The 113716-nt window shown below is 70.9% G+C and carries 104 protein-coding genes and 4 pseudogenes (1 of these 108 cut by a window edge); 58 read left to right on the forward strand and 50 right to left on the reverse strand.

Annotation, left to right across the window (positions count from 1 at the left end; genetic code table 11):
* Positions 1 to 696: 696 nt before the first annotated feature.
* Positions 697 to 1038 carry a hypothetical protein gene (locus ACWEFB_RS27335; protein WP_452289886.1) on the forward strand — a complete coding sequence of 114 codons (342 nt, stop codon included), beginning with the start codon at positions 697 to 699 and terminating at the stop codon, positions 1036 to 1038.
* Positions 1039 to 1327: 289 nt separating this feature from the next.
* On the opposite strand, the gene ACWEFB_RS27340 is transcribed toward ACWEFB_RS27335, so the two are convergent.
* Positions 1328 to 1783 (reverse strand): NUDIX hydrolase, encoded by a 456-nt coding sequence (locus ACWEFB_RS27340; RefSeq protein ID WP_452289888.1) that lies wholly within the window; start codon positions 1781 to 1783, stop codon positions 1328 to 1330.
* Positions 1784 to 1836: 53 nt separating this feature from the next.
* Between ACWEFB_RS27340 and ACWEFB_RS27345 the strand changes: the two genes are divergently transcribed.
* The 3 genes and pseudogenes from ACWEFB_RS27345 to ACWEFB_RS27355 all read left to right on the forward strand — a co-directional run.
* Entirely contained in the window at positions 1837 to 2604 is a 768-nt protein-coding gene (locus ACWEFB_RS27345) for a GntR family transcriptional regulator (protein WP_452289890.1), read from the forward strand.
* Between the two features lie 194 nt (positions 2605 to 2798).
* Positions 2799 to 3086: a hypothetical protein gene (locus tag ACWEFB_RS27350; protein WP_452289892.1), complete on the forward strand. Its 288-nt coding sequence runs from the start codon at positions 2799 to 2801 to the stop codon at positions 3084 to 3086.
* 156 nt (positions 3087 to 3242) lie between these two features.
* Positions 3243 to 3492 (forward strand): annotated as a pseudogene (locus ACWEFB_RS27355) (SMI1/KNR4 family protein); the annotation flags it as partial.
* Positions 3493 to 3626: 134 nt separating this feature from the next.
* Here the strand turns inward: ACWEFB_RS27355 and ACWEFB_RS27360 are convergent.
* The 6 genes from ACWEFB_RS27360 to ACWEFB_RS27385 form a co-directional block, all read right to left on the reverse strand.
* Positions 3627 to 3878 carry a hypothetical protein gene (locus tag ACWEFB_RS27360; protein WP_452289894.1) on the reverse strand — a complete coding sequence of 84 codons (252 nt, stop codon included), beginning with the start codon at positions 3876 to 3878 and terminating at the stop codon, positions 3627 to 3629.
* A gap of 47 nt (positions 3879 to 3925) precedes the next feature.
* Complete coding sequence (locus ACWEFB_RS27365) at positions 3926 to 4096, reverse strand: hypothetical protein (protein WP_452289896.1); 171 nt, start codon at positions 4094 to 4096, stop codon at positions 3926 to 3928.
* A gap of 122 nt (positions 4097 to 4218) precedes the next feature.
* The gene (locus tag ACWEFB_RS27370; RefSeq protein ID WP_452289898.1) at positions 4219 to 4512 is read right to left on the reverse strand and encodes a hypothetical protein; all 294 of its coding nucleotides are present in this window, start codon (positions 4510 to 4512) and stop codon (positions 4219 to 4221) included.
* Between the two features lie 53 nt (positions 4513 to 4565).
* Complete coding sequence (locus tag ACWEFB_RS27375) at positions 4566 to 5054, reverse strand: hypothetical protein (RefSeq protein ID WP_452289900.1); 489 nt, start codon at positions 5052 to 5054, stop codon at positions 4566 to 4568.
* On the reverse strand, positions 5051 to 5491 hold the full coding sequence (locus tag ACWEFB_RS27380) for a hypothetical protein (protein WP_452289902.1): 441 nt from the start codon (positions 5489 to 5491) through the stop codon (positions 5051 to 5053). Before ACWEFB_RS27380 ends, ACWEFB_RS27375 begins: the two co-directional genes overlap by 4 nt.
* Before the next feature lie 131 nt (positions 5492 to 5622).
* Positions 5623 to 8409, reverse strand: a complete 2787-nt coding sequence (locus ACWEFB_RS27385; RefSeq protein WP_452289904.1) for an AfsR/SARP family transcriptional regulator — start codon at positions 8407 to 8409, stop codon at positions 5623 to 5625.
* A 155-nt stretch (positions 8410 to 8564) separates the two neighbouring features.
* On the opposite strand from ACWEFB_RS27385, the gene ACWEFB_RS27390 reads away from it, so the two are divergent.
* Positions 8565 to 9161 carry a peptidase inhibitor family I36 protein gene (locus ACWEFB_RS27390; RefSeq protein ID WP_452289906.1) on the forward strand — a complete coding sequence of 199 codons (597 nt, stop codon included), beginning with the start codon at positions 8565 to 8567 and terminating at the stop codon, positions 9159 to 9161.
* A 29-nt stretch (positions 9162 to 9190) separates the two neighbouring features.
* Positions 9191 to 9688: a peptidoglycan-binding domain-containing protein gene (locus ACWEFB_RS27395; RefSeq protein WP_452289908.1), complete on the forward strand. Its 498-nt coding sequence runs from the start codon at positions 9191 to 9193 to the stop codon at positions 9686 to 9688.
* A 71-nt stretch (positions 9689 to 9759) separates the two neighbouring features.
* Here ACWEFB_RS27395 and ACWEFB_RS27400 read toward each other — a convergent pair whose 3' ends face one another.
* Complete coding sequence (locus ACWEFB_RS27400; protein ID WP_452289910.1) at positions 9760 to 9900, reverse strand: hypothetical protein; 141 nt, start codon at positions 9898 to 9900, stop codon at positions 9760 to 9762.
* Positions 9901 to 9972: 72 nt separating this feature from the next.
* On the opposite strand from ACWEFB_RS27400, the gene ACWEFB_RS27405 reads away from it, so the two are divergent.
* The 4 genes from ACWEFB_RS27405 (at position 9973) to ACWEFB_RS27420 (ending at position 12672) form a co-directional block, all read left to right on the forward strand.
* Positions 9973 to 10707 (forward strand): TetR/AcrR family transcriptional regulator, encoded by a 735-nt coding sequence (locus tag ACWEFB_RS27405; RefSeq protein ID WP_452289912.1) that lies wholly within the window; start codon positions 9973 to 9975, stop codon positions 10705 to 10707.
* Between the two features lie 98 nt (positions 10708 to 10805).
* Positions 10806 to 11516: a hypothetical protein gene (locus tag ACWEFB_RS27410; protein WP_452289914.1), complete on the forward strand. Its 711-nt coding sequence runs from the start codon at positions 10806 to 10808 to the stop codon at positions 11514 to 11516.
* Positions 11513 to 11962 carry a phage holin family protein gene (locus tag ACWEFB_RS27415; RefSeq protein ID WP_452289916.1) on the forward strand — a complete coding sequence of 150 codons (450 nt, stop codon included), beginning with the start codon at positions 11513 to 11515 and terminating at the stop codon, positions 11960 to 11962. Before ACWEFB_RS27410 ends, ACWEFB_RS27415 begins: the two co-directional genes overlap by 4 nt.
* Positions 11959 to 12672 carry a DUF3618 domain-containing protein gene (locus ACWEFB_RS27420; protein ID WP_452289919.1) on the forward strand — a complete coding sequence of 238 codons (714 nt, stop codon included), beginning with the start codon at positions 11959 to 11961 and terminating at the stop codon, positions 12670 to 12672. The genes ACWEFB_RS27415 and ACWEFB_RS27420 overlap by 4 nt, the downstream gene beginning before the upstream one ends.
* A gap of 24 nt (positions 12673 to 12696) precedes the next feature.
* On the opposite strand, the gene ACWEFB_RS27425 is transcribed toward ACWEFB_RS27420, so the two are convergent.
* Both ACWEFB_RS27425 and ACWEFB_RS27430 read right to left on the reverse strand, forming a co-directional pair.
* Entirely contained in the window at positions 12697 to 13356 is a 660-nt protein-coding gene (locus tag ACWEFB_RS27425) for a DUF6766 family protein (protein ID WP_452289921.1), read from the reverse strand.
* 128 nt (positions 13357 to 13484) lie between these two features.
* Complete coding sequence (locus ACWEFB_RS27430; RefSeq protein ID WP_452289923.1) at positions 13485 to 13946, reverse strand: DUF6789 family protein; 462 nt, start codon at positions 13944 to 13946, stop codon at positions 13485 to 13487.
* A gap of 183 nt (positions 13947 to 14129) precedes the next feature.
* Between ACWEFB_RS27430 and ACWEFB_RS27435 the strand changes: the two genes are divergently transcribed.
* The gene (locus ACWEFB_RS27435) at positions 14130 to 14459 is read left to right on the forward strand and encodes a CDGSH iron-sulfur domain-containing protein (RefSeq protein ID WP_452289925.1); all 330 of its coding nucleotides are present in this window, start codon (positions 14130 to 14132) and stop codon (positions 14457 to 14459) included.
* Here the strand turns inward: ACWEFB_RS27435 and ACWEFB_RS27440 are convergent.
* The 4 genes from ACWEFB_RS27440 to ACWEFB_RS27455 form a co-directional block, all read right to left on the reverse strand.
* Positions 14430 to 15461, reverse strand: coding sequence for a glycosyltransferase (locus ACWEFB_RS27440; protein WP_452289927.1), 1032 nt, complete (start codon positions 15459 to 15461; stop codon positions 14430 to 14432). The two genes, ACWEFB_RS27435 and ACWEFB_RS27440, sit on opposite strands and share 30 nt — an antisense overlap.
* Positions 15458 to 16483 (reverse strand): iron-containing redox enzyme family protein, encoded by a 1026-nt coding sequence (locus ACWEFB_RS27445; protein ID WP_452289929.1) that lies wholly within the window; start codon positions 16481 to 16483, stop codon positions 15458 to 15460. The genes ACWEFB_RS27440 and ACWEFB_RS27445 overlap by 4 nt, the downstream gene beginning before the upstream one ends.
* A 112-nt stretch (positions 16484 to 16595) precedes the next feature.
* Entirely contained in the window at positions 16596 to 16814 is a 219-nt protein-coding gene (locus tag ACWEFB_RS27450) for a hypothetical protein (RefSeq protein ID WP_452289931.1), read from the reverse strand.
* Positions 16815 to 16881: 67 nt separating this feature from the next.
* Entirely contained in the window at positions 16882 to 17040 is a 159-nt protein-coding gene (locus ACWEFB_RS27455) for a hypothetical protein (protein ID WP_452289933.1), read from the reverse strand.
* A 268-nt stretch (positions 17041 to 17308) separates the two neighbouring features.
* On the opposite strand from ACWEFB_RS27455, the gene ACWEFB_RS27460 reads away from it, so the two are divergent.
* The 4 genes from ACWEFB_RS27460 to npdG all read left to right on the forward strand — a co-directional run bounded on the left by ACWEFB_RS27460 (position 17309) and on the right by npdG (position 20682).
* The gene (locus tag ACWEFB_RS27460) at positions 17309 to 17512 is read left to right on the forward strand and encodes a hypothetical protein (RefSeq protein ID WP_326556593.1); all 204 of its coding nucleotides are present in this window, start codon (positions 17309 to 17311) and stop codon (positions 17510 to 17512) included.
* Positions 17513 to 17599: 87 nt separating this feature from the next.
* On the forward strand, positions 17600 to 18397 hold the full coding sequence (locus ACWEFB_RS27465; protein ID WP_452289935.1) for a histone: 798 nt from the start codon (positions 17600 to 17602) through the stop codon (positions 18395 to 18397).
* Between the two features lie 56 nt (positions 18398 to 18453).
* A complete protein-coding gene (locus ACWEFB_RS27470) occupies positions 18454 to 19941 on the forward strand; it encodes an RNB domain-containing ribonuclease (protein WP_452289937.1) in 1488 nt (495 codons plus the stop codon).
* A gap of 42 nt (positions 19942 to 19983) precedes the next feature.
* Complete coding sequence (gene npdG, locus ACWEFB_RS27475; RefSeq protein WP_326556596.1) at positions 19984 to 20682, forward strand: NADPH-dependent F420 reductase; 699 nt, start codon at positions 19984 to 19986, stop codon at positions 20680 to 20682.
* Positions 20683 to 20728: 46 nt separating this feature from the next.
* Here npdG and panB read toward each other — a convergent pair whose 3' ends face one another.
* On the reverse strand, positions 20729 to 21607 hold the full coding sequence (gene panB, locus ACWEFB_RS27480) for a 3-methyl-2-oxobutanoate hydroxymethyltransferase (protein WP_326556597.1): 879 nt from the start codon (positions 21605 to 21607) through the stop codon (positions 20729 to 20731).
* A gap of 116 nt (positions 21608 to 21723) precedes the next feature.
* Positions 21724 to 23598: an NAD+ synthase gene (locus tag ACWEFB_RS27485; RefSeq protein ID WP_452289940.1), complete on the reverse strand. Its 1875-nt coding sequence runs from the start codon at positions 23596 to 23598 to the stop codon at positions 21724 to 21726.
* 273 nt (positions 23599 to 23871) lie between these two features.
* Between ACWEFB_RS27485 and glnA (ACWEFB_RS27490) the strand changes: the two genes are divergently transcribed.
* On the forward strand, positions 23872 to 25224 hold the full coding sequence (glnA, locus tag ACWEFB_RS27490) for a type I glutamate--ammonia ligase (RefSeq protein WP_326556599.1): 1353 nt from the start codon (positions 23872 to 23874) through the stop codon (positions 25222 to 25224).
* Between the two features lie 58 nt (positions 25225 to 25282).
* Positions 25283 to 25771 carry a hypothetical protein gene (locus ACWEFB_RS27495; RefSeq protein WP_452289942.1) on the forward strand — a complete coding sequence of 163 codons (489 nt, stop codon included), beginning with the start codon at positions 25283 to 25285 and terminating at the stop codon, positions 25769 to 25771.
* 103 nt (positions 25772 to 25874) lie between these two features.
* On the opposite strand, the gene ACWEFB_RS27500 is transcribed toward ACWEFB_RS27495, so the two are convergent.
* Together ACWEFB_RS27500 and ACWEFB_RS27505 are read right to left on the reverse strand one after the other, a co-directional pair.
* Positions 25875 to 26399, reverse strand: a complete 525-nt coding sequence (locus ACWEFB_RS27500; protein ID WP_452289944.1) for a hypothetical protein — start codon at positions 26397 to 26399, stop codon at positions 25875 to 25877.
* A gap of 165 nt (positions 26400 to 26564) precedes the next feature.
* Entirely contained in the window at positions 26565 to 27527 is a 963-nt protein-coding gene (locus ACWEFB_RS27505; protein ID WP_452289946.1) for a S66 peptidase family protein, read from the reverse strand.
* A gap of 51 nt (positions 27528 to 27578) precedes the next feature.
* Here ACWEFB_RS27505 and ACWEFB_RS27510 point away from each other — a divergent pair, with 51 nt between their 5' ends.
* From ACWEFB_RS27510 to ACWEFB_RS27520, 3 genes are read left to right on the forward strand one after another with little or no spacing between them, the layout of a single operon-like run.
* Complete coding sequence (locus tag ACWEFB_RS27510; RefSeq protein ID WP_326556603.1) at positions 27579 to 28358, forward strand: type 1 glutamine amidotransferase; 780 nt, start codon at positions 27579 to 27581, stop codon at positions 28356 to 28358.
* Complete coding sequence (locus ACWEFB_RS27515; protein ID WP_452289948.1) at positions 28355 to 31426, forward strand: bifunctional [glutamine synthetase] adenylyltransferase/[glutamine synthetase]-adenylyl-L-tyrosine phosphorylase; 3072 nt, start codon at positions 28355 to 28357, stop codon at positions 31424 to 31426. The genes ACWEFB_RS27510 and ACWEFB_RS27515 overlap by 4 nt, the downstream gene beginning before the upstream one ends.
* Positions 31419 to 33128, forward strand: coding sequence for a hypothetical protein (locus ACWEFB_RS27520; RefSeq protein ID WP_452289950.1), 1710 nt, complete (start codon positions 31419 to 31421; stop codon positions 33126 to 33128). The genes ACWEFB_RS27515 and ACWEFB_RS27520 overlap by 8 nt, the downstream gene beginning before the upstream one ends.
* A gap of 69 nt (positions 33129 to 33197) precedes the next feature.
* Here ACWEFB_RS27520 and ACWEFB_RS27525 read toward each other — a convergent pair whose 3' ends face one another.
* From ACWEFB_RS27525 to ACWEFB_RS27535, 3 genes are all read right to left on the reverse strand, one after another.
* Entirely contained in the window at positions 33198 to 33389 is a 192-nt protein-coding gene (locus tag ACWEFB_RS27525) for a DUF397 domain-containing protein (RefSeq protein WP_452289952.1), read from the reverse strand.
* 162 nt (positions 33390 to 33551) lie between these two features.
* Positions 33552 to 33740 (reverse strand): DUF397 domain-containing protein, encoded by a 189-nt coding sequence (locus tag ACWEFB_RS27530; protein WP_452289954.1) that lies wholly within the window; start codon positions 33738 to 33740, stop codon positions 33552 to 33554.
* Positions 33733 to 34587: a helix-turn-helix domain-containing protein gene (locus ACWEFB_RS27535; RefSeq protein ID WP_452289956.1), complete on the reverse strand. Its 855-nt coding sequence runs from the start codon at positions 34585 to 34587 to the stop codon at positions 33733 to 33735. Before ACWEFB_RS27535 ends, ACWEFB_RS27530 begins: the two co-directional genes overlap by 8 nt.
* A gap of 183 nt (positions 34588 to 34770) precedes the next feature.
* Between ACWEFB_RS27535 and ACWEFB_RS27540 the strand changes: the two genes are divergently transcribed.
* From ACWEFB_RS27540 to ACWEFB_RS27555, 4 genes are read left to right on the forward strand one after another with little or no spacing between them, the layout of a single operon-like run.
* The gene (locus tag ACWEFB_RS27540) at positions 34771 to 35046 is read left to right on the forward strand and encodes a hypothetical protein (RefSeq protein ID WP_452289958.1); all 276 of its coding nucleotides are present in this window, start codon (positions 34771 to 34773) and stop codon (positions 35044 to 35046) included.
* Entirely contained in the window at positions 35046 to 35342 is a 297-nt protein-coding gene (locus ACWEFB_RS27545; RefSeq protein WP_452289960.1) for a hypothetical protein, read from the forward strand. The genes ACWEFB_RS27540 and ACWEFB_RS27545 overlap by 1 nt, the downstream gene beginning before the upstream one ends.
* On the forward strand, positions 35339 to 35608 hold the full coding sequence (locus ACWEFB_RS27550; protein ID WP_452289962.1) for a hypothetical protein: 270 nt from the start codon (positions 35339 to 35341) through the stop codon (positions 35606 to 35608). The genes ACWEFB_RS27545 and ACWEFB_RS27550 overlap by 4 nt, the downstream gene beginning before the upstream one ends.
* Positions 35609 to 35641: 33 nt before the next feature.
* Positions 35642 to 36109, forward strand: a complete 468-nt coding sequence (locus ACWEFB_RS27555; RefSeq protein WP_452289964.1) for a hypothetical protein — start codon at positions 35642 to 35644, stop codon at positions 36107 to 36109.
* Positions 36110 to 36518: 409 nt separating this feature from the next.
* Here the strand turns inward: ACWEFB_RS27555 and ACWEFB_RS27560 are convergent, their stop codons facing one another.
* A complete protein-coding gene (locus ACWEFB_RS27560; protein ID WP_452289966.1) occupies positions 36519 to 37334 on the reverse strand; it encodes an enoyl-CoA hydratase/isomerase family protein in 816 nt (271 codons plus the stop codon).
* A 113-nt stretch (positions 37335 to 37447) separates the two neighbouring features.
* Here ACWEFB_RS27560 and mptB point away from each other — a divergent pair, with 113 nt between their 5' ends.
* The gene (gene mptB, locus ACWEFB_RS27565; RefSeq protein ID WP_452289968.1) at positions 37448 to 38890 is read left to right on the forward strand and encodes a polyprenol phosphomannose-dependent alpha 1,6 mannosyltransferase MptB; all 1443 of its coding nucleotides are present in this window, start codon (positions 37448 to 37450) and stop codon (positions 38888 to 38890) included.
* A gap of 14 nt (positions 38891 to 38904) precedes the next feature.
* Here the strand turns inward: mptB and map are convergent, their stop codons facing one another.
* Positions 38905 to 39681, reverse strand: coding sequence for a type I methionyl aminopeptidase (map, locus tag ACWEFB_RS27570; RefSeq protein ID WP_452289970.1), 777 nt, complete (start codon positions 39679 to 39681; stop codon positions 38905 to 38907).
* A 66-nt stretch (positions 39682 to 39747) separates the two neighbouring features.
* On the opposite strand from map, the gene ACWEFB_RS27575 reads away from it, so the two are divergent.
* From ACWEFB_RS27575 to ACWEFB_RS27595, 5 genes are all read left to right on the forward strand, one after another.
* Positions 39748 to 40050, forward strand: coding sequence for a helix-turn-helix domain-containing protein (locus ACWEFB_RS27575; RefSeq protein WP_452289972.1), 303 nt, complete (start codon positions 39748 to 39750; stop codon positions 40048 to 40050).
* 88 nt (positions 40051 to 40138) lie between these two features.
* Positions 40139 to 40729, forward strand: a complete 591-nt coding sequence (locus ACWEFB_RS27580) for a SigE family RNA polymerase sigma factor (protein WP_452289974.1) — start codon at positions 40139 to 40141, stop codon at positions 40727 to 40729.
* Positions 40665 to 41792, forward strand: a complete 1128-nt coding sequence (locus tag ACWEFB_RS27585; protein WP_452289976.1) for a hypothetical protein — start codon at positions 40665 to 40667, stop codon at positions 41790 to 41792. The genes ACWEFB_RS27580 and ACWEFB_RS27585 overlap by 65 nt, the downstream gene beginning before the upstream one ends.
* A 164-nt stretch (positions 41793 to 41956) precedes the next feature.
* The gene (locus tag ACWEFB_RS27590; protein ID WP_452289978.1) at positions 41957 to 51115 is read left to right on the forward strand and encodes a polymorphic toxin-type HINT domain-containing protein; all 9159 of its coding nucleotides are present in this window, start codon (positions 41957 to 41959) and stop codon (positions 51113 to 51115) included.
* Positions 51116 to 51125: 10 nt separating this feature from the next.
* Complete coding sequence (locus ACWEFB_RS27595; RefSeq protein ID WP_452289980.1) at positions 51126 to 53528, forward strand: hypothetical protein; 2403 nt, start codon at positions 51126 to 51128, stop codon at positions 53526 to 53528.
* 171 nt (positions 53529 to 53699) lie between these two features.
* On the opposite strand, the gene glnA (ACWEFB_RS27600) is transcribed toward ACWEFB_RS27595, so the two are convergent.
* Positions 53700 to 55124 (reverse strand): type I glutamate--ammonia ligase, encoded by a 1425-nt coding sequence (gene glnA / locus ACWEFB_RS27600; RefSeq protein ID WP_326556623.1) that lies wholly within the window; start codon positions 55122 to 55124, stop codon positions 53700 to 53702.
* Positions 55125 to 55423: 299 nt separating this feature from the next.
* Between glnA (ACWEFB_RS27600) and ACWEFB_RS27605 the strand changes: the two genes are divergently transcribed.
* From ACWEFB_RS27605 to ACWEFB_RS27615, 3 genes are all read left to right on the forward strand, one after another.
* Entirely contained in the window at positions 55424 to 55825 is a 402-nt protein-coding gene (locus tag ACWEFB_RS27605) for an RDD family protein (RefSeq protein WP_452290059.1), read from the forward strand.
* 68 nt (positions 55826 to 55893) lie between these two features.
* On the forward strand, positions 55894 to 56499 hold the full coding sequence (locus ACWEFB_RS27610; protein ID WP_326556624.1) for a cysteine hydrolase family protein: 606 nt from the start codon (positions 55894 to 55896) through the stop codon (positions 56497 to 56499).
* A 7-nt stretch (positions 56500 to 56506) separates the two neighbouring features.
* Entirely contained in the window at positions 56507 to 57412 is a 906-nt protein-coding gene (locus tag ACWEFB_RS27615) for a GlxA family transcriptional regulator (RefSeq protein WP_326556625.1), read from the forward strand.
* 24 nt (positions 57413 to 57436) lie between these two features.
* Here ACWEFB_RS27615 and ACWEFB_RS27620 read toward each other — a convergent pair whose 3' ends face one another.
* The 3 genes from ACWEFB_RS27620 to lipA all read right to left on the reverse strand — a co-directional run bounded on the left by ACWEFB_RS27620 (position 57437) and on the right by lipA (position 60994).
* Positions 57437 to 58126 carry a DUF4191 domain-containing protein gene (locus tag ACWEFB_RS27620; protein WP_326556626.1) on the reverse strand — a complete coding sequence of 230 codons (690 nt, stop codon included), beginning with the start codon at positions 58124 to 58126 and terminating at the stop codon, positions 57437 to 57439.
* A gap of 83 nt (positions 58127 to 58209) precedes the next feature.
* Positions 58210 to 59727, reverse strand: coding sequence for an NAD(P)/FAD-dependent oxidoreductase (locus ACWEFB_RS27625; RefSeq protein WP_452289983.1), 1518 nt, complete (start codon positions 59725 to 59727; stop codon positions 58210 to 58212).
* A gap of 235 nt (positions 59728 to 59962) precedes the next feature.
* A complete protein-coding gene (lipA, locus tag ACWEFB_RS27630) occupies positions 59963 to 60994 on the reverse strand; it encodes a lipoyl synthase (RefSeq protein ID WP_326556628.1) in 1032 nt (343 codons plus the stop codon).
* Between the two features lie 435 nt (positions 60995 to 61429).
* On the opposite strand from lipA, the gene aspS reads away from it, so the two are divergent.
* The gene (gene aspS, locus ACWEFB_RS27635) at positions 61430 to 62755 is read left to right on the forward strand and encodes an aspartate--tRNA(Asn) ligase (RefSeq protein ID WP_452289986.1); all 1326 of its coding nucleotides are present in this window, start codon (positions 61430 to 61432) and stop codon (positions 62753 to 62755) included.
* A gap of 69 nt (positions 62756 to 62824) precedes the next feature.
* Here the strand turns inward: aspS and lipB are convergent, their stop codons facing one another.
* Positions 62825 to 63463 (reverse strand): lipoyl(octanoyl) transferase LipB, encoded by a 639-nt coding sequence (lipB, locus tag ACWEFB_RS27640; RefSeq protein WP_452289988.1) that lies wholly within the window; start codon positions 63461 to 63463, stop codon positions 62825 to 62827.
* 216 nt (positions 63464 to 63679) lie between these two features.
* On the opposite strand from lipB, the gene ACWEFB_RS27645 reads away from it, so the two are divergent.
* Positions 63680 to 64615: a hypothetical protein gene (locus ACWEFB_RS27645; RefSeq protein ID WP_452289990.1), complete on the forward strand. Its 936-nt coding sequence runs from the start codon at positions 63680 to 63682 to the stop codon at positions 64613 to 64615.
* A 79-nt stretch (positions 64616 to 64694) separates the two neighbouring features.
* Here the strand turns inward: ACWEFB_RS27645 and ACWEFB_RS27650 are convergent, their stop codons facing one another.
* On the reverse strand, positions 64695 to 66548 hold the full coding sequence (locus ACWEFB_RS27650; protein ID WP_452289992.1) for a DUF2079 domain-containing protein: 1854 nt from the start codon (positions 66546 to 66548) through the stop codon (positions 64695 to 64697).
* Between the two features lie 119 nt (positions 66549 to 66667).
* Between ACWEFB_RS27650 and ACWEFB_RS27655 the strand changes: the two genes are divergently transcribed.
* From ACWEFB_RS27655 to ACWEFB_RS27665, 3 genes are all read left to right on the forward strand, one after another.
* The gene (locus ACWEFB_RS27655; RefSeq protein WP_452289994.1) at positions 66668 to 67642 is read left to right on the forward strand and encodes an ATP-binding protein; all 975 of its coding nucleotides are present in this window, start codon (positions 66668 to 66670) and stop codon (positions 67640 to 67642) included.
* Positions 67643 to 67691: 49 nt separating this feature from the next.
* Positions 67692 to 68084 carry an SCO5389 family protein gene (locus ACWEFB_RS27660; protein ID WP_452289996.1) on the forward strand — a complete coding sequence of 131 codons (393 nt, stop codon included), beginning with the start codon at positions 67692 to 67694 and terminating at the stop codon, positions 68082 to 68084.
* 184 nt (positions 68085 to 68268) lie between these two features.
* Positions 68269 to 69726 carry an extracellular catalytic domain type 1 short-chain-length polyhydroxyalkanoate depolymerase gene (locus ACWEFB_RS27665; protein WP_452289998.1) on the forward strand — a complete coding sequence of 486 codons (1458 nt, stop codon included), beginning with the start codon at positions 68269 to 68271 and terminating at the stop codon, positions 69724 to 69726.
* A 61-nt stretch (positions 69727 to 69787) separates the two neighbouring features.
* Here the strand turns inward: ACWEFB_RS27665 and ACWEFB_RS27670 are convergent, their stop codons facing one another.
* The 3 genes from ACWEFB_RS27670 to lpdA all read right to left on the reverse strand — a co-directional run bounded on the left by ACWEFB_RS27670 (position 69788) and on the right by lpdA (position 74100).
* The gene (locus tag ACWEFB_RS27670; protein ID WP_452290000.1) at positions 69788 to 70687 is read right to left on the reverse strand and encodes a TIGR01777 family oxidoreductase; all 900 of its coding nucleotides are present in this window, start codon (positions 70685 to 70687) and stop codon (positions 69788 to 69790) included.
* A gap of 136 nt (positions 70688 to 70823) precedes the next feature.
* Positions 70824 to 72638 carry a 2-oxoglutarate dehydrogenase, E2 component, dihydrolipoamide succinyltransferase gene (sucB, locus tag ACWEFB_RS27675; protein WP_452290002.1) on the reverse strand — a complete coding sequence of 605 codons (1815 nt, stop codon included), beginning with the start codon at positions 72636 to 72638 and terminating at the stop codon, positions 70824 to 70826.
* 73 nt (positions 72639 to 72711) lie between these two features.
* Positions 72712 to 74100 (reverse strand): dihydrolipoyl dehydrogenase, encoded by a 1389-nt coding sequence (gene lpdA, locus ACWEFB_RS27680; protein WP_452290004.1) that lies wholly within the window; start codon positions 74098 to 74100, stop codon positions 72712 to 72714.
* 226 nt (positions 74101 to 74326) lie between these two features.
* Between lpdA and ACWEFB_RS27685 the strand changes: the two genes are divergently transcribed.
* Positions 74327 to 74653 (forward strand): hypothetical protein, encoded by a 327-nt coding sequence (locus tag ACWEFB_RS27685; protein WP_326556638.1) that lies wholly within the window; start codon positions 74327 to 74329, stop codon positions 74651 to 74653.
* A 63-nt stretch (positions 74654 to 74716) separates the two neighbouring features.
* Here ACWEFB_RS27685 and ACWEFB_RS27690 read toward each other — a convergent pair whose 3' ends face one another.
* Entirely contained in the window at positions 74717 to 76306 is a 1590-nt protein-coding gene (locus tag ACWEFB_RS27690) for a leucyl aminopeptidase (RefSeq protein WP_452290007.1), read from the reverse strand.
* 185 nt (positions 76307 to 76491) lie between these two features.
* Between ACWEFB_RS27690 and gcvT the strand changes: the two genes are divergently transcribed.
* A complete protein-coding gene (gene gcvT, locus ACWEFB_RS27695) occupies positions 76492 to 77664 on the forward strand; it encodes a glycine cleavage system aminomethyltransferase GcvT (protein WP_452290009.1) in 1173 nt (390 codons plus the stop codon).
* A gap of 59 nt (positions 77665 to 77723) precedes the next feature.
* On the opposite strand, the gene ACWEFB_RS27700 is transcribed toward gcvT, so the two are convergent.
* The 3 genes and pseudogenes from ACWEFB_RS27700 to ACWEFB_RS27710 all read right to left on the reverse strand — a co-directional run.
* Entirely contained in the window at positions 77724 to 79007 is a 1284-nt protein-coding gene (locus ACWEFB_RS27700) for a DUF2314 domain-containing protein (RefSeq protein ID WP_452290011.1), read from the reverse strand.
* A gap of 67 nt (positions 79008 to 79074) precedes the next feature.
* The gene (locus tag ACWEFB_RS27705) at positions 79075 to 79848 is read right to left on the reverse strand and encodes an adenosylcobinamide-GDP ribazoletransferase (RefSeq protein WP_452290013.1); all 774 of its coding nucleotides are present in this window, start codon (positions 79846 to 79848) and stop codon (positions 79075 to 79077) included.
* Positions 79849 to 79951: 103 nt separating this feature from the next.
* Positions 79952 to 81979 (reverse strand): annotated as a pseudogene (locus ACWEFB_RS27710) (bifunctional adenosylcobinamide kinase/adenosylcobinamide-phosphate guanylyltransferase); the annotation flags it as partial.
* A gap of 324 nt (positions 81980 to 82303) precedes the next feature.
* On the opposite strand from ACWEFB_RS27710, the gene ACWEFB_RS27715 reads away from it, so the two are divergent.
* Together ACWEFB_RS27715 and ACWEFB_RS27720 are read left to right on the forward strand one after the other, a co-directional pair.
* On the forward strand, positions 82304 to 82504 hold the full coding sequence (locus tag ACWEFB_RS27715) for a hypothetical protein (protein ID WP_326556643.1): 201 nt from the start codon (positions 82304 to 82306) through the stop codon (positions 82502 to 82504).
* 5 nt (positions 82505 to 82509) lie between these two features.
* A complete protein-coding gene (locus tag ACWEFB_RS27720; RefSeq protein ID WP_326556644.1) occupies positions 82510 to 83313 on the forward strand; it encodes a site-2 protease family protein in 804 nt (267 codons plus the stop codon).
* Between the two features lie 78 nt (positions 83314 to 83391).
* On the opposite strand, the gene ACWEFB_RS27725 is transcribed toward ACWEFB_RS27720, so the two are convergent.
* Complete coding sequence (locus tag ACWEFB_RS27725) at positions 83392 to 84387, reverse strand: aldo/keto reductase family protein (RefSeq protein WP_326556645.1); 996 nt, start codon at positions 84385 to 84387, stop codon at positions 83392 to 83394.
* A 61-nt stretch (positions 84388 to 84448) separates the two neighbouring features.
* Positions 84449 to 89527: a hypothetical protein gene (locus ACWEFB_RS27730; RefSeq protein WP_452290016.1), complete on the reverse strand. Its 5079-nt coding sequence runs from the start codon at positions 89525 to 89527 to the stop codon at positions 84449 to 84451.
* 212 nt (positions 89528 to 89739) lie between these two features.
* Here ACWEFB_RS27730 and ACWEFB_RS27735 point away from each other — a divergent pair, with 212 nt between their 5' ends.
* The 3 genes from ACWEFB_RS27735 to ACWEFB_RS27745 are packed head-to-tail and all read left to right on the forward strand — an operon-like array spanning position 89740 to position 92388.
* Positions 89740 to 90546 carry an ABC transporter permease gene (locus tag ACWEFB_RS27735; protein WP_452290018.1) on the forward strand — a complete coding sequence of 269 codons (807 nt, stop codon included), beginning with the start codon at positions 89740 to 89742 and terminating at the stop codon, positions 90544 to 90546.
* Entirely contained in the window at positions 90539 to 91360 is an 822-nt protein-coding gene (locus ACWEFB_RS27740) for an ABC transporter permease (protein ID WP_452290020.1), read from the forward strand. Before ACWEFB_RS27735 ends, ACWEFB_RS27740 begins: the two co-directional genes overlap by 8 nt.
* Complete coding sequence (locus ACWEFB_RS27745; protein ID WP_452290022.1) at positions 91360 to 92388, forward strand: ABC transporter ATP-binding protein; 1029 nt, start codon at positions 91360 to 91362, stop codon at positions 92386 to 92388. The genes ACWEFB_RS27740 and ACWEFB_RS27745 overlap by 1 nt, the downstream gene beginning before the upstream one ends.
* Positions 92389 to 92394: 6 nt before the next feature.
* Here ACWEFB_RS27745 and ACWEFB_RS27750 read toward each other — a convergent pair whose 3' ends face one another.
* Positions 92395 to 92958: a helix-turn-helix domain-containing protein gene (locus ACWEFB_RS27750; protein ID WP_452290062.1), complete on the reverse strand. Its 564-nt coding sequence runs from the start codon at positions 92956 to 92958 to the stop codon at positions 92395 to 92397.
* Positions 92959 to 93023: 65 nt separating this feature from the next.
* Here ACWEFB_RS27750 and ACWEFB_RS27755 point away from each other — a divergent pair, with 65 nt between their 5' ends.
* Positions 93024 to 93710, forward strand: coding sequence for an AzlC family ABC transporter permease (locus ACWEFB_RS27755; protein ID WP_452290024.1), 687 nt, complete (start codon positions 93024 to 93026; stop codon positions 93708 to 93710).
* Entirely contained in the window at positions 93704 to 94012 is a 309-nt protein-coding gene (locus ACWEFB_RS27760) for an AzlD domain-containing protein (RefSeq protein WP_452290026.1), read from the forward strand. The genes ACWEFB_RS27755 and ACWEFB_RS27760 overlap by 7 nt, the downstream gene beginning before the upstream one ends.
* Positions 94013 to 94040: 28 nt before the next feature.
* On the opposite strand, the gene ACWEFB_RS27765 is transcribed toward ACWEFB_RS27760, so the two are convergent.
* From ACWEFB_RS27765 to nadA, 3 genes are all read right to left on the reverse strand, one after another.
* A complete protein-coding gene (locus ACWEFB_RS27765) occupies positions 94041 to 94655 on the reverse strand; it encodes a DUF3043 domain-containing protein (RefSeq protein ID WP_452290028.1) in 615 nt (204 codons plus the stop codon).
* Between the two features lie 78 nt (positions 94656 to 94733).
* Positions 94734 to 96089: a UDP-N-acetylglucosamine 1-carboxyvinyltransferase gene (gene murA, locus ACWEFB_RS27770; protein ID WP_452290030.1), complete on the reverse strand. Its 1356-nt coding sequence runs from the start codon at positions 96087 to 96089 to the stop codon at positions 94734 to 94736.
* Between the two features lie 233 nt (positions 96090 to 96322).
* The gene (gene nadA / locus ACWEFB_RS27775) at positions 96323 to 97492 is read right to left on the reverse strand and encodes a quinolinate synthase NadA (protein ID WP_452290032.1); all 1170 of its coding nucleotides are present in this window, start codon (positions 97490 to 97492) and stop codon (positions 96323 to 96325) included.
* A 67-nt stretch (positions 97493 to 97559) separates the two neighbouring features.
* Between nadA and ACWEFB_RS27780 the strand changes: the two genes are divergently transcribed.
* Positions 97560 to 98714 carry a glycerate kinase family protein gene (locus ACWEFB_RS27780; RefSeq protein WP_452290034.1) on the forward strand — a complete coding sequence of 385 codons (1155 nt, stop codon included), beginning with the start codon at positions 97560 to 97562 and terminating at the stop codon, positions 98712 to 98714.
* 83 nt (positions 98715 to 98797) lie between these two features.
* Here the strand turns inward: ACWEFB_RS27780 and ACWEFB_RS27785 are convergent, their stop codons facing one another.
* Positions 98798 to 100258, reverse strand: coding sequence for an MFS transporter (locus tag ACWEFB_RS27785; protein WP_452290036.1), 1461 nt, complete (start codon positions 100256 to 100258; stop codon positions 98798 to 98800).
* A 175-nt stretch (positions 100259 to 100433) separates the two neighbouring features.
* Between ACWEFB_RS27785 and ACWEFB_RS27790 the strand changes: the two genes are divergently transcribed.
* The 4 genes from ACWEFB_RS27790 to ACWEFB_RS27805 all read left to right on the forward strand — a co-directional run bounded on the left by ACWEFB_RS27790 (position 100434) and on the right by ACWEFB_RS27805 (position 103094).
* Positions 100434 to 100829 (forward strand): MarR family transcriptional regulator, encoded by a 396-nt coding sequence (locus ACWEFB_RS27790; protein ID WP_326556657.1) that lies wholly within the window; start codon positions 100434 to 100436, stop codon positions 100827 to 100829.
* Between the two features lie 111 nt (positions 100830 to 100940).
* Positions 100941 to 101318 (forward strand): iron-sulfur cluster insertion protein ErpA, encoded by a 378-nt coding sequence (gene erpA / locus ACWEFB_RS27795; protein ID WP_363602933.1) that lies wholly within the window; start codon positions 100941 to 100943, stop codon positions 101316 to 101318.
* Between the two features lie 278 nt (positions 101319 to 101596).
* A complete protein-coding gene (locus ACWEFB_RS27800) occupies positions 101597 to 102574 on the forward strand; it encodes a carbohydrate kinase family protein (protein WP_452290038.1) in 978 nt (325 codons plus the stop codon).
* Between the two features lie 4 nt (positions 102575 to 102578).
* Complete coding sequence (locus ACWEFB_RS27805; RefSeq protein ID WP_452290040.1) at positions 102579 to 103094, forward strand: AAA family ATPase; 516 nt, start codon at positions 102579 to 102581, stop codon at positions 103092 to 103094.
* Positions 103095 to 103142: 48 nt separating this feature from the next.
* Here ACWEFB_RS27805 and ACWEFB_RS27810 read toward each other — a convergent pair whose 3' ends face one another.
* From ACWEFB_RS27810 to ACWEFB_RS27825, 4 genes and pseudogenes are all read right to left on the reverse strand, one after another.
* Positions 103143 to 103991, reverse strand: a complete 849-nt coding sequence (locus ACWEFB_RS27810) for an SgcJ/EcaC family oxidoreductase (RefSeq protein WP_452290042.1) — start codon at positions 103989 to 103991, stop codon at positions 103143 to 103145.
* A 148-nt stretch (positions 103992 to 104139) separates the two neighbouring features.
* Positions 104140 to 104322: pseudogene (locus ACWEFB_RS27815) on the reverse strand (DUF397 domain-containing protein); the annotation flags it as partial.
* Positions 104323 to 104717: 395 nt separating this feature from the next.
* Positions 104718 to 104966 carry a sulfurtransferase TusA family protein gene (locus ACWEFB_RS27820; protein WP_452290044.1) on the reverse strand — a complete coding sequence of 83 codons (249 nt, stop codon included), beginning with the start codon at positions 104964 to 104966 and terminating at the stop codon, positions 104718 to 104720.
* Positions 104963 to 106135: a cysteine desulfurase family protein gene (locus ACWEFB_RS27825; protein ID WP_452290046.1), complete on the reverse strand. Its 1173-nt coding sequence runs from the start codon at positions 106133 to 106135 to the stop codon at positions 104963 to 104965. Before ACWEFB_RS27825 ends, ACWEFB_RS27820 begins: the two co-directional genes overlap by 4 nt.
* Before the next feature lie 167 nt (positions 106136 to 106302).
* Here ACWEFB_RS27825 and ctaC point away from each other — a divergent pair, with 167 nt between their 5' ends.
* Together ctaC and ACWEFB_RS27835 are read left to right on the forward strand one after the other, a co-directional pair.
* On the forward strand, positions 106303 to 107247 hold the full coding sequence (gene ctaC / locus ACWEFB_RS27830; RefSeq protein WP_452290048.1) for an aa3-type cytochrome oxidase subunit II: 945 nt from the start codon (positions 106303 to 106305) through the stop codon (positions 107245 to 107247).
* Between the two features lie 8 nt (positions 107248 to 107255).
* A complete protein-coding gene (locus tag ACWEFB_RS27835) occupies positions 107256 to 107681 on the forward strand; it encodes a cytochrome c oxidase subunit 4 (protein WP_363603477.1) in 426 nt (141 codons plus the stop codon).
* Between the two features lie 198 nt (positions 107682 to 107879).
* On the opposite strand, the gene trpD is transcribed toward ACWEFB_RS27835, so the two are convergent.
* The 3 genes and pseudogenes from trpD to ACWEFB_RS27850 all read right to left on the reverse strand — a co-directional run.
* Positions 107880 to 108944 (reverse strand): anthranilate phosphoribosyltransferase, encoded by a 1065-nt coding sequence (gene trpD / locus ACWEFB_RS27840; protein WP_452290051.1) that lies wholly within the window; start codon positions 108942 to 108944, stop codon positions 107880 to 107882.
* A 92-nt stretch (positions 108945 to 109036) separates the two neighbouring features.
* Positions 109037 to 109447, reverse strand: a complete 411-nt coding sequence (locus ACWEFB_RS27845; protein ID WP_452290053.1) for a hypothetical protein — start codon at positions 109445 to 109447, stop codon at positions 109037 to 109039.
* Between the two features lie 352 nt (positions 109448 to 109799).
* A pseudogene (locus tag ACWEFB_RS27850) lies at positions 109800 to 110750 on the reverse strand (cytochrome c oxidase assembly protein); the annotation flags it as partial.
* A gap of 109 nt (positions 110751 to 110859) precedes the next feature.
* On the opposite strand from ACWEFB_RS27850, the gene ctaE reads away from it, so the two are divergent.
* From ctaE to qcrB, 4 genes are all read left to right on the forward strand, one after another.
* Positions 110860 to 111459 (forward strand): aa3-type cytochrome oxidase subunit III, encoded by a 600-nt coding sequence (gene ctaE, locus ACWEFB_RS27855; RefSeq protein ID WP_452290064.1) that lies wholly within the window; start codon positions 110860 to 110862, stop codon positions 111457 to 111459.
* A gap of 74 nt (positions 111460 to 111533) precedes the next feature.
* Positions 111534 to 112442, forward strand: coding sequence for a cytochrome bc1 complex diheme cytochrome c subunit (qcrC, locus tag ACWEFB_RS27860; RefSeq protein ID WP_452290055.1), 909 nt, complete (start codon positions 111534 to 111536; stop codon positions 112440 to 112442).
* Entirely contained in the window at positions 112439 to 113524 is a 1086-nt protein-coding gene (gene qcrA / locus ACWEFB_RS27865; RefSeq protein WP_452290057.1) for a cytochrome bc1 complex Rieske iron-sulfur subunit, read from the forward strand. The genes qcrC and qcrA overlap by 4 nt, the downstream gene beginning before the upstream one ends.
* Positions 113521 to 113716: the beginning of a cytochrome bc1 complex cytochrome b subunit gene (gene qcrB, locus ACWEFB_RS27870; RefSeq protein ID WP_326556672.1), read on the forward strand. It continues 1421 nt past the right edge of the window; only the first 196 of its 1617 coding nucleotides appear in the window; the start codon lies at positions 113521 to 113523; its stop codon lies beyond the right edge, outside the window. The genes qcrA and qcrB overlap by 4 nt, the downstream gene beginning before the upstream one ends.

Here is a 113716-nt window from a genome sequence, read left to right on the forward strand (position 1 = left end):
GGGCCTTAGACATCCCAGATCTTCCCAAATCAGAAGGCACTTTCGCGTTCCCGGACCACGGCACCGCCCACCCTTACTGAAGGGCCGAGGCTAGTCGATGAGCAGGCTGCAAGAGGCGCGACCGAATCAGCCATTGCAGGATTCTCCGCCGCAGAGAATTTGGAGGCGGAGCCGATCAGGTCGGCGCTCGCGGCGGCCGAAGGCATGTTGGACGACGAGCAGGCCAACCGATTCAGTCGTCTTTACCGGGCGGTCTGGGAGGGGCAAGGCGGGACGGCGGAGAATTTCCCATCCCATCGGAACTTGACTGGCCCGCTAACAGGCAGGGACCTTTCCCTACTTCTTGCAACCCTGGCAACTGAAGACGTGCAATTCTGGCGCAGAATCGGCCGTAGCGTTCGACTTGAACAAGTAGTAGCTCTGGGGCCAGAGTCAGGATTAAATTTGGGCCACCTGGTCGAAGCAAATTTGGATCGATTGCTAGCACGTGGAGCGCGTGTTTTCGGCCAAAGCGGCGCGCCCAGCTCCGAGGGGCAACGTGCGGATTGGGGCGTAGAACGGGGCTGTTTAGCGCTGCGCGGTGACGGCTGGATCGCCTACTTCGCCGCTAGGTCAAACGACTTGCCTCCGCACGAGACGCGTCGCGGTGTGTCGGTTGCTACCTTGATTGATGGCATCCGTCAGTTGGGAGTCCGCATGACGGACGTCAAAGTGCAGCAGGACAACTTCGCCATCTCGATCCAAGCTGTTGGCAATGCCGACGTTGTCGACAGCCCAGACTTCGGTCAACTAGTAGATCGTGGCGACTCGGTAGCGCAGGCAGCCGCAATAGCGATGTCCAGTGGACGGGATCTAATAGCAGATTTCGTTACCGGAACGGCCATGGGGCACACTACCGCCTCTTTTCCGCTTGACGAACTAGCGCAAGCCGCAGTCCGACTTCTGCTTGAGCTGAGCCATCGGAATGTTCCGGATTCAGATGTGAGGCTAGTTTCTGGCCGTGATCCAGTAGTAATTCAGGACCCACTTTGGGAATGACTTGCTCCTAGGTCAGCCTGCCATCCCTCTGCCGTCGACCCGCCCCCAGGGAGCGGGCCGCCGCCCAGCCCGCCACGTCATGCGGACCTTGACGTACGGTCGGACGCTGACGGCTCGGGTGGCGGTCTGCTCGGCTTGCCCGGGTCGATGGCAGGCGGGATGCGTGGCCGGAGTCTGAGAGCCAGCGGAGCGACGGACGCGCGCCCAGGCGACGCCGTGTGCGGCCCGTTCAGGGCCGCCCTGAAGATGTACAGAAACTTCCCACAGCCTGCGGCAGTCGGCCGGCTGCTCAGCGAGGTAGCGCAGCGACCCCGGCGAGGAGCGCGACGCCGTCATGGGCACGAACGGCAGGCCCGTCTTCCCGAAGTGCGTCGAGTACTCGTACGGCGTATGCCGGGTCCATTCGCTCGGCGACTGCGTCTGGTGTCCACCACTCGACCCGCACCGCCTCGTCGGATGTCGAGAGCGTCCCGCCCGTGACCTGGGCGCGAAACATCAGGGCGACAACCCCGCGGACCATGTTCTTGTAGACCCCGGTGAGCTTGGTTGCCTCGACGAGGAGTCCGGTTTCCTCCTCGACCTCGCGGGTGAGGCCATCAAGGATGGACTCCTCGATCTCAAGCACACCACCAGGTGGTTCCCAGCGCCCGTTGTCCCGTCGCTGTGTCACGAGAACACGCCCCGCGTCATCGACAACGACGGCAGCGATGCTGACGGAGTGTCGTGGGGCGATGGCTTCCGTCATTGATCCACGTTAACATGTGGTCGACACATGTATACCTCTTGGGGAGTTCTCGGATGACGACTCGTCGGATCGATCCGGCCAGTGATCGGTCGGTGTACCGGCAGATCGCTGATCACCTGCGCTCCGCGATCGAGAACCACGAGTTGGCACCCGGCGCTCAGCTCCCTTCCGAAAGCGCCCTGGTCAGCGAGTACGGCGTCAGTCGCGTGACCGCTCGTCGCGCGCTGTCCGTGCTGGTGACCGACGGCCTCGTGATTGCAGAGCACGGTCGTGGATGGTTCGTCCGACGGCGTCCGCCGGTCAAGCGACTGTCCTCTGACCGCTTCGCGCGACGCAAGGAGGGCAAGGCAGCCTTCACGGTCGACATGGAGACGAACCAACGCCAGTTCACGGTCGAGGTCATTTTCGTCGGGGAGGGCAACGCGCCCAGCGCCGTAGCCGACCGCCTCGGGGTGTCGCGGGATGAGAAGGTCTTGATCCGACGCCGTCGGTACCTCGCGGAAGGGCAGCCGATCGAGTACGCGACGTCCTACATCCCCTTGGATGTCGCTTCAGGCACACCGATCGCCGAACCGAATCCCGGTCCGGGCGGCATCTATGCCCGGATGGAAGACCAGGGCTACGTGTTCGAGCGGTACGACGAGGAGACCACGGCGCGGATGCCCTCCGAAGAGGAGTCGCGCGTCCTGTCGCTACCGGCGGCGTCTCCGGTGCTGCACCTGGTGAGGACCGCGATCGCATCGGGGCGGCCGGTAGAGGTCTGTGACACCGTCATGGACGGTGCCGCGTTCGTACTCTCCTACTCGCTGCCTGCCGTCTAGCCCACCCCGTAACTACGTGCTGACACATCGTTGATTCTCTAACTCTACTCGTGTACACATGTTCTCAAGGATGGCCAGCGCGGGAGCATCGCTGGTCATCCGGAATCCAAGCGAGCGACGGGAGGGGCAGCGGTGGCGCGACAGGTGGCAATCCCGCGATCCAGGCACGGGCGGAGGCGGAGACTGTTTCGGCCGTGGAAGTTCAGGTGTTCCTGCGGCTGGCCGTATTACCCGTGTCCCGATGTCCGGCCAATTGGGGTGAGGGCTCGGTGATGGGCGTGGACGAGCCTGTCTCTCCGTCGGTGCTGGTGGTCGCGGCGGGGTTCACCATCGATCTGCACCGTACGAAGAACTGCTCGAAGTGCGCTGCGGATGGCTGCTCGCAGCTCAAATGGGCACAGGAGGAAATCGCCAATTATCGGCGAGACCGTGACGCTGACCTGCGCCGACGCCGTGAGTCCGTCGGGGAAGGGGCTCTGTGAGCCTCGCAGGCGAGATGGACGGCCCGCGGGATGCGTGGAGACATGTCGGCTGTGGCCGACCAGCGCAGATGCGAGTTGAGCTGTACGGTCCGACCTCGCTTGGACCACACGCGGTACGTCTGCGAGATCCACGTGGGAGACCTGGTGGCAGGGGCGGGTAGCGCTGGTAGCCGCTCTTGGATCGACGAGTGGGGTTATCCCGCGATCGGGGTGTATTTCGCTGACTGCCCCTCTGCGGGCCATGACATGATTGCGTTCGACTACCGCGACTGCGGACCCGGCGGCGAGCCGCAGGTGGTCCACGTCGACCAGGAAGTCGACTACCGGATCACCGTACTGGCGCCGGAACTTCGTGAGCTTCGTTCGAGCCCTGCGGCCGGAAGAGGGCTACGACGTCGAGGACTGACTGCCTCGGGACGGGCGTTGGGCAGCGGATGCAGCCCACAGCCCCTTGACCCTACCGAGCCGGGGACCCACGCCCGGTGCGACGGGGACCTCCGTCGGCTTCGGTTCTGCCGGGGTCCGGCTCTGGCGTCGTACTCAGGCTTCGTCCACCATTTCGCGGGCCAGAATGCGAAGACGATCGACCACGTCCGGTCGACCGGCCCAGCCGCTCTCTTCCCACTCCTCCAGAGCATAGAACAGCTCGAGCTCGCGATCCTGGAGTGGTCGCAGCTCCACCACCTTGTTCATCGCCGTCCTGAAGGCGTAGGTGTAATCGACCACCGACAGGTCGCCGCGCAAGAAGGACACTGCCGCTGCTTGGATGCCTGGATCAACTGGCGCGCTCACCGCGCCATTGTGCTCCAGGCAGCCGTTTTCACTCCACAGGTGGGGTGTCACGTACGCCGAGCGCGGCGGCGGGTGATCGCCGTACGGACCACGAGTGCGATGCCGCCGACGAGCAGGAGGCCGCCCCCGGCCAAGCCGAGCTTGATGAGGCGGTTGGACGCCGCCACCTCCCGGTTGAACTGCTCCGCCATCTCGGGCGTCGGATCCGGGTACGGCATCGTGGCTCCCGAGCAACACGCGAGCACCGGGAGCAGGAACCCGCCGGCAATCAGGAGCCACCCGAATCCCGAGACGGTCCTCGTCCGTCTTACACGGACACGGTCGTCTGGAGCGCTCGGGTTCATGCTCGCCCCGACTCACCCTCGTCACCGGCGAGGCGCATCGCCACGAACTCTTCCCCCAGGACCTCGCGCAGCCGCCCGCGAGCGGCTTCCAACCGCGCACCGTAGTCCGGGGAGAAGATGAGCGGGTCCGACTTCAACATGCCGTCGAGGACGTAGATGGCCGACCACACCGTCGGGTCCCGGTCGACGATGCGGTCGAAGTCTTTGCTGCCCATCACCTCGTACAGCCAGTGCGACAGGACGAATGCCTGGTCCCGGCTGAACGTCACGGTAACTTGATCATCCGACATGCCCGGGAGAGTAGCCGGCGTCCGCCAACCCGTTCGCCGGGAGACGCGTGCGGTCAGGCGTACTTCCATTTCGTGTTGGGGTTGCGGGGTTTGGGGTTGCCGGCGCGGTTGAGCGGATGCCTGGTTGCCCTGCGTACGAGGGCGTCGGCATCGGGCGACAGGAGCAGGGGCATCAGGCGGCGCAGCCAGATCGCGCTCTGGTCGAGGGTGTCGCGTACGGCATCGGGGGTGTGGGCCTTGCGGGTGACCAGGTGTCGGGGCGCGAATTCGGCGGCCTCGACCAGGTCCGGCAGTTCCGCCTTGGCGGGCCAGTCGCGCCGGAGCAGGTCGACGCTGACCGAGATGCTGGTGCCGGCCCCGTCACCCGACTCGAGGAACACCCACACCCACAGGTCCGGCCGCTTGTAGAGGACGCCCGGCAGGAGCAGTTCGCTGTATTCCGGCTCGGCCGTGTGGTAGGCGTCCACGAGGAACTGGAAGCGTCGCCTGACCTCGGTTTCGAAGACGTTGAACTCCACCGGCACGGTGTCGCCTCCAGTCAACTGGGTCGCGGCTCTACTCCTTCGAGTGCAACGGCCGGATCCGTCAGCTCCTTCCCGTCCTCCCAGACCTTTTGCCGCTGGGCGTACTCGGCGAAGATCCGCGCGAGGCCGCCATGTTGTTCCCTGATCGCCAGGAACTGGTCCAGCAGCTCGAACATCAGGTCGAGCGCCGCCGTCTCGACGGTGGGGGTGAAGGCACGGGGGCTGCGCTCGTAATACGTCGGGTCCGCGAGTTGCACGACCATGCTGGACCATCCGAGAGAGCTGTTCGCACCGATCCGGAGCTGTAACCACTCGCGGAAACCTTCGAGCAGCATCCAGCCGGTGCCGGCGTCGCACCCGGTCACGAGGGCGGCCGTTTCCCAGTACGTCCGGACGCCGTACATGCCCGGTCGCAGGTGGACCAGACGGAACAGCTCGCGGTAGTTGGTCAGCACTGCTCGCACCTCGGTCACTCGTCAGCCCGGCCCGGTCGGTGCGGCCGACGTGCAACACCTGCACCAGCACCGAGATTCAGTGGATCTTCGCACGGGCGGGCAGCCCGGCCGGCGGTGCAGTCGGAACGGCGTCAGGAGAGGTCGATCGCCCGGCGCCAGGCGGCTCGCGCCGCGTCGAGGTCGCCGAGCGCCCGGTACGCCAAACCGAGCATCACCCGGTACGAGTCGGCCGCGTTCCGGTCGCCGAGTTCGTCGAACCGCTCCACTGCCGTACGCAGATGGGCCCTGGCCTCCTCCGCCGCACCGGCGTCGAGCAGGGTGACCCCGAGTTCGGCGAGGACGTACGCCTCACCCTCGCGCATGCCGTGGCGGCGGACCAGGGTCAGGCACCGCTGGTGGGTGTCGAGTGCCTCGTCGTACCGGCCGGTCGCGGACTGGCAGCGCGCCTTCTGGTGCAGCAGCATCGTCCGGGAGCCGTCGTCGCCGGGTTGCAGCAGGTTCTCGGCCGTGGCGACCACCGACAGGCCCTCCGCGCCCCGCCCCTGGGTGGCCAGGCACTTGGCCAGGTTGATCCGGGCCGCCATGCACCCGGTCGGGTCGTCCAGATCGGAGAAGAGCTTCAACGACGCCTCGTGCACCTCGATCGCGGCCACCGGTCTGGCCTGGCAGAACAGCAGGAGCCCGAGCAGGTTCAGGACCTGCGCCTCGGCGCGTACGTCACCGAGGTCGTGCGCGAGCGCCGACGCCCGGCTCAGCTGCGTCCCGGCCTCGTCGAAGTCGCTGCGCAGCGTGGCGAGCTGCCCCAGCGGCATCCGGGCGAGCAGCTCCGTCGCCGGGTCACCGTCGCGTTCGGCGAGTTCCAGGATTGCGTACGCCAGCCGGTGGCCCTCGTCCCACTCGCCCGACGCCCGCAGGTACGGACCGAGCGCGGTCGCGATGTCGGTCAGCACCGCCGGATCCACCGTGGCCCGTGACCGTACCGCCCGGAGCACGGCAGCCACCACCAGGTGGCACTCGCCGGCCAGCCATCGCCGGGCCTGGTCGGCATCGGGGAACCGGCCGGCCGGATTCCCCTGACCGGCCTGCTGTGCGTCCAGCACCGAGATCCGGTACGCCTCCACCAGCCGCCGGATCAGGACGTCGGTGATCCCGTCCGGGTCGTCGTGGCCGGACTTCTCCTGCGCGAAGAGCTGGACCAGGTCGTGGTAGCGGTATCGCCCCGACCGGGGCGAGCCGAGCAGCCGGGTGTCGACCAGTTCCTCGGCGATGCCGGCCGCCGTTGTCGGGTCGACGTCGAGCATGGCGGCCACCACGTCGACCGACAGCTCGCCCAGTTCGGCCCGGGACAGGTGCCGGAACGCGGTCGCCCCGGCGGTGCTCAGCGCCCGGTAGCTCAGCTCCAGGCTGGCCCGTACCTCCTGGTCCGCGACCCGGAGTTCCTCCAGCCGGCGGTGACCGGCGGCCAGCCGGGCGGCGAGGTCGGCGGCCGTCCAGTGGGGACGGGCGGCGAGTCGGGACGCGGCCAGGCGGACCGCGAGTGGCAGCCGCCCGCAGGCGTCGATGACCTCGGCCGCGGCGGCCGGGTCGGCGGCGACCCGGCCCGCGCCGGAGACGGCTCGGAGCAGGTCCAGGCTCTCGTCCCGGTCGAAGACGTCGAGGTCGACGGCAATGGTGGCGGGCAGACCGGTGAGCGGTTCGCGGCTGGTGACCAGCACCGCGACCGGTCCGGTGCCGGGCAGCAGGGACAGGATGGTGCCGGCGTCGCGGACGTTGTCGAGCAGCACCAGGACCGCCCGGTCGGACAGGAGCGAACGCCACAGGCCGGTCCGTTCCGCCGGGTCGGTCGGCACCCCGGGCGGGGGCACGCCGAGCGCCCGCAGAAACGCCCCGACGACCCGGATCGGGTCCACCGGTTCGGCCTGGATGCCGCGCAGGTCCGCGAAGAGCTGCCCGTCGGGGTAGTCGGTGCGCAGCAGGTGGGCGACGTGCAGCGCGAGACTGGTCTTGCCGACGCCGGCCATGCCGGTGATCGCGGCGACGGCCGGGTTCCCACCGGAGGGCCGCAACGTCGCGACCAGCCGGGTGACGAGCGCCGCCCGACCGACGAAGTCGGGCAGGTCGGCGGGGAGTTGGGCGGGCCGGGCGGGTGCCGGTGACATGGGTGCGTTGGCCGGGGCGGCGGTGCCGATGGTGCCGCGCAGAATCGCCCGGTGCAGGTCCCGCAACTCCGGTCCCGGGTCCGCGCCCAGTTCGTCGGCCAACCGGCCCCGGACCAGGCTGTAGTGGTCGAGCGCCTCGGCGCCCCGCCCGGCAGCCACCAACGCCCGCATCAGGGTCGCCGACAGCGGTTCCACCAGGGGATGCGCGGCGGTCAGCTCGGTGAGCTGCCCGATCACCCCGTCCGGGTTACCGATCCGCAGTTCGGCCCGCGCCCATGACAGCACCGCGTCGAGGTGGCGCCGCTGCCATGTCTGGCGTACCTGGTCGACCCAGTCGCCGGAGAGGTCGGCCAGCGCCTCGCCGCGCCAGAGCCGCAATGCCTGCCGCAGCAGCAGGGCCCGCCGGTCGTCCGGCAGTCGGGCGGTCGCGGCCTGCGCCACCAGTGCCTCGAACCGGTGTACGTCGACCCGCCCGGCCTCGGTCTCGAGCAGGTAGCCGCCGGATCGGCGGACAAGGGTCGCGGGCGCGTCGGCGCGGGCCAGCAACTGACGGATCCGGGCGATGTAGACGTGCAGGGTGTGTCGCCCGCGCTGCGGTGGCGCCGTACCCCACAACCGCCCCATCAGCGCGTCCGTGGAGACGGTCCGGCCGACGTCGACGGCGAGCGCCGCCAGCACCGCGCGCTGCCGGGGCGGCCCGGCGTCGAGCAGGCCGCCGTCGGTCCACACCTCGACCGGTCCGAGGAGCCGCAACTCCACCCGCTGCCTCCGCTTCGCGCCCGGCTGGTCGCCGTACACCGGGCTTGACCTGTGCTTTTGATGTTCCGCCAAGAAAAGGCCGACCCCTGCCGCCGATCCTCGTCAGCAGAACGGTGAACGTCAATTCGATACCCGACCAACGGAACGGAGTACGTATGCGCAAGCACCTGCCCGGACTGCTCGGCCTGGCGCTCGCGGGGATCCTGGCGGCGACCGCCATTCCCGCACCGGCGAGCGCGGCCCCGGCCGCCGAGCCGTCCGTGGCCGTCGACCCCGCCGTGTCGGCGAGCCAGACGGTCGAGCAGCAGATCGACCGGATGCTGGGTTACCCCGGCGCCAAGCGGATCGACAGGTACACCGTCGAGATGACCAAGGGTGCGTTCGTCACCATCCCGGACCCGTCCGGCGGTGCGAGCACCATGGCCAACTGCAATTTCCGCTACCTGTGCCTCTGGTCCGAACGCGACTTCGTCGGACCCCGGATCACCTTCACCACCTGCGGCCTCGGCGTGGAGAACTTCGGCCCGTGGCCGTTCCCGAACGGTGGCGTCTGGAGCGACAAGGTGTCGTCGATCATGAACAACCAGACCAGCGGGACCTGGTCCGGTTTCTACGACTGGCGCTCCGACGGCGGCGGCTGGGACGACCTCAAGTTCCTCAAGGCGTACGGCTACTGGCGGGACCTCAGCAAGGACAAGGCCGACGACGGCTCCCACATGAACGACCGGATCGACGCCGTACAGACCTGCTGACCGGAGAACACCGACCCGGAAGGGGAAACATGTTGCGAAACGTTCGGTCACACCGGCCCGAGCGCGGTGCGATCACCGTGGTCTCCGCCCTGCTCCTGCTCCTGGCGACGGCCGTACTGGCGGTGGTCCTGCCGGGGACCGCCCAGGCCGCCACGCCGGTCTGCAACAACCTCACCTACATCTCGGCCCCGAGCCAACCGCCGAGCGACATGCACGTGCCCACGTACGGCGCACAGACCGGTAACAAGGAGTGTCACCTGTCGCGCGGTCACCAGGGCCTCGCGGTGAAGGTGCTCCAGGAGGCGCTGAACAGCTGCTACAGCCGAGGGCTGCTGCTCGACGGCAAGTACGGCCAGAACACGTACAACGCGGTGCTCTGGGTGCAGCGGGACATCAACGCCACCTGGGAGTGGGCGAACATCGCCGAGGACGGCGGTTACGGACCGCAGACCCGGGCGTGGATGGGGTTCGCCATCTTCGGCAAGAACGGTGGCCCGATGATGCCGGGCTGCTACTTCCCGGGCTGATCCCTGGCCGGATGCCGGCCGGAGTCCTCACGGGGAATTCCGGCCGGCGTCTCGGCGCGCGACCGGCCGACTCACCAGATCAGGGACACCACCAGGATGACCAGGGCGGTCAGTGCCAGCGAGACCAGGATCGAGCCGAGACAGCCGAGCCGGTTGGAGAAGAAGACGAACATCGGACCCCGCCCTTCCTGACTGTCGTTTTTCCTGCTCACCACGATTCCACCAACGGGCGGCGGGCACGATCGGAACCGTTCGATCGCCGCTAGGTCGGGTAATGTAGCGCTATGCAGCCTGAGGTGACGCTGGGGATCAACGAGGCGGCACCGGCGCGGGACCGGCTGCTGCTGGCCGCCGCGCAGCTCATGGAGGGCGGCGACCGGTCCTTCTCCACCCGGGCGATCTGCGACCTGGCCGGGGTGACCGCGCCCACCCTCTACCACCACTTCGGCAGCAAGCAGGGGCTGGTCGACGCGGTGATCCACCACGGGTTCACCCAGTACGTCTCACCCGCCGGGTCACCCGAACTCTCCGACGACCCCGTACGCGACCTGCGCGACGGATGGGACAGGCACGTCGACTTCGGCCTGCAACACCCCAACTTCTACGCCCTGCTCTACGGGGACGTCGTACCCGGGCGGCCGTGCGCGATCACCGGTCCCGCCACCGACATGCTGGTCCGGCTGCTGGACGAGGCGGCCCGGCGCGGCCTGCTCCGGGTGCCACCGGCCGAGGCAGCCGCGCAGATCCTGGCCGCGAACGTCGGTGTGACGCTCAGCCTGATCACCCAACCCGAGGACGGCCGGGACCTCCGGCTCTCCGAACGCGTACGCGAGGCGATCCTCGGCGGGATCCTGATCGCAGCACAGCACCGGGCGACCGGCGGCGGGGCCGCGTCGCGTACGACCGCGGCGATCGCCCTGCTCGCGGTGCTCGACCGGGACCCCGCCGGACTCACCCCCGGCGAGCTGACCCTGATGCGCGAACTGCTCACCCGGATCGGCAACCGACCGGACCGGTAACAGGGCGACGAGGTCAGGCATAACCGCTGGCAGGGCGGGTAGCCAGCACCGGCTCGACGAGTCCGTCGGGTCGGTGACTGCACTGTTGGGGGCTGGTCATGACGCAGAACGCGAATGCCGGTGACGGTCTGGGATCGAAGGCGCAGGCTGCCAAGCAGGGCGCCACGCAGACGAGTCAGCAGGTTTCACAGGCCGGCGGTCAACTGGCGCACAGCGCCGTGGACCAGGGCCGGGACGTGGCCAACGAGGCCAGCCGGCAGGCACGGCAGCTGATGGGGCAGGCGTCGAACCAGCTCAAGCAGCAGGCCAACGAGCAGCAGCACCGTGCCGCCCAGGGTCTGCGGGCGCTCGGCGACGAACTGCAGACGATGTCCGAGCGCACCGAACAACAGGGTGTCGCCACCGACCTCGTACGGCACGCCGCCGACCGCGCCCACCAGGCCGCGCAATGGCTGGACCAGCGGGAACCCGGCATGGTGGTGAACGAGGTACGCGACTACGCGCGGCGCAACCCCGGGATCTTCCTGGCCGGCGCCGCGGTCGCCGGGGTGCTCGCCGGCCGGCTGGGCAAGAGCATGCGGGGTGGCATGCAGCACGGCGGAGGCATGCAGCACGGCGGCATGGCAGAGCACGAGGACGGCCACCATGGCGATGGTCATCGCCGTAGCGGTGCGATGCCCGACTTCCGCGAGTCGACCGCACCCGGGGCGTCGTTCCGGGGCACCCCTCGCGGTACCGGGAACGTTGACGAAGAAGCGGACCCGGGCGTACCGGCCGCGGACTCGCGACCGGGGGGAGCGCGGCTGTGAGCAACGGGGCAGGCGGCGCGAGAGCCGCCCAGCAGGCAGAGCGCGACCCGGGCAAGGCCTCGATCGGGGAGTTGCTCACCTCGATCACCCGGGACACGTCGACGCTGGTCCGCCAGGAGATCGAGCTGGCCAAGGCCGAGGCCCGAGCCGAGATCCGCACCGTGGGCAAGGTCGCGGGGATGTTCGGCGGCGCTGCCCTCGGTGGGTTCATGGTGCTGCTGTTCCTGTCGTACGCCATGTGGTGGGGGCTGTCGAACCTCATCGACCAGGGCTGGTCCGCGCTGATCGTCGCGGCGGTCTGGGCGGTGATCGCGGCCGTACTGATCAGGATGGCCCGCCAGCGGATGAGCGAGCTGAAGGGCCTGCCACAGACATCGGGCACGGTCCGGCGCATGCCGGAAGCGGTAAAGGGCCAGGGAGACCATCGAACGGGGGATCACCAATGAGCAGCAGCATGGATCCGGATCAGATCCGAGCCAGCATCGAGGACACCCAGGACGACCTGGGCCGCAACGTGAACGCCCTCGGGGACAAGGTGAACCCGCGTCACCAGGCACGGCAGCAGGTCGACCGGGCCCGCGGCACCTGGCAGAAGCTCAAGGACAACGTGATGGGCACCGCCGTGCACGCCCGCGACGCGTCCGTGCACGCCGCCGACGTCTCCGAGACCCGAATCTCGCAGGCATCCTCCGCGACGGCCAACCGGGTGCAGGACATGGGCCATGCCACCAGCGCCAAGGCGCAGGACGTGGGTCATGCGGCCAGCGACATGGGCCACATGGCCAGCGATCGGGTGCAAGGGCTGGGCCGCAACGCCCAGCAGCAGGCGCAGGGCCACCCGCTCGCGGCCGGCCTCGTCGCCTTCGGCCTCGGTGTGCTCGCCTCGGCACTGCTGCCGTCCAGTGGCACGGAGCGCCGGGTGGCGAGCCAGCTGCGCGACAGGGCGACCGAACACTCCGGCGAGCTCAAGCAGCAGGCCACCGGTATGGCCAAGCAGGCGCAGGACAACCTGCGCGGACCGGCCCAGCAGGCCGCCGAGTCGGTCAAGTCGAAGGCCACCCAGGGCGCCGGGTCCCTGCGTGACCAGGCCCAGTCGACCGGGCAGGGCCTGCGCGGGCAGGCTCAGCAGACCGCGAACGACGTACGCCAGAAGTAAGCCGGCGGGTAGGCGGCGGCCCGGTCAGGCGCCGGTCATCGCGTGCGGCGCGGTGACCGGCTTCGACTCCGGTGACCCGTGCTGCCGCAGGAAGATGCTGAGTACGACCAGCACCCCGACGGCGAGGAACTCGCTCTGCCAGTTCTGCATCGACTGGAACCAGAAGTCACTGGTCTGCATGAACTGCCAGGCGCTGATCGACGCCGCCCCGCTCTGCAACGCCTGCTGCTCGTTGTATTCGGCGGTGCCGCCGAACAGGTGCCCCACGAACGAGCCGGCGAAGAGCAGCAGCAGGGCGATGGAGAGGCTGTTGCGGTAGACCACCAGCGTCAGCCCGCGGACGTGCACGGGCCACGGTGAATCCGGTTTGGCGTGGTCGGGTCGGTCGTCCGGGCGGTCCGAGTCCTGCTCGGGCTTCGACTCCGCCGAGCCGCGCTGCACCAGGTACGCGGTCAGCAGGACGTAACCGCCCATCTGGAGGAACTCCGACTCCCAGTTCTCGAACACCGCCTCGGCGAAGTGGCCCGTACCGAGGTAGGCCAGGTAGCCCTCGGGGCCGAGCCCGTACTGGGTCAGTTCCTCGTTGCGGGTCTGCCACCCGAAAACGCTCTGCAGGACGAGAAAGAGCAGGAAGGCCCCGAACATCGTCACCGAGAGCGCGTTGCTCCGTAGCCAGCGTTTCATCTCCGGCTCCTCTCACCGAACGGTCACCTTCTGCCCAACCGTGGTGAAGGGGAAACACGCAGCTCAGCGTGTTGCCGGCAAGTCGTACCGCAAGGAGTCGGAAGTCGTACCGCAGGGAGTCGACGGAATCAGTCGGCGTTCGGCCAGGGTGAGGAACCGATCACCACTCCGTACAGGGTGTGGTCGACCAGGAGGGCGGCCTGCTCGCGGAGGACCCTGCGGTTGCGGCCGATGCCGAGCTTCGGTGCGGCGACCGCCTCGAAGACCGCCCAGAAGACGAAGCCGTACACCGGTCCGATCCACGCCCGGCGCCGTATCCGTCGGGGGAGCAGGCCGAAGAACGCACCGCCGCCCGCGCCGACCGTCCAGTGGATGAGTTCCACCAGCGCCGGTCGCCGATTCACCGGTACGCGGTTGAACAGGGCGGGCGCGACGTGCTTCAGCAACTGCTCCGGCGGGGTCTGCTGGACCAGGCCGAACGAGGTGGTGGCCTGCCGTACGCCGGACATCGCCATCGCGCCGATCGCGCCCCGGGCCGCCGCCCGCCCGGTGCTGGCCACCATCCGTCGAACCCGTCGCCTGCCGTCCACCGGGCCTCCCTCGCGCGGGCACCGTCCGGCCCCGGCCGGTGCTACCCGCCCCGCGCCCGGACAAACCTTGGGCGGCTCCGACGGGCCGGGTTTCGTGGTCCCGGCACCGGGCAGACAGGCGACATGCCGGAGGAGACGGGACGCACAGGCGGCATGCCGGAGGACACAGGGCGCACGGGCGGCATGCCTGTAGAACGGGCGGACACCGCCGCCAGCGTTACCGTCTACGACAATGGCCCGTTGCTGGTCCGGGGCGAGTTCACCCTGCGTACGGCGCTGGGCGGGACGGTGGACCCCGGTCGGGACACGATCGCGCTCTGCCGGTGCGGCAAGTCGTCGCTCAAACCGTTCTGCGACGGTACGCACAAGGCGATCGGCTTCCGGGCCGCCGCCGACCCCGATCCCCGTCCGGATGCGGGCGGGGAACGATCAGCGAGCGGGGAACGGTCAGCGGACGGGGAACGGTCAGCGGACGGGGAACGGTCAGCCGACGGGGCGGCGGGTGCGCTGTAACCACTGTTGGCTGTGCGCGGCGGTCCGGATCCGGCGCCCGGCGTACGGGACGCCGCCCCGACCGAAACGCAGCCCCAGCGCCGCCCAACTGCACACCGCCCGTTCCAGGACCCAGAGCGGCGCGAGCAGTGAGCCGCGAACCGGGAAGACCTTCCGACCGCCGGACCTGCGGCGGCCCGACTCGGCCAGGGCCACCACCGCGGCGACCGCCACCGGGAGCAGCCGCCGGTCGAGCCGACCCAGCACCACCGCCGCCGGCAGCACGGCCAGGAACGTCAGCATCCGGGGCGGCATGGCCAGGTCGTCGTAGGCCTGACGGACCCGCTGGGACCAGAACCGGCCCGAGGTCGGCGGCAGGCGGCGGACGTACAGGTCCGGTGGGCAGGACTCGACGCCACCGAATCCGCGTACGGTCCTGAGCAGTTCCAGGTTCTCGAACAGCACGTCCCCGTCGTAGCCGCCCATCGCCAGGACGGTCGAGCGGCGCAACCCGAAGGTGCCCGGATAGTCCTCACCGACCGCGCGGTTGAGCAACGTACGGCCGGTGTCCCAGCAGGCGTGCCAGGGCAGCGGGTCGAAGTAGTTCTGCGGGCGTACCAGGTCGGCGCGGGCGAGCAGGCGGCACACCGTACGGAGGTTGTCGTCGTCGTAGCGGACGTCGTCGTCGGCGACCACCAGCCGCTCGTGCCGGGCCAACCGGATTCCGGTCAGCACCCCGTTGACCTTCCCGTTGCGGTAACGCAGTGCCGGGTCCGGGGCGAGGTGCCGGACCAGGGCGGGCCAGCAGGCGGCGTGCCGGTCGAACAGCTCCGGCGGTGAGCCGTCGACCACGGTCACCGACACCCGCCCGGACAACCAGCGCAGGTATCCGGTCAGCTCCGCGCACCCGTCGTCGTCGGACCACCGCAGGGGTAGGACGTACTCCACCGGCAGCCGGTCGGTGCCGAGGTCGGTCGCTCGGGTGGTGGTCGGACCACCGGCAGCCGGTCGGGTGGTGGTCAATGGCCCGCCGCCAGCGGCAGCCGCAACGACGACCGGTCGGCCGCCCAGCAGCCCAGGACGTGTTCGGCGACCAGTCCGTCGAGTTTCAGGCAGCAGGCGGCACCGAACAGTACGTCGGCGGTACGCGCCGGTTCGGTGAGCGCGAACGAACCGCACAGGTCGTACGCGGCGATCTGCTCGTGGACCGCATCGGCCTCGACGTGCTCGTCGTAGAACCGGGTGGCGGTGGGTGTGCCGCCGAGCCGGCGCAGGGCGTCGCCGTACCGGCGGTTCGGCAGCGAGGAGGTCATCTCGAACGCGGCGAGGTGACCGAGCAGGGCGCCACGCCACCGCCGGTGCAGGCCGAACAGGGAGATGAGGTTGTTGGCGGCGAGCGTGACCGCCGGTACCGAGTCGACGTACCCGCCGTAGCCGGTGTCCAGGCCCAGCCAGTTCATCGTGTCGCGGAACAACTCGGCGTGCATCCTGGGCAACTGGCCCCGGCCGTACTCGTCCATCTGGATCTCGACCAGCGCGGCCTTGGCCGGTCCGTCGAGCCGGGGGATGCCCCAGGTGTGCGGGTCGGCCTCCCTGAGGTGGTACACCGAACGCTGGGTGACGAACTCGCGGAACCGGTCCAGGTCGGTCTCCCGGTGCAGGGCGGTCGCGAGCGACGGGCCGTCGTCCGCCGCCACCAGCGCGGTCAGACCTTCGGGTACGGCACCCGGCTCGACCGCCGGCAGCGGTCCGACCGCACGGCGCAGCGCCGCCTCGAACCGGCGTTCCGCCGCCGCCCGTACGGCGAGCAGCGACGGGTCCCACTCCCACCGTTCGTCGACGCCGTCGAAGCCCCGGTAGTGCAACTCGTAACAGACGAAGAGGAACAGTTGCAGATCCTCGTCCGAAAGCGGATCGGTGCCGGCGTCGGTGCGGTCGGTGTCGGGCCACCAGCGGTCGGCGTCGCCCGGTAACCCGCCGACGATTCCGGTCAGCGCTTCGACCAGCGTCGCCGAGGCCGGTCCCCGGGCGGTGGGTAGTCTCATCCGCTCCCCTACGGTGGCGGGCCCACCTGCGGTGACGGCCCCCGACGGCGACAAAAGCCGGTGGTTCCCACCGCGCACCGGGTCAAACCCGGGGGAGACGGAGTGCCGCTGTTCAGTCGACCGGGCGACGCACGGTGTAGATGCGGAGGTTGCCGTAGGTGGTGGTGGTCACCAGGTCCCAACCCTCGGTCGACCAGGCGGTGAGCAGGGCGACCGGGTGGATACCGCCGAGTTGGTGCGTCTTGCCGTTCGAGTCGACCCACTCCCGCACCACCGCCGGACCGTGCAGCGCGCATTGGGAGACGATTTCGGCGTACTCGTAGCCAGACATGATCCGATGATGTGACCGCGCGACGACCCCGGCCATCAGCCGACCAGCCGATCCGCAGTGCCGCCGCTCACTGGTCGTGCGGTCCCGTGGCGGAGTCGAGCCAGTCGTCGAGATCCCGGTGTCGCCCCAACCCGACCGCCGCGAACTCGTCGTCGTGCTCGCCGCGTACGACGCCCAACCGGTGCAACGCCGTGCCGCCGATCACCGCCACCAGGTGGTACCCCATGACGACCGAGGTTATCGATCCGGGCTGGTGGGAGCGGCTGCGGGCGTACCGGTGGCGGATATTTTTTTCCGGGCCCGGATCGGCCGCCGACGGGCCGTCCGGGATGCGGACCTCGCGCGATTGCCTTTAATAGCAAGCATTTCCCGGATAGGAACCGAGTCCGCGGATTCCTCACCTGCGGAAACGGAAGTTATCTACTGTGGAGAAGACTCCGACTTTTTGTGCGAAAAGGTAGCGCTCCAGTTACTTTCCGGTGCACAGTTATCACATGAGCGACAGCGGAAGTGGTGAGCGGTACTTCTGGTGCCTTCGACACCACCGGGTCGAGACGGATGCCGACGTGTGTGCGGCGCGCTACGTCCTCGGTCCGTACGCCTCGGCACACGACGCGGAGCACGCGCTGGAGAAGGTCCGGCAACGCAACGAGGAGTGGGACGCCGAGGACGCCCGTTGGGCCGGGGAGGAGAGGTAGCGGCGTGGCGCAGAGCCCGCGTCGTCGAAGTACTCCGCGGTCTCCACAAGGAGACCCCCGAGAGCATGTCCCGCAAGGAGGACCCAGATGGCCGAAGCAGTAAAGGCCACCAGCCGCCCGGCTGCCAAACGTACCGGCGCGAAGACCACGTCGGCCCGTAAGACCACCGGCGCGAAGAAGACCACGGCCGCACGCAAGAGCACCGGCGTCGCCAAGAAGACGTCGCCGGCCCGAGCGACCGGGGCCCGCACGGCGGCCACCCGGGCGACCGCGACCCGGCCCGCGACGGCCAAGAAGGCGCCGGCCAAGAAGGCTCCGGCGAAGAAGGCCGCGGCCAAGACGACAACGGCCAGGAAGACCGTTGCGTCGAAGGCCGCGACCGCCCGGAAGACGGCGACCTCGGCGGCGACCCGGGCAGCCGGCGCGGTGAAGAAGACCGCGGCGAAGAAGGCACCCGCGAAGCGGGCGACACCGGCCAAGTCCACGCCGGCCAGGTCGACCGCGACCCGGTCGACCGCGACGAAGTCCGCGGTGAAGAAGACCGTGGGAGCGAAGAAGACCACGGCGAAGAAGGCTCCGGCGAAGAAGGCCACCGCGACCCGGTCGACCGCGCCGGGAACCCGCGCGACCGCGAAGAAGGCACCGGCTAGGAAGGCCACCACCGCGAAGTCGACCACCTCGCGCGCGGCCACCGGCGCCCGCAAGACCACCGTTGGCGCGGCCAAGAAGGCTCCCGCCAAGTCGACGGGCACGCGTACGGCAACCGCCACGCGTACGCCCGCGAAGAAGATCACCGCGCGCAAGGCGCCGGCCAAGAAGGTCGCCGCGCGTCAGGCGCCGGCGAAGAAGTCGACCCGGGCGACCGTACGCAAGGCGGCCGGCTGACAAACCGGTGCCGGGCGCTCCGGCATGTTCTCGCGTCGCGCTGATAAGAATGACCCGTGGTGATCAGACGTGTAGTTGCGCCCCGCATCGACTTCAGCGCGTTGCGCCGCGAACTGGAACTGCCCACGCGGTTCCCGGTCGCGGCGCAACGCGAGGCCGACGAGGCGGCGACCGCCCCAGCGGGGCCGGCTGCCGACCGGACCGACATTCCGTTCGTCACCATCGACCCGGCCAGCTCGCGCGACCTGGACCAGGCGATGTCCCTGACCCGGCGCCCCGGCGGCGGCTACCGGGTCCACTACGCGATCGCCGACGTGGCCGCCCACGTCCGCCCCGGCGGTGAACTCGAGGCGGAGACCTGGCGGCGCGGGCAGACCATCTACCTGCCCGACGGCAACATCCCGCTGCACCCGCCGACGCTCAGCGAGGGCGCGGCGAGCCTGCTGCCCGACGTCGACCGGGCGGCGGTCGTCTGGACCATCGACCTGGCCGCCGACGGCGAGACCGTCGCCGTCGGCCTGGAACGCGCACGGGTACGCAGCCGCGCCAAGCTCGACTACGTCGGCGTGCAGGCCGACGCCGACGCGGGCCGGCTCGCCGAACCGATCGCCCTCCTTCCCGAACTCGGCAAGCTCCTGATCGCCCGTGGGCTGGACCGGGGCGCGATCAACCTGCCGCTGCCGGAGCAGGACGTCGAACCGGAGGACGGCGGGTGGCGGCTCGTGCTGCGGGCGCCGGTGCCGATGGAGGACTACAACGCGCAGATCTCCCTGCTGACCGGGATGGCCGCCGCCGACCTGATGCTCGCCGGGGGTGTGGGTCTGCTGCGTACGATGCCGACCCCGAAGCCGGAGGCGGTGGCCCGACTGCGTACGGCCGCGGGTGTGCTCGGCATCGACTGGCCGGACGGCGCGAGCGTCGGGCAGGTGCTCGCCACCATCGACCCGGCGCAGCCCAGAGCCGCCGCGTTCCTCGACCACGCCGCCGAGCTGATGCGCGGCGCCGGCTACACCGCGTTCGACGGGGACCTGCCCGCCGACCCCCGGCACGGCGCGGTGGGTGCGGCGTACGCGCACGTGACCGCGCCACTGCGCCGGCTCGCCGACCGCTACGTCACCGAGGTGTGCCTCGCCCTGCACGCCGGCACGGCGGTTCCCGACTGGGCCCGTACGGCCCTGCCGCAACTGCCCGGGGTGATGTCCGGGACCGACCGGGTCGCCTCGGCCGCGACCCGGGCCGCGGTGGAGCTGACCGAGGCGGTGCTGCTGGAGGACCGGGTGGGGGAGACCTTCGAGGCCGGGGTGCTCGACGTCGACCGCGTACCCGCGCCGGCTGCGACCGGTGCGACCACGGACGCCGCCGCGCCCGCGCCGGTGGTCCGGCAGTCGGGTAAACCGGCCCGCCGGCCGGGCGGGACCGTCGCACTCGACGAGCCACCGGTACGGGCCCGCTGCGAGGGCGACCTGCCCCTGGGCGAGCGGATACGCGTACGCCTGGTCACCGCCGACCCGGTCGCCCGCAAGGTCCTCTTCGCCCTGGACTGACCGCGCCAGCCGGCCGAACACGCGGTTTGGCAGGATGCGGGTATGGCATACGAGGCGAGCGAACTGCCCGACGTTTCCGGGCTCACCGTCGGCATCATCGGCGGAACCGGCGACCAGGGGCGGGGGCTGGCCTACCGGTTCGCCCGCGCGGGGCAGCGGGTACTGATCGGCTCCCGGTCGGCGGAGCGGGCGGCACAGTCGGCGAAGGAGATCGCCGCGCTGCCCGGCGTCCCCGCCGACGCCGACCTCACCGGTGCCGACAACAACACCGTCTGCGCCGAGTCCGACGTGGTTGTCATCGCCGTGCCGTGGGACGGGCACCACGACACCGTCGCCGCGCTCCGCGAACCCCTGGTCGGCAAGATCGTGGTGGACTGCGTCAACCCGCTCGGTTTCGACAAGCAGGGCCCGTACGCGCTGCGGGTGGAGGAGGGCAGCGCCGTGCAGCAGGCCGCCGCCCTGCTGCCGGAGTCGCGGGTCTGCGCCGCGTTCAACCACGTCAGCGCGCCGCTGCTGGCCGACCCGGAGATCGACCGGATCGACCTGGACGTGCTGATCTGCACCGAGGAACGGGAACTCGTCGGGATCGTCGGCGCGCTCGCCGCCCGGATCCCCGGCATGCGCGGGATCTACGCCGGCCGGCTGCGCAACGCCCACCAGGTCGAGGCGTTCACCGCGAACCTCATCGCGATCAACAAGCGGTACCGGTCGCACGCCGGGATCCGGGTCACCGACGTCTGAACCGTCCGCCGGGGGTGCGGGACCACCACACCCCCGGACGGGCAGCTCAGAACGTGTGCTCGGCGCTCGGGAAACCGCCGTCGCGTACCTCGGCGGCGAACTGCCGGGTGGCCGAGGTGAGCACCCCGGACAGGTCGGCGTACCGCTTGACGAACCTGGGTGCCTTGCCCGTACGCAGACCGGCCATGTCCTGCCAGACCAGCACCTGGGCGTCGGTGTCCGGGCCGGCGCCGATGCCGATCGTCGGGATCCCCACCTCCGCGGTGACCCGCTTGGCGACCTCGCCCGGCACCATCTCCAGCACCACCGAGAACGCGCCCGCCTCGGCCACCGCACGGGCGTCAGCCAGCACCTCTTCGGCCGCGTCGCCGCGCCCCTGCACCCGGTACCCGCCGATGGTGTGCTCGCTCTGCGGGGTGAAACCGACGTGCCCCATCACCGGAATACCGGCGGTGGTCAGGGCCTCGATCTGGGCGGCGACCCGACGGCCGCCCTCCAGCTTCACCGCGTGGCAGCCGCCCTCCTTCATGAACCGCACCGCCGTACGCAGCGCCTGGGTCGGCCCCTCCTCGTACGAGCCGAACGGCAGGTCGGCGACGACGAGCGCGTACCGGGTCGCCCGGACCACCGCCCGGACCAGCGGGAGCAACTCGTCCACGGTCACCGGGACGGTGGTCTCGTAGCCGAAGACGTTGTTCGCCGCCGAGTCGCCGACCAGCAGCACCGGAATGCCTGCCTGGTCGAAGATCGACGCGGTGTACTGGTCGTACGAGGTGAGCATCGCCCACCGTTCGCCGCGCTCACGGGCGACGGCCAGATCACGGGTACGGATCCGCCGGCTCGCCGGTCCGCCGTACAGCGCGGTCACCTCGGGTTCGGCCGGGTCGGTCCCCGGCGTCGCCGGCTTGTTTCCCTGCTCGGACATGACGACTCCTTCCACCTCGAGGCCGCGCTCGCGGTCCCCGGGTCCACGTCGATCGTCGCACCGTGTTGCCGGACCCGGTCAGAGTGCAGTGGAGGATTTCACACCTCTCGGGCGGTTCAACCGCGCTCCCGCCACCGGTTGGTGATCGGCAGCCGGCGGTCCCGGCCGAACGCCTTGATGGTGATTTTGGTGCCGGGCGCCGACTGCCGGCGCTTGTACTCGGCGGTATCCACCATTCGCAGCACCCGGTCGAGAATTGCCGGATCGTGCCCGGCCGCGACCAGATCCTCCCGGCCCTGGTCCCCGTCGACGTAACCGACCAGGATCGGATCGAGGATCGAATAGTCGGGCAACGAGTCGCTGTCGAGCTGCCCCGGGCTCAGTTCCGCGCTCGGCGGTTTCTGGATCGAGTTCTCCGGGATCGGCGGCTGCTCGCCGCGCGCGACCGCGTCCGCGTTGCGCCAGTTCGCCAACTGCCAGACCAGGGACTTCCACACGTCCTTGAGCGGGTTGTAACCGCCGACCGAGTCCCCGTAGAGGGTGGAGTAGCCGACCGCCAGTTCGCTCTTGTTGCCGGTGGTGAGGACGAGGTGCCCCTCCTGGTTCGACAGGGCCATCAGAATCACCCCGCGTACGCGGGCCTGGAGGTTCTCCACCGCCAGCCCGGACAGCGACATGTTGGCCAGGAAACCGTCGACCATCGGCTGGATCGGCTCCACCCGGTAGTCCAGCCCGGTCCGTTTGGCCAGGTCGGCGGCGTCGTCGCGGGAGTGCCCGGACGAGTGGTGGCTCGGCAGCGACACCCCGACCACCCGGTCCGGGCCGAGGGCGTCGACCGCGATCGCGGCGACCACCGCCGAGTCGATGCCGCCGGAGAGCCCGAGCACGATCGACGGGAAACCGTTCTTGTTGACGTAGTCGCGCAGCCCGAGCACCAGCGCCGACCAGACCTCCGCCTCGTCGGCGACCCGCTCGGCGACACCACCGTCGGCGGATGGCCCGGTGGGGGCGGGCAGGGTGTCGGTGACCGCCACCCGGGCGATCCGCATGGTGGTCCGCCCGTCGCCCGCCGTGTACCGGGTTCCGGCGGCCACCTCGTCGGTGGTCCCGGTGGCCGTGACGACCTCGTCGGTGTCCCGGTCGGTGGTGGCACCGGGCAGGTCCACGTCGTGTACGAGCAGGTGCTCGACGAACTGCGGGGCGCGGGCCAGCAGGGTGCCGTCGGCGGCGACGACCATCGAGTCACCGTCGAAGACCAGCTCGTCCTGGCCGCCGACCATGTTGACGTACGCGACCGTGGCGCCCGCCTCGGCGGCCCGGCGTCGGACCAGCGGCAGCCGTACGTCGTCCTTGTTCCGCTCGTACGGCGAGCCGTTGATGTTGACGACCAGGCCGACCCCGGCCCGGCGGGCGACCGCGAACGGCCCCCCGGCCTGCCACAGGTCCTCGCAGATGGTGAGCCCGACGTCGACCCCGCCGACCCGGACCACGGTCAGGGTGTCACCGGGTACGAAGTACCGGTCCTCGTCGAAGACGCCGTAGTTGGGCAGGTGGTGCTTGAAGTAGGTGGCCGCCACCGTCCCGCCGTGCAGTACGGCGAGGGCGTTGCGCGGTCCACGGGTCCGGTGCGGGCCGGTGCCGGAGGCGGCCGGGCCACCGTCGGCGGTCTCGCCGCCCGCCACCGCGCCGTCGGCGGTCTGCCCGAACTCGTCCGAGTCGAGGTAACCGACCAGCACCGGTACGGCACCGAGCCCGTCGGCCTGGAGGTCGGCGGCGAGCCGGCGCAGGGCGGCCCGGGAGGCGGTCACGAACGACTTGCGGAACACCAGGTCCTCGACCGGGTAGCCGGTCAGCATCATCTCCGGGAAGACGACGAGCTGCGCACCGGCGGTCACGGCGGTACGGCTGGTCCGGCGTACCGTCTCGGCGTTGCCGGTCAGGTCTCCGACGGTGGGGTTCACCTGGGCGAGAGCGAGGCGCAGGGTGGGCATGTCCTCATCTTGCCGCGCCGCCGTCGCGTTCGCTCGCGCCGGGGGCGTAAGGAAGGGCAGGTGGTCAGGCTTTGGTTTGCCGACCAGGGCTGCCGGAAAACCCTTGTCCTCGTATCTTTGGGGATGGAAGGCCATTAACGGGACAGTCGCCGTCCCGGCGTACCGGGCGCGACGGAGATCACGTAACGTCGGCGTAACGAGGTCGGGTAAGACTGGTCCGCTAGGTCGGGGGTCGGCTGGCCAGGTCAAGCAGGAGTGTCACGAGGGGTTGAAGTGGACCGTCAGCAGGAGTTTGTGCTCCGCACCCTGGAAGAGCGCGACATCCGGTTCGTCCGGTTGTGGTTCACCGACGTACTCGGCACGCTGAAGAGCGTCTCGGTCGCGCCGGCCGAACTGGAAGCGGCCTTCGAGGAGGGCATCGGCTTCGACGGTTCCGCCATCGAGGGCTTCGCCCGGGTCTTCGAATCCGACATGGTCGCGATGCCCGATCCGACCACTTTCCAGGTCTTCCCGTTCGAGGGCGGGGTGAGCGGCGAGAGCGCCCGGATGTTCTGCGACATCCTGCTGCCCGACGGCACCCCCTCCTGGGCCGACCCGCGCCACGTCCTGCGCCGCGCGCTGTCCCGGGCCGCCGAGAAGGGCTTTACCTTCTACACCCACCCCGAGATCGAGTTCTTCCTGCTGGAGAACGGCCCCAACGACGGCTCGGTCCCGGTCCCGGTCGACGCCGGTGGCTACTTCGAGCACACCACGCACGCCATCGCCCGCGACTTCCGCCGCCAGGCGGTCCTGTCGCTGGAGCGGATCGGCATCTCGGTCGAGTTCAGCCACCACGAGGTCGCCCCCGGCCAGCAGGAGATAGACCTCCGCTACGCCGACGCCCTGACCACCGCCGACAACATCATGACCTTCCGGCACGTGATCAAAGAGGTGGCGCTCTCCACCGGGGTCCAGGCCAGCTTCATGCCGAAGCCCTTCACCGACCAGCCGGGCAGCGGCATGCACACCCACCTGTCCCTGTTCGAGGGCGAGCGCAACGCGTTCCACGACGGGGGCGACCCGTCGAAGCTCTCCAAGGTTGCCCGCGCGTTCATCGCCGGGCTCCTGGTGCACGCCCGTGAGTACACGGCGGTCACCAACCAGTGGGTCAACTCGTACAAGCGGCTGTTTCCGCAGGCACTGCCCGACCGGATCACCGAGTCCCCGGCGTACGTCTGCTGGGGGCACCTGAACCGGTCCGCACTGGTCCGGGTGCCGGCGTACGGCAAGCCGAACTCGGCCCGGGTGGAGGTCCGGTCGCTGGACTCGGCGACCAACCCGTACCTCGCCTTCGCGGTGCTGCTCGGCGCCGGCCTCAAGGGCATCGAGGAGGGCTACGAGCTGCCGCCGGGCGCCGAGGACGACGTCTGGTCGCTGTCCAACGCCGAGCGCAAGGCGATGGGGTACGAGGCCCTGCCGGAGAACCTCTCCGAGGCGATCGACGTGATGGCCGGTTCGGAACTGGTCGCCGAGGTGCTCGGCGAGCACGTCTTCGACTTCTTCCTGCGCAACAAGCGGGCCGAGTGGGAGCAGTACCGCCGCGAGGTCACCCCGTACGAGCGCCAGCGCTACCTCGGCGCCCTCTGATCCTCCGGGCGGTAATCGCACGTGGCGCGGCGGGGCGTGACGGCGGCAGAATGATGCCGTGACGAGCGTTCCCGCACAGCCAGCGGCACCACCCACCGAGACACCCGCCGTGACCGGCGACGCGTCCACCGAGGCGCCGACCGTGATCGGTGAGGCGTCCACCGTGGTCACCACGACCACCGGCACCGTCGTCACCACCGCCGAGACTCAGGTGGTGGCGGTGACCGGTGACGCCACGGTCGAGGTGTCGACGGACGCGCCGACGGTGGCGGTGTCGACCGACGTGCCGACGGTCGCCGTGACCGCCCGACCGGGTCCGACGAAGGTACGGATCGAGACCCCCGGTGCGACCATCGACATCGAGGCCCACGAACCACTCAGTGAGGTGGTGGCCACCGCCCTGCGCCTGTTCCACGAGGCCGGCGGCTGGCCACAGGAGCAGACCCGCTCCGCCGGCTTCGCCCAAACGGAGCGCCGCGACTTCCCCCCACCCCAGTCAAGCTCGATGCCGTACGCCCCCGGCGCCTACCCCGTCCAATCCCCCTAACCAACGAGCCCACCCCATGATCACGAAGGGTTCGGCTCGCCATAGCCGGCCGAACCCTCCGTGATCACGGTGCCGGCCGAGGGGAGGCCGGCGAGGGGTGGGGTTACTTGGGTTGGGCGGCGCCGGGCTGGGGTGCGCCGGGGCGGCCGTGGCCGCCGAAGCCGCCGGGCAGGATGTTGGCGTCGAGGGCAGCGGTGATCGCGTCGGCCTGCTCCTGGGTGAGCTTGCCGTCCTTGACCGCCTGGGCCAGCCGATCCTTGATCTTGGCCTGCCAGTCGCCCTTCTGGTCGCCCTTCTGGTCGCCCTTCTGGCCGTCCTGCGGCTTGGCGTCGGACTTGTGCTGCTCCCGGAGCTTGTCCAGGGCGGCGGTCACCTTGTCGGTGGAGATGCCCAGTTCCTTGGCCAGGTCCTCGGCGAAGGCACCCGAGTGTCCGGGCCGCCCCTGCTGGTCGCCCTGGTCGCCGGGAGCCGGGGCGGCCGGGGCCGGTGCGGTGGTCGAGTTCGAGGTCGACGGTGCCGGGGTGGGGTCCTCGGCGAACGCGACGGTCGGTACGGCGATCCCGACCGCGAGTACGCCGGCAGCGGCGACCCCGCCGAGCGCAGTCTTCCTGGAGATGGTCCTGAACATGCAAACCCCCATGATCGGTGTGTGGTGCACGACCCACCCACCGTCACGTACCGACCTGGACGAACCCCGTGCCGAACCTATGCGCAGCCTGTGAATTAGCCCTGAAAACCGAATTGTTGGTATAAAAACGGACAGTCGGGAAACTGGGCAGCCAGGAAGCCGAACTCAGCTCACGGCGGGGGAAACCGTCAGGGTGCCGGCGGTCGTGTCGAGGGTGGCGGGCGTACCGACCGGGACGGTGAGCTGGCCGTGGCCGTGCCCGATCGGGAGCCCGCCGAGCACCGGCACGCCCAGGTCACCGAGGCGTTCGGCGATCACCTCCGCGACGCTCACCGCCCAGTCGTCGGCGCAGTTGGTGAACTGGCCCACCGCCACCCCGGCGACCCCGTCCAGGACCCCGGTCCGGCGGAGCTGGGTGAGCATCCGGTCCACCTTGTACGGCGGCTCCTCGATGTCCTCGATCAACAGGATCGCCCCGGTCAGGTCCGGCATGTCGGGGGTGCCGAGCGACGCCACCACCAGGCACAGGTTGCCGCCGATCAGCGGGCCGGTGGCCGTACCGGGGACGAGCACCGGGGCGGTCTCCTCGGTGGGGAGCCGGGTGACCGTGGCCGGCTCGGTGGTCATCAGCGCGCGGCGCAGCGACTCGGCCGAGTCCGCCGGGGTGCGCTGGTCCAGCCAGGCGGCACCCGGACCGTGCACGGTGGCGAGCCGGGCGCCCCGCCAGAGCGCGAACTGCAACGCGGTGATGTCGGAGAAGCCGGCCACCACCTTCGGGTCGGCGCGTACCGCCGCCATGTCGATCGCGTCGACCATCCGCTGCGCGCCGTAACCACCACGGGTGCAGAGCACACCGCGTACGTCCGGGTCGGCGAAGGCGGCGTTCATGTCGGCGGCACGCGCCTCGTCGGAGCCGGCCAGGTAACCCTGTCGGGCGTACGCGTTCGGTGCCAGCACCGGCCGCAGCCCCCAGCCGGTGAGCAGTTCCAGCCCCCGGGCCACCCGCTCCGGCCTGGTCGGGCCGGACGGCGAGACCAGCATCACCCGGTCGCCGGGACGCAACGCGGGCGGGCGTACGGGCGCAGCCTGGGCCAGCGGGACGGCGGTCACGGGTCGGACATCGGTCATGGGGTGCCAGCCTATCCGGATCAACTTCGGCCACCGGATAGCCTCGACGTCGTGGCAACCGCTCTGGTGATCGAGAATGACCCGACGGACGACCTCCGTCGGCTGGGGGAGTGGCTGACCGAGGCCGGTCTCGACCTGCACGTGCTCCGGCCGCATGCCGGTGACGCCCTGCCCGAGGACCTGTCCGGCTTCGAGGCGCTGGTGGTGCTCGGCGGGCAGCAGCAGGCGTACCCGCTGCCCGACGGCAGTCCGGGAGCGCCCTGGTTCCCGCAGTTGGAGGGACTGCTGCGCAAGGCCGTGCGCTACCACCTGCCCACCCTGGCGATCTGCCTCGGTGCGCAGCTCCTGGCGACCGCGCACGCCGGCACCGTCGAGCGCAGCGAATCCGGGCCGGAGGTGGGTCCGGGGGTGGTCGGCAAGCGGGACGCCGCCGATCGCGATCCGCTGTTCATGTGGGTGCCGCTGATTCCCGACGTGCTCCAGTGGCACCACGACGAGATCACCGAGCTGCCGCGCGGCGCGGTGCTGCTCGCCGCCTCGACCCGCTACCCGAACCAGGCGTTCCGCCTCGGTGACCGGGCCTGGGGGCTCCAGTTCCACATCGAGGCCGACACCGACATGATCGCGGACTGGGCGACCGACTCGGAGGTCCTGGCCGAGCTGGGCTACGACCGGGACGCCGTCATCGCCGCCGCGGACGCGGTGATGGCCGACGTGGAAGAGGCCTGGCAGCCCTTTGCCGTACGCTTCGCCGCCCTGGCCCAGGGTGAGCTCGACGTGCCGGCACCCCGGCTCGACCTGCCGTTGCTCGGGCCGCAGGAGCCGCGATGACCAGACCGACCAGCGCACACGGCCGGCTCGTCCGGTACGGCTTCGGCACCGCCGACGGTGACCACGGTTCCCGTGCGGCGGACCTGCTCGGGGAGACCGGGCTCGGGCTCTGGAACGACGCCGCGCAGGAGCCGGTGGACGAGGTCGCCGCCGACCTGATCACCGCCCTGTCCCGGGCTGCCGACGCCGATCTGGCCCTGCGCCAGTTGCACCGCCTGGTGGAGGCGGAACGGCGGGCGGCGGCCCCGGACGGCGGCGCGGAGTCGGTGGTGCTGGGCGCGTTGGCCGTCGATCCGGGGCTGCGCCGCCGGCTGGTGGCCGTACTCGGGGCGTCGTCGGCGTTGGGTGATCATCTGGTGGCGAACCCGGACCAGTGGCGGGTGCTGGTCACCGGTGCGGACGGGCTCGCGCCACGGGCCGACGGGACGTTGTACGACGGCACCCTGCCCGGTGCCGTACTGCCGCCGCTGCCGGTGGTGGCGGCGCTGCGGCGGTCGTACCGGTTGAGTCTGTTGCGGATCGCGGCGGCCGACCTGACCGGCGGACAGGGCCTGGAGCAGACCATGTCGGCGCTCTCCGCGCTCGCCGACGCCACCCTCGGTGCCGCGTACGACATCGCGGTGGCCGAGTTGCCGCCCGGTACGACGCTGCCCCGGCTGGCCGTGGTGGCGATGGGCAAGTGCGGGGGCGGGGAACTCAACTACGTCTCCGACGTCGACGTCATCTTCGTCGCCGCCACCGATGACGACCTGACCGCCGCGACGACGATCGCCACCCGGCTGATCAACATCTGTGGCCTGGTCGCCTGGCCCGTCGACGCCGCGTTGCGCCCCGAGGGCAACCGGGGACCGCTGGTCCGTACGCTCGCCAGCCACCTCGCCTACTACCGGCGGTGGGCCCGTACGTGGGAGTTCCAGGCGCTGTTGAAGGCCCGCCCGGCCGCCGGTGACCTCGGCCTGGCGAGTGAGTGGATCGAGCAGCTCGCGCCGCTGGTCTGGACCGCCGCCGAGCGCCCCGAGGCGGTCGAGGACGTCCGGTCGATGCGGCGGCGGATCATCGACAACATCCCGGCCCGCGAGCTGGAACGCGAGATCAAGCGCGGACCCGGCGGGCTGCGCGACATCGAGTTCGCCATCCAGTTGCTGCAACTCGTGCACGGTCGCGGCGACGAGTCGCTGCGCGCCTGCGGCACCATCCCGGCCCTGCGGGCGCTTGTCGCCGGTGGTTACGTCGGCCGGGCCGACGGTGAGTCGCTGCTGCGCGGTTACCGGTTCCTGCGTTCGGTCGAGCACCGGCTGCAACTACAGGGCCTGCGGCGTACGCACACCGTGCCGACCGAGCCGCAGGCGTTGCGCTGGTTGGCGCACGCGCTCGGCTACACCGCCACCCCGGAGCGGGACGCGGTCGAGGCGTTCCGGGCCGAGTGGGTCACCCACGCCACCGAGGTACGCCGGCTGCACATCAAGATCTTCTACCGGCCGTTGCTGGAGGCGGTCGCCCGGGTCAACACCGACGGGCTGCGGCTGACCCCGGAGGCGGCCAAGCACCGGCTGGAGATCCTCGGCTTCGGCGACCCGACCCGCGCGTTGCAGCACCTCCAGGCGCTCACCGGCGGCGTGTCCCGGACGGCCGCGATCCAGCGCACCCTGCTGCCGGTGCTGCTCCAGGAGTTCGCCGACGCACCCGAACCGGACCGGGGGCTGCTCAACTACCGCCAGGTGTCGGACAAGCTCGGCAGCACCCCGTGGTACCTGCGCCTGCTCCGTGACGAGGGGCCGGTGGCCCGGCGGCTGGCCCGTACCCTGGCCCTGTCCCGGTACGTCGCCGACCTGCTCGCCCGCGACCCGGAGTCGCTGCGGCTGCTCGCCGACGACACCGAACTGGTCCCGCGCGATCCGGCCGTCCTGCGCGACGGGTTCATCGCCGCCGCCAGCCGGCACCTGCCCGGACGGGGCCCCCAGCCGGCCGATCCGGCCGCCGCGATCAGCGCGGTCCGGGCGCTGCGCCGCCGGGAGCTGATCCGGCTCGCCTGCGCCGACGTGCTGCACTCCGCCGGCTCGCTGGCCCCGCCGTCGGACACCGAGGTCGCGCCCGCTCCGGCGGTGGCCGGGGAGTCCGACCTCATCGCCACCGGGGCGGCCCTGAGCGCGGTCACCGACATGACCCTCGCCGCCGCGCTCCAGGTCGCCCGCGCGGCCGTACCGGAGCTGCCCGGACTTCGGTTCGCCGTGATCGGCATGGGCCGGCTCGGCGGCTACGAGCAGAACTACTTCTCCGACGCCGACGTGCTGTTCGTCTACGACCCGCCGCCGGGGGTGGCCGAGAGCACGGCCAGCGCCGCCGCGCACGCCATCGCCGAGGAACTGCGCCGGCTGCTCGGCACACCGACGGCCGACCCGCCGCTCGGTGTCGACGCGGACCTGCGCCCCGAGGGCCGCCAGGGTCCACTGGTACGCAGCATCGCCGCCTACGCCCAGTACTACGCCCGCTGGTCGAAGGTGTGGGAGGCGCAGGCGCTGCTGCGCGCCCGGTTCGTCTGCGGCGACGCCGACCTCGGCCGGGAGTTCGAGCTGATGGTCGACCCGGTCCGCTACCCGGAGCTGGGGCTGAACCGCGCCCAGGTGACTGAGATCCGGCGGATCAAGGCACGGGTCGAGACCGAGCGGCTGCCCCGGGGCGCCGATCCGGCCACCCACACCAAGCTCGGCCGGGGCGGGCTCGCCGACGTCGAGTGGGCCGTCCAACTCGTCCAGCTCCGGCACGCCGGTACGGTCCCCGAACTGCGCGGTACGCGTACCCTCGACGCGCTCGGCGCGGCCCGTGACGCCAAACTGATCGACCCGACCGACGCCACCGTGATGGCCGCCGGCTGGACCCTGGCCGCCCGCGTACGCAACGCGTTGATGCTGGTCCGGGGGCGGGCCGGCGACCAGTTGCCCCGGCACGGGGTGGAGTTGGCGGGCGTGGTCCGGCTGCTCGGCGGCGACGATCCGGGGGAGTTCCTGGACCACTACCTGCGTACCGCGCGACGGTCGCGGGCCGCCGTGGAGCGCGTACTCGATGCCTGAGCGGCGCCGCCCGGCGGTGGCCGGATCCGTCCGGGCCGCCGGTGGCCGGCTCGGCTCGGCCGGTCCGGTCCCGGTGGCGGGTGTCGCCGCGTTGCTGCTGGCGGTCGCGTTCCTGCTGGCCCCGAACATGGGCACCGATCTGGCTGCCCAGGTGGCTCGGGCCAACTTCGTGGACCGGTTCGGGGCCACCCCGATCGACCTCGGCTGGTACGGCGGCATCAACCAGTTCGGCTACAGCCTGTTCACCGCCGCCCTCGGTGCCACCTTCGGCGTACGGGTGGTCGGTGCGGTCGCCGCGGTCGGCTCGGCGTTGGCCTTCGCCTGGCTGCTGGTGGTGGCCCGCGCCCGGCGCCCGGTGCTCGGTGCACTGCTCGGTGCCGTGGTGCTGGTCGGCAACCTGGTCAGCGGCCGGATCACCTTCGCCATCGGCCTCCTGTTCGCCCTGCTCGCCCTCTGCGCGGTCGCCGCTGCCGGAGGGCGGAACACCGGGCGGTCGGTGGGCGGGAGGCGTATCGGTTGGCTTGTGGGAGCCGGGGTGCTGGCCGCGTTGAGCACCTGGGCCAGCCCGGTGGCGGGACTGTTCCTCGGATTGGCCGGCGGGGCGTTGCTGCTGGCCAATCTGCTCCGACCGGTCCGTCCGGCGCCGCCGCGTACGGGAGCCCGTCGTTCGGGTCGGTGGCGCTCGATCCGTTGGCGTTCGGGTGAGGGGCTGACCGGGGCGCTGGTGCTCTGTGTCGTACCGGCGGTCGCGTTGGCGCCGATGGCGCTGCTGTTCGGCAACGGCGGGGTGCAGCCGTACAGCTTCGAGTCGATGCGTACGAATGTGGTGTTGGCGTTGGTGGTGCTGGTGGTGGTGCCGCGCCGGTGGCGGGTGGTCAAGGTCGGAGCCGCGCTGACCGTGGTGCTGCTGGTCGGCGCCTACTACCTGGACAGCCCGGTCGGCTCGAACGCGCTGCGGCTGTCGATGCTGTTCGCCCTGCCGGTGCTGGCCGCCTTCGCCGACCTGCGATGGCGCTGGCTGGTGCCGCTGCTGGCGCTCGCCGTCTGGTGGCAGAACCCGGTGATGGTCGCCGACCTGACCCGGGCCGGTTCGACCGAGAGCCGGGCCGCGTTCTACCGGCCGCTGGTCGACGAACTGGACCGGCGCGGTCCGATCGGCCGGGTCGAGGTGGTGCCGCTGCGGGACCACTGGGAATCGACGTACGTCGCGCCGACCGTCCCCCTGGCCCGTGGCTGGGAACGCCAGGTCGACGTGGACCGCAACCCGCTGTTCTACCGCGACAATCTCGCAGCCCCCGAGTACGTCGACTGGCTGCGCCACAACGCCGTGACTTACGTGGCCATCGCCCCGAACAGCCCACCCGACCTGTACGCCCGACACGAAGCCGCCCTGGTCAACGCCGGTCTGCCGGAACTGCGCGAGGTGTGGCGCGACGCGACCTGGCGGCTGTACGCGGTGGCGGATCCGTCGCCACTGGTTGCCGCGCCAGGTCAACTGGCCGACTCGACGCCGGAGGCGGTGACCTTCACGGCCGAGGGAGCGGGTGAGGTGCTGCTGCGGGTGCACTGGTCGCGTTTTCTCAGCGTCACCGGGCCGGGCGCCTGCCTGCGGGCCACCGACGACGGCTGGACGACCGTACGGGTCACCGGCGGCACCTACCGGGTCGGTAGTGGTCTGGTCGACTCCGGCCCGCACTGCTGACACCTGCGCTGGACAGTGCGACGCCCCCCGACGCCGGTTCGGGGCGCGGGGGGCGTGTCGAAACTGTTGTCAGTGCTGCTTGGCGAGGCCGACGAACGCCCGCCATGCGTCCGGGCCGAAGGTCAGCACCGGGCCGGACTGGTCCTTGCTGTCACGGACGAGGACGCGGCTGGGAAGGTTGTCGGCCACCTCCACGCAGTCTCCCTGATTCCCGCTGCTGCGGGAGGACTTCCGCCAGTGCGGCACAGCGATCGGCTCCATGACTCCGCTACCTCCAGAATCAGCTTGGGAATGGACGTCTGGGGAGAGCGTACTTGTGGATGACCCTTCGGCTCTCTCTGACGAGGTCAACCAGGGCTTCGGTTCGGCCCTGGACACAGCAACGCCCCCGCACTGTTGGTACGGAGGCGCGCGCGAGGTCTGCTACTGCTGCTTGGTGAGGCCGACGAACGCCCGCCATGCGTCCGGGCCGAAGGTCAGCACCGGGCCGGACTGGTCCTTGCTGTCACGGACGAGAACGCGGCTGGGGAGGTTGTCGGCCACCTCCACGCAGTTCCCCTGATTGGTCCCGCTGCGGGTGCTCTTGCGCCACTGGGGGGCGAGGTCAGTCATGATCGTTGATCGCCTTTGTTATGAGGTCTCTCGACAGGTTCACCGGCAGGGCCAGCCCGGTGACGATCTCCCACGCTACTTCCAGCCGATTCAGGTCTTCTCCCTCCACGACCAGTCGCCCGCGTAGCTGGTCATCGACGTAGCCTGCCCGATCCTTCCCGGGGAGCGTCGCGAGGACGAACGCCCCCTGAAGGCCAGCATGAAGGCCGGCGCTGAGTGGCACAACCAGGATCTGCACCCTCGGTCGCTCGCTCATGTCCAGCAGATGTTTCAGTTGGGGACCGAGAACGTCCGGCGGGCCGCAGGTGAGCGCGAACTCGCCGAGCACGGCGGACAGCATCGGAGCATTTTCCTGGTCGACGGTGACGGCTTGGCGTTCGAGGCGAACCTGCGTCGTGCGGTCGACTTCCTCCTGCGACAGCCGACCGCTGTGCAGCAGTGCGCGGGCGTACGCCTCGGTCTGGAGCAGACCGGGGATCAGCATCGGCTCGAAGGTGCGCAACAGCACGGAACGCTGCTCGTGGTCGGTCCATGGCCGCAGCCACGTCGGGCGCGCGTCGTCGCGGGCGTCGTGGGCGGCCCGCTGGACCGTGTCCCCGCTGCCGAACAGGGTGTCCAACTGGACAGCGGTGTCAGGTTGGGGGACCAGTCGGCCGCTCTCGATGGCTGCGATCAGCGACCCGCTGACGTTGATCGCGGTCCCGGCCTGGTCCTGGGTGATGCCGAGCCTGGCTCGCTCTGTTTTGAGGATTTCCCGGAGCTTATTCACGTAATACTCCCGACTACGGATTACTGCACTGTAGACGCCGGTACTGACAACTGCTTCCATTCCGATGGCGGATGCCAATAGTCCAGAGTAGATGAAGACGGAGATTTGCATTGGCCCTGCCGCATCGAGGGGTCGCATCCCCGACGCTTCCCCCGGGGCTGCTCCGTCCGGCGGGGACCGCCCGAGAAACGCTGTTGAGTGGCAGGCGGTCCCCGCCTCTAATCCCAACTTGAGAGGTGATCAGATGGGACTTCGTGATTGGTGCCGGTCATGGTGAGCGTCGGTGATGTGATCAATGCCGAGGAGGGCGACTACCGGCGGGAAAGTGTGCCCGCCTATCAGGACACCATGGGCGATCTCCATCTACGGGTGACACACGTTCCGATGGATGCCGGGGTGTACGACACCGAGTGGGTGACCGTACGCGGCATCGAAAAGCCGATGGGAAAGCCCGAGTTGCCCGAGGCCGCGTACGCGATTCGTCGCCCCGTTCTCGCGGACGTCGAGCGGCCGGCGCCGACCGGACCGGTCTGGTGATGGACGGCGAGCCGGTGGCGGACAGGGTCGCCAACCACGTCGCGCTGCCGCAGCTCTGGATCTGCCGCGTGGACGCCTACCCGTGGCCGTGCGCGGACGCGCGGCTGAACCTGCTCGCGGGTTTCAACGGGCGGCTACTTGCCCTGAACCTGTACCTGGCGCCCCTGTTCGTCGAGGCACTGACCGACCTGTCCGCGATCGCCCCGGACCTGGCCGACCCGCCGGACCCCCGCGCGATCTACGAGCGCTTCATGGGATGGGTGCCGTCGCGCAGGCACGGGGGCGCGGCCTCGTGACGTTGGACGACGCGATGGGCGCCCCGCACCGACCGGGAGACGACTGGCGTTGCAAGGACGACGCCGAGGAATGGCCCTGCCAGGTGTTCCGGCGCCGGATGTGGACGCTTTACCGCCGCAATCGGCCGCAGTTGGTCGACGTGATGACCCGCTTCCGCGACAAGGCGTTGCGCGAGGTGGACGGCATGACTCCGGAACTGGCCGAGGCCCGCTTCATCGGCTGGGTGCACGACCCGCCGGTCCGCCGCCGACTGCGGGCGATCTGAATTTCTCGAAGGACCCCGCACTAGGGTGTGGGGATGACGACACCCCGGGAGGCGGAGACGCGCATCGGTCCGATCGGCGCACTGCTTTGCCGAGTGATGTTCTTGGCGATCTGGCTGCCCGGACCGGTCCTGCTGTTCGTCGCCGTATCGCAGGGACGGGCCCTGTCTACTGAGGACTTTTGGGGCCTGCTCGCCGGGGGCCTGCTGGCGACGCTCATCGGCGGCGGCTTCGGAGTCTGGGGCTTGCGCCTGGTCACTCGCTCGCGCCGCGACGCGCGGCGGCTCGCCGCCACCGGTGTCGCCGCGACGGCGGAAGTTCTCACGGTGGCCAACCACCTGGGTGGGGAGGATCCCGGGCTGGAACTCCGCGTGCGGATCAGTGGTCCCGGGTTCGCCACGTTCGAGGCCGAGACGATCCGCCCTGATGACCCAGCCGTCGTGCCAGGAGCGTTTCTGGCCGCAGTCGTGGAGCCGGACGAACGTATCTTCGCGTTCGTGTAGCCGTTTTCATGCACCGATGGGCGAGCCCGAGCCAATTCGGCCAACCATGACCAGGGATGTGCCTCGCCGCTCTCGTCGTCGTCGGGAAGTACGGTGCCCAACACGTTCTGGATGACGCGCTCCCGAGTCTCGTGGAGCGGGATCGCACCATTTCCCGGGGCACCGGTCGACCTCGCGGCGATGCTGTAGCCGCGTTCCGCGTGCAGGAGCACACGCCGGCCGTCTTCCAACGTCGCGAACTCACTGACCAGGAAGCTCTGGCTACTCACATCATCGGTGGGTGCCGTTCTCAGATCACAGAGGGCGCCCACGCCCACGACACGGCCGGGTTCGACGCGCGGAAGATCTTCGGGGGCGCGACAGGCCCCCGGGTACGGACTCCAACCGAATCTCCCGCCGCTCATTCCCGTCAGAACTCGACCGAGCGGGTGCCGAGGCGCTCCTCAAGGTCTCCCGACTGCTGCAACCCGGCCGCGAAGGCACCCGAGGTCCAGCTCTGGGCTCGGGCCGAGCCGAGCCGGGCCGCGAAGGTGGCGGACTGGGGTGGGAACTCGTTGTCGTCGGGCAGGGTGATGGCGTTCACCCAGCCCTTCATCTCGGCCAGGGCCCCACGGTCGAACTTCGCGACACGGGTGGCGAACGCGGTGACGAACCCGTCGAGTTCCGCCTCCGGGACGGCCCGGTTGACGTACCCGTACCGCTCGGCGAGGTCGCCGTCGAAGTCCTCGGCGCCGACCAGGATTTCCAGGGCGCGACCGCGACCGACCAGACGCGGCAGGCGGGCTGGGGCGCCGCCGCCCGGCGGGACGCCCGTGCTCATTTCGAACTGGCCGATCAGGGTACGCTCCCGGCTCGCGAAACGGATGTCGGTCGCCAGGAGGAACTCGCTGCCGGCCCCGCGTGCCCGACCGCGGATCTTGCTGATCGTCACGACGGGTAGCTTGCTCAGCCGCACCATGATGTCGATGAAAGGCTGCTGACCGGTGACCGGCGGCGGCTGGTCGGCCAGGACCGAAAGGTCATCGGCGAGATCCCAGTGCGCGATGAAATAGTCGGGATTCGCGCTCTCGAACACGATGACGGTCAGCTCGGGATCGTTCTCGGCCGCATCGAGAAGTGCACGCATTTCGACGATCATCTGTCCGCCGAAGAGGTTGATCGGCGGGTTGTCGAGCGAGGCACGCCAGTACGACGGCGACTCCTTGGTGATGTTGATCTGTGCCATGCGACGAGTATGTGCAGAACACCAGGTGGATGGACGCGGAATTGTGCTCGGTAAGCCTTACGGGCTCTCCGCGCCACAGCCCCTGACCAGGGCCTCCGAGCGGCCATGACACGATGGTCGCCGTGCCCCGGTTCCTTCTCGTCCGCTACGCCGGCCTGGCCGGGGCGATCCTGCTGGCGGTCGGGGCCCGGTTCGGCGGGGTGCTGCCGCAGTGGCGCGCCGGGGTCACCCCGGCCGGCATCTGGCAGGGCGAACACGGGCCGCTGATCCTCGGCTGCTGGCTGGTCGGCACCGCCCTGCTCACCGGTGCCTGGTGGGCCGCCCGCGACGGCGTCCCGTCGACCCGCTGGGTCTACGTCACCACCGGCCTGTGGCTGCTGCCGCTGCTCGTCGCGCCGCCGCTGGGCAGCCGCGACGTCTACTCGTACGCCTGCCAGGGGGCGGTGCTGCACGACGGGGGGAACCCGTACACCGGGGGGGTGCGGGAGTTCGGGTGCCCGTGGCTGGACTCGGTGTCGCCGACGTGGCAGGACAGCCCGGCACCGTACGGGCCGGTGTTCGTCCTGCTCGCCGGGCTGGCGGTGGCCATCGGCGGGACCCTCGTCGGCACCCTGGCGGTGCTGCGCCTGTACGCCGTGCTCGGAGTCGCCCTCACCGCCGCCTGCCTGCCCGCGCTCGCCCGCCGCTGCGGGGTGGCGCCGCAGCGGGCGCTCTGGCTGCTGCTCGGTTGCCCGATCGTGGCCGTGCACCTGGTCTCCGGGGCGCACAACGACGCGCTGATGGTGGGACTCCTGACCGCCGGGCTGCTGGTGACCGTGGTCGGACGGGGACGTCCGCTGCCGCTGTTCGCCGGGGGAGTGCTGCTCGGGCTGGCGGTCGGGGTCAAGGTCACCGCCGGGGTGGTGGTCCCGTTCGCGATGCTCGCCGCGCTGGCCGGGGCGTACCGGGTGCGGGCGCTGTTGCGGGACGGGGTGCCGGTGGCGGCGGGGGCGGCGTTTGCCGTACTCGCCGTGACGGGGGTGTCGGGGCTGGGCTGGGGCTGGGTCGACGGGCTCCTGCGCAGCGGCGACTCGGTGCAGTGGACCTCACCGCCGACCGCCTTCGGGTTGACCGTCGACTACGCCGGCCGGCTGTTCGGGGCCGACCTCGACGCCGTACCGGTGACCCGGCTGGTGGGGGTGGGGGTGCTCGCCGTACTCCTGGTGGTGCTCTGGTGGCGGGCCCGGCACGCGGACCCGGTCCTCGGTGCGGGCCTGGCCCTGGCCGCCACGGTCGCCCTCGCTCCGGTCTTCCACCCCTGGTACGCGACCTGGCCCCTGGCGGTTCTGGCGGCGACCGCGATCGGTGGCCGGTGGCTGGTCGTACCCGGCTTGTTGATCTCGTTCCTGACCCTGCCCGACGGGACCAACCTGGCCCGGTTCAGCAAACTGCCCGGCGCCCTGGCGATGACCGCGTTTGTGCTGGTCGTGGCGGTGCTCGGGGTGCGTGCCGGGCGGCGGCGCCGGGTGGCGCCGGACCGCCCGGAGCTGGCGGAGACGGCTCCGAGCGGGCGCTGAGCGTCACCGCACGGTCAGGCCTGCTTCGGCAGGGTGAGGATCTCGGCTCCGTCGTCGGTGATGGCGATCGTGTGCTCGCTGTGCGCCGTCCGGCAGCCGGTCGCGCTCCGGAGGGTCCAGCCATCGGCGTCGGTGACGAGCTTGGCGGTGTCCGCCATGATCCACGGCTCCAGGGCCAGCAGCAGCCCGGGGCGCAGCTTGTAGCCGCGACCGGGCCGCCCCGTGTTCGCGACGTGCGGGTCCTGGTGCATCGTCGATCCGACGCCGTGGCCGCCGAACTCGGTGTTGACCTGGTATCCCGCCTCGTTGAGGACCGAACCGATGGCGTGGGAGATGTCACCGATGCGGGCTCCGGGGCCGGCTGCGGCTATCCCCGCGCTCAACGCGCGCTCGGTCGCGTCGATCATCGCGACGCTCTCCTGGGGCTGCACGTCGCCCACGATGAAGCTGATCGCGGAGTCGGCGACAACTCCGCCCAGGGAGACGGCGAGGTCGAGCGACAGCAGGTCGCCGTTGGCGAGCGGGTAGTCGTACGGCAGGCCGTGGAGCACGGCGTCGTTGACCGAGGTGCAGATGTAGTGGCCGAACGGCCCGCGCCCGAAGGACGGCTCGTAGTCGACGTAGCAGGACTGCGCTCCGGCCTCGATGATCATGGCCTGGGCCCACCGGTCGATGTCCAGCAGGTTGGTGCCGACCGTGCTGCGGCTCTTCAGGGTCTGAAGGATGCCGGCGACCAGGGCGCCTGTCTCCTTCGCTCGGGGCAGGTCGGTGGGGCTCAGGATCTCGATCATGCGGCGCCTTACTCGTACGGCCAATAAGTATCCCGGTCATATTATCCCGGTACTAGAATCGGTGCCATGGTCAGGTTGCCGCTCACACCCGAAGAGGTCGAGCGCGGACAGCGCCTCGGCGCTCTCCTGCGTCGAGCCAGGGGGCAGCGTTCGATGCTCCTCACCGCGCTGGACGCGGGCGTATCGCCGGAGACCCTTCGAAAGATCGAGTCCGGTCGCGTGGCCACGCCTGCCTTCCCGACCATCGCCGCGATCGCCGACGTCCTCGGCCTCTCCCTCGACGCGGTCTGGTCGGAGATCAACCGGTCGGCCGGCGGGGTCGAACTGGCAAGATCGGACAGCGTCGCAGCTCAGCGGTTGGCCTCGTAGGTCTCCGAGCGTCGTAAAAATCCTCGTCGGGCGTGCATCGTTCGAGGGGCCGGCGACCGTTCTACCCGTGTCGGAGGGGAGCGGCCGCTTGAAGCAAGATGACGAGGACGCATTCCGGGAGTTCGTGGCATCGCGCATGCTGGCGCTTCGGAGGCTGGCGTACGTGACGTGCGGGGACTGGCACGCGGCAGAGGACGCGGTGGCCAACGCCCTGGCGAAGCTGTATCCCCGATGGGGGCGCCTGGAACGGCCTGACCTGTACGCCCAGACCATGGTGTTCCGGGCGGCGATCGACGAGACCCGCCGGCCGTGGTGGCGCCGGGAACGCTCGGCCAGCGACCGGATGCCCGACATCGCCCAGCCCGACCTCAGTGGTGCCACCGACGAACGCCTGCTGGTACGAGCAGCACTACAGGCTGTGCCAACTCGGCAGCGGGCGGTGCTGGTCCTGCGGTACTACCTCGGCATGTCGGCCGAGGAAGCCGCGGATGTGCTCGGCGTACGAGCCGCAACAGTCAGGAGCCAGACGAGCAGAGGTCTGGCCAATCTCCGTACGGCGCTGGCCGCCGGAGGCGTGGTCCTTGATGAACCGTCGGAACTTGGAGCGTGGACCGATGCGAATGCAGAACCTGGTGGAGCTGGCGACCTCCGAGCCACCGCCGCTGCGTTACACCGTTGACGAGATCGTGGAGTCGGGACAGCGGGGCCAGCGTCGTCGCCGGCTCGGCTGGGTGGCATCCGGAGCGACGGCGGTGGCGGTGCTCGGCGTCGTGGCTGCCGTGACGATACCGTCGCTCACCGGAACGGCGTCGGTGGAAACGGCCAGCCCGTCCGGCCCCGACGCGGGCGCGTTGTCCGGGACGACGCAGACCGTTCCGGTGGCGGCGGAGCCGTTCACGTTCACGTTCGGCGCGTACCAGGTCGGGAAGCTGCGGGTGGCGCAGCCGATCATCGTGTCGACGGCGTACCAACTCGCCCCGGTGTACGCCGACGGACTGACCACCAACGACAAGGCGAGCGACCCGGAACAGGAGCCCTCGCGGTCGCCGAGCCTGTACGCCTACCTCACCGTCTACCGGACCGGCGCCTACGACCCGACGAAGCTGGCCGGTGCGCGGCAGGTGACCGTCGGCGACCGGCAGGGACTGGAGGTCGACGGCTCGGAGGCGGGGACCCGGACCCTCGCCTGGGAGTACAACACGAACGCGTGGGCGGTGATCAACTCCAGCTCCTCCGACGCCGACTACCCGTCCTCGGAGGACCTGCGCGCGCTGGCCGCCGGGTTGCGGGGCGGCACGCCGACCCCGGCGAAAATTCCGATCAAGATGGCGTACGTGCCGTCGGGATACCAGCTCGACGAGGTCGGGATGCACGCGATGACCGGCCTGAACGGGATCGCCTCCGCCCGGGACGGTGACTACGCGGGACTGCTGTTCAGCGACCCCGCCCTGCCGACGACCGGCCTCACCGAACCGTACGGCGGTGTCGAGGGCGCCGACCCGCCCGGAAGTTTCCTCGTCTTCGTCGTACCCGCCGCGAACTCCAACCAGCAGCCCTCCTCCGGAGTCACCTGCCTGAACGGCTTCTGCAACCGGTGGGCCGCGAACGGCTCGGTGAACCTGCAGGTCGCGAGCGGTGGCCGGCTGTCGAACACCGAGATGGCGAACATCCTCAACGGCATCACGCTCGGGAACGTGCAGGACGACACCACCTGGACCGAGGTGGGTGCCGCGATCTCCTGACGGCACCTCCCATAGCGGCGGCCACCCACCAACCGTGGGTGGCCGTCGTCGCTGTCGCGAATCTGCAAGAAATCCTCAAGTTCTTTCCGGGCCGAGCGTGATCCATCGATGCCCGTGCGACGGTCTACCCGCCGTCGCACCACTCCTTCGCCCGGGGGCCGTCGATGTTCACCTTGCGCCGCAACAGAAACAGGCACGTCAACCGTCTACTGAGGACGGTCACGCCGTTCGTCGCGTTCCTGCTCGCCTCGGCGCTGCTTGCCGGCACCGGGGACGCGGTCGCGGCTCTGCCGGCGCCGCAGCCGGGCGCCGGACGTGGCGACAACCACCGCCCCGAGCCCGCCCCGCAGCAGCGGTGGCGGTCGGCCGGCGGGGAGAGCCACCTGACCGGGGAGCGGGTCAACCGGAACCTGCCCCCGTCGCAGCGGTCCCGCTACCCGCTGCGGGAACTCGACCAGAAGCCGGCGGCGGGCACCAACACCGCCTCCGTGGTCGAGCCGCCCGCGTCGACCGCGCGCGGCTTCGACCGGGCCACCAGCCGCGAGCTGCCCGCCGAGCGCGGGGAGTTCGAGCGGACGTACGCCAACGCCGACGGCACCACCACCAGCGAGTTCTCCGGCGCCCCGATCAACAAGCGGCTGGCCGACGGAAGCTGGGCCCCGATCGTCGACACCTCCCTCGCGGCGCAGCGCGTCGACCTGCCGGTGGACCCCGGCGGCGCCGACAGCAGCATGTACGTCCAGGGTGGCAGCTCCGCCTCCGGCAGCTCCGAACTGCGGGTCGGTGCGATGTCCGGCGGAAACGCGGCCTCGTACCTCAAGTTCAACGGGCTGAGCGGCCGGTTGCAGAACCACACCATCTACGGCGTGCAGCTCCAGGTGGTCAACTACGACTCTGGGTCCTGCCGGCCGCGCTCGGTCAGCGTGCACCCGGTCACCGGCTCCTGGACGGCCGGCTCCGGTTACTCGTACCCGGGTCCGGCGGTGGGCGGGGCCCTGGCCAGCCGCTCCTTCGCCCACGGTTACATCACCACCGGGCAGTCGTCGTCGGCGTGCCCGGCCGCCGCCGAGCTGATCGATCTCGGGGTCGCCGGTCGGGACCTGGTGCAGCGCTGGGTGAAGGGCACCCAGGCCAACAACGGGCTCTCCCTGCGTGCCTCCACTTCGGACTCGTCGGCGTGGAAGCGGTTCGCCGGGTCCGGCACCGCCAACCCGCCGAGGCTGTACGTCACGCACAGCCCGTACAACGCGAAGTACGCCATCCCGAAGCCGGTTCCGGAGCCGCCGGTGCTCCAGAACCAGGCCGGCAAGGTCAAGGTCACGGTCACCAACCTCAGCGCCGACGCCTGGGCACCCGGCTCGTACTACCTGGCCTACCGGGCGTACAACTCGGCGACCGGGGCGGCGGTCGGGCAGCAGCGGGCCGCCGACCTGACCGCCACGGTCGCCAGGGGCGGGAAGGTGACGCTGGACGCCACCATCAAGGCGATGCCGCCGGGCACCTACTTCCTCGACTTCACGATGGTGCGTACCGGTGGGGTGGTCTTCACCGACCACCAGGTGCCGCCGGGCCGGATCGTGCTGAAGGTGATCGACATCCCGCCGGTGGTGCAGGCGCTGTACCCGCCCAACGGTTACCAGGCGCCGACACTGACCCCGCAGCTCTGGGCCCAGGCGCTGGACATCGACGCCCCGCCCGGACTCGCCCTGCGTTTCAAGTACGAGGTCTGCCGGCGCGACACCGCCGGGAACCCGGTCGAGTGTTTCAACTCCGGCTACCTGACCAGCACCGCCTGGACCGTGCCGGCGGGCAAGCTGCGGTGGAGCGAGAGCTACCAGTGGCGGGTGTACGTCAAGGACGCCACCACCGAGGTCATCTCGCCGTACTCGACGGTCCTGGCGGACGTACCGCAGCCGGAGATCGTCTCCCGGATCGCCGGTGCCCCGTACGGCACCCAGGACCGGGAGTTCGACGCCCAGGTCGGCAACTTCACCACCGCCGCGGTGGACGCCACGATCACCACCGTCGGCCCCGAGCTGAACGTGGTCCGGACCTACAACAGCCTCGACCCGCGCCGGGACGCAGCGTTCGGGGCCGGCTGGACCACCCGGTACGACATGCGCCTGGTCCCCGACGACGACGGCAGCGGGAACGTGGTGATCACCTACCCGGACGGGCAGGCGGTCCGGTTCGGCCGCAACCCCGACGGCACGTACGCCGCACCGTCCGGCCGGACCGCGACCCTGACCGCCGACACCAGCGGGTGGAAGCTCGCCGACAAGGCCGGCAGCACCTACCAGTTCGCCACCACCGGGCGGCTCAACAGGATCACCGACACCAGCCTCCGGTCGGTGGTGCTCACCTACAACACCACGGACGGCCGGCTGGCCAAGGCGCAGGTGGCGACGAGCACCACCAACACCGCCGGGCGGGCCCTGCACTTCACCTGGTCCGGTGGGCACGTGGCGAGCGTGCGTACGGACCCGGTCAACGGGACCGCGCTCACCTGGAACTACACCTACACCGGTGACGTGCTCACCCGGGTCTGCGCCCCCGGCAACGTCTGCACCAACTACGCGTACGCCGCCGGTTCGCACTACCGCAGCGCGGTCCTCGACTCCCGGCCGGAGTCGTACTGGCGGCTGGGGGAGGACGAGGGGACCGGGGCCGGCAGCGAGGTCGCGCTGAACCTCGGCAAGGACGCCGGGACGTACCGCACCGTCACGCTCGGCACGGCCGGTGCGCTGGCCGGTGGAGCGGGGACCGCCGCCACCTTCAACGGCACCTCGTCCTCGGTCGAACTGCCCAAGGGCACGCTGAAGAAGAGCCGGGACGGCGCGGTCGAACTGTGGTTCAGGTCGACCACCACCGGCACCGGCGGCCCGCTGCTCGGTTACCAGGACAAGGCCCTGGGCAGCGCGTCGACGGTCGGCGTACCGCTGCTCTACGTCGGCACCGACGGCCGGCTGCGCGGCCAGTTCCGGACCGCCGGGATCAACCCGCTCGCCTCGGCCGGCACGGTCAACGACGGGCGGTGGCACCACGTGGTGCTCTCCACCATGTCCGACGTGCAGACCCTCTACCTCGACGGGGTGAAGGCCGGCGAGCTGACCGGCAGGGTGCTCGACCACTCGACGCTGACGTTCAACCAGATCGGTGCCGCGTACGCCACCACCCCGGCGTCGTGGCCCGGCTGGGGGACCACCCCGCAGCGGCACTTCAGCGGGGCGATCGACGAGGTCGCGCTCTACTCCCGCCCGCTCGGCCCGGCCGCGGTGACCGCCCACTACCGTTACGGCCTCAACCAGGCCGACCAGCTCACCACGGTCATCCTGCCCAGCGGCAAGACCGCCGCCACCGTCGCCTACGACGTCAACCTGGACCGGATCGCCGAGTACACCGACAACCACGGCGGGCTCTGGAAGATCGGCGCCCCGGCGGTGTACGGCGGTGACGACGACCTGCGCCGCAGCGTCCAGGTGCTCGACCCGGCCAACCGCCCGCACCTGTACGAGTACGACGCCCTCGCCGGCCGGCTCCTGCGCACCGGAACCCCGCTCGGGTTGGAGACCCGCCCGGAGGACCGACCCGTTCCGCCGACCCCGACACCGTCACCGCCGCAGGAGGTCTGCTCCCGCCCGGACCCGGCGGACCCGGCGTTCTGCACCATCATCCCCGGCGGATCCGGTGGTCCGGTGTTCGTGTCGCACCCGCTGGACGGGATGGCGATCCGGACCTTCTCGTACGACGACAACGGGTTCCAGAACGTCGTCACCAACGAGAACGGCGACGCGGTGACGATGACCTTCGACGACCGGGGCAACGTCACCTCGCGCCGGACCTGCCGGACCAGCACCCAGTGCTTCACTTCCTACGACAAGTACCCGGCGACGGTGACGAACCCGTTCGACCCGCGCAACGACCTGCCGATCGAGAGCCGGGACGGCCGGTCGGCGAGCGCCACCGACAACACGTACCGGACCACGTACACGTACCACCCGTCGGGGCAGCTCGCGGCGCAGACGAACCCGGACGGCAGTTCGGTCAGCCACACGTACACCACCGGGGCGGAACCGGCGGCCGGTGGCGGCACCATGCCGGCCGGACTCGTACTGACCTCGACCGACGCCCGCGGCAAGATCACCCGGTACGGGTACTTCGCCAACGGTGACCTCGCCCGGACCACCGAACCGTCCGGACTCGTCACCAACAGCACGTACGACGTGCTCGGGCGGAAGATCACCGACACCGAGATCTCGGACAGCTTCCCCGCCGGGGTCACCACCACCTACACCTACGACGCCCTGTCCCGCCCGGTCGGCACCACCGAACCGGCGACCACCGACCCGATCGGCGGGGTCCGGCACCAGCAGCGGTCCACCCAGACCTACGACAGCGACGGCAACGTGGCCCGGGTCGACGTGCAGGACGTCCTCGGCACCGACACCGCCCGCTCCACCGTCTGGGAGTACGACGAGTTCAACCGACCCGAACGGGTCACCGACGCCGAGGGCAACGAGACCGCGTACACCTACGACCGGTTCGGCAACCGTACGTCCATGGTGGACCCGGCCGGGAACCGGTACGACTACGCGTACACCGCCCGCAACGACATCGCCGAGGTGCGCCTGCGGGCCTGGACCGGCGACCCGGCCGGCGCCCCGCCGACCGGCGACTACCTGGTCCTGCACTCGTACTCGTACGACCTCGCCGGGCGGACCGCCAGCGACACCGACGCCATGGGCCGCCGGGTGGAGTACCAGTACTACGGCGACGACTCGCTGCACCGGGTGGTGCTGAAGAACTTCCACGACCCCGACGGCAGCACCCGCGACTACGTGGTCGAGGAGAACACGTACGACGGCGCCGGCAACCTGGTCAGGCAGGTCGCCGGAAACGGGCGGGTGGTGACCGCGCAGACCGTCGACCGGGTCGGCAAGGTGCTGACCACCGTCTCCGACCCCGGCGGGCTGGACCGGACCACCACCTACAGCTACGACCAGAACGGCAACGTGCTCCGGGCCAGCACCTCCGGCAAAGCGTCGAACGTGCCCTGGATCATGCCGGCCACCGCCGAGGTCGTCGACTACACCTACGACGACACCGGCAACGCCATCCGGGAGACCGCCACCAACGGAACCACCACCCAGGTCACCACGTACGCCTACGACCAGCGCGGACTCCTGCTCAGCGAGACCGACCCGCGCGGGAACGTCACCGGTGCCGACCCGGCCGCGTACACCAGCCGTTACTCCTACGACGAACTCGGCCGGCAGGTCGCCGCCCGCGCTCCGGCGGTGGCGGCGGAGAGCGGGGGGCAGGCGGCGACCACGGTCACCCCGACCCGGCAGTTCGGGTACAACACCTTCGACGAGCGAGTCGCGACCTCCGACGAACTCGGCCGGGTCAGCCGGGCGACGTACGACCGGGTCGGCCGGCAGACCAGTCTCAGCGCGCCCCGGTACTTCGGCCCCGGCACCATCGCCGAGATCACCCCCACCGTGACGTCCCGCTACGACCCGCTGGGCAACGTGGTGGAGGAAACCGACCCGCGCGGCAGCATCACCCGGTACGGCTACGACCAGCTCGGCCGGATGACCGTACGGGACGAGCCGGTCCGGACCAACACCGAACGCGCGGTGTGGCGGTACGAGTACACCCGTACCGGTGAGGTGTTGTCGGTGACCGACCCGACCGGCGGCCGGACCGAGTCCACCTACGACGACCTGGACCGCCAGCTCACCGCCACCCAGGTCGAACGCCGCCCCACGCTGGACCGGATGACCACCCGGTACGCCTACGACGACTCCGGCAACCTGACCGAGGTGACCAGCCCGACCGGGACGAAGAGCCTGTTCGGCTACGACGCGGTCGGCGGGCTGACCCGCAGCACCGACGCCTCCGGGGTCGCCGTCCAGTACGGCTACGACCACGCCGGCCGGCAGGTACGCACCAGCGACAGCCTCGGCCGTACGTCGCAGCGGATCTTCGACGCCCTCGGGCAGATGAGCAGCGAATCCGACCTGAAATCCGACGGGACGGTGCTGCGGACCGAGCGGTACCGCTACGACCCGGCCGGCAACCTGATCGCCTCCGTCGACCCGCTCAACGTCACCACCACCTACGAGTACGACACCGCGAACCAACTCGTGAAGCAGATCGAACCCGTCGACCCGACCACCTCGATCACCACCACCTTCGGCTACGACGCGGCCGGGAACCGCAGCCGGTACACCGACGGGCGCGGCAACAGCACCATCTTCACCGTCAACTCGCTCGGCCTGCCCGAGTCGGTGATCGAACCGTCCACCCCGGCGCATCCCGCGGCAACCGACCGGACCTGGACCGTCGCGTACGACGGCGGCGGCAACCCGATCCGGATGACCTCGCCCGGCGGGGTGGTCCGGCTCCAGACGTACGACGCGGGCGGGCGGCTGGAGCGGGAGACCGGTGACGGTACGAACTCCGGCACCGCGACCCGGCAACTCGGGTACGACCCGCTCGGCCGGCTCACCTCGGTCAACGCCCCCGGCGGGACCGACACCTTCGGTTACAACGACCGGGGTGACCTGCTCAGCTCGGCCGGACCGTCGGGCAACGCCAGCTTCGGCTACGACCGCGACGGCAACCTGGCCAGCCGTACCGACGCGGCGGGTTCGGCGGTCTTCGGCTACCGCAACGCCCGCCTCGACACGGTGAAGGACGGACTCACCGGCACCACCCAGACCCTCGGGTACGACGCGGCCGGTGCGCTGAAGACGATCGACTACGGCTCCGGCAGGGTGCGCACCTACACCTTCGACGACCTGGGCCGGGTCGCCTCCGACACGCTGCGCAACGCCGCCGCCCAGTCGGTCGGCTCGACCAGCTACCGCTACGACAGCAACGACCAACCGATCGGCAAGACCACCACCGGTACGGCCGGCGCCGGTGACAACACCTACCGGTACGACCAGGCGGGCCGACTGCGCGAGTGGACCAGTGCCGGCGGAACCGTCGGGTACGACTGGGACGCCTCCGGCAACCGGATCCGGGCGGGGGCGAAGACCAGCACCTTCGACGCCCGCAACCGGCTGCTGAACGACGGGGACTACAGCTACGCGTACACCCCGCGCGGCACCCTGGTCTCGAAGACCAGTTCCGGGCTGACCGAGACGTTCGACTTCGACGCCTTCGACCGGCTGATCTCGGCGGCCGGGCAGAACTACGCGTACGACGGGCTGGACCGGGTGGCGTCGCGCAACGGCACCGGGTTCACCTACGCCGGACTCGACGACTCGGTGGTCGCCGACGGCACCGAACGGTACGCCCGGGGAGCCGCCGACGAACTGCTCGCCGTCGCCGTCGGGAGCGAGAAACAGATCGCGCTCAGCGACCAGCACGGTGACGTGACGATCGGGTTCGACCCGGCGAACACGGCCCTGACCGGGGCGAGCGACTCGACCGCGTACGACCCGTTCGGGGAGGTGACCGCCCGTACCGGCGACACCGGCAACCTGGGCTTCCAGGGCGACTGGACCGACCCGGTGACCAGCCAGGTCAACATGGGCGCCCGCTGGTACGACCCCGGCACCGGCGCCTTCACCTCCCGCGACAGCGTCGACTACGTCGAGGGCGACTCGATTCTCGCCAACCGGTACGTCTACGCGGCCGGCGACCCGCTCGGCTTCACCGACCCGGACGGACACTGGCCCTCCTGTGGCTGGTGCAAGAAGGCGGCGAAGAAGGTCGGCGGGGCGATCAAGTCCGGGGCGAAGGCGGTCGGTCGGGCGATCTCCACCGCGGCCAGTTACGCCTGGTCGGGGATCCGGACGGCGGCCAGCTACGCCTGGTCGGCGATCAAAACGGCGGCGTCGGCGATCTCCTCGGCCGCGAAGTGGGTCTACAAGAAGGCCAAGGACGCGGTGAAGTACGTCGCCAGGAAGGTCTCGGCCGGGGTCCGCTGGGTCGCCAGCAAGGTCGCCTCGGCCGGGGCGGCGGCGGCCCGCTGGGCGAAACAACGGGCCGAGGAGGTACGCCGGGCGGCGGCGGAACGGGCCCGGCAGATCACCAGGGTGGCCAGGGCGGCGGTCGCGTACGCGGCGAAGCACAACCCGCTGCCGGCGATCAAGGCGGCACTCAGGCCGCTCGCCTCCGGGCTGAAGACCCTCGTGTCGGCCGCCGCGCACCTGCCCGCCGCAGTGGTCGCGGTGACCCGTGACGTGGTCGCCGACGTGGCCAAGTCGGTGGACGTGATCTACCAGGCGGCGGTGAAGGTCGCCGGGAACGTGATCGAGGACGTCTCCCGGGCGGCGGATGCGGTGGTCGACCTGGCCCAGGCCGCTGCCCCGTACCTCAAGGCGGGGTTGAAGATGGCGGCGGACATGGTCGGCGTCACCGACCTCGTCGCCTGCGTCACCAAGGGCGACCTGGAGGCGTGCGCCTGGACGGTCGCGACGGTCGCCGGCACCCTCGCGGGTGGGGTCGGCGGCGGCGCGGTCCGGGCGGCGCGGGCCGGCTCGCTCGCGGCCAAGCACGCCGACGAGGCGGTCGACCTGGTGAAGGCGGCCAAGGGCGCGAAGGGCGCCAGCAGGTCCGACGGTGCGGTGAAGCAGCTCGCCTCCTGCCCGGTGAACAGCTTCACCGCCGACACCCGGGTACGGATGGCCGACGGCAGCACCAGGCCGATCAGCGAGGTCAAGACAGGCGAGCGGGTCCTCGCGTCCGATCCGACCACCGGGGTCAGCGGCGCCCGTACGGTCACCGACCTGATCATCGGCGACGGTGACAAGAACCTGGTCGAGGTCACCGTGGACGACGCCGGCACCCGCGCGTCGGTCACCGCCACCGAGGGGCACCCGTTCTGGGTGGCCGGCGAGCGGCGGTGGGTCAAGGCCGGCGACCTGGTTGCGGGCCAGCGGATCGGGACCGCCGACGGGGCGTCCGCGACCGTCTCGGCAACTCGGAAGTGGACCGAGCGGGAGCGGGTGTTCAACCTGACCGTCGACGGGCTGCACACGTACTACGTGGTCGCCGGTGGCCGGGACCTGCTGGTGCACAACGACGAGTGCCCGAAGCGGGCCGCGTTGGACCGGGTGAGCAATCTGGACGACATCGACAACCAGTTGGGCCGGGTCAGGGCCGAGGACACGCACGAGATCGTCGGCGTCCCGAACGCGCAGAAGCCGTTCAGCCGGGGCGGCAACCGTGGCGATCTGCGGCACAACCAGCCAGAAATCATCCGCTACACCTCGGACGCGCCGAGTAGCGGCAGCAGAGGGAAGTTCGCGCTGTTCAGGGCCTTCCAGATCCTGCGCGGCGTCGTCAGGCACGGCAATGACTAGGGAGGTTGACTTGTCCAGAACAGAGTTTGTCCGGGTACGACCGATGCGACTGCTGGCCGTACTGGCGGTGTTGCTGGCGGCGGTGGTCGTGGTGCTGGCACCACGACCGGCCCCGGCGCTGGCCGACGCCGCAGGGGTGGGCGGGGACTTCGTGGCCTTCCCCACGCCCCGAGCGGTGCTCGACACCCGTACCGGGATCGGCGGGGTGACCGGCGTACGGGGACCGGCGAGCACCACCACGTTCCCGGTGCTGGGGGTCAACTCGATCCCCGCCTCCGGGGTCAGCGCGGTGCTGGTACGGATCGCGCCCCAGGCCGCGACGGCCACCACCTACCTGACCCTCTACCCCGACGGGACCACCCGACCCGGCACCTCGAACATCAACGTGACCGCCGGGCAGAACATCTCCAACACCGCCATCACGAAGGTGGGGGCCAACGGCAGGGTCGCCGTCTACAACAGCGCCGGCAACACCGGCATCCTGGTCGAGGTCCAGGGCTACTTCACCAGCACGCCCGGCACCACCGGCGGTGGGCTGGTGCCGATCCCGCAGACCCGCATCTTCGACACCCGCAACGGCACCGGGACCACGACCGGGGCGATGGCGGCCGGGGCGAGCCGTACCTTCACCGTCACGGGTGCGGTCGTACCGGCCGGCGCCCAGGCCGTCTACGGCACCATCACCGTCGGTGGCGCCACCGCCGCCGGTTGGCTCGCCGCCGCACCGGCCGGCACCACCACCGGGGTCGGCCTGCTGAACTACGAGGACGGGGCGGCCACCAACAGCGGCGCCACCTTCAAACTCGCCGCGGACGGGCGGGTCACCCTGATCAACAAGGGTTCCAGCGCGGTCGACGTGTTCATCGACCTGAAGGCGTACTTCGGGGCGAGCCCGACCGCCGGCGCCGGGTTCCGGCCGGTCAACACCCGGGTGTACGACAGCCGCAACTTCGCCCAGGTCGGCGCGAACGCCACCGTCGACGTGCAGGTGGCGGGCACCAACGGGCTGCCGCTGCGCGGGGTCGCCGCGGTGGCGGTGGACGTCGAGTCGAACAGCACCGGGGAGGGCGGCTTCCTCAAGATGTGGGGCGTCGGCGACGTCGAGGCGCCGAACTCGTTCGCCAACCGGGCCGCCGGCATCACCCGGTCCGCCCTGTCGTTCGTGAAACCCGGCACCGACGGCAAGATCCGGATCCGGAACTCCAGCAACAAGCCGGCCAACCTGATCGTCGACCTTCAGGGCTGGTTCGCCGACCCGATCCCGGCCGTCCCGGTGGCCCAGTACGCCCCGACGACCGTGCTCCAGGGCACGCCCCAGGCCGGCGCGACCGCCAGCATGATCGAGTACGCCTACGTGGACAACATCGGTCGGGTCGTCTCCGGCCACCAGACCGACCCGGACAACTTCGGCTCGGTGCAGTGGACGGTGCTCTCCGGCAACGAGGCGCTCACCGGCCGCCCCGCCCTGACCCAGCTCACCGACGGCCGGGTGCAACTCGCCGCGCAGCACGCCGGCAGCAACATCTGGGTGAACAGCCAGACCGCGGTCAACTCGGCCACCTGGAAGACCTTCTCCGACCTGGGCGGGTCGATGGCGGCCCCACCGGCGATGACCCGCCTCACCACCGGCACGACGGTGCTGTTCGCCGTCGACGTGGACGGGAAGCTCTGGACGTACGCGCAGACCGGGGCGGTGCCGTACTGGCGCAACCTCGGTGACCAGAACCTGGTCGGTACGCCCGTACTGGCAGCGGTCAACGGCGGCGTACAGGTCTTCGGCGTCGACACCACCGGTGCGGTCAAGACGATCAGGTACGCCACCGACGGCGCCGTCTCGGCCTGGACCAGCCTCGGCGGCTCCGGTGCCACCGGGACCCCCTCGGTGGTCCTCTACCCCGGTTACCGGCTCCGGGTCTTCGTACGCGCCGCCGACGGGACCATCGCCACCAAGCTCCAGGACGCCACCGGTGGCACCTGGCCGGCGACCTGGACCCAGGTCGGCACCCTGGCGGCGGCGGGTGCGCCGGCCGCGATCCTCGATCCGGTGCTCGGTCGTACGGCGGTGGTGGTCCGGGGCACCGACGACACGATCTACCGCAGTTTCGAGACCGCCCAGGGGACCGGCGCGTTCGGTGAGTGGGCGCCCGTGTTCGACTTCCCCGATCCGGCCGCCACCGATCCGACCGTCGCTCCGCTGACCAACGTCAACGGCCAGACCTGGATCATCGTGTTCCGCAACCTGAACAACGCCAGCCGGGTGTACGTCGCCAGCGACCTGCCCGCAGCCCGCTCGGCCGGCGCCAACGCGGCCGGTGCCAAGCAGCAGGCCGCCGAGACCGACCCGAGGGCGACCACCGCACCGGAACGAACCTTCCGCGCCGTGACGCTGCCCGCCCCGCCCCCGCAGACCTGACCGCCCACCCCCGCCACCCCACCCCAGGTGAAACGCCTCTTGTAGAAAATGTGCTGCTTCGAGGCGTGAAATAAGCCCTCTTTCTCTACAAGAGGCGCTTGGGGTGAGGGGGAAATACGGCGAGCCGCCGACGCCCTCCGGGCGTCGGCGGCTCGCCGTGGTGTTGCTTGTTCAGCAGTCGTAGTACATGGCGAACTCGTGCGGGGTGGGGCGCAGGCGGACCGGGTCGATCTCGTTGGTGCGCTTGTAGTCGACCCAGGTGGAGACGAGGTCGGGGGTGAAGACGCCACCCTCGAGCAGGTAGTCGTGGTCGGCCTCGAGGGAGTCGAGCACCTCGGACAGCGAACCGGGGACCTGCTTGACCGAGCCCCACTCCTCCGGCGGGAGGTCGTAGAGGTCCTTGTCGATCGGCGTCGGCGGTTCGATCTTGCTCTTGATGCCGTCGAGGCCGGCCATCATCATGGCCGAGAAGGCCAGGTAGACGTTGGCGGACGGGTCCGGCACCCGGAACTCGACCCGCTTGGCCTTCGGGTTGCTGCCGGTCACCGGGATACGGGTGCAGGCGGAGCGGTTGCGCTGCGAGTAGACCAGGTTGACCGGGGCCTCGTAGCCCGGCACCAGCCGGCGGTACGAGTTGACCGTCGGGTTGGTGAACGCGAGCAGCGACGGGGCGTGGTGCAGCAGACCGCCGATGTACCAGCGGGCGGTGTCCGACAGGCCGGCGTAACCGGTCTCGTCGTAGAACAGCGGCTCGCCACCGAGCCAGAGGCTCTGGTGGGTGTGCATGCCGGAGCCGTTGTCGCCGAACAGCGGCTTGGGCATGAAGGTCGCGGTCTTGCCGGCGGCCCAGGCCTGGTTCTTGACGATGTACTTGAACAGCTGGAGCTGGTCACCGGCGTGCAGCAGGGTCGAGAACTTGTAGTTGATCTCGGCCTGGCCGGCGGTGCCCACCTCGTGGTGCGAGCGCTCCACGGTGAAGCCGGTGTCGATCAGCCGGCGGACGATCTGGTCGCGCAGGTCGGCGTAGTGATCGACCGGCGGGACCGGGAAGTAACCGCCCTTGTACGCGGTCTTGTAACCCCGGTTGCCGCCCTCTTCCTCGCGGCCGGTGTTCCAGGCGCCCTCGATCGAGTCGATGTAGTAGAAGGCCTGGTTCGCCGAGGTCTCGTGGCGGATCGAGTCGAAGATGTAGAACTCCGCCTCGGCGCCGAAGTAGGCGGTGTCGGCGATGCCGCTCGCGGCCAGGTAGGCCTCGGCCTTCTTCGCCACGTTGCGCGGGTCCCGGGAGTACGCCTCGCGGGTGAACGGGTCGTGGATGAAGAAGTTGAGCGCCAGGGTCTTCTCCACCCGGAACGGGTCGATGAAGGCGGTGGCGACGTCGGGGAGCAGCAGCATGTCCGACTCGTGGATCGCCTGGAAACCACGGATCGACGATCCGTCGAAGGCGAGACCGTCGGTGAAGACACTGTCGTCGAACGACTCGACCGGCAGGTTGAAGTGCTGCATCACGCCCGGCAGGTCACAGAAACGTACATCGACGAACTTTACGTCCTCGTTCTTGAGGTATCGCAGGAGTTCCTCGGGATTGGCGAACACACATCCTCCTGGCACGTCCACGGGGTGGCTAGGCTGGTGGGGACGCTATGACCATGCGGTTGCCCGAGCATGTCTCTTATGTTTCTGCCGTGTTACGTCATTTGCGGAGCGTGATCCCCACTGGTTGGCCGTGGTCGGGTCCCCCGCTCGGACGATACCCCGCCGAGGCCGCAGGCGGCAGTGCTCGGACTCCGTGTCGCGGCCCGGGACCGGGCGGAACCCGTCGAGGGCCCGGCCGGTGCCGAGGTGCCGTACGGTCCCCGATACCCTGACTCTCCGTGGCGATTCAGGATGGAAGCATGGCCCTCAGCCCGGCGACGGATCCGGCCTTCGTGCCGCCGAGCCTCGCCCGCCGGTTCGGTGCGCTGGTCATCGACTGGGTGCTCTGCCTGCTGGTGGCGAACTTCATCGGCGACCCGGTACGCGACGGCTGGCCCCCGGTCGCGGTCCTGATCGGCGTGTACGGCTTCTTCGTCGGCCTGTTCGCCCAGACGCCGGGCATGTTCGTCACCCGACTGCGCTGCGTCGCGTACGCCGACGGCGGCCGGATCGGGGTGATCCGGGGACTGGTCCGGGGCGTCCTGGTGTCGCTGGTGATCCCCGTACTGATCATGGACGAGCGTCGGCGCGGCTGGCACGATCGGGCGGTCGGCTCGGTGATCGTCGCGGCCCCGTCGACCACCGCCACCCCGGCCGGTTGACCGGATCCGTCCGCAACCGGGCGTGATTGTGTCTTCTGACGCTGGCCGCACCGGTTCAGGATCAAGCCATGGATAAAGCACTTCTTGTCATCGACGTCCAGGAGTCGTTCCGGCAGCGGCCGATCTGGCGGGCGAGTTCCAACCCCGACATCGTCGACCGGGTCTCCCGGCTGGTCGACACCGCCCGCAACGACGGCGACCTGGTCGTCTGGGTCCTGCACAGCGAGCCCGGCACCGGGGACGTCTTCGACCCGGCGAACGGTCACGTACGCCTGATCGAACCGCTCCGGACCGAGCCCGGCGACCCGGTGCTGACCAAGACCTCCCGCAACGCCTTCACGACGACCAATCTGCAACAACTCCTCACCACCAGGGGCATCCGGGAACTGGTCGTCTGCGGCATCCAGACCGAGCAGTGCTGCGAGACCACCGCCCGGGTGGCCAACGACCTCGGCTTCGACGTCACCTTCGTGATCGACGCCACCGCCACCTTCCCGATCCAGCACCGGAACGCCCCCGCCGGGCGGTCGGTGGAGGAGATCCTGGCCGACCCGACCACGCTCGGCACCGCCGACATCCTCGACCGGACCGAGTACGCGCTCGCCGGGCGGTTCGCCACCATCCGTACGGTGGACGAGGTGACCGGCGCGGTTCCGGTCGTACCGGTCGGCTGACCGGATCGTGACCCAGGTCGTCTTCCTGCTCGTACCCCAGGTGCACCTGCTGGACCTGGCCGGGCCCGCCCAGGTCTTCTCGACCGCGGCGACTCTCGGGTACGACTACCGGCTGCACTATCTCGGCGAGCAGGAAGACGTACCGACCGCGCAGGGGCTTCCGGTACGGACCGTTGTCGAGCCGCCGCGACTCGGTCCGGAGGACCTGATCGTCGTACCCGGATGGCGGGCGCCGACGATCGACCGCAACGGGCAGTTGATGCCCGGCACGCTGCGGTGGCTGGCCGACCACCACGCGGCCGGCGGCACCGTGGCCAGCGTCTGCGCGGGCGCGGACGCCCTCGGCCGGGCCGGACTGCTCGACGGGCGCCGGTGCACCACCCACCACGAGGTGCAGGACGAACTCGCCCGGCGCTACCCGAGGGCGACCGTGGTCCGCGACGTGCTCTACGTGGTCGACGGCCGGGTGGTCACCTCGGCCGGCATCGCCAGCGGGATCGACCTGGCGTTGCACCTGGTCGCCACCAGGCACGGCCCCGGAGCCGCCGGGCGGATCGCCCGTTCGATGGTGGTCTACGCCCGACGCAACGGCAACGAGCAGCAGGCCAGCGCCATGCTGCGACACCGGGCCCACCTCAGCGACGCGGTCCACCGGGCCCAGGACCAGATCGACGCCCGGTACGGCGAGACGCTGCCGCTGACGGAACTGGCCACCGGAGCAGGGGTCAGCGAACGGACCCTGACCCGGCTCTTCGTCCGGACGACCGGGCTGACCCCGCTGCGCTACCAGCAACTACTCCGGCTGGAGCGGGCCGAGCACCTGATCGGGCACGGTGCGACGGTGGAGTCGGCGGCCCGTACGGTCGGGTTCGCCGACGCCCGGATGCTCCGCCGCCTGCGCGCCCGTGCCTGAGCCCTGCCCGGTGGTACACCGGGGTCAGCGACCCCGGGTCTGGCGGAACGCGCCCTTGGCCGGGCGCATGTTCTTCGGGATCGCGCCCTTGGGCATCTGCGGCCGGGCGGTGAGCGCCTTGAGCCGGCGGTCGAGCGCGTTCACGTCCTTGCCGCTCAGGTTGCGCGGCAGCCGCATCAGCGTCATCCGGAGCTTGCGGATCGGCAGCTCACCCTCGGCCTGACCGAGGGTGTAGTCGTAGAGCGGGGCGTTGCCGATCACCTTCGCCAGCCGCCGCTTCTCCTGGCCGAGCAGCCCGCGCACCCGCTGCGGGTTCCCCTCGGCGAGTAGGACCACGCCGGCCCGGCAGAGCACCAGGTGGACCATGTCCATCTGGGTGGTCGAGCTGACCGCCGGAGTCACCCGCCAGTCACCCCGCATGCTCTCCAGGATCTGCGGCGCGGCGCCCGGCTGCCCCTCGGCGGCGTTCATCATCGCCCGGTTCGACCGCAGGTTCAGCACGATCAGCACGGCGAGCACGGTCAGCAGGATGCCGATCGGGATCCAGATCCAACCCCAGAACAAAAACGCGACCACGGTCAGGGCGAGCGGGATCAGTACGGCGCCGGCCGCGAGTGGGACGAACCACTTGTCCTGTTTCGCGGTGAACGAGAACACCATGCCGATCTGCTTCAGCCGCTGGCCGAACGACACCTTCTCCTGGGGTTTTGCCATGCGTGAAAGTGTAGTGGGCGGCGCGGATCCTGTTCACCCGCGGCCACCGGTCCCGCCGCCGCACACCTCCGACCGCCCGGCGCCTACCGGGTCCGCTCGCCGGTACGCGAACCGCTCGGCTGCTTCGGCAGCACCGGCGCCGACCGTCCGGTCCCGTGGTTCCCCGAACCCGAACCCGAACCGGAGTCCTTCTCCTCGTGGTACTCCTCCTCGACGTTGACCTGCCACACGTCGTGGGTGGTGCCGTCGAGGATGTTCTCCGCGGTCAGCATCGCGGTGAGCATCGAGTGGTCCTGGTTGTTGTACCGGTGCATCCCGTTGCGGCCGACCGGGTGCACGTTCGGCACCGCCTCGGCCAGCCACCCCCGGATGGTGTTGATCGCGTCCTCGTACCCCTCGTCGTAGACCGGGTACGCCTTCGGCATCCGGACCACGTACCCGGCGCTGACCGCACCCGGCGTGGCCAGGCCCAGTCGCTCCAACTCCTCGGTGCCGAGCGCGACCAGATCGGTGTCGGCCTGCTCCCACAGGTCGTCGCCCTCGAAGACGAAGTACTCCAGCCCCAGGCAGGTGAAACCGTCCCGGACCAGGTACGGCGACCAGGAGCCGAAGTTCTGGATCCGGCCGACCCGTACGCCGGGGGTGTGCACGTAGATCCAGTTGTCCGGGAACCCGGCCTCGGCCGGAACCACCAGGGCGATGGTGAGGAAGTCGCGGTACCGCAGGGCCTCGGCCGCGGCCAGGACCTCCGGGGGTGCCGGCGGGTCCATGATCTGCACCAGCTGGGACAGCGGCATGGTCGACACGACGTGGTCGGCGTCGTACCGCTTCGCCCCGTCGGCGTCGGTCACGGTCACCCCGACCGCCCGACCCTCGGCCCGGTGTACGGCGGTCGCCCACGACTGCATCGTGACCGTCCCACCGGCCTTGGTCACGTGCTCGGCGGCCCGCTCCCACATCATCCCGGGGCCGAACTTCGGGTACTGGAACTCCTCGATCAGGCTGGTAATGTCCTTCTGGTTGCGCTTGGGCAGCAACGCGTTGATCACCGCACTGGAGAGGGAGAGGTTCTTGATCCGCTGGGCCGCCCAGGCCGCCTGCAACTCCGTGGCGGGCATCCCCCACAGCTTCTCGGTGTACGTCTTGAAGAACTTGGTGTAAAGCCGGGTGCCGAACCGGGCCGACGTCCAGCCCTCGAAGTGGCTCTGGTCCTTCGGCGGGTTGATCCGCGCCCACGCGTACGAGCCGACGCACCGGACCGCCTCGAACACCCCCAGGTTGCGCAGCGCGTTGCCGGCCTTGAGCGGGTAGTCGAACAGCTTGCCGTCGTAGTAGATGCGGCTCATCCGGGGCCGGAGCAGGAAGTCCTCGTCCGGCAGGATCTCGTGCCACAACGCCTCGACCTGCGAGACCTTGGTGAAGAACCGGTGCCCGCCGATGTCGAAACGCCAGCCGTCCCGCTCCACCGTGCGGCTGATCCCCCCGACCACGTCGTCTGCCTCGAAGACCTGCACCGAGGCGTTCCGCTTGGTCAGCGCGTACGCCGCGGTCAGTCCGGCCGGGCCGGCTCCGATGATCACGGTATGGGGCGTGGTCGCCATGATGCTATTCATCACCTTCGACGCGTTGGCGGCAACCCCGGTACCGAAACAGACCGATGCCCGTCAATGCGTGCGCGGTCGCCACGGGCCCGCTGGGGCTGAGGCTGGACGGCCGGAATCTAACACGTGTGACGGGTTTCGGACGTGCTGCGTCCCCCCGAACAAAAGCGACCGGGGTGCGTGCCACGCCCGTTTCGGCGTAACGCGCACCCCGGTTCGGCGTACGGAAAAGAGGTCAGCCGGCGAGCGCGGCGACACTGCCCTGCCGGGCGTCGAGCGCCTGCTGGTACAGCCGACCCGCCCGGTACGACGAGCGCACCAGCGGCCCGCTCATCACCCCGGCGAAACCGATCTGCTCCGCCTCGGCGGCCAGCTCGACGAACTCCTCCGGCTTCACCCAACGCTCCACCGGGTGGTGGCGCGGGGTCGGGCGCAGGTACTGCGTGATGGTGATCAGCTCGCAGCCGGCGGCGTGCAGGTCGCGCAGCGCCTGGGAGATCTCCTCGCGCTGCTCGCCCAGCCCGAGGATCAGGTTGGACTTGGTCACCAGACCGGCCGCACGGGCCTGGGTGATGACGTCCAGGGACCGCTCGTAGCGGAAACCGGGCCGGATCCGCTTGAAGATCCGGGGCACGGTCTCCACGTTGTGGGCCAGGACCTCCGGCCGGGAACCGAACACCTCGGCGAGCTGCTGCGGGTCGCCGTTGAAGTCGGGGATCAGCAGCTCGACGCCGCAACCGCCCTGAAGGGCGTGGATCTGGCGGACCGTCTCGGCGTAGAGCCAGGCACCACCGTCGGGCAGGTCGTCGCGGGCCACCCCGGTCACCGTCGCGTACCGCAGGCCCATCGTGGCGACCGACTCACCGACCCGGCGCGGCTCGTCGGCGTCGAACTCGGCCGGCTTGCCGGTGTCGATCTGGCAGAAGTCGCAGCGGCGGGTGCACTGGTCACCGCCGATGAGGAAGGTGGCCTCGCGGTCTTCCCAACACTCGTAGATGTTGGGGCACCCGGCCTCCTGACAGACCGTGTGCAGCCCCTCGCGGGAGACCAGGCTGCGAAGCTGGGTGTACTCCGGACCCATCTTCGCCTTGACCTTGATCCACGGCGGCTTCCGCTCGATCGGCGTCGCCGCGTTGCGCGCCTCGACGCGGAGCAGGCGGCGCCCCTCGGGTGCCGCGGGTCCGGTGGTCCGAGGGCCCGAAGCGGTGGCGACGTTGCCGGCCGGCTGCGGCGCGGCAGTCGGCGTTCCGGATTGCTCGATGGTCACGAATCCGAGCCTACGCGTAGCAGGTGGTCGGTGGCGGCGTAGGCGACGGGGCTCACTACCCGTTGGTTGTGATCGCACTCACCCACCCCCGGAGAAACCCGCTCCCGGGCCCGACCGGCGCCTGTTAGGGTCTCCCGCAACAGCGACGACGGAGCCGAGTAACGGTACGACCAGCGGGGCAGAGAGAGTCACCGGTAGCTGCGAAGGTGACACCCGTCCGGGCCGTGAAGACCCTCCTGAGCTGCGGGAAGAACGATGTCGGGGCCGCGGGCCACGGCATCCAGTAGAGCCCGCCGACCGGCCCACGTCACGGGCGACGAAAGAGGCCGTCGGCGGTTCGCCGCCCGACGGCGAAGGTGTGGTGGCACCGCGAGGTTCCCGCTCGCCCACACCTCCCCGGGGATCGCGTTGCGATTGACGAGGAGGTAACACCACATGCGACGCGTCCTTTCCACCTCCCTGCCCACCCATGTCGGTGAAACCGTCACCGTTGCCGGCTGGCTGCACCGCCGCCGGCTGCTGAAATCGGTGGCGTTCCTGATCGTGCGCGACGCCGGTGGGCTGACCCAGGTCGTGGTCACCGACCCGGAGCTACGGGCCCGGCTGACCGAACTGCCCGAGGAGACCGTGGTCGCGGTCATCGGCGAGGTCGCCGCGAACCCCGCTGCGCCCGCCGGGGTCGAGCTGGTGAAGCCTTCGGTACGCCTGCTCGGCGAACCCGCCGTACCGCCGCCGTTCGACCTGTACCGGCCGGCCCTGGCCGCCACCCTGCCGACCCAACTGGACCACGCCTCGGTGGCGCTGCGCCACCCGACCCGGTCGGCGCCGCTACGGATCTCCGCCGCCGCCGTGGCCGGTTTCCGGGCCACCCTGGACAACCGCGACTTCGTCGAGGTGCAGACCCCGAAACTGGTCGCCGGTGCGACCGAGAGCGGGGCGAACGTCTTCGCCCTCGACTACTTCGGGCGGCCAGCGTACCTGGCCCAGTCGCCGCAGTTCTACAAGCAGATGATGGTCGGCGTCTTCGAGCGGGTGTACGAGGTCGGGCCGGTGTTCCGGGCCGAACCGCACGACACGGCCCGCCACCTGGCCCAGTACACCTCACTCGACGTCGAGTTCGGTTTCGTCGACGACCACCGGGACGTGATGGGGATGCTGCGCGACGTGCTCGCCGGGATGCTCGACTCGGTTGCCGTACGGGCCGCCGGTGCGGTGGCCACCCTCGGGATCGAACTGCCGTCGGTGCCGGCCGAGATCCCGTCGGTGCACTTCACCGAGGCACTGCGGATCGCCGGTGCCGAGCCGGACGAACCCGACCTCGCCCCCGCCCACGAACGGGCACTGGGGGAGTGGGCCCGCGCCGAGTACGGCTCCGACTTCCTCTTCGTCACCGGCTACCCGATGGCGAAGCGCCCGTTCTACACCCACCCGGCCCGACCGGGCAGCCCCGAGCACCGGCCGGCGCGTACGGGTTCGGTGGAGCCGGCGTACTCGAACGGGTTCGACCTGCTCTTCCGTGGGGTCGAACTGGTCACCGGCGGTCAGCGCCTGCACCGGCACGGCGACTACCTGGCGGCGCTCGCCGCGCGGGGCGAACCGGTCGAGCCGGTCGAGAGCTACGTGGCGGCGTTCCGGCACGGCATGCCGCCGCACGGCGGTTTCGCGATCGGGCTGGAACGCTTCGTCTCCCGGCTGACCGGTGCCGCCAACGTCCGTGAGGTCACCGCCTTCCCGCGCGACCTGCACCGGCTGACCCCGTAGCCGCCCGTCGAACGGAAGTGCCCCGGGTGTGGTGCGACCCGGGGCACTCCTCGACGCGGTGGGCAGGGGCTAGCCGAGCAGGGACGGCAGGCGGTGTTCGACCAGGGGGAGCACGTCGGCCACGGTGACCCGGCGGCCGAGTTCGGCGGTGAGCGAGGTGACACCGGCGTCGCGGATCCCGCACGGCACGATCTGGTCGAAAGCGCCCAGGTCGCAGTCGCAGTTGATGGAGAACCCGTGCAGGGTCACGCCACGGGCCACCCGGATGCCGAGGGCGGCGACCTTCCGGGCCGGACCGCGCTCGTCCTGCGCCACCCAGACCCCGCTGCGCCCGTCGATCCGTACCGTGGCGAGGCCCACCTCGGCGCAGACCTCCATCAGCATGTCCTCGGTCCGCCGCACGTACGCGACCACGTCCACCGGATCCGGCAGCTTCACGATCGGGTAGCCGACGAGCTGCCCCGGCCCGTGCCAGGTCAGCTTCCCGCCCCGGTCGACGTCGATCACCGGAGTGCCGTCGATCGGCCGGTCGGCCGGCTCGGTGCGCTTGCCCGCGGTGTAGACGCTCGGGTGCTCCAGCAGCAGTACCGTGTCCGGCTGCTCACCGGCGACCACCGCCGCGTGCAGACGGCGCTGTTCCTCCCAGGCGGCCAGATAGTCGATCTCGCCGACGTGGACGGCCCGCAGGCCGGAAATAGTGCTGGTCACGCCCCCAGACTAGTCCCGCCCAGCGTCAAAACCCCCGGTGACCATGCTCACCGCCCCCTCACTCTGCTTCCCGTGATCACGAAGGGTTCGGCTTGCCATAGCCGGCCGAACTCTTCGTGATCACGGAAGGGCCGGGCTGTGGATGGAGTGGCGTGTCGTCCACAGGGAGAGGGGGAGGGGTGGCGGAGGTGGGGACGGGTGGCCAGGGTTTCTCGGGTGTTTGATGAGTTGGTTGTTCGCCAGCACGGGGTGTTGACGCGGGCGCAGGCGTACGCGTGTGGGCTGAGCAAGGCGCAGGTGGAAGCGCGGGTACGGGGCGGGCGGTGGCGGTTCCTGTTCGGGCGGGTCCTCGCCACGTTCACCGGTACCCCGCCCCGGGAGGCGCTGCTCTGGGCTGCGGTGTTGCGGGCCGGACGGGGTGCCGTACTCAGTCACGGGACGGCGGGGGAACTTCAGGGGCTGGTCGACCGTCCGTCCGACCCGGTCCGGCTGACCGTTCCCGCCGATCGCCGGATCAGCGCTGTACCCGGGATCGTGGTGCACCTCTCGGCCCGAGCGGCGGCGGCGCGACATCCGACGCGGTTGCCGCCGCAGACCCGGATCGAGGAGACGGTGCTCGACCTGGCCCAGCGGGCGGACACCCTCGATGACGCGCTGGGCTGGTTGGCCCGCGCCTGTGGCCGGCGACTCACCACCGCCGACCGGATCCGGAAGGCGATCGGCCGGCGGGCGAAGCTGCGCTGGCGTACGGAACTGCTCGCGGCGCTCGACGACACCGCCGACGGATGCCATTCACTGCTGGAGTTGCGCTACCTGCGTGACGTCGAGCGGGCGCACGGGCTGCCGACCGGCGTACGCCAGGCGGTGCGCCCCCGCCGTGGCGGCCGGTGGTACGACGACGTCGCCTACGACGCCTGGCGCACCCGCGTGGAACTCGACGGCCGGGCCGCACATCCGCCCGACCGGCGCTGGCGCGACACCCATCGCGACAACGCCGCCGCAGCAGTCGGCGAAACCACCCTGCGCTACGGCTGGACCGACGTCACCCGAACGCCCTGTGCCACCGCCCACCAGGTGGCACAGGTACTCCGCCACCACGGCTGGCCCAGCCAACCCCGCCCCTGCGGCCCGAACTGCCCGATCCCTCCGTGATCCCGAAGACTTCGGCCGGCTATGGCGAGCCGAACTCTTCGTGATCATGAGTGGTCACGGTTGGGGGAGGGGTTGGGGGTCAGGGTTGGGGAGGGAGGGGCCAGAGGTAGACGTCGTCGGCGCGTTGGGGTGGGCCGAGGAGGGCGGTGGCGGTTTGGCGGAGGGCGTCTACGTGGACGGGGTACTTGGCGCCGTGTACGCGGTCGGCGAGCACCACCACCTCGACGCGCCAGTAACGCAGGTCGGCGCGGGCGGCGGCCCGGTCGGCGTCGCTGATCGGCGGCACGATCCCGGTCTGGGCGACCTCGGCGAACAGGGCGTCGGTGAACCGGGGGACCGGGCCGATCCGGCCGCGCCCGTCCGGGCCGCCGGGGCCGAGGAAGAAGCCGGACGGGATGGCGAACTCGCCCTGCCGGTGGGCGAGGGCGTACGCCTGCCAGCGCTGCCCGTCCGGGGTCACGTCGAGGGTGAACGGCAGCGGTGCCAGTACGCCGTTCGCGCTGACGTACTCGCGCCAGTCGCCGGAGGTGATGAACCTCGGGATCGGTTCCCGTTCGATCGTCAGCAGGCTCACCGGCAGCAGCGGCAGGAGGGCGACCGCGAAGCCGACCGTCCAGCCGATCCGAACCCGCCGGTCCAGCCGCGCCTTCGCCAGGTGCTCCACCGCGTACGCGAGCAGCAGGCCGAGTACGGGTGCCACCACCAGGGCGAGTCGGGACGGCAGTGCGGCGTTGAACACCGGCAGCTTGCCGAGCAGCGCGTACGGCAGCGGAAAGTCGAGGATGTGGCCGTCGACCTTGATCCTGGGTCCCCAGGACAGGACGGCGAAGACCGTGGCGGTGACCGCGAGGGCGCGCAGGGTGGCCCGGCGTCCGGCGTCGGTGTGCCGCCAGAGCAGGGCGAAGCAGAGCACCGCGAGGATCAGCAGCGGCAGCCCGAAGAACGAGTTCTCCTCGGTCGGGTTCGGTGCGAGCGAGGAGTCCAGTCCGGCCACGCCGGCCAGTGAACGGGCCGGGAAGGCGCCGAAGGCGAGGATGTCCTCGGCATGGATCCGGGGGTCGAAGCCGGTCCCGTGGTAACGCTGCGGGCCGAGGAAGTGCAGCCACAACGGGTACGACAGCAGCGCGAACGCCACCGCCCCGGCAACCGCGAGCCCGCGCAGGAAGGTCGGCAGGGCGGCCCGTGCCTGCGCCCGCCGGCTCCGGTCCAGTGACCAGGTGCCGAGCCACACCGCGCAGGCCAGGGCGGTGAAGAACAGCCCCTCGGCGGCGATCGAGAACGTCACCGCGACCAGCACCCCGAGTACGACTCCGTTGCGTACCCAGCGCCCCTGCGCGTGCAGGTTCAGGACCCGCCAGAGCAGGAGCGGGACCAGCCAGCCGGCGGTCCAGTTCAGGTGGGCGTTGGCGTGCGACACCATGCCGGGGGCGAAGCCGATGAAGAGCCCGCCGAGCAGGGCCGCCGGGCGGTGCCGGACCAGGTGCCGGGAGAGCAGCCAGTACCAGGCGAGCGCGGTCGCGGCCAGGTTGAGCGTGAGTACGACCAGGAAGGTCGCCGGTGGCCCGATCAGGTACGTCAGCGGGGCGAAGACCACGGCGTACACGGTGATCGAGGTGTTGACCGCGAGGTTGACCCCGTCGGGTGCGTTGAGCAGCGACGTGAACAACGGGTCGGCGCCGTGAGTGAACGCGTGCGCGCCGTAGGCGAGCAGCCATTCGAAGAGGGCCTGGTCGCTGGAGTTGACCGTGATCGCCCGGCCGTTCGGGTCGCCCCACAGGCCACTGGTCACCCAGACCGCGAGGGCCACCGCCGCGACGAGGGCGAGCAGGTCAACCCGCCTGTCCCGGGGCGCCCCGGTCGGTCGTACGGGTGGTGGCGGCGGGTCGGACCCGGCCGGCGTCGGCCCGGCGACCAGGGACGAGGAGATCGGCACGGGGCGGACGTTACCAATTCTCGTCCGACACGCCCGCGTTGCGCCTAGCCTTGACTGGCTTACTGAAAATGACTATCAATTCAATTGATAGCCGATGCTGTGGCGGAAAGGTCCGTACCGTGAAGATTTCTTTTGTTGGCAAGGGCGGAAGTGGCAAGACCACCCTGGCCGCGCTGTTCGCCCGCCACCTGGCCGGGGCGTCGACACCGCTGCTCGCCGTCGACGCCGACATCAACCAACACCTGGCCGCCGCACTCGGCGCGACCGAACACGAGGCGCTCACCCTGCCCGCGCTCGGCGACCACCTCGGCGAGATCAAGGAGTACCTGCGCGGTGACAACCCGCGCATCACCTCGGCGGCGGCGATGGTCAAGACCACCCCGCCCGGCCGGGGCTCCCGGCTGCTCCCGGTCACCGGGGCCAACCCGCTCTACGACACCCTGGTCCGCGAGGTGGGCGGTATCCGGCTCGCGGTGACCGGCCCGTTCAGCACCGAGGACCTCGGGGTGGCCTGTTACCACTCGAAGGTCGGCGCGGTGGAACTGCTGCTCAACCACCTGGTCGACGGCCCCGGCGAGTACGTCCTGGTGGACATGACCGCCGGTGCCGACTCGTTCGCCTCCGGTCTGTTCACCCGCTTCGACACCACGTTCCTGGTCTGCGAACCGACCCTGCGCAGCATCGGCGTCTACCGCCAGTACGTCGGCTACGCCCGCGAGTACGGCGTACGGGTGCACGTGGTCGGCAACAAGGTGGACGACGAGTCCGACGTCGAGTTCCTCACCGAACACGTCGGCGCGGACCTGCTCACCTGGATCGGCCGGTCGGCGTACGTCAAGGCCGCCGAGCGGGGCACACCGCAACCGATCTCCGCCCTGGAGCCGGCCAACCTCGGTGCGCTCGAACTGATGCGCGCCACCGTCGACGGGGGCGGCAAGGACTGGGGCACCTACACCCGGCAGGCGGTCGAATTCCACCTGCGCAACGCGACCGCCTGGGCCAACGACCGGGTCGGCGAGGACCTCGCCGGCCAGGTCGACCCGGACTTCGTACTCGGCCCGACGGCGGTGGACCTCGCCGGTCGGGCCGGATGACGACTTCACCCGCACAACCGACAAGCCCCATGACAGAAGGAGAGAGAGCATGTCCCTCGACGTTTCCGCCGCGCTGCTGGAGCGGGCCGAGGCCGGTCAGGTCGACGACAACGAGTTCGTCGACTGTGTCCGGACCTCACTGCCGTACGCCTGGACCGTGGTTTCCGACGTGGCCGCCCGGTCGGCGGACCCGGCGATCGAGTTCGCCGACCACGCGGTCCCGCCGCCGAGCGAGGCCGAGCGCGGGCAACTGCTGCGCGCCCTGGCCAGCGACGCCATCCGGGGCGGGCTGGAGCGCCACTTCGGAGTGAAGCTCGCGTTCCAGAACTGCCACCGGGTCGCCGCGTTCAAGCTCGGCGCGGTCGGCGGCGACACCTACCGGCGGTTCATCTCCCCGCTCGCCCAGGTACGCAACCAGTCCCCGGAGCTACGCGACTGCTGACCACGCACGCAGGGGTTCCCAGTCGGTGCGACCGGGGACCCCTGCGGTGTCGCGGCGGCGGGAGGGGCACATGCCGGCATAGGTGAATATGTGACCGCCAACCATGTCATGGCGCCGTCATGCGGACGTAACGTTCCGGCAACTCGGGGGTGACTCAGTTCACAATTCATCGTCAGGAGACGCCGTGCGCCGCCGCCCATCAGCGTTACTCACCCGGATCGTCCGCGCCGCCGCCGTACCCGTGCTCATCGCCGCGGCGGTCCTCACCGGAGCCGCGCCCGCCCAGGCCGCCAGCCTCACCCAGGTCACCGGCTTCGGCAGCAACCCCGGCAACCTCAGCATGTACGCCTACCGCCCGGACGGCCTGCCGTCGAACGCGCCCCTGGTGGTCGCGCTGCACGGCTGCACCCAGGACGCGAACGGCTACTACACCAACTCCGGTTGGAAGAAGTTCGCCGACCAGTGGAAGTTCGCCGTCATCTTCCCGCAGACCAGCGCGTCCAACGCGGCCAACGCCTGCTTCAACTGGTTCCTCACCGGGGACACCACCCGGGGCCAGGGTGAACCGGCCTCGATCAAGCAGATGGTCGACTACTCGGTGGCCAACTACGGGACCAACCCGGCCCGCGTCTACGTCACCGGCCTGTCCGCCGGTGGGGCGATGACCGCGGCGATGCTCGCCACCTACCCCGACGTGTTCGCCGCCGGTTCGGTGGTGGCCGGGTTGCCGTACCGCTGCGCGACCTCGCAGACCAACGCGTACACCTGCATGTACTCGACGGTCAGCAAGACCCCGCAGCAGTGGGGCGACCTGGTCCGCGCCGGCTACTCCGGCTACACCGGCCCCCGCCCCCGGGTGTCGATCTGGCACGGTCGCTCCGACGCGGTGGTCGTACCGGCCAACGGCACCGAACTGCGTGACCAGTTCACCAACGTGGCCGGCGTCTCCCAGACCCCGACCAGCACCTCCACCCTGCCGGCCAACACCACCCTGGAGGTGTACGGAAACGACGCCGTACGGCTCTACCAGGTGGCGAGCATGGGCCACGGCACCCCGGTCGACCCGGGCACCGGCGCGGACCAGTGCGGCACCGCTGCGGCGTACTTCCTGGACACCATCTGCTCGGCGTACCGGGACGCGCTCTTCTTCGGCCTCGACGGCGGGTCCACCGATCCGGGCAACCCCGGCCAGCCGGGCGCGCCGGCCACCCCCACCGGCCTCGCCGTCACCGGCACCACCGCCAGTTCGGTCTCGCTGAGCTGGGGCGCGGCGAGCGGGGCGAGCGGCTACCACGTCTACCGCAACGGCAGCCGGGTGACCACGACCGCCGTGGGCAGCGCCGCCTACACCGACTCCGGTCTGACCGCCGGAACCACCTACTCGTACGCGGTCAGCGCGGTGAACTCCGCCGGCACCGAGAGCGCCCGTTCCGCCACGGTCTCCGCGACCACCACCGGTGGCACCACGCCCCCGGTCTGCGTCACCGCGACCAACTACGCCCACGTGCAGGCCGGTCGCGCCTACCAGTCCGGCGGGTACGCGTACGCGAACGGGTCCGCCCAGCGGATGGGCCTCTACAACACCTTCTACACCTCGACCCTGAAGCAGACCGGCCCCAACTACTGGGTCATCGGCTGCTGAACCCCCGTCGGTCGGAAAGGGCTCCCCGTCATCGATGACGGGGAGCCCTCTCTCGTTGCCGTCAGTCGTCGAGGGCGGCGCGCAGGGCACCGGGAAGGTCTGGGTGCCGGTACGTGAACCCGGCTCGGGGCAGCACCCCCGGCAGCACCCGGGAACTGGTCAACGCCTCGACCGCGAGCCCGCCGAGCAGGATCCGCAGGGCGAAGCCGGGAATCGGTAGCACCGCCGGCCGGTGCAGGGCGGCACCGAGTTCCCGGGTGAACTCGTTGTTGGTGACCGGGGCCGGACTCACCACGTTGACCGGTCCGGCGATGTCGTCACGGTCCAGCAGGAACTCCACCGCGCCCAGCCAGTCGGCCAGCGAGATCCACGGCATCCACTGCCGGCCACCGGCCAGCGGGCCGCCGATGCCGAGCCGGAACGGCAGGAGCTGCGGCTTGAGGAAACCGGCGTCCCGGTGCAGGGCGTACCCGGTGCGCAGCCGGACCACGCGTACGCCGGCACTCTCCGCCGGCCCGGTCGCCGCCTCCCAGACCCGGCACATGTCGGCGAGGAAGCCGTCGCCGGCCGGGGTCTCCTCGGTGACCGTCCGGTCGCCGGTGTCGCCGTACCAGCCGATCGCGGAGGCGTTCACCAGCACCGCCGGCCGGTCGGTCGGGGGCAGGGCGGCGATCGTCTCGGCCAGCGTCCGGGTGGTGTCCACCCGGCTGGTACGCAGCAGTTCGCGGTACCGGTCGGTCCACCGCTGGTCGCCGACTCCGGCACCGGCCAGGTTGACCACCGCCCCGGTGCCGGCGAGTGCCGTCGGGTCGAGCTGTCCGGCCGCCGGATTCCACTGCACCTGACCGGGGTCGCGCGGGGGATGGCGTACGAGTTGGACGACCTCGTGGCCGCCGGCCCGGAGCCGTTCGATCAGCCGACTGCCGAGGAAGCCGGATGCACCGGCGGCAAGGATCCGCATGCGTCCATCCTGGCAGAGCCCCCGACCGCCGCACGGCGGGCAGCCCGCAAACGGCCACCCGCCGCCTCCTGGAACGGGTCGGGGACCGCGGGGCGGGTGCCCCGCGGTCCCCGAGGACCGTGCTGTGTGGTGCCGGTCAGGCCAGTTCGGCCTCGAAGTTGCCGGCCTCCAGCCGCTCCTTCACAGCGGTGAGGAAGCGGGCGGCGTCGGCGCCGTCGACCAGTCGGTGGTCGTAGGAGAGCGCCAGGTAGACCATCGACCGGGGCGCGATGACCTCGCCCAGGTCCGGGTCGTTGACCACGACGGCCCGCTTGACCACCGCGCCGGTGCCGAGGATGGCCGCCTGCGGTGCCGGCACGATCGGGGTGTCGAAGAGCGCCCCCCGGCTGCCGGTGTTGGTGATCGTGAAGGTGCCGCCGGAAAGCTCGTCCGGGCCGATCTTGTTGCCCCGGGTCCGCTCGGCGACGTCCGCGATCCGCCGGGCCAGGCCGGCGAGGTTGAGGTCACCGGCGTCCTTGATCACCGGTACGAGCAGGCCCTTCTCGGTGTCGACCGCGATGCCCAGGTTCTCGCCCGCCGGGTACGTGATGGTGCCCGCGTCCAGGTCGATCGACGCGTTCACCACCGGGTACGTCTTCAGCGCCTCCACCGCGGCGAGCGCGAAGAAGGGGAGGAAGGAGAGCTTGACGCCGTGCTTGGCCACGAAGTCGTTCTTGGCCTGCTGGCGCAACCGGGCGATCTTGGTGACGTCCACCTCGACCACGGTGGTGAGCTGCGCGGAACTCTGCAGCGACTCGAACATCCGCCGGGCGATGGTGATCCGGGTCCGGGTGAGCTTCTCGGTCCGGCCCCGCAGCGGGCTCGGCTCGGCCTTCGCGGCGGCCGGCTTGGCAGCCGCCGGAGCGGCAGCGGCCGGAGCCGGGCGGGCCGCGGCGGCACGGGCCTTCTCCGCCGCCTCCAGCACGTCCTGCTTGCGGATCCTGCCGCCCACACCGGTGCCGGTGACCGTCGACAGGTCGACGCCCTGGTCACTGGCGAGCCGGCGGACCAGCGGGGTGACGTAGCCGGCGACGTCCTCGCCGTTGGTCTGCGCGACCGGAGCGGGCGCCGGCCGGGCTGCCGGAGCCGCCTGCTCGGTCTGCACCGGCTTGGTGGACTGCTCGGCCTCGGCCACCGGGGCGGCGTACGACGCACCGGAGATCTGGTCGGGCTGGGCCGCCGGGGCCTGCTCGGCCTTGGGTGCCGGGGCCGGTTCGGCCTTGGCGGGGGCCGGGGTCGGCTCCGGGGCCGGGGTCGCGGCCGGTGCGGCACCTGCCGTACCGATCACGGCGAGGTCGGCGCCGACAGCGGCGGTCTCGTCCTCGGCGACCTTGATCTCCAGGAGCGTACCGGCGGCCGGCGACGGGATCTCGGTGTCCACCTTGTCGGTGGAGACCTCGAGCAGCGGCTCGTCGGCCTCGACGGTGTCGCCGACGGCCTTGAGCCAGCGGGTGACCGTGCCCTCGGTGACGCTCTCGCCGAGAGCGGGCATCTTGAGCACGGTGCCGCCGCCGGTGGCCGGGGCGGTCGCCGCCGGTGCGGGCTCGGCCGCGGCCGGCTCCGGTGCGGGGGCGGCCGCCTGCGGCTCTTCCGCGACCGGCTCGTCCTCGGCGGGTGCCTGCTGGGCGGGCGGGGCGGCCTCGGGGGCCGGGGCGCTGTCGCCGGCCGACTCGTCCTCGCCGGAGATGACGGCGAGTTCGCTACCGACCTCGGCGGTCTCGTCCTCGCTCACCACGATCCGGCTCAGCACGCCAGCCGCGGGGGAGGGGATCTCGGTGTCGACCTTGTCGGTCGACACCTCGAGCAGCGGCTCGTCGACCTCGACCCGGTCGCCCTCCTGCTTCAGCCAGCGCGTGACGGTGCCCTCGGTGACGCTCTCGCCGAGCCGGGGCATGGTGACCGATACCGGCATCTCTCAAGACTCCTTCGTGGCCTTTGCGATGGTCACCCGGTTGCCGCCGGGTGTCGCGGAAGATCTGGTGCTGTCAGGCGTGCGCGTGCAACGGCTTGCCGGCCAGGGCGAGGAACGCCTCGCCGAGGGCCTCGGTCTGGGTCGGGTGGGCGTGTACGAGCTGCGCCACGTCGGCCGGGTACGCCTCCCAGTTGAAGATCAACTGAGCCTCGCCGACCAACTCGCCGACCCGGGCGCCGACCATGTGTACGCCGACCACCGGCCCGTCGGAGACCCGTACCAGCTTGACGAAGCCGGCCGTCTTGAGGATCTGGCTCTTGCCGTTGCCGCCGAGGTTGTAGTTGTACGTCGACACCTTGTCTGCGCCGTACTTCTCCTTGGCCTTCGCCTCGGTGAGGCCGACGGAGGCAAGCTCGGGGTCGGAGTAGGTGACCCGCGGGATGCCGTTCTCGTCGATCACGGCGGGGTTCAGCCCGGCGATCTCCTCCGCGACGAAGATGCCCTGCTGGAAACCGCGGTGGGCGAGCTGGAGGCCGGGGACGATGTCACCGACGGCGAAGATGTTCGCCACCCCGGTACGCAGCCGCTCGTCGGTCAGCACGAAGCCCCGGTCGACCTTGATGCCCTGCTCCTCGTAACCGAGGTTCGCGGTGGTCGGGCCACGGCCGACGGCGACCAGCAGCAGCTCGGCCTCGAAGGTCTCGCCGCCCTCGATGGTCGCCTTGACCCCGGTCTCGGTCCGCTCGACCTTCTCGAACCGCTTGCCGGTCTTGAAGTTGATGCCGCGCTTGCGGAAGGCGCGCTCGAGGGCCTTCGAGGACTCCTCGTCCTCGGCGGCGACCAGTCGGGGCAGCGCCTCGATGATCGTCACGTCCACCCCGAACGAGCGCCAAACGCTGGCGAACTCGACGCCGATGACGCCGCCGCCCAGGACGATCGCCGAACTCGGCACCCGGTCGAGCACCAGGGCGTGGTCACTGGTGATCACCCGCTCGCCGTCGACCTCGAGGCCGGGCAGGCTGCGGGCGTACGAGCCGCTGGCCAGGATGATGTTGCGCCCGGTGTAGCGGCGGCCGTCCACCTCGACGGTGTCCGGGCCGACCAGCTTGCCGTGACCCTCCACGACGGTGATCTTCGCGCTCTTGATCAAGCCCTGGAGGCCCTTGTAGAGGCGGGAGATGACCCCGTCCTTGTACGCGTTCACCCCGGACATGTCGACCCCGATCAGCTCGGCCTTGATGCCGAACTGCTCGGACTCGCGGGTCTGGTCGGCGATCTCCGCCGCGTGCAGCAGAGCCTTCGTGGGGATGCACCCGTTGTGCAGGCAGGTCCCACCGAGCTTGCCCTTTTCGATCAGCGCGACCGACAGGTCCAGCTGCGCGGCGCGCAGCGCCGCCGCGTACCCCCCGCTGCCACCGCCGAGAATGACAACATCGAAGGTTTCGCCGTTCGGCTCGCTCACAGTTAACTCCCAGGTCGCGTCGCTGCCACGAGGGCCATGCCAATGGAAACGGGCATTTCGTCCTCACCGACCGTTGCATTCCGGCCGGATACCTTCTACCTGGGCCATCTTGTCACTTGCAGTCCCGCGCCGCGTAACTGAGGTGCCCAAGGACACGTCCGTTCCACGTACTCTTTGCCCAACCACCGGACACGGCCGGCACGGGTGGGCGGGAGGAGAAGAGCGGGTGGCCTGGTTTAGGCGCCGCAAGCAGGGCGGCAACGCGGCAGGTGATCGCGTTGCGAACCGCGGGGACGTGGAGCACCTGGAGCAGTTCGTCAAGTCGAGACGGGGTGTCGAGGCGTTCATCGAGCCGCGTACGACGGTGACCGAGACGACAGTGATGTTGATCGCGTCGGACGGGGAGTGGACCCGGCGCCGGATCGACAGCCCGGAGGGCGCCCGCCGGTTCGCCCACAAGATGGCGATCCCGATCTACGACGTCCGACTGGTCGGCTACCCGCAGCGGATGCGCGACTTCAACGAACGCCGCAAGAGAAACGCGGGTGCCTGAGCCGCCCCGGACGTGCGACGACCCCCGGCCGAGCGTGGCCGGGGGTCGGTTCGCGTGTGGCGGTCAGTTGTTGGCGGCGATGTCCTCGACCAGGTGCAGCAGGGTCCGTACCGGGACCGCGGTCCCGCCCTTGGTCCAGTAACCGGTCGGCTCACCCGAGTGGTAACTCGGGCCGGCGATGTCGATGTGCGCCCAGTCGACCCCGTCGGTGACGAACTCGCGCAGGAAGACGCCACCCTGCAGCATGTGACCGGCCCGGTCCATGCCCGCGTTGACCTGGGAGATGTCGGCGACGTCCGAGTCCATGCCCTTGCGTACGTCCTCCGGCAGCGGCATCGGCCAGGCAGGCTCGCCGACCGCGTCACCGGCGGTGCGTACCCGGGTGCACAGCTCCGGCGTACCCATCACCCCGGCGACCCGCTTGCCCAGCGCGACCACCTGGCCACCGGTCAGGGTCGAGGTCTCCAGCAGGTAGTCGCAGCCGTCCGCGCAGGCCCGGGCGATCGCGTCGGCCAGGATCATCCGGCCCTCGGCGTCGGTGTTGAGCACCTCGACCCGCTTGCCGTCGAACATGGTGACCACGTCGCCGGGGCGGTAGCTGCTCGCCGACGGCATGTTCTCCGCCATCGGCAGGTACGCCTGGACCGACACGGCCGGCTTCAGCTCCGCGATGGCGAGCATGGTGGCGGCGACCGCCGCCGCGCCGGCCATGTCGGACTTCATCTCCCACATGCCCTGCGCCGGCTTGATCGAGACGCCACCGGTGTCGAAGGTGATGCCCTTGCCGACGAGCGCGATCCGCTTCCCGGCCCCGGCGGTGCCGGCCGGGGGCTGGTAGCTCAGCTTGACCAGCCGCGGCGGGGCGTCCGAGCCCTGCCCGACCGCGACGATGCCGCCGTAACCACCGTCCGCGAGGGCCTTCTCGTCCAGCACCTCGACGGTCAGCCCGGCCGCGTTGGCGGCGGCCACCACCGAGTCGGCGAACGACGGCGGGCGCAGCTCGTTCGGGGCGGTGTTCACCCAGTCCCGGGTCCGGGCGACGGCGGCGGCGACCACGGTCGCGCGGGCGATCTCGGCGCGGGCGGTCGCGTCGGCGGCGTCCGGCACGTGCACCGAAACCTCCACCACCGGGGTACGGCGGGTCGGCTGCGGGCGGGTCTTGTAACCGGTGAACCGGTAACCGCCGATGAGCGCACCCTCGGCCACCGCGCGCAGCGCGGCCGGGGCGTCCTCGTCGTCCGGCACCGGCAGGCTCAGCGCCACCCGGTCCGCGCCGGCCAGGGCCCGGATCGCGGACCCCGCCGCCCGGCGCAGGATTTCCGGGGCGGGGGCGGCACCGGTCGGCTCGGCACCCAGGCCCACGGCCACGACCAGCGGGGCGGTCACCGTACCGAGCGTTGCGAGCTTGATCACCTCGCCCGGGGCGCCGGTCGCGCCGAGCAGGGCCAGGGTCTCGGTCAGGCGCCCGTCGAACGCGGCGGCGATGCTCTCCGCCCCGGTCGCCAGCAGCAGCGTGCCGGCGTACCCGCCGGGCCCCTCACCCCCGGTGTCCGCGGATCCGCTCTGGCTGTGCACGCCGATGACAAGAGCGTCGACGGCAAGCTCCGCGGGGTCGGTGTCGACCAGGCTGAGGGTGGTGCTGGGCGATGTCACTCGGCGTCTCCGGACGGGCTTGGCCGGCCGCGTTGTGCGCGGTCCGGCGACGAAGGTCTCCGGCGAACCTACCCGCCGGAGAGGTCGGCTGTCCCAGCGACTGTCGCCGAAGGGATCCCGCCGATGTTAATCACCAGGTCGAGCCCCGGTGAGCCAGGAGGGCGCCCCCCGGTAAGTTGCCAACCATGACCGACCTGACCACGCCCGCCGCCGACGCGCTGCTCCGCTCACCCCTGCACGAGCGGCACGCCGCGCTGGGCGCCAAGTTCGCCGCCTTCGGCGGCTGGTCCATGCCGCTGGAGTACGCCGGCGGCGGGGTGCTCAAGGAGCACACCGCGGTCCGCGAGGCGGTCGGCGTGTTCGACGTCTCCCACCTGGGCAAGGCGCGGGTCACCGGTCCCGGTGCGGCCGACTTCGTCAACGCCTGCCTCAGCAACGACCTGGGCCGGATCGGCCCCGGCCGGGCCCAGTACACGCTCTGCTGCGACGAGGCCACCGGCGGGGTGGTGGACGACATCATCGCCTACCTCTACGGCGACGAGCACGTCTTCCTCATCCCGAACGCGGCCAACACCGCCGAGGTGGTCCGCCGCCTGCGCGCCGCCGCCCCCGCCGGGGTCACCGTCACCGACGAACACCGGGCGTACGCGGTCCTCGCGGTGCAGGGGCCGCGCTCGGCCGACCTGCTCGGCGCGCTCGACCTGCCGACCGAACACGACTACATGAGCTTCTCCACCGCCACCCTCGCCGTCGCCGTCGGCGACGGCGACGGCGACGGCGACGGCGACGGCGAGCCGGTCGAACTGGTGGTGTGCCGGACCGGGTACACCGGCGAACACGGGTACGAACTCGTCGTACCCGAGGCCGGGGCGACCGCGGTCTGGGACGCCCTGTTCGCCGCCGGTGAGCCGTACGGGCTGCGGGCCTGCGGGTTGGCCGCCCGGGACACGCTGCGTACCGAGATGGGCTACCCGCTGCACGGGCAGGACCTGTCCCTGGAGATCACCCCGGTCCAGGCCCGGTCCGGCTGGGCCGTCGGCTGGAACAAGCCCGCCTTCTGGGGGCGGGACGCGCTGCTGGCGGAGAAGGCGGCAGGACCGCGCCGGCTGCTCTGGGGGCTCGCCGCACAGGACCGGGGCATCCCGCGTCCGGGAATGCGGGTCCTCGCCGGTGACGCCGGGGTCGGCACGGTCACCAGCGGCACGTTCTCCCCGACCAACAAGTCCGGGATCGGCCTCGCCCTGCTGGACACCGACGCCGGGCTCGCCGAGGGCGCGACCGTCGAGGTCGACGTACGCGGCCGGCGCTCGGTGATGAGGGTGGTCCGGCCCCCGTTCGTGCAACCGTCCGTCCGCTGACCGTCGATCGGCACCCCGGGACCGGTCCGCTGACCGCCGCGTCGCAGCCCCGGACCGGCTCAGCCGTTGCGGCCGGAGTCCAGCACGGCCTGGGTCCAGCCGCCCTCGACGACCGTGCCCCGGTCCAGTAGCGCCCAGTCGACGACGTCGGCGGTCGCGATCACGACCGGGGCGCCGATCCGGACCGCCGGGTCGGCGACCGCGTCGCAGGCGCTGGTGCCGTGGATCAGCTCCGGGCGGTGCCAGGAGTCGACGCCGGCCCAGACGTACTCGGGGCCCTCGGCGGTGACCAGGCCGTACTTGATCAGCAGTTGCAGATCACCGGCGAGCGAGCCGCCGACGAACCGGTCCCGTACCCCGGTCAGGCCGGCACGGGCGGTGGCGACGGCCCGTGCCATCGCGTCGTCGCTGCGGTCGTACCGGATGTCGGAGCGGGGAGCGCCGAACAGGGTGGTGCAGACCCCGGCGAAGTACCGGCTGGGCGGACCCTGGTGCCCGATCGGCGGGAGCAGGGTCAGGAACGAGTCGGCCTCGGGATCGGTGGCCGGGTCGAGTTCCAGCCGCAGGGCGGCCGGGCCGGCGGCGTCGGACTGGCGCGGATAGCCGTACGCGACCGCGATGTCGTGGTCGGTGACGGTGGTGACCACCGGCAGTTGCACGAAGGCGGGCACCTCGATCCCGTTCAGCCCGTCGGTCCAGGTACGCAGCAGCCGCCGGGCGACCCCGGTCATCACCGCACCCCAGCCCCGGGTCAGGTGCCCCGGCACCTCCTGGGCCTGGAGTTCGAGCAGCCCGAACCGGCGCAGGCCCTTGGTGGTGAACCAGAGCCCGCCCTCGGCGGTCGAGTACGGCACCAGCACCCAGTCGACCAGCCGGACCCGGCCCTCGGCGTCGGGCAGCGACCGCAGCGCGGTGGCCGGTTCGAGGAACTGCAGGCCGAACACGTCGACCAGGTCCCCGCCGACCGCGTCCGCCATCGCCGCGCCGACCGCCCGGGCCGCCCACTCGTGCGCCGGCGGCCAGCCCGGCCGGTAGCTCGCCTGGATCACCACCAGGTTGTTGGCGGCGGCGAGCCGGGCGAGTTGTTCGTCGGTGGCGCCGAACGCGGTGAGCAGGTCCGGCGGCAGGTGCGGGAACTCCGACACCGGCCGCAGGTCGACCGTCATCAGCGGGCTGTCCAGCATCTGCCGGGTGAGGTCGTGGACCAGTTCGGTGACCCGGTCGCCGAGTGCCGCCATGGCCTGGGCCGGGGTCACCTCGGGCGGGGTCGAGACCGGTACCAGGTAGGTCGCGGAGAGCGACTCCGGCACCGGCAGAGGCAGGAAATCGTCCGTAATGATCATGACGTGCCCCGCTCGACGAAAAGTAGTGATTCTCTTTCGCGAACGCTACCGAAGATGTCCGGCCGGATCAGCCGGTCAGCACCAGACCGAGGTAGACCAGCGTGGTGACCAGCTCGACCTGGGCACCGAGCACGTCACCGGTGATCCCACCGAACCGCCGTACGGTATGGCGCAGCACCACCAGCCCGCCGACCAGGGCGAGGCCGACCACGACCGGGCCCTGCCACGGGCGGTCCGGCACGGCCGCGACCGCCGCGCCCGCGACGGCGACGGTGGCCACCGCCAGCGGCACCCGCCCGACGGTCCCGGCGACCAGCGCGCCCAACCCCTCCGGTCGGGCGGCCGGCACACCCTGCCGGCAGGCCCAGGTCACCGCCAGCCGGCCGGCCGCGCTCGCGGTGACCACGGTCGCCAGCAGCGCCGGCCAGCTCCGGTCCGGCAGCGCCGCGAGCACGCCGACCTGGATCAGGAGTACGAGAACGAGCGCCGCGACCCCGAACGGGCCCACGTCGGGCTTCTTCATGATCTCCAGCGCCGCCGGCCCGGACCGGTACGACCCGAGCGCGTCGACGGTGTCGGCGAGCCCGTCCAGGTGCAGTCCCCGCGTGAACAGCGCTCCGGCGGCGACCGTCACCGCCCCCGCGACCAGCTCCGGAGCACCGGCGGCCGTAGCACCGAGCAGGATCGCGGCGAGCACCGCACCGAGGAGTGCACCGGTGGCGGGGGCGAGCGTCATCGCCACCGCCGCCGTCTCCCGGTCCACCCTGCCCGTACGCAGCGGCAGGGTGGTGAACGTGGTCAGCGCCAGCCGGGCGCCGGCCGGAATCCGGTGCTCAGGCACCGCGCGAGGCGCCGTCGCCGGCCCGCGCGTCGAATCCCTCGGCCCGTGTTCCGGTGCCGCCCGCCTGCTCGCCGACCGGACCGGTCCGGTCCTCTGCCCAGGCCCGGTTGTCCGGGTCGCCAGTGGGGGACCAGTCGGGTCGGGTGGGGCCGGGGCCCGCCGGCTCCGGTTCGTCGAACTCGCCGTCGTCGCCGGTCCCGTGCCGGCCGGGTTCGGCACCGAAGCGCTGTTCGTCACCGTCGGGGTGTTCGTCCCCGTCCGGTGATCCGTGCCGGCCCGGCTGCTCGCCGGTGGCCGGCGCCTCGTCCTCCCGCTCGGCCCATCCGCTCGGTGCCGGCGCCTCGTCCTCCGGTTCGGCCCAGCCGCTCGGTGCCAGGGACGGGTGCCCGCCCACCGACCCGGCCAGGGTCAGCGCCGTACGCAGCAGTGGCAGGGTGGCCAGCGCGGTCGCCCCCTCGCCGAGGTCGAGCTTCAGGTCGAGCAGCGGGGTCAGCCCGAGCACGTCGGCCGCGAGCCGGACCGCCGGATGTCCGCCGTGGTCCGGCAGCAGGCACCAGTGCCGGGACTGCCCGGCGAGATCGCGGCTCACCATCCCGGCGGCCACGCCGACCGGACCGTCGAGCAGGACCGGCGTACGCCGGGCGGTCGCACCGAGCAGGATGCCGGCGGCGATCGCGACGTCGCCCCCGCCCAGCTCGGCCAGGATGTCCTTGGGCCCGCGCGGGCTGCGCCGGCTGCGGTGCAGGGCGTCGCGTACGGTCGCGCAGCGGATCATCCAGGCCGCGTCGTCCACCTGGCTGCCGGGGCTGATCACCCGTCCGAGTACGGCGGCCGGCTCGGCACCCGCGGTCGCGGCGAGCACGGCCGCGGTGGCGGCCTCGGTGCCGGACCCGCAGGAGGCGAGCACGATCACCTCGACCCCGTCGTCCACCGCCTCCTCGGCCAGCCGCCAGCCGTAACGCAGGGCGGACTCGACGGCCTCGGCGGTCAGCGCCGGTCCGTCCTCGATCGGGGCGGCGGTCGGCGCGTCCACCACCTGGAGGCTCGCGCCGACCTCGGCGGCGAGCCGGGCGAGCGGGCCCCTGCCGGCGCGGGCCTGGTCGGCGCGCCGGCCGGACTCACCCGGTACGGTCCCGGCGGCGCTGCCACCGTCGTGGTCACCGTGCAGCAGGAGTACGCGTACCGACCGCCACGGGCGCGGGGTCGGGGTGCCCTGGGTGCCGGCGGCGAAGCCGACCACCCGTTCGAGGTTGCCGAGCCCGGCACCGGGCAGGTCGAGCGTGGCGAGCCGGTCGATCGCCTGCGGACCGGCGTACTCGTCCGGCATCGGCAGGTCCATCCCGGTCTGGATGACCAGTCCGGTGGCGACCATCGGGAGCATCATGGTCGGCGCGGACCAGGGCGAGCTGTCGGCCGGTTTCTCCGGTTCCGGCTCGGGCAGGTGCGGCGTGACCACGTCCGGCGAGGCGACCCGGTTCGACACGTCCGGCGCGGCGACCGGCTGTTCGGTAGCGATCTCGGTGCTGGCCGGTGCGCTCCGGGTCGGGCCGGACTGGCTGGGCACGACCACGTTCGGCTGGGCCGGGCCGGGCTTGAGCCAGGTGGGCTGCCCGGCGACCACCAGGACCACCGCGTCACAGACCTCGGCGACCACCTGGTTCGTGGTGCCGAGGGCGTCGGTGAACGCCCGCCCGATGGTGGTCGTCGGCACCAGGGAGAGCCCGACCTCCGGGCTCACCAGGACCAGCCGGGCGGTGCAGTCCCGGATCGCGGCGGCGAGTTCGGCGATGGTGACCCGGTCGTCGGCGGGCTGGTGAACCGGGTCGAGCAGTACGGTCACCCAGCCGCCGAGGTCGTCGACGAGCAGCGTCTCGTCCGGCCCGGAGCCGGCGATCAGCTCGGCCAGCCGGGACGGATCCTCGGCCGTCTCCTCGGTGGTCCAGCCGGCCGGCCGGCGCAGTTGGTGGGCCTCGATCCGGGCGGCCCACTCCGGGTCGTCCGGTTCGGCCTGCCGTGCGGTCGCGACATAACGGACAGCGGTCGTGTCGCGTACGAGCGACTCGGCGAACTCGGATTTGCCGGAGCGGATCCCGCCGAGCACGAGAACCGTGTTCCAACCGTCAACGGACATGTCCGTACCTTAGAGCGCCCAGCCGGGGATTCGCCTGGGAGGTCGGTCCCCCATCGGCGACAACCACCCCCCAGCGCCGACCTATCCCGGTTCATGCCCTATCCACCCAGTCCGGCGGCGCCCCCGATGCCACCGCTTCCGCGATCTAGGGGAAATACGTGTTTGTTGATCTCCAATCACCACCATCTGCCCTAGATCGCGGGTGGCCCGGCTGTGCCAGGTGGTGTGGGGGCGGGTGGGGCCCCGCTGCGGGCGATCGACGGTCGCCGCCGGACGGCTAGGCTGGCGGGGTCCGTCGGGGACATCGGTGAGGGGAGACGCAAGATGCCGTGGAGCTGGCGGTACGAGGGCACGGACGGCCAGGCGGTGAGCGGGCCGGACGAGACGTTCGGCAGCCAAGCCGACGCCGAGTCCTGGATCGGCCAGGCCTGGCGCGAACTTTCCGCGTCCGGGGTGACCACGGTGATCCTGCTGGAGGACGAACGGGTCGAGTACCGGATGAGCCTGCAACCGGTCGCCGAGTGAGTCTGATGGGCTTCGAACACTCGGGCCGCGAACGGCTCGTACTCGGGGTGCCCAGGGAGGCGTTCCGGCCGAGCCCCATCTTCCTGGCCCTGGTCGCCCTCTTCGTGACCAGCGGCGTACTGAGCTGGAACCAGTTCGGCAACGTCCGGTTCGACGTGTTCCTCTTTGTCGTCTCCGGCTGGCTGGTCTCCCTCTGCCTGCACGAGTACGCCCACGCGATCGTGGCCTTCCGCGCCGGGGACCGGGGAGTGGCCCACCGCGGCTACCTCACCCTCAACCCGCTGAAGTACAGCCACCCGCTGCTGTCGATCGTCTTCCCGGTGGTGATCGTCCTGCTCGGCGGCATCGGCCTGCCCGGCGGGGCGGTCTGGGTCGACCACCACCAGATCCCCGGACGGCTGCGGCACACCCTGGTCAGCCTCGCCGGTCCGGCGACCAACGTCCTCTTCGCCCTGGTCCTGGTCCTGCCGTTCGCGTTCACCCTGGACATCGGCGCGCACCCCGAGTTCTGGGCCGGGGTCGCCCTGCTCGGCTTTCTCCAGCTCACCGCGAGCGTGCTCAACCTGCTGCCGGTGCCGGGGCTGGACGGCGGCAACATGCTCTACCCGTGGCTCTCACCGCAGTGGCGGCGCGGCTACGACCTGATGGCCCCGTACGGCTTCCTGCTGCTGTTCGCCCTGCTCTGGAACCCGCGGATCAGCAACTGGTTCTTCTCCGTCGTGTTCACCGTCGGCGACTGGATCGGCCTGCCCAGCCCGCTCTACGCCGCCGGCTACGACCTGATCCGGTTCTGGCAGGACTGGATGTGACCCGTCCTGCCGTGACGGCGACGCGTCCGTGACGGCGTCCCGACACCCGCCGCGAGAGCGGGTGCCGGGACGGCACGACTACGGGCGGGCCGGGCTCTGCGTCTTGGCCGGGTCCCGTTCGGTGATCGGCGAGACGATCTCGTCGATCGCCTTGAGCAGGTCGGCGTCGAGCTTGACCCCGGCCGCCTTGACGTTGTCCGCGACCTGCTCCGGGCGGGTCGCGCCGACGATCGCCGACGACACGTTCGGGTTCTGGAGCACCCAGGCGACCGCGAGCTGGGCCAGACTCAGCCCGGCCTGGTCGGCCAGCGGCTTGAGCTGCTGGACGGTGGACAGCACCTCGTCGGTCATGAACCGGGCGATGAACGACGCCCCGGACTTCTCGTCCGTGGCCCGGGAGCCGGCCGGCGGCGGCTGGCCGGGCAGGTACTTGCCGGAGAGCACACCCTGCGCCATCGGGGAGAAGACGATCTGACCGATGCCGAGTTCCTCGCTCGCCGGCACCACCTCGCCCTCGATCACCCGCCACAGCATCGAGTACTGCGGCTGGTTGGAGACCAGGTGGATCTTCAACTGCCGGGCCAGCTCGTACGCCTCGCGGATCTGGTCCGCGCGCCACTCCGACACCCCGATGTAGAGGGCCTTGCCGGAGCGTACGACGTCGGCGAACGCCTCCATCGTCTCCTCGAGCGGCGTGGTGTAGTCGTACCGGTGGGCCTGGTACAGGTCGACGTAGTCGGTCTGCAACCGGCGCAGCGAGCCGTTGATCGACTCCATGATGTGCTTGCGGGACAGACCCCGGTCGTTCGGGCCGGGACCGGTGGGCCAGTAGACCTTGGTGAGGATCTCCAGCCCCTCCCGGCGCTGGCCCTGCAGGGCGCGACCGAGCACGGACTCGGCGCGGGTGCCGGCGTAGACGTCGGCGGTGTCGAACGTGGTGATTCCGTGATCCAGAGCGGCTTGGACGCAGGCCAGGGCGGCGTCCTCCTCGATCTGCGAGCCGTGGGTGATCCAGTTGCCGTACGAGATCTCGCTGACCTGGAGACCGGAACGGCCAAGGTGTCGGAAGTCCATGCCAAGACCCTAACCTCTGCCGATATCGTTTCAATGATCGACTAGCCGGGTCGCCGACAGGTCAGAGCACCGGCTTGGTGTCCGCCAGCAGCCGGTCGATCTCGTCCATCACGTCGTTGCGGCTCGGGTGGACCGGGTCGATCAGCAACTCCCCACGCCGGTCGAGCGCGCCCCACTGGCTGTCCGGGGTGGCGATCAGGAACGCCACCGGGTGGATCACCATCGCCGGGTACGCCGGTGACACGATCACCCGACCGGTCCGGTCGACCACACCCTTGCGCCCGCCGAGGTCGACGATCGCGAGTCCCTCGTCGGTGAACCCCTCGACGTAGCGCCCGTCGGTCAGGGCGGTGGCGAATGCCGCGTACCGGGTCGGCAGGACCTCCCGACCGGTCTTGTCGACCGCACCCCAGCCCCCGCGCCGGATCGCGGCGATGCCCCGACGGAACGGCCGTACGTCGTCGCAGCCCTGCCCGATCACCACCTGGTTGTTCTTGTCGACGGCGATCCATCCGCCGGTACCGTCGCGGGAGACCCAGGCCAGTCCGTCGGCGAAGGAACCGACGCCGAGGTAACCGGCGTTCGCCCCGATGAGCAGCTCACCGGACTCGTCGATCAGCTCCCAGGCGCGGGCTTCCGGTCGGCGTACCCAGGCCACCCGGTCGTGGAACGGCTGGGCGTCGGCGTAGCTCGGCGCGATCGCGGACTCGCCCTCCGGTGTGGTGTAGCCCCACCGCTGCATCCGTTCACTGAACGTTGGCACCGGCGGCCGGTGCACCTGGAGGATCTCGTCCCTCTCCCGGGGGTACGGTCCCCAGCCCTGCTGTGCCACCTTGCTGAACACCGCGTCCAGCGCGAGTTCGGTACGGGCGATCAGGTCCGGGTCCTCGACCTTGCGCAGCTCCAGCGCCTTCTCGAAGTGGTTGCACGCCTCGATGTACCGGCCCTGGTCGTAGCAGGATCGGCCGGCGTGCTCGTGCATGGTGGCGCGCAGCCGGTCCGGCAACTCCGACGAGTTCGCCTCCTCGAACAGCCGGTCGGCCTCGGCGAAGTCGCCGCGCCACTGCAACACGTGCGCCAGCCGGGCCTGGGCGATGGCGATCCGCCGCAGTTCGCCGGTGGCCTCCGCGTGCCCCAGGGCGAGCTTGCCGTCGGCGAGCGCCTTGCCCAGGTCGCCGAGGATCCGGGAGACCACCGCGCGCAGGCTGAGCAGCCGTGCCCGGGTCCGGTTGTCCTGCGCCGGATCGACCTTCTCGGTCAGCCGGTCCCGGATCGCCCGCAACTCGTCGGGATCCTCGACCAACTCTCGCAGGGTCTCGTGGTGGAACCGCCACCGGTACGCCGAGAGCACCTGCTCCGGGTCCGGGGGCGGCGGTTCGGGCGTCTCCTCCTCGGCCGGAGCCTCGTCCGGTGTCGGCTCCTCCGGCGAGATGATCGGGGTGAGCATGGTCGGCGCCCGCAGTGCCGTCGCGGCACCCGCCGCCGGGCCCTCCGGTGCGGGCAGCACGGTGTCCGGGCTGGCCTCGGCAACCGGTGAGCCCGGGGGAGCGGTGGCGAGCGGCGGACCGGAGACCGGCACCGGATCCTCCGGCAGCGGGCCCTCGGCCGGGTACCCGCCGTCGGCCGGACCTCCCTCGTCGGTCGAGCCCTGCACCGGTGCGCCGGCGTCGCCCGCGGGTCCGGTCGGCGCATCGCCCGGTACCTGCCCCGTCGACGGTCCGACCGCCGCATGGTCCGCGGTGGACCCGTTGACGCCCGGGTCGGTCGGTGCCCCCTTTTCCCCGTCGGTGCCGGCCGGGTCCGCCGATACCGGGCGGGTCGTGCCGGCGATCGGACCGGCCGGTACGTCGGACGCGGTCCCGCCGGGCGTCACCGGAGCGGAATCGCCCGCTAGCGCGTCGACGCGGATGCCGTCGGCGACCGCCGATTCCCCGGCCGGTCCGCCGACACCCGCCGCCGATCCGCCCGGAGCGTGGACGGCTGTTGCCGATTCACGGGGAGTGTGGACGCCTGTTGCCGACTCACCGGGGGAGCGGCCATCCGTCCTCGGCTCGTGGTCGGGTGCCGCCTCCGTGCCGCCGGTGGACGACGCTGTTCCCGTGCCGCCGGTGGACGCTGCCGTCGCCGTGCTGCTGGTGGACGCTGCCGTCCCTATGGTGCCGCTGGACGGAGCCGTCACTGCGGCGGCGTCATCGGTCCGGGCAGGAGCGGGTGGCGGCCAGGGAGCAGGGGGTGTCGAGGGAGCGGGCGGCGTGCCGGTCGGCAGGGCAGCGGGGGTCGCACCCGTGAGCGGATCCGGCACCCGGTCGGGGTCGCTCGGTCGTGCGGCGTCGGGCAGACCGGTCGAGGTCGGCTCCGACGGCTGTGCCCCGACCACCGGGCCGGACTCCGGCACCGCAGGCCCGGCGGACAGCGTGGCGGCGGCTTCGGCATCCCGGCCCGCGCCGGCGTCCGGCACCGACCCCGGCGACACAAGTTCCGCCGATGCCGATGCCGATGCCGATGCCGATGCCGATTGCGGTGGCGGCGCCGGTGCCGAAGGCGGTGTGGGCGGGGGCGCGGTCGGCGCCGGCACGGTGGCCGGTGGTGGGGCGGGATCGAGCCGAACCACGGGTGCGGGGGGCTCGACGGGTGCGGGCTCGACCGGAGCGGGTCGGGGTGGGGTCGGTGGTGGCGGCGCGGTGAGGAATTCCAGGCGCAGTCCGGCGGCCGGCGGGGCGGAGACCGGCGTACGCGGCGAATCGTCGTGCTCCTCCGGCCCGCTCGGCGAAACGGGGTGGGCGGTCGCCTTGTCGTCGGCGGTCGTCGGCGGCCAGCCCGGAGTGGAGTCGCGGTCCTCGGCCGGGCCACCGGTGCGCTGCGACGGCGTCGGTTGTTCAGCCGGTGCCGGCTCGGGAGCCTGGTGCTGCCGTTCGCGCTTGGGGGTGAACAGGTCGGCACCGCTCGGCAGCGGCTCGTTCACCACCGGCGGACCGGAGGTGGGTGCGGTCGCCCGGTCCGGCGTCCGGTACGGCGGCACCGCCTCGGCGAGCGGCCAGCCCTGTCCGGGCGGCACCTGGCCGTGCCGTCCCTGCTCGACCGGCCGGTCGTGGGCGGAGCGCCCCTGCCCGACCGGTCGCTCCTGGTCCGGACGGGTGTACTCGACCGGCCGGTCCTGGGTGGGTCGTCCCTGCTCGGTCGGCCGGTCATGGGCACCGCGCCCCTGCTCGACCGGTCGGTCCTGGCTCGGGCGGGTGTGGTCAGTCGGTCGTTCCTGGCTCGGGCGGGTGTGGTCGGTCGGCCGGTCTGGACCGGGCCGAATGTGTTCGGCGGGACGGTCGGGCCGGGTCGGCGTGCCGGGGCGGCCGGCGGTCGGGCCGGCTTCGGTCATCGGCGGGCGACCGGTACCGGAGTCGGACGACCGGTAACCGTCGCGCGTCGGCGGCTGGTCCTGGCGTACGGCGGGACCACGGTCGGGGGACCAGCCGTTGTCCGGACCCGGTCCGGCCCACCGGTCGTGCGGCGGTACGGGTTCATGCTCCGGACGGCCGGTGTTCGGCGGTTGCCGGCGCGGTGGTTCGGCACCGGGCGGGTAACCCGGCTCGCCCCGGCTCGGCCGCTCGGCTGGGCCGTCGCTCCGGCCCGGCCGGGCTATGCCACCGGGACCGATCGGGACCTGGGCGTCCGGTGCGGACCAGCCCCTCGGCTGGGTGCGGCCCGGTCCCTCGGAGTTGTCGAACCGGCGGTCGGCCGACGACGGGCGGCGGCCGGGCAGGGCCTGGGTTTCCTCCGGCGCGGAGTCCGGTCGCCAACCGCCGGACCGGTCGTACGGCGCAACCGGACCCGGCCCACTCCAGGTTGCTTCCGGACCCTGCCCGCTCCACGCCGCTTCCGATCCCGGCCGGTACGGCTGGCGCTCCCGCGCCTCCCGGTCCCGCTCGTACGTCTCGGAGTCGTACCCGCCGGGGCGGCCCCGATCCTGCTGGTAGCGCTGGTCGGGTCGGTCGGTCGCCCGGTACTCGCCGTGCCCCGAGCCGCCCGGTCCGCCGCGCCCGGGACCGCCCGCCCCACCACGATTCTGGCCACCGGGGTAGGCGGGACCGGTCGGATGGGCGGGACTGACCGGATGGGCGGGGCTGACCGGGTGCGCCGGGCTGACCGGGTGCGCCGGGCTGACCGGGTGGGCCGGGCTGACCGGACGAGCCGAACCGACCGGGTGGGCGGGACTGACCGGGTGGGCGGGGCTGACCGGGTGCGCGGGGCTGATCGGATGAGTGGAGCCGACCGGGTGGGCCGGGCTGACCGGGTGAGTGGGTCCGACCGGGCGCGCGGGTCCGACCGGACGAGCCGGCGGAAGGGGCCCGCCCCAGTGTTCGGCCCGGTCGGGTGCGGGTGGCGTCGTCCCCCACCCGTCCTGGGCCGGGCGCCGGCTGTCCGTGGTCGGATACTGCCCCCGCTCGCCCGCCTGGCCGTACCCGGACGGCTGGTCCTGCCCGCGATCGCCGCCCTGGACCGGCTGCCGGTCGTGCCGCGAAGGGGACGGGTCGTGCCGCGAGGACGAGGTGTCGTGCCGGGAAGAGGACGAGTCAAGCCGTGAGGATGAGTCGTGCCGGGAAGAGGACGGGTCAAGCCGTGAGGACGAGTCGTGCCGGGAAGAGGACGAGTCGTGCCATGCGGAGGGGGCGTGGTCCGACTGCCGGCCGTGCCCGGACGGTGAGCCGTGGCCCGAGGGCGGGCCGTGCCGGGAGGGCTGGCCGTGGTCCGGATGTTGGCCGTGCCTCGAAGGTGGACCGTTCTCGGGCTGCTGACCGTACCGGGAGGGTGGGGTGTCGGAGGTCGAGGTCGGGCGGTGACCCTGGGAGACGTGCCCGGACGACTGTCCGTGGCCCGAGGCCGGACCACGACCCGCCTGTTGGCCGGAGAAATGGGACGGGTTCGCCTCGTCGGGGTGCGACGATGGTCCGTCGGACGGGTAGACCCCGGCCCGGCCGGAGACGACCGAGGCGCGGCCACTGGCCGCTGGGCGTTGCGGTGGTCGCTTCGGTCCGGGGTCGCCCGGATACCGCTGGCCGGGAAAGGCGGCCTGCCACTCGGTGGTCGGTTCACCCATCCAGGAGGGCTCGGGCGGGTCTCCCCACCGGTCCCGGTAGCGATCCGTCATGATCCGACCCCGTTCCGGCGGGGGGCGCGGCGCGGCCGGTGGAACGGCTCGCGGCGCTCAATCACGGCGGTGTCACCTCGTCGGAAATTCTCACTGGGCAGCCGGGGGCGCCGGGTAAAGTCGCCCGGCTCGCTGCAGCGTGGTCGCGGAAGGAGGGTAACGGCGTGGGCTCGGTCACCGCCACTGCGGCACCACCGATCAGTAGAAACATCATGTCCTTGTTCCGGACATTTACTGCGATAACAGGATCAGGGTACCGTCGTTATTCGACGTACCGACAGGCGACGTTCGCCGGAGCCTTCACCAACACCGTCTTCGGCTTCCTCCGGTGCTACGTACTGCTCGCCGTGGCCACCGGGGTCGGCGGCCCGGCGGCCGGTTACGATCCGGCGCAACTGGCCACCTTCGTCTGGGTCGGGCAGGGACTGCTCGCCGTGGTGGGACTCTGGGAACGAACCGACCTGGCTGATCGGATCCGGACCGGGGACATCGCCACCGACCTGCTCCGGCCGGTCCATCCGGTGGTCAGCTACCTCGCCACCGACCTCGGACGGGCGGCGTACGCGATGCTGACCCGGTTCGTCCCGCCGGTGCTCACCGGCCCGATCTTCTTCGACGTCTACCTCCCGAGCCGCTGGTACACCACCCCGCTCTTCCTGGTCTCGACGCTCGTCGCCGTGGTCCTCTCGTTCTGCTGCCGCTACCTGGTCAACGCGACCGCCTACTGGCTGGAGGACGTACGCGGGCCGATGGTGCTCTGGACCCTCGCCTCCGGCGTACTCGCCGGTCTCTACTTCCCGCTGCGTTTCCTGCCGGAGTGGATCAGCGTGCCGCTGTGGCTGGCCACCCCGTTCCCGAGCCTGATGCAGACCTCGCTCGACGTGGTGACCGAACGCGACCGTCCGGCGGTGCAGGTCGGTCTGGTCGGCGTACAGGTGGTCTGGGTCGGGGTGCTCCTGTACGCCTGTTACGCGGTGCAGCGGCGGGCCGAGCGGCGACTGGTGGTGCAGGGTGGGTGAACGGGAAAACCCGGCCGGACCGGGCGCGGGTTACCTGGCCCTGCTGCGCGGGCAGGCGCGGTCGCAGGCGTCGTACCGGACCTCGTTCGCGCTCGACCTGGTCAGCAACGTCGGCGCCACCGTCTTCGACGTGGTCACGGTGCTGGTGCTGTTCCAGGTGACCCGGATCCTCGGCGGATTCGACGTACGCGAGGCGATGGTGATGGTGGGGCTGTCCGCCTGTTCCTTCGCCACCGCCGACCTGGCCGTGGGCAACATCGAACGGGTCCAGCAGTATGTCCGGACCGGGCTGATGGACGCGGTCCTGGTACGCCCGCTCGGCGCCCTGCCGCAACTGCTGCTGATGGACCTGCCGCTGCGCAAGCTGTCCCGGGCGGCGTTCGGGCTCGCCGTGCTGGTCGTGGCGCTGGCCGCGGCCGACATCGACTGGACTCCGGGGCGGGTCGTGCTGGTGGTGGTCGCCCCGCTGGCCGGGACCGTCTTCTTCGCCTCGATCTTCGTCGCCTCGGCCACCCTGGCGTTCTGGTGGATCGACTCGGGCCAGGTTGGCAACGCGTTCACCTACGGTGGTCGGGACTTCACCTCGTATCCGATCACCGTCTACGGTGGATGGTTCCGCGCGATTTTCGCGTACGGCCTGGGTTTTGCCTTCGTGGCCTACCACCCGGCGCTGGCGCTGCTGGGCCGGGCCGACCCGCTGGGCCTGCCGGGCTGGGTCGGTTGGGCCGCGCCGGGCGTCGCGGGGCTGGCCGCCGTCGGCGCCGCCGCCGCGTGGCGCGGTGGCATCAGACACTACCGGAGTACGGGGTCCTGATGAGCGACGTCATCGAAGCGCGCGGACTGCGCAAGGAGTTCACGGTACGGGTGAAGACCGGCCGGTTGCGCCGGATGAGGAAGGTCGTCGCCGCGGTCGACGGGGTGGACCTGGTGGTGGCCCGGGGCGAGATGATCGGCTACATCGGACCGAACGGGGCCGGCAAGTCGACCACCCTGAAGATGCTCACCGGTGTGCTGATGCCCTCCGGCGGCGACGTACGCGTCTGCGGGCTGACCCCGGTGGCGCAGCGGACCCGGCTGGCGCTGCGTATCGGGGTGGTGTTCGGCCAGCGTTCGCAGCTCTGGTGGGATCTGCCGCTGCGGGACTCGTTCGACCTGCTGCGGCACATCTACCGGGTGCCACCCGCCGAGCACGCCGCCCGGCTGCGCCGCTGCCGGTCCCAGCTCGACCTGGACGAGTTCCTCGACACCCCGGTCCGGCAACTCTCCCTGGGGCAGCGGATGCGCGGTGAGCTGACCGCCGCGCTGCTGCACGGGCCGGAGGTGCTCTTCCTGGACGAGCCGACCATCGGCCTGGACCTGGTGAGCAAGCAGGCGGTCCGGGAGTTCCTGGGTGACCTGGGCCGGGCCGGGGACACGACCCTGGTGCTCACCACCCACGACCTGGCCGACATCGAACGCCTCTGCCGCCGGCTGGTGGTGATCGATCACGGTCAGGTGGTGCACGACGGCGACATCGAGGCGCTGCACGCCCGGTACGGTTCGCGCCGCCTGGTCGTGGTCGACCTGGACGAACCGCTGGCCGATCCGCCGGCCCTGCCCGGTGCGCCGGTGCGGCGGATCGAGGCGGACGGTCGGCGGCTGGTCTTCGAGTTGGAGTCGGCGACCGCGGGGGAGGTGGTGGCCCGGCTGGCCGGGCTTACCACCCTGCGCGACATCGCGATCGTCGAGCCGGACATCGAGGACGTGGTCCGCCGCCTCTACCAGACCCCCGCCCCGCCCGGTGTCATCCCACTCCAGGCGCCGGAGTCGGTTACCCGGTCCGACCTCACGGGTGCTCCCTGAGCCCGCTCACGGGTGCTCCATGACGAGCACGGCGAAGGTGCCCGGGGCGAGCGCCTCGTAGCGGTGCGGTACGTCGCCGGGAAAGGCGGCGTAGTCGCCCGGTTCGAGTTCCACCGGCGCCGAGGCGGGTCCGGTACGCAGCCGTCCGGCGCCGACCACCAGGTGTTCCATGCTGCCGGGGATGTGCGCGGTCGCCTCGCGTACGGCACCGGGTTCGAGGGTGAGCAGGTAGATGTCGCGCCGGGCGCGGGTCGAGCCGGCGGCGAGCAGGGTGCCGGTGAAGTCGGCCTGTTCCGAGCGGATGCCGCTGCCGTCACCGGCCCGGACCACCCGTACCGCCGGGGCGGGTTCCTCGACCAGCCGGCTGAACGGCACCTCCAGTGCGACGCCGAGCGCCCAGACCGTTTCCACGCTGGGGTTGCCGGTCCCGGCTTCGAGCTGGGAGAGCGTCGACTTGGCGATGCCGGCCCGGCGGGCCAGTTCGGTGAGCGAGATCCCGGCGCGTTCCCGTTCCCGGCGCAGGGCGGCGGCGATGGTGGCCACGGGCGAGCTGGGTTGGGACGGTGGCATGTTCGCTCCATCGGTCAGGCTGTTCGGTTTGACGAACGCGGGCACGGCGTTCATTATTCTGAACCATGCGTACGGTAGACCGAACAACCGACCGCGCACTGCTGCGCGACATCGGCGCGCTCAGCGTGGCGATCATCGCGGTCGGCGCCTCCTTCGGCGCGATCGCGCTCGCCGCCGGGCTGCCGGTCTGGGCCGTGATCACCATGTCCACCGTGCTCTACGCAGGCGGGGCGCAGTTCATGGCCGTCGGGCTGGTCGCCGCCGGCAACCCGCTCGCCGCCGTACTCGCCGGACTCCTGCTCAACGCCCGGCACCTGCCGTTCGGGCTCACCCTCGGCGACACCCTCGGTACGAGTTGGCCGTCCCGAATCGTCGGCGCCCACCTGATGACCGACGAGACCACCGCGTTCGCCCTCGCCCGGCCCGAGGGTGCCGCCCGACGGCGGGCGTACTGGCTGGCCGGGGTGCTGCTCTTCCTCGCCTGGAACGCCGGAACCGTGCTCGGTGTGCTGCTCGGTGGGATCGCCGGCGACCCGAACCGGCTCGGCCTGGACGCCGCCTTCCCGGCCGGTCTGCTCGCCCTGCTGCTGCCCGTCCTGCGGGACCCGGACACCCGCCGGGTAGCGGTGGTCGGGGCACTGGCCGCCGTACTGCTCACCCCGGTCCTGCCGGCCGGTCTGCCGGTACTGCTGGCCCTGGGCGGGCTCGGCGTACTCGCCCTGCCCCGACGCAAGCCGGTACGGCCATGCTGATCGCGGTGATCCTGGCCCTGGCCGTCGGCACCTACGCGTTCCGGCTCGCCGGTGTGGTGCTGCGGGAACGGGCCGACCTGCCGGACTGGCTGGCCCGACTGCTCCCGATCGCCGCCGCCACCATGCTCGCCGCACTGGCCGCCACGGCGGCGCTCACCGAGGGCGGTGCCTTCGCCGGCATCGCCCGCCCGGCCGGCGTACTGGTCGGCCTGGCACTCGCCGTACGCCGGGCACCGTTCGTACTGGTGGTGGTCGCCGCGGCCGGCACCACCGCCGTACTCCGCCTGCTCGGCGTCGCCTGAGGCTCCGCCCGACGCAACCCGAGCGGGTTTAGATCTTGTCGCCGATCTTGACGCGGGGAGTGGGTGCGCGCATCCGGCGGAACGTGATCGAACGCATGATCGCGTAGAGGTAGAGCGAACCCATCCGCAGCTCGGACTTGGGGAACCGCTCGGTGACCAGCTTCTTGATCCGCCGTGAGATCAGGATCGAGTCGATCACCACGCCGATGGCGAGCGCACCCCAGAGCAGGTTCGAGATCAGGCGTACGGGATCCGGCATCGCGGCCGACGAACCGATCAGCACGATCAGGGCACCACCGAAGAACCAGGTGCCGATCGTACGGCGGGAGTCGACCACGTCACGGGCCAGCACCCGCTCCGGTCCCCGGTCACGGGGTCCACCCTCGCGACGGAACTCGGCCGCCGCCTCGGCCCGTGCGGCCCGACGACGCTCCCGCGCCTCCTGCTTGTTCGCCGGTGGACGGGTCTCCACGGCGCCCGCTCGACGCCCCGCACTCGGGCGCTTCGGCGTCTCCTTGCCGAGCTCCTTCTTGCTGGGGGTGTAGCCCCTGGGGCGGGCGGCATCGGTCGCCTCGTCGGTCGTCACCGCGGTGACGTTCTCCTCGACGAGGTCGGTGGGCTTACGGCGAAACAACGACGGCACGGATGAAGGGTAGCGGGCGGCTGACGCCTCCCACACATCACGGTGCGGGAGGCGTCAGCGACTACGCCGTATGTGCTGCTACGGGCGTTCTACGTGGGCACCGAGGGCGGAGAGCTTCGCCTCGAAGTCCTCGTACCCGCGGTTGATCAGGTCGACGCCGTACACCCGGGAGGTGCCCTCGGCGGCCAGTGCGGCGATCAGGTGGCTGAACCCGGCCCGCAGGTCCGGGATGACCAGGTCGGCCGCGTGCAGCTTGCTCGGGCCGGCGATCACCGCGGAGTGCTTGAAGTTGCGCCGGCCGAACCGGCACGGGGTGCCGCCCAGGCAGTCGCGGTAGACCTGGATGGTGGCGCCCATCTTGTTCAGCGCCTCGGTGTAGCCCAGGCGCTGCTCGTACACGGTCTCGTGCACGATCGACAGGCCCCGGGCCTGGGTCAGCGCGACCACCAGGGGCTGCTGCCAGTCGGTCATGAAGCCGGGGTGGACGTCGGTCTCCAGCGCCACCGCCTGCAACTCGCCGCCCGGGTGCCAGAACCGGATGCCGCCCTCCTGGCCCGCCGAGCCCAGCTTCGGCGGCCGGGCGTCGGTGACCTCGTACGCGCCGCCGACCGACCGGAACACGTTCAGGAACGTCATCATGTCGACCTGCTCGGCACCGAGCACCTCGACGTCGCCGCCGGTGGCCAGTGCCGCCGCGGCCCAACTCGCCGCCTCGATCCGGTCCGGGATCGGCCGGTGGGTGTAGCCCTGGAGCCGGGGTACGCCCTGGATCTCGATCACACGGTCGGTGTGCACCTTGATGATCGCGCCCATTTTCTGCAGGATCGCGATCAGGTCGACGATCTCCGGCTCCACCGCCGCGTTGCGCAGCTCGGTGACGCCCTCGGCCATCACGGCGGTCAGCAGCACCTGCTCGGTCGCACCCACACTCGGGTACGGCAGCTCGAACTTGGTGCCGTGCAGGCCGCTCGGCGCGGTGAGGTGCATGCCCTCCGGCGCCTTGTCGACGACCGCGCCGAACTGCCGCAGCGCCTGGATGTGGAAGTCGATCGGCCGGGGGCCGATGTGGCAGCCACCCAGGTCGGGGATGAACGCGTGCCCGAGCCGGTGCAGCAGGGGCCCGCAGAACAGGATCGGGATCCGGCTCGATCCGGCGTGCACGTTGATCTCGTCGGTGGTGGCGCTCTCCACGTTCGCCGGGTCGAAGATCAGCTCGCCGTCCTCGGCGCCGTCACTGACCCGGACTCCGTGCAGTTCAAGCAGACCTTTGACGATCTCGACGTCGCGGATACGCGGGACGTCGAACAGGCGGCTCGGGGTGTCGCCGAGCAGGGCGGCGACCATCGCCTTCGAAACAAGATTCTTGGCGCCGCGGACCCGGATCTTCCCCGACAACGGGGTACCTCCGTGCACGACCAGTACGTCGTCGGTCAACGCAACCTCCAGCGGAATAGATGCTGCCGGGTAAGGGGTGCGGGGCGGCTGAGCGTCACTCACGGCCGTAGCCCGTAGGGCGCAGCCGCGGGGATACGGCTGGCTCTGTGTCGCCTGGGCAGCATAGCGCTCCGTGACCGAAATGGCGTTGGTCACCCCGACCTAGATGGCACGAAATCGGGACGTCACTGCCTATCGGTACGGCGGCCATTACTGCAAGTAATCGGATCTGCTCACGGAAGGGCGAGCATCTGGTCCAGCGCCACCTTGGCGTGGTGCGCGGTGTCCGGATCCACCGTGATCTGGTTGACAACCCGGCCGGCGACCAGCTCCTCCAGCGCCCACACCAGGTGCGGCAGGTCGATCCGGTTCATCGTCGAGCAGTAGCAGACCGCCCGGTCGAGGAACATGATCTGCTTGTCCGGGTGGGCGTTGGCGAGCCGGCGTACCAGGTTCAGTTCGGTGCCGACCGCCCAGGCCGAGCCGGCCGGCGCGGCCTCGATGGTCTTGATGATGTACTCGGTGGAACCGACGTAGTCGGCCGCCGTCACCACGTCGTAACGGCATTCCGGGTGCACCAGCACGTTTACCCCGGGGACCCGGGTCCGAACCTCGTTCACACTCTCCAGAGTGAACCGGCCGTGCACCGAGCAGTGCCCGCGCCAGAGGATCATCTTGGCCTCGCGCAACTGCTCCGCAGTGAGCCCACCGCCCGGCTTGTGCGGGTCGTAGAGCACGCAGTCGGCCGGGTCCAGACCCAGCTCCAGCACGGCGGTGTTGCGACCCAGGTGCTGGTCGGGCAGGAAGAGCACCCGTTCCCCGCGCTCGAACGCCCAGCGCAGCGCCCGTTCAGCGTTCGACGAGGTGCAGACCACACCGCCGTTGCGGCCGACGAAGCCCTTGATGTCCGCGGACGAGTTCATGTACGTCACCGGCACCGTCGAACCCGCGACGCCCAGCTCCTCCAGCACCTCCCACGCCGTCTCGACCTGGGGCAGCGCGGCCATGTCCGCCATCGAACAGCCGGCGGCCAGGTCGGGCAGGATCACCTGCTGCCTGTCGGTGGTGAGGATGTCGGCGCTCTCGGCCATGAAGTGCACGCCGCAGAAGAGGATGTACTCCGCGTCCGGCCGGGCCGCGGCCTCGCGGGCGAGCTTGAACGAGTCGCCGGTCACATCGGCGAACTGGATCACCTCGTCGCGCTGGTAGTGGTGGCCGAGCACGAACACCCGCTGGCCGAGTTTGGCCTTCGCCGCGGTCGCACGGGCGACCAGGTTCGGGTCACTCGCCGGGGGAAGCTCCCCCGGACAGTCCACGCCACGCTCGCTGTCCGGGTCGGTTCCGCGACCCAGCAGGAGCAGGGCGGTAGCGGTGTTGGACGGCTCTACCCAGGTCGAAGTCACGCCCTCCATGCTCCCACAGCGCGGGGCGCCCGCAGCGCCTGCCGATGTGGGCTGCCACACTGCCGTGATGCGGGTTCTGATCTGTCCAGACAAATTCGCCGGTACCCTCTCCGCCCCCGAGGTGGCCGCCGCCGTGATCGCCGGCTGGCACGACACCGCCCCCGGGGACCAGGCCATCGCCCGACCGCTGGCCGACGGCGGTCCGGGCTTCGTCGAGGTGCTCGCCAACGCGGTCGCCGGCCGCCGGCTGGCGGTGCCGACCGTCGATCCGCTCGGCCGCCCGGCGCAGGGCGAGATCCTCATCACCGACCCGGACGCCGCCGGTGGCGTACCCACCGCGTACGTGGAGAGCGCGCAGGCCTGCGGCCTGCACCTGCTCACCGAGGACGAACGCGACCCGAAGATCACCACCTCGTACGGGCTCGGGTTGCTGATCGCCGCCGCGGTCGAGTCCGGGGCCCGTCGGGTGGTGATCGGGCTCGGTGGCTCGGCCACCAACGACGCCGGTGCGGGCCTGCTCGCCGCCCTCGGCGCCGCCCCGATCGACGAACTCGGCCACGCACTCCCGTACGGGGGTGCCGCGCTGGGCACCGCCTCGGCGCTGGCCGGTGCACCCCGCCTGCGGGAGGTGGAACTGGTCGCGGCGACGGACGTGGACAACCCGCTGACCGGCCTGCACGGCGCCTCGAACGTGTACGGACCACAGAAGGGCGCCTCCCGCGAGGACGTGTTCCTGCTCGACTCCGCCCTGGAGGTGTTCGCCGGTGTGCTGGAGCGGGAGTTGCCGACCTGCCCGCCGGACCTGGCCACCCTGCCCGGTGCCGGTGCGGCCGGTGGGCTCGGGGCGGCGATCCTCGCCCTGGGCGGTCGGTGCGAGTCGGGAATCGCCCTGGTCACCGACATGATCGGGTTGGCCGCAGCGCTGGACGAGGCGGACCTGGTGATCACCGGCGAGGGGTCGTTCGACCACCAGTCCCTGCGCGGGAAGGTGGTCGCCGGCATCGCCGGAGCGGCCCGGGACCGGGGACTGCCCTGCGTGGTGCTCGCCGGCCGGGTCAGCACCGGGCGGCGGGAGGCGGCGGCGGCCGGGGTGACCGAGGCGTACAGCCTGGTGGACCACTTCGGTGGCGAGGAACACGGTGGGGTCGAACAGGCGATGACCCGCCCGGCCGAGGGGCTGCGCGCGGTCAGCGCCCGCCTCGCCGGCCAGTGGAGCCGCTGACCACCGGTCCGTCCCGTAGTGAGTCTCGTAGTAAGTAAGGAAGGGCCCCTCGTCGTCGAGGGGCCCTTCCTCTTCACCCAACCTCAGCCGGCGCGGCCGATGCGCTCCAGTTCCGTACGGCTGTAGTCGGCCGGGACGTGGTCCATCCCGCTGCGGTCGACCGGGGTGCCCCGGTGCCGACCCCGCCGGTCGAGTACGCCGATCGCCGCGATCAGCAGCCCGAACACGGCGATCCCGCTGACCAGCCCGATCGCCGGGTAGAACGAGTCCGGTACGTGCCCGGGTGCCGGTGCGTCGCTGGCCAGGATCGCGGTGACCCCGGCCAGGGCGATCGCGCCGCCGATCTGGAACGAGGTCTGTACCAGCCCGGAGGCGAGACCCTGTTCCTCGTCGGCCACCCCGGAGGTGCCCTGGATGTTCAGGGTCGGGAAGGCCAGCGCGAACCCGGCGCCGAGCAGCAGCATCGTGGGCAGGATCACGCCGACGTAGTTGGCCTGCCCGTCGATCCGCAGGAACAGCAGGTACGCGGCCAGGAAGGCGACAAAACCGCCGGCCACCACCGGGGCGGTGCCGAACCGGTTGACCAGTCCACCGACCCGGGGCCCACCGAAGGCGACGATCAGCCCGGCCGGCAGGAACGCCAGCGCCATGGACAGCGGCGACCAGCCGAGCACCACCTGCACGTAGAGCGTGCCGATGAACTGGAACCCGATGTAGGAACCGGTCACCGCGAGCGCGCCCAGGTTGGCCCGTACCAGGGTCCGGTTGCGCAGGATGCCGAGGCGTACCAGCGGGTGGGCGACCCGGCGTTCGATCGACACGAACGCCACGACCAGCGCCGCCACCAGGGCGAAGGACCCGAGCGTACGGGCCGACAGCCAGCCGGCGTTCGGCGCTTCGACCACGGCGTACACCAGGAGCAGTAGCGCCGCGGTGGAGGTGGCCGCGCCGCCGAGGTCGTAGCCGGCACCGGCCGGGCGCTCGGTCCGGTGACGCGGGATGAGCTTGATCCCGGCGATCAGGATGACCAGCGCGATCGGTGCCGGGAGCAGGAAGGTCATCCGCCACCCGGCCTCGGTCAGCAGCCCGCCGAGGATGAGGCCCATGGAGAAGCCGCTGGCCCCGCAGGCGGTGTAGAAGCTGAGCGCCCGGTTGCGGGCCGGGCCCTCGTGGAACGTGGTGGTGATGATCGACAGGCCGGCCGGGGCGGTGAAGGCGGCGGCGACGCCCTTGACGAACCGGGTGCCGATCAGCAGGTTCGGGTCGTCGACCAGGCCGCCGAGCAGGGATGCGAGGGCGAAGACGCCGATCGCCCAGAGGAAGACCCGGCGCCGGCCGAGCAGGTCCGCGGCCCGCCCGCCGAGCAGCAGCAGGCCGCCGTAGCCGAGCACGTAGCCGCTGACGATCCACTGCAGGGCCGAGTTGGTGAGCCCGAGGTCGGCCTGGATCGAGGGCAGTGCCACGCCGACCATCGAGACGTCGAGTCCGTCGAGGAAGAGCGCGCCACAGAGTACGAGCAGGGTGCCGTACAGACGGGCGGTCATGTGCGGCCCGCCGGTGGGGTTCTCCGGGGCGGATGACCCGGATGGTGGCTCGCTGTCGGATTTGGTCGGAGTTGTGGGAAGTGCCATGAGCAGCAACTTACTTGCGTCTGCATCTAATGCACAAGCAATAAGTGTATGAACACATTTTGCTTGAGCATCTGGTAGGATCGCGGACGTGTCCGAAGACGACCGGCTAGTAACCGAATGGCGCCAGCTCGCCAGCAGGTACGCGGCGGCTTCTTGCGCGCTCGAACGCGAGCTGCACGATCGACACGGCCTCGGGATGAGCGAGTTCGAGGTGATCGACCGGCTCGCCACCGCCGAGGCGGCCAAACTGCGCATGCAGGAGCTGGCCGAACTGGTACACCTGAGTCAGAGCGCGTTGAGTCGGGCGGTCGCCCGGCTGGAGCGCGACGGGCTGGTCTGCCGGGCGCTCTGCGAGCAGGACCGTCGCGGAGTCTTCGTCACGCTCACCGACACCGGTCGGCAGCGTCAGGAAGAGGCCCGGCCCACGCAGCGGGCGGTGCTGGAAGCGAGCCTCGGCGCGGCGGCAGTGCCGTCAGCCGGGTGACCCGCACCTCATCGACCTACAATTAGATCTGAACCACATTGGGAATGGCCGGTCAGAGGGCTAGCGTTGGCCAGTACGGACCCAAGACACCGTCGCAGGGGAGACTTTCACGTGACCACGCCAGTGCAGACCGAGTCGACTGAGTCGACCGAGGCAAAGGCCCCAAGCAGCATCGTCCTCACCGACATCGCGGCGCAGAAGGTCAAGGCCCTGATCGAGCAGGAAGGCCGCGACGACCTGCGGCTGCGGGTCGCCGTCCAGCCGGGTGGCTGCTCCGGCCTGCGTTACCAGCTCTTCTTCGACGAGCGCTCGCTCGACGGCGACGTCGTCAACGACTTCGGCGGCGTCGAGGTGGTTGTCGACCGGATGAGCGTTCCGTACCTCACCGGCGCGACGATCGACTTCGCCGACCGGATCGACGCCCAGGGCTTCACCATCGACAACCCGAACGCGCAGAACTCCTGCGCCTGCGGCGACTCGTTCCACTAGATCCGACCGCTCGGCGGCGCGGCCCAAGGGGTGCGTCCCACGAACCACCGGCGGGGCCTTCCGTGCCGCCTGCGCTGTCCAGCCCGACGCACGTCACACGTCGGGGCGGACAGTGCAGGTGGCGGGAGGCCCCGCTTTTGTCGTACCCGAAGGATTTTTCTCCTCCCGTGCCGACTCGTGACCCGGCGGTGGCCGCTAACCGACGGACCGGCGACGATCCGGTGGCCGGGCCGGTAGGCTGACTCGGCTGTACAACCGACACCGACCCGAGGGCCGACATGAAGATCGCCGTTACTGGCTCGATCGCCACCGATCACCTGATGCACTTCCCGGGCAGGTTCGCCGACCAGCTCCTCGCCGACCAGCTCGACAAGGTGTCACTCTCCTTCCTCGTCGACGACCTCGTGCTGCGCAGGGGTGGGGTGGCGGCCAACATCGCCTTCGGCATGGCCCAGCTCGGACTCCGGCCGATCCTGCTCGGCGCGGTCGGTGCCGACTTCGCCGACTACCGGTCCTGGTTGGAGCGGCACGGCGTCGACTGCGACTCGGTCCACGTCAGCGAGGTCGCCCACACCGCGCGCTTCGTCTGCACCACCGACCTCGACATGTGCCAGATCGCCTCCTTCTACGCCGGGGCGATGAGCGAGGCCCGCAACATCGAGCTGGCCCCGGTCGCCGACCGGGTCGGCGGCCTCGACCTCGTCCTGGTCAGCGCGAACGACCCGGCCGCGATGCTCCGCCACTCCGCCGAGTGCCGGGAACGCGGCTACGCCTTCGCCGCCGACCCGTCCCAGCAGCTCGCCCGGATGGACGGCAGCGACGTGGTCGGCCTGATCGACGGCGCCGAATACCTCATGACCAACGAGTACGAGAAGTCCCTGCTGCAGAGCAAGGCCGGGCTGACCGACGCCCAGCTCCTGGAGCGGGTCAAGGTCCGGGTCACCACCCTGGGCAAGGACGGGGTCGAGATCGCCGGCCGCGACTTCGCGACGTTCCGGGTACCGATCGCCCGCGAGATCGAGGCGACCGACCCGACCGGTGTCGGCGACGGCTTCCGGGCCGGCTTCCTCGCCGCCATCTCCTGGGGACTGGGCCTGGAACGGGCCGCCCAGGTCGGCTCGCTGATCGCCACCCACGTGCTGGAAACCGTCGGCCCGCAGGAGTACGAGGTCCGCAGCGACCTGTTCATCAAGCGGATGGCCGAGTCGTACGGGGGCGAGGCGGCCGAGGACATCCGGCCGTACCTGAACGCCTGAGCGGATGCCCGTACCCGTGAACGGCCACCTGGTCGCGTTCGCCGGGCTGCCCGGGGTGGGCAAGAGCACCCTGGCGGCCCGGCTCGGGGCGGCACTGAACGCCCCGGTCCTGCCCGTCGACCCGATCGAGCGGGTGCTCGCCGAACACGGCATCCCCGCCGGCCACCTCTCCTACCTCAGCGTCGCCGCCCTGGCCGAGGTGCAACTCGGCCTCGGGCTGCCGGTGATCGTCGACGCGGTCAACCCGGTCGCCTCGGCCCGTGGCCTCTGGCACGACCTGGCCGAACGGACCGGGGTCCCGCTGCACGTGATCGAGGTCTGTTGCGCCGACGAGGCGGAACACCGCCGCCGGGTCGAAGAGCGCCCCGCCGCCCCCCTAGTCCCCACCTGGGAACAAACCCTGCTCCGCCGCGCCGAGTACGAGCCCTACATAGGCCCCCGCCTGATAGTCGACACCTCCATCCCCGGCGACCCCCTCCCCGCCATCCTCACCTACCTCCAGCCCGGTTCTCCTCGTTGACCCCGCCTCTCTCCGTTGATCATGAAGTTAGCGACGGATTTTCCGCCTTCAGGCGTCGCTAACTTCATGATCAACGGCTTTGGGGAGGGGGACCGAGAGGTGTTGGTGGGTTAGGAGCCAGGTGTGGTTGTGGCGTTGGAAGATTCGGGTGCCGCGGGACCAGGTGTCGGTGGCGGGGGCGTTGGGGGGCTCTATGCGTACGTGGTTGAGGCCCCAGGCGACGGCTAGGTCGTCGCGTACGAGGATCTTCAGGTCGGGGACCGTCCAGGTGACGGCCGTCTCGGGCGGGGCGGCGTCGAGGTTGCGCTTGCAGAGTTCGCGTACGGCGTCGATGCCCAGGTAGCGCAGCGGCTCCTCGTGCTCGTACGAGACCACGTCGTCGGCGATCGCGGCCATCATGCCGTCCAGGTCCCTCGCGGCGGTGTCGGCGAACCACCGCTCGTGCAGCTCCCGTACCTCCCGCTCAGCATCGAGATCATCACGGGCGGGGCTGTCGATCGGGTCGCTCAGCGGGAACGAGTGGTGCTCGTGGGCGATCACCCAGCGGCCGTCCTCCCGGCGTAGCCCGAAGGTCAGCCGAAGCCGGTTGGCCGGATTCGCGGCGAGATCCTGCTCGGTCCCGCAGCGCAGCAGGGCGTACGCGAAGGCAACGTCCTCGCCCGCCGTGACCTCCAGCGACTCGATTTCGAACGAGGCGCCACCGCGCTGCCACTCGAAGAAGGACGGCCACGTATCCCGGTAGGCGTCGAGCCCGCGCACCCCCTCGTACGGTGGCGGCACGTCGAACATCACGACGTCCTTGGCGTGGTCGGCGAGCACCCCGCTCAGGTCGCCGCCGTGCACCGCCTCGGCCCAGTGTTCGATCAGGGCGCGGATCTGCTCTTCGTTGGTCGACATGGGTAAGCCCAATCCCTCCGGCTTGATTACGTCCGTCAGGGACTACAACCCGCGCCAACCCGAAAACTCATCGCAGCGCCCGCTCGGGGTTCCCGGGCACGTCGATCCCCGGCTGCTCAGCCCTGTGACGAGCCGACAACAACAGGGTTCAGCAGCCGTGGATCCGGCCCGTGGTGGCGAGGAAGGAGGCCCAGGCGGGACGGTCGAAGACGAGTACGGGGCCGGCCGGTTCCTTGCTGTCGCGTACGGCGATCGACCCGTCGGGCGCGGCGGTCGAGGTGGGCAGGAACGTCCACTCGACGCAGGCCCCGTTGTCCGTGCTGCGGCCGCTCTTGACCCAGTGGCGTGGCTCAGGTCGGGGTGGACACGAGGGTCCTCCGGGGCGGCTAGACCAGACCGGCCAGCTCCCGGATCATCGCGCGGGAATCGGCGGGGAAGAGGGCGCCCCCACGCAGGTCGTCTGCCACCAGCTATAAGCCCGTACGCTGCCCGGACCCTCCACGTACATGTCCCACCTGCCCACCCGACGCTTCGCCACCTACGAGCAGTACGGCCCCCCTCGACGGACACGTACGCCCGGGGAAACCACCCTGCCCACCCCGCTACCCCTTCGTCGATCTAGGGCGAATACATGTGAGTTGATCTCCGATCACCACCATTTGCCCTAGATCGCCGAAACGTCGGGGCGGGGAGGGGCGGGGGAGGGGAGGGGAGGGGAGGGAGGGGTTACTGGAGGCGGCGGAGGTCGTAGGCGGGGGAGCCGGCGACGGACACGGCGGCGACGAACTCCTGGCCGCGCATGCGGCACCAGGCGGGGAAGTCGATCGCGGCGGCCGGGTCGTCGGCGAGGACCCGCAGGACCGCACCGACCGGCAACTCGGGCAGGCGGCGGGCGGCGGCGATCACCGGCAGCGGGCAGCGCTGCCCGAGACAGTCCAGCACCTCGACGGGATCGGAAGAGGCGGCGGCGGTCACAGGCCCACCACCCCGGCCTCGGCCCGCAGGTCGGCGACGACCGTGGGCAGTTCGGCCAGGAACCGGTCCACCTCGGCGGCGGTGCTCTCCCGGTGCAGGGAGATCCGTACGTTGCCGTGTGACAACACTCCCATCGCCGCCAGCACGTGCGACGGTTCCAGGGTCGACGAGGTGCAGGACGAGCCGGAGGAGACCGCGAACCCGCGCCGGTCCAGCGCGTGCAGCAGCGCCTCGCCGTCGACGTACAGGCAGGAGAAGGTGACCAGGTGCGGGAGCCGGTCATCCGGGTCGCCGACCACCTCGACGTCCGGGACCGTCGCGGCGACGGTCGCCCGGATCCGGTCGACCAGGGCCGACAACCGGGCCGCCTCCGCGACCGCGTCGGTGGTCACCGCCCGCAGCGCGGCCGCCGCCGCCACGATCGCCGGCAGGTTCAACACCCCCGGCGTACGCCCGGCCTCCCGCTCGTCCTCCGGGTAGGGCGACAGCCAGCGGGTGCCCTTGCGGACCACCAGCAGCCCGACGCCGGGCGGCCCGCCCCACTTGTGCGCGCTGGCCGACAGGACCGACCAGCCCTCCGGCAGCGGCACCCGGCCGAGGGACTGGGCCGCGTCGACGTAGAGCGGGACCCCGGCCGTGGCGCAGACCTCGGCCGCCTCGGTCACGGGCTGTAACGTACCGACCTCGTGGCTGGCACTGATCAGTGCGGCGAACGCCACACCGGGCGCGGTCACCGCCGCCGACCAGGCCGCCGGGTCGATCCGGCCCAGCCGGTCCACGGGTACGGAGACCGCCGAACCGCCGGCCGTCACGTGCCGCCCCGCCGCGTGCAGGACCGCGGAGTGTTCGATCGCCGAATGCACCAGCATGTTCCCCGCCCGGCGGCGCCCGGCCAACCCGCCGAGCACGGCGGCGTGCGCCGCGGTCGTACCGCTGGCGGTGAAGGAGAGCTCGTCCGGGCGTACCCGCAGGATGTCGGCGGTCGCGGCCCGCGCCGCGTCGAGTAGCTGGCGTGCCCGGCGGGCCTGCGTGTACAGCTTGGCCGGGTCGGCCCAGCCGTCGGTGAGGGCGGCGAGCAGGGCCTGGCGGGCCACCGGATGCAGTGGTGCGGCGGTGGCTGTGTCGAAGTAGACCGGCGTTACGCTCTCCGGCGGCGCTACGGGGTTCACACTGTGAACGGTAACCCGGCTCGGATCGAGCAAGATCCCCATTGGGGGACAGAGTGACCCCAGAGCCGTTCGGCCCGGCATGGTCGAGTAATCTGCGACCGTCGGTGACGCCTTTGCTGTTGGTACGGAAAACAGACACCAGCGGCGCGCTAGGGAGGCAGGACCAGGTGGTCGCAAGGGGTTCAGATGTACGGCCCACGGCCGGAAGGCGCAGCCAACGGCGTAATGCCGTCCGGCTCGCCGGGCTCGGTGTCGGTGGCGCGGCGCTGCTGACCCTGCTCACCGGCTGTGACGTCGGCGAGGCGGTTAACGGCTTCGGTTGGCCGCAGGGCGGAATCACGCCGCAGTCGCACCGGATGTACGACCTGTGGATCGCGTCCGCGATCGCCGCGCTCGCGGTCGGCGTATTCGTGTGGGGCCTGATCTTCTGGTGCATCATCCGTTACCGCAAGCGCGGTGACTCGCTGCCCGTACAGACCCGGTTCAACATGCCGATGGAGTTCCTTTACACCATCGCGCCGGTTCTCATCGTGGCGGTGCTCTTCTACTACACCGCGATCATCCAGACCGACGTCGACCGGACGTCGAAGAACCCGGATGTGACCGTCGAGGTAGTCGCGTTCAAGTGGAACTGGCAGTTCAATTACCGCGACGGTGTCGGACCCGACGCCAACACGGTCGCCTCCACGCTCGGCACCACCGAGGTGATTCCGATCCTGGTGCTGCCGACCGACCGGACCATCCGGTTCGAGGAGACCAGCAAGGACGTCATCCACTCGTTCTGGGTGCCCGAGCTGCTCTTCAAGCGGGACGTCTTCCCGGGCAACGTACGCAACGTCTTCGAGGTCACCCGGTTGACCACCGAGGGCGCGTACGTCGGCCGCTGCGCCGAACTCTGCGGCACGTACCACTCGATGATGAACTTCGAGCTGCGCGTGGTCTCGCCGACCGAGTACGACCAGTTCCTGGCGGCGAAGAAGGCCGGTCAGTCGACGCAGGACGCGCTGAGCGCGATCGGCGAGGATCCGCTGGCCACCACGACCGAGCCGTTCAAGACCCGGCGTGACGAGAACAACTTCAACAAGACCAACGCTACCGGCGTGGGAAGCTGAGGACGGGCATGAAGTCTGAGTGGCGCCTCTTCGGCATCCTCGCGGTCTTTCTGTTCATCGCGACCTTCGTCTACGCGGGTTGGACCGATGGTCAGATGGGCCACGTCGACTGGATCGGCAGCACCGCCCTGGCGCTGTCCACCCTGCTCCTGTTGATGTGCGGTGGCTTCTTCTGGTTCGTCTCCCGGCGGATCGACCCGCGCCCGGAGGACCGGCCGGACGCGGAGATCGCGGACGGCGCCGGGGAGATCGGCTTCTTCAGCCCCGGCAGCTACTGGCCGTTCGGCCTGGCCGTCTCGGCCAGCATCGCCGGCCTCGGCCTGGTGTTCTGGCTCTGGTGGCTGATCGGCGTCGGCCTGCTCGCGGTCATCTTCTCCGCCTGCGGCCTGCTCTTCGAGTACTACTCCGGCACCCGGCGCACCGCCGAGCACTGAGCCGGTAGCCGGCAACACCGGCAACACGCATCGAGCCGTCGACCGGGATCCGTCCCGGTCGACGGCTTTTTGGCATGGTCACCGAGACTCGGCATGGTCTCCCGCATGCGGGACCGGGCTGTACGCAGAGGTGCGTACAGCCCGGCGAAAGCACTGGTAGAGCCCCTAACGGCCGACGTGGGCCCCTTCGGGGAGGGGTCAGGCTTCCTCGGACGCCTTGGCGGCCGTGGCGACCTCGATCCAACGGTCGAGGGTACGGGCGGCGGCGCCGGAGTCGATCGACTCCTCGGCGACCCGCAGCCCCTCGCGCAACGACGTCATCAGGTCGCCGCCCAGCCCACCGGCGGCAGCCAGGGCCGCTGCCGTGTTGACCAGCACCGCGTCCCGGACCGGGCCGCGCTCACCGGCGAGCAGCCGGCGGGCGGCGTCGGCGTTGAAGGTCGCGTCCCCGCCACGCAGGTCACCCGGGGCGGAGCGGGGCAGACCGAGGTCGGTCGAGTCGACCACGGTCTCGGTCACCCGGCCGTCGGCGGCGACCCACACCCGGGTCGGCGCGGCGGTGCTGAACTCGTCCAGCCCGTCCTCACCCCGCATCACCAGCACCGAGTCGCCACGGCCGGCGAACACGCCGGCCATCACCGGGGCCATCCGCAGGTCGAAGCAGCCGACCGCGGCGGCGGTGGGCCGGCCCGGATTGGTCAGCGGACCGAGGAAGTTGAAGGCGGTCGGCACGCCGAGTTCACGGCGCGGAACCGAGGCGTGTCGAAAGCCGGGGTGGAATCGGGCGGCGAAACAGAAGCCGATCCCGACCTCGGTGACGCAGCGTGCCACCCCGGCGGGGCTGAGGTCGAGCGGGATGCCGAGGAATTCGAGCAGGTCGGCGGCACCGCACGAGGAGGAGGCGGCCCGGTTGCCGTGCTTGACCACGCGTACGCCGGCCCCGGCCACCACCATCGCGGTCATGGTCGAGATGTTGACCGTGTGCGCCCGGTCGCCGCCGGTGCCGACCACGTCGACCGCGCCGGCCCGGATCTCGTCCGGCAGGTCCACCGGCACCGCGCTGGTGAGCATCGCCTCAACCAGACCGGCCAGCTCGGCGGTGGTCTCACCCTTGGCCCGCAGCGCCATCGCGAACCCGGCGATCTGGACCGGGGTGGCCGACCCGGACATGATCTCGCCCATCGCCCAGGCCGTGTCGGCGGTGGACAGTTCCTCGGCGCGCAGCAGCGCGGCGAGCAGGTTCGACCAGGTCCGTTCGCCCACGGTGGGCCTCCCGAGCGGGGGTTGGGATACGGGCTGTGGCGCAGGTTCCCCGGTGGGCTCGACCGCGTGGGGCGCGGTCGGCCGGTCCAGCGTCAGGCCGCGCTGCTCGCCCCGCTCGCGCGTACGCGCAGCAGGTCGGCGACGGTCCGGCCGGTGGTCACCGGGTCGAGCGGGTGCACCAGGGTCGCGTCGACCTGGGCGTACGCGGCCAGCCAGCGGTCCGCCGCGCGGGCGATCACCACGCAGGTGGGCGGTGAGTCCTCACGGTCGTCCTTGATCTGCCGCGCGATGCCGATGCCGCCGGCCGGGGTCGCCTCACCGTCGAGCAGCATCAGGTCGATCTCGTAGGTGTTGACCAGCCGGACGCACTCCGCGTAGGTGGAGGCGTCGACGAACTCGACCGAGAGGTCACTGGCCGGACGGGTGCCCACGGCGGAGCGCATCCGGTCCCGGACCTGCGGGTCGTCGCTGTACAGCAGGACGGTGTAAAGACGTTCGGTCATCGGTCCCAGGGCTCCCAGGTCGTAGCTGCCCGCTGATCGTACCGGTCGCCGCCGGGCGGGCCGGTTCCACCCGTGGACAGGGGCCGGGGCCGCCCGGATGGCGGGACCGGGCGATCGACGTCCCGCCCCGTCCGCGACCCGCGGTCGGTCCGGTGCCACCCCCGGCCGGTCGGGCCGGGGTACGGACTCAGCCGGTCGCGCCGCCGGACACGCTCGAAGCGGAGGCGCTGCCGGACGGGGTCGGGACGCTGCCGGACGGGGTCGGGGTGCTGCCGGACGGGGGCGGGACGGGCGGGTCGGCCTCGTCGGGGCCCACGGGGTCGAGCGTGGTGGTGGAGGGCGCCCCAGCGGCGGAGACGGTGGCGGCGGCGAGGTCGCGGGCCTCCTGGCGGTCGAGCTCACGGTCGACCCGGCGGGCCTCCCGCTCCGACTGCCGCATCCACTGGAGCACCAGAACCGCGATCATTGTCACGCTGACGAACTCGCCACCGGCCCACAGGATGCCCCCGGCGACCTTCTGGTCGGCCCACGGGTCGGACCAGTCGAGGGCGAGCGAGGGGTACCAGTCGCCGCCGAAGAGGGTGGAACTCTGCATCACGGTGAGCCCCAGCACGGTGTGGAACGGCACCGAGAGCAGCATCAGCAGCGCCCGTCCCGGGTACGGCCAGCGTCCCGGCAGCGGGTCCAGCCCGACCAGCGGCCAGAAGAACAGGCAGCCGGTGAGGATGAAGTGGGCGTGGATCAGCTCGTGCGCCCACGCGTGTTCGAGGGTGAAGCGGTAGAGGTCCGTGAAATAGAGCACGAACGGGTTCACCACGAACAGGCCGAAGGCGAACAGCGGAAAGGCGAGCACTCGGGCCACCCGGCTGTGCACCACCGCGAGCAGTCGGCGACGCGGCGCGCCGGTGAGCGTACGCAGAGCGAGGGTCATCGGCGCGCCGAGCGCGAGGAAGATCGGCGCGACCATGGACAGGACCATGTGCTGAACCATGTGTACGGACAGCAGCGACGTGTCGTACGCGTGCAGCCCGCTGACCGTCACCGCCGCTATCGAACCGAGTCCGGGGCCGATGAACAGCACCGTCCGGGAGACCGGCCAGTGGTCGCCACGTACCCGCAGCCGGTGCACCCCGTACAGGTAGAGGCCGGTGGCGAGCACCAGGCCGACCGCCAACCAGCTGTCCAGCCTGGTCTGGGTGAAGATCGCGGAGACGGTGAACGGGGGCGGACCGGAAACCTCGGCCGACGCCAGGGTCGGCGTCAAGGTCGAGGTGAGGGTGTGAATCGGATCGACGCGCAGCACGTTTTTCAGGCTAGGCCAGTCGAAGCGGGCAAGGTTAGCTACCCCGGAACTCGTGCCGGTTTTGCCACCCCGAGGATCGCGGGTGCTGATCGGGGGCAATAATGACCGCGTGACAGCGGCCCCAGCCATTGACAAGAGCCGGATCCACTCTCTGACGCGTCCGAACATGGTCAGCGTCGGGACGATCGTGTGGCTCTCCAGCGAACTGATGTTCTTCGCGGCGCTCTTCGCGATGTACTTCTCGATCCGTGCGGCTGCGCCGGATCAGTGGGAGAAGCACACCGAGGTGCTCAAGGTCCCGTACGCGACGACGTTCACGGTGATCCTGGTGTTGTCCTCGGTCACCTGCCAGCTCGGCGTCTTCGCCGCGGAGCGGGGTGACGTGCATGCGCTGCGGCGTTGGTTCACGCTCACCTTCGTGATGGGCCTGATCTTCGTGCTTGGTCAGCTCAACGAGTACCGCAGCCTGGTACACGAGGGCGTCAAGATCAACACGGACGGCTACGGATCGATGTTCTATCTGACCACCGGCTTCCACGGCCTGCACGTCACCGGTGGTCTGATCGCGTTCATCATCTTCATGATGCGCACCACCATGGGTCGGTTCACCCCGGCTCAGGCCACCTCGGCGATCGTCGTGTCGTACTACTGGCACTTCGTCGACGTTGTGTGGATTGCGCTGTACGGCATGATCTACTGGCTTCAGTGATCATGGCGCCGTCACCTTGCGCGCCGCCGCCCCGTCCCTGAGAAAAGGTCGAGACACCGTTAAGGACACAGGCCATGACTTCTGACACCCCCAGCGCGCGAACCGGCGCGGCCGGCTCCGATGCGGGCGGCCCCGGGACGCGGGCCAGCCGGGGCGATCGCCAACGCGGCATCTTCGCGCGGCTGCGCAGCGGCCGGTCCGCGCCGCGCAGCCGGGGCCGCCGGCGGCTGGGCGCCGCCGTGCGCCTGGTGGCCGCCCTGATCCTGGCCGGCGGTGCCTACACCGTGTTCGCGCCGGGCCTGCAGGCGCAGGACACCCCGCAGCTTTCCAGCGCGGCCCAGGAGGGCAAGGCGCTGTTCGACGTCAGCTGCGTCTCCTGCCACGGCCGCAACGCCCAGGGCATCGAGGGCCGGGGCCCGAGCCTGATCGGCGTCGGCTCCGCCTCGGTCGAGTTCCAGGTGGGATCCGGGCGCATGCCGCTCGGCCGCCAGGAGGCTCAGGCCGAGCGCAAGCCCCCGGTCTTCAACGAGGACCAGACCACCCAGCTCGGCCAGTACGTCCAGGAACTCGGCGGCGGGCCGCAGGTGCCCGAGCGCGAGAACTTGAGGGCCGGCGGCGACGTCGCCGAGGGCGGCGAGCTCTACCGGATCAACTGCGCGGCCTGCCACGGCTTCGGCGGCGGCGGTGGTGCGCTCTCCTCGGGCAAGTTCGCGCCGAACCTGAAGCCGGCCACCGACCGGCAGATCTACGCCGCGATGCTCACCGGCCCGCAGAACATGCCGGTCTTCGGTGACAACCAGATCCGCCCCGAGGAGAAGGCCGACATCATCGCCTTCGTCCAGGAGACGCTGAAGCACGAGCAGGACCCGGGTGGCTTCTTCAACCTCGGCCGGTTCGGCCCGTCCACCGAGGGTCTGGCCATCTTCCTGGTCGGCATCGTCGCGCTGGTCTTCACCAGTCTCTGGATTGCGGGGAAGTCATGAGCACCGGCACCACGCACGGGGCGGCCGAGCACGAGGAGCTCGACCTGAACGACCCCCGGCTGTCGCACTTCGAGGTCATGAAGGAGGGCGCGCGGCGGGACGGCATCGAGATCGTCCACTACGAGCCGCCGTTCCCCGTTCTCGGCACCAAGGCCGAGCGTCGGCTGACCCGTACGATTTCGTTGTTCTTCCTGCTCACCGGCCTGGCCGCGACCGCCTTCCTGGCGATCTACATCTGGTGGCCGTGGGAGTACAAGCCGGGTTCCGGTGACGACAAGGTCTTCACCCCGCTGCTCGGCCTGACCCTCGGCCTGGCGCTGCTCGGCGTCGGCTTCGGCATCCTGGCCTGGGGCAAGAAGCTGCTGCCCAAGGAGGTCTCGATCCAGGGCCGGCACGACGGCGGATCGGACCCGACGGACCGGAAGATCGCCGGTAGCACGATCGTCTACATGGCCGAGGAACTCGGCTTCAAGCGCCGGCCGCTGCTCGGGTTCGCCGCGCTGGCCGGGCTCGCCCCGGTCGGTCTGGTCGCCGCCGCGCCGCTGGTCGGTGGTCTGATCCAGCAGCCGCACAAGAACAACCAGATGTTCACCACCGGCTGGGCCCCGCATGACGGCAAGAGGGTCCGGCTGACCCGCGAGGACGGCACGCCGCTGCGTCCCGAGGACGTCAGCGCCGGTGGCCAGCTCACCGTCTTCCCGGGCATCGAGGACGGCGTCAGCAACAAGCACGCCGACTCCCCGACGCTCCTGATCCACCTGCGCGAGGACGACGCCCGTCGGGCCGAGGCGGCCAACAACAGCGCGAACCACGAGAACTTCATGTGGGGCAACTACATCGCGTTCTCGAAGATCTGCACCCACGCCGGCTGTCCCGCGAGCCTCTACGAGCAGCAGACCAACCGGCTGCTCTGCCCGTGTCACCAGTCGCAGTTCCTGATCACCAGCAATGCCCGACCGGTGTTCGGGCCCGCCAGCCGCCGCCTGCCTCAGCTGCCGATCGAGGTGGACGAGGAAGGCTTCTTCGTGGCGAAGTCCGACTTCACCGAGACCGTCGGGCCAGACTTCTGGGAGCGGCCGTGAAGCGCCGAAAGTTCGACGTAGCAGCGGTACCGGGCAAGGCTGCCGGCGAGGTCGACGACCGGCTGCAGGTGGCCACCCCGTTGCGGGCGTTGCTGAACAAGGTCTTCCCGGACCACTGGTCGTTCCTGCTGGGCGAGATCGCGCTCTTCTCGTTCGTCGTGCTGCTGCTGACCGGTGTCTTCCTGACCTTCT

Source organism: Micromonospora sp. NPDC004704 (assembly GCF_053601675.1).

Bases quoted from the DNA above. Each gene is read 5' to 3' on its own strand.
- ACWEFB_RS27335 (WP_452289886.1), top strand. From the start codon at position 697: ATGACGGACGTCAAAGTGCAGCAGGACAACTTCGCCATCTCGATCCAA.
- ACWEFB_RS27340 (WP_452289888.1), bottom strand. From the start codon at position 1,783: ATGACGGAAGCCATCGCCCCACGACACTCCGTCAGCATCGCTGCCGTC.
- ACWEFB_RS27345 (WP_452289890.1), top strand. From the start codon at position 1,837: ATGACGACTCGTCGGATCGATCCGGCCAGTGATCGGTCGGTGTACCGG.
- ACWEFB_RS27365 (WP_452289896.1), bottom strand. From the start codon at position 4,096: ATGCCGTACCCGGATCCGACGCCCGAGATGGCGGAGCAGTTCAACCGG.
- ACWEFB_RS27370 (WP_452289898.1), bottom strand. From the start codon at position 4,512: ATGTCGGATGATCAAGTTACCGTGACGTTCAGCCGGGACCAGGCATTC.
- ACWEFB_RS27390 (WP_452289906.1), top strand. From the start codon at position 8,565: ATGCGCAAGCACCTGCCCGGACTGCTCGGCCTGGCGCTCGCGGGGATC.
- ACWEFB_RS27395 (WP_452289908.1), top strand. From the start codon at position 9,191: ATGTTGCGAAACGTTCGGTCACACCGGCCCGAGCGCGGTGCGATCACC.
- ACWEFB_RS27405 (WP_452289912.1), top strand. From the start codon at position 9,973: ATGCAGCCTGAGGTGACGCTGGGGATCAACGAGGCGGCACCGGCGCGG.
- ACWEFB_RS27410 (WP_452289914.1), top strand. From the start codon at position 10,806: ATGACGCAGAACGCGAATGCCGGTGACGGTCTGGGATCGAAGGCGCAG.
- ACWEFB_RS27420 (WP_452289919.1), top strand. From the start codon at position 11,959: ATGAGCAGCAGCATGGATCCGGATCAGATCCGAGCCAGCATCGAGGAC.
- ACWEFB_RS27425 (WP_452289921.1), bottom strand. From the start codon at position 13,356: ATGAAACGCTGGCTACGGAGCAACGCGCTCTCGGTGACGATGTTCGGG.
- ACWEFB_RS27435 (WP_452289925.1), top strand. From the start codon at position 14,130: ATGCCTGTAGAACGGGCGGACACCGCCGCCAGCGTTACCGTCTACGAC.
- ACWEFB_RS27445 (WP_452289929.1), bottom strand. From the start codon at position 16,483: ATGAGACTACCCACCGCCCGGGGACCGGCCTCGGCGACGCTGGTCGAA.
- ACWEFB_RS27450 (WP_452289931.1), bottom strand. From the start codon at position 16,814: ATGTCTGGCTACGAGTACGCCGAAATCGTCTCCCAATGCGCGCTGCAC.
- ACWEFB_RS27455 (WP_452289933.1), bottom strand. From the start codon at position 17,040: ATGGGGTACCACCTGGTGGCGGTGATCGGCGGCACGGCGTTGCACCGG.
- ACWEFB_RS27460 (WP_326556593.1), top strand. From the start codon at position 17,309: ATGAGCGACAGCGGAAGTGGTGAGCGGTACTTCTGGTGCCTTCGACAC.
- ACWEFB_RS27465 (WP_452289935.1), top strand. From the start codon at position 17,600: ATGGCCGAAGCAGTAAAGGCCACCAGCCGCCCGGCTGCCAAACGTACC.
- npdG (WP_326556596.1), top strand. From the start codon at position 19,984: ATGGCATACGAGGCGAGCGAACTGCCCGACGTTTCCGGGCTCACCGTC.
- panB (WP_326556597.1), bottom strand. From the start codon at position 21,607: ATGTCCGAGCAGGGAAACAAGCCGGCGACGCCGGGGACCGACCCGGCC.
- ACWEFB_RS27485 (WP_452289940.1), bottom strand. From the start codon at position 23,598: ATGCCCACCCTGCGCCTCGCTCTCGCCCAGGTGAACCCCACCGTCGGA.
- ACWEFB_RS27500 (WP_452289944.1), bottom strand. From the start codon at position 26,399: ATGTTCAGGACCATCTCCAGGAAGACTGCGCTCGGCGGGGTCGCCGCT.
- ACWEFB_RS27505 (WP_452289946.1), bottom strand. From the start codon at position 27,527: ATGACCGATGTCCGACCCGTGACCGCCGTCCCGCTGGCCCAGGCTGCG.
- ACWEFB_RS27515 (WP_452289948.1), top strand. From the start codon at position 28,355: ATGACCAGACCGACCAGCGCACACGGCCGGCTCGTCCGGTACGGCTTC.
- ACWEFB_RS27520 (WP_452289950.1), top strand. From the start codon at position 31,419: ATGCCTGAGCGGCGCCGCCCGGCGGTGGCCGGATCCGTCCGGGCCGCC.
- ACWEFB_RS27525 (WP_452289952.1), bottom strand. From the start codon at position 33,389: ATGGAGCCGATCGCTGTGCCGCACTGGCGGAAGTCCTCCCGCAGCAGC.
- ACWEFB_RS27530 (WP_452289954.1), bottom strand. From the start codon at position 33,740: ATGACTGACCTCGCCCCCCAGTGGCGCAAGAGCACCCGCAGCGGGACC.
- ACWEFB_RS27545 (WP_452289960.1), top strand. From the start codon at position 35,046: ATGGACGGCGAGCCGGTGGCGGACAGGGTCGCCAACCACGTCGCGCTG.
- ACWEFB_RS27555 (WP_452289964.1), top strand. From the start codon at position 35,642: ATGACGACACCCCGGGAGGCGGAGACGCGCATCGGTCCGATCGGCGCA.
- ACWEFB_RS27560 (WP_452289966.1), bottom strand. From the start codon at position 37,334: ATGGCACAGATCAACATCACCAAGGAGTCGCCGTCGTACTGGCGTGCC.
- mptB (WP_452289968.1), top strand. From the start codon at position 37,448: ATGGTCGCCGTGCCCCGGTTCCTTCTCGTCCGCTACGCCGGCCTGGCC.
- map (WP_452289970.1), bottom strand. From the start codon at position 39,681: ATGATCGAGATCCTGAGCCCCACCGACCTGCCCCGAGCGAAGGAGACA.
- ACWEFB_RS27575 (WP_452289972.1), top strand. From the start codon at position 39,748: ATGGTCAGGTTGCCGCTCACACCCGAAGAGGTCGAGCGCGGACAGCGC.
- ACWEFB_RS27585 (WP_452289976.1), top strand. From the start codon at position 40,665: ATGCGAATGCAGAACCTGGTGGAGCTGGCGACCTCCGAGCCACCGCCG.
- ACWEFB_RS27590 (WP_452289978.1), top strand. From the start codon at position 41,957: ATGTTCACCTTGCGCCGCAACAGAAACAGGCACGTCAACCGTCTACTG.
- ACWEFB_RS27605 (WP_452290059.1), top strand. From the start codon at position 55,424: ATGGCCCTCAGCCCGGCGACGGATCCGGCCTTCGTGCCGCCGAGCCTC.
- ACWEFB_RS27610 (WP_326556624.1), top strand. From the start codon at position 55,894: ATGGATAAAGCACTTCTTGTCATCGACGTCCAGGAGTCGTTCCGGCAG.
- ACWEFB_RS27620 (WP_326556626.1), bottom strand. From the start codon at position 58,126: ATGGCAAAACCCCAGGAGAAGGTGTCGTTCGGCCAGCGGCTGAAGCAG.
- ACWEFB_RS27625 (WP_452289983.1), bottom strand. From the start codon at position 59,727: ATGGCGACCACGCCCCATACCGTGATCATCGGAGCCGGCCCGGCCGGA.
- aspS (WP_452289986.1), top strand. From the start codon at position 61,430: ATGCGACGCGTCCTTTCCACCTCCCTGCCCACCCATGTCGGTGAAACC.
- ACWEFB_RS27660 (WP_452289996.1), top strand. From the start codon at position 67,692: ATGTCCCTCGACGTTTCCGCCGCGCTGCTGGAGCGGGCCGAGGCCGGT.
- ACWEFB_RS27670 (WP_452290000.1), bottom strand. From the start codon at position 70,687: ATGCGGATCCTTGCCGCCGGTGCATCCGGCTTCCTCGGCAGTCGGCTG.
- sucB (WP_452290002.1), bottom strand. From the start codon at position 72,638: ATGCCGGTATCGGTCACCATGCCCCGGCTCGGCGAGAGCGTCACCGAG.
- gcvT (WP_452290009.1), top strand. From the start codon at position 76,492: ATGACCGACCTGACCACGCCCGCCGCCGACGCGCTGCTCCGCTCACCC.
- ACWEFB_RS27700 (WP_452290011.1), bottom strand. From the start codon at position 79,007: ATGATCATTACGGACGATTTCCTGCCTCTGCCGGTGCCGGAGTCGCTC.
- ACWEFB_RS27715 (WP_326556643.1), top strand. From the start codon at position 82,304: ATGCCGTGGAGCTGGCGGTACGAGGGCACGGACGGCCAGGCGGTGAGC.
- ACWEFB_RS27720 (WP_326556644.1), top strand. From the start codon at position 82,510: ATGGGCTTCGAACACTCGGGCCGCGAACGGCTCGTACTCGGGGTGCCC.
- ACWEFB_RS27725 (WP_326556645.1), bottom strand. From the start codon at position 84,387: ATGGACTTCCGACACCTTGGCCGTTCCGGTCTCCAGGTCAGCGAGATC.
- ACWEFB_RS27730 (WP_452290016.1), bottom strand. From the start codon at position 89,527: ATGACGGATCGCTACCGGGACCGGTGGGGAGACCCGCCCGAGCCCTCC.
- ACWEFB_RS27735 (WP_452290018.1), top strand. From the start codon at position 89,740: ATGTCCTTGTTCCGGACATTTACTGCGATAACAGGATCAGGGTACCGT.
- ACWEFB_RS27745 (WP_452290022.1), top strand. From the start codon at position 91,360: ATGAGCGACGTCATCGAAGCGCGCGGACTGCGCAAGGAGTTCACGGTA.
- ACWEFB_RS27750 (WP_452290062.1), bottom strand. From the start codon at position 92,958: ATGCCACCGTCCCAACCCAGCTCGCCCGTGGCCACCATCGCCGCCGCC.
- ACWEFB_RS27755 (WP_452290024.1), top strand. From the start codon at position 93,024: ATGCGTACGGTAGACCGAACAACCGACCGCGCACTGCTGCGCGACATC.
- ACWEFB_RS27760 (WP_452290026.1), top strand. From the start codon at position 93,704: ATGCTGATCGCGGTGATCCTGGCCCTGGCCGTCGGCACCTACGCGTTC.
- ACWEFB_RS27780 (WP_452290034.1), top strand. From the start codon at position 97,560: ATGCGGGTTCTGATCTGTCCAGACAAATTCGCCGGTACCCTCTCCGCC.
- ACWEFB_RS27785 (WP_452290036.1), bottom strand. From the start codon at position 100,258: ATGACCGCCCGTCTGTACGGCACCCTGCTCGTACTCTGTGGCGCGCTC.
- ACWEFB_RS27800 (WP_452290038.1), top strand. From the start codon at position 101,597: ATGAAGATCGCCGTTACTGGCTCGATCGCCACCGATCACCTGATGCAC.
- ACWEFB_RS27805 (WP_452290040.1), top strand. From the start codon at position 102,579: ATGCCCGTACCCGTGAACGGCCACCTGGTCGCGTTCGCCGGGCTGCCC.
- ACWEFB_RS27810 (WP_452290042.1), bottom strand. From the start codon at position 103,991: ATGTCGACCAACGAAGAGCAGATCCGCGCCCTGATCGAACACTGGGCC.
- ACWEFB_RS27835 (WP_363603477.1), top strand. From the start codon at position 107,256: ATGAAGTCTGAGTGGCGCCTCTTCGGCATCCTCGCGGTCTTTCTGTTC.
- ACWEFB_RS27845 (WP_452290053.1), bottom strand. From the start codon at position 109,447: ATGACCGAACGTCTTTACACCGTCCTGCTGTACAGCGACGACCCGCAG.
- qcrC (WP_452290055.1), top strand. From the start codon at position 111,534: ATGACTTCTGACACCCCCAGCGCGCGAACCGGCGCGGCCGGCTCCGAT.
- qcrA (WP_452290057.1), top strand. From the start codon at position 112,439: ATGAGCACCGGCACCACGCACGGGGCGGCCGAGCACGAGGAGCTCGAC.